Origin of the sequence: Levilactobacillus lanxiensis (assembly GCF_016861655.1) — a bacterium.
Classification (GTDB): domain Bacteria; phylum Bacillota; class Bacilli; order Lactobacillales; family Lactobacillaceae; genus Levilactobacillus; species Levilactobacillus lanxiensis.
Genome location: NZ_BOLN01000005.1, coordinates 1 through 115,343, shown reverse-complemented (window position 1 = coordinate 115,343; position 115,343 = coordinate 1). Strand labels below are relative to the sequence as shown.

Sequence of the window (115,343 nt, the reverse complement as noted above, 5' to 3'; positions counted from 1 at the left end):
ATCAGGACCACTCGTTGAGCACCATCTACAAGCAGATGACGATCACGGCGGATACCAGCGTAACGCTGCCATTCACCGTGGCGTCTGGCAAGGCGGGGGCGTATAAGGTGGTCAGAGACGGCCACGTCATCGCTTCCGACAGCCACGTCACTAAGAACTAACACACGTTGTTTCGCCTTACCGGGTGGCCAAAATGGGCCGGAACGCTGTGGGCGGGCGCCTAGAGCCAAAGAGCGGTCTCTAGGCTTACTTTGAGCCGAAAGTCACGTCTCAAAGATACCAATTCTCTAAGTAGCCAAGCTACTAAGAGAATTCCCACGGCTGAGCCCATTTTGGCCACCCTCACGGCTAACACGGTGTTAGTGCTTGGGACTGTCTGTAGGGGTTAACTTTAATTAGTAATTAGAACTCGGTGCTTACCTTAGTTGGTGGGACCGAGTTTTTTGATGCAACGTAAAAATGTAATTGTCGTTAGACACGAGTATGACGATGGGTCAGTCAATAGTCGATAGTCCACTGCCAGCACCAAACTAGTGAGAATACGGGGTCCATGTCAGTGACCAGAGGCGGGTCAAGGTGAACAGCTGTGTCGGTGGTCTTGACTGAGTGGGCTTCTCAGTCTAGAGCACGGGACGACCTTTGAGACCGTTTTGGGGGCTCAAAGGCGAGGTGGCAGACTGCTCCTCAGGCTGGCACCGTTCCCCACAGCAGGACCGCTTGAGCCTACCGGCGGGAACGGTCGTCATTCACCACATATTTTTAGCCTTGCTGACAATTGAACTAACACAATCTGCAGGAAAACTAGTGCCGAACTGCAAATTAGTGTAAACTGAAAGGAAAGAGTTTAAAGGAGGTGCTGCATGTCAGAAGGACAGATTCGTCAATCACTCAGTGGCTTTTATGATATCTACAGTGAGGGCCAAACTTACCGGACGCGCGCACGGGGAAACTTTCGGAAACGCAAGATCACGCCGCTCGTGGGCGACCGGGTAACCTTTGAAAGTACGTCACCTAAGGAAGGCTATGTGCTGGAGATTTTACCGCGGGATAACGAATTAACGCGGCCACCCGTGGCTAACGTTGATCAGGGCGTCGTGGTTACGGCCGTGGCGTCACCTGAGTTTTCGACCGGCCTACTGGATCGTCAACTGATTGCGTTAGAGGTCAGTGACATTACTCCCGTGATTTATTTCACGAAGACCGACTTGATCGACGATGCCCGCTACCAGGAGTTTGAAACCTTGGCGGCCGGTTACCGGAAGATTGGGTACACAGTTTGTCTGACCCGGGAACCGTTTGCCACAGAGGGTCTTGACCAACTCAAGGCCACGTTAAAGGGCCAAGAGACCGTCATCATGGGTCAGACCGGGGCGGGGAAATCCACGCTGTTGAATCACATTTCGCCGGACCTGGCGTTAGCGACGGGAGAAATCTCGACCGCGTTAAACCGGGGGAAACATACCACGCGGAAGGTGAGTCTGATGCCGATTGCGGGTGGCCTAGTGGCTGATACGCCAGGGTTCTCCTCGTATGAAACGTTGACGATCGATTACCGTGACCTGTGTCACTACTTCCCAGAATTTTTGAACGTGGCTAGTGACTGTCGGTTCCGTGGGTGTGTCCACGTGAATGAACCAGGCTGTGCCGTTAAGGACGGGTTGACGAACGGGGACTTCCTGCAGAGTCGGTACGATAATTATTTACAATTACTTACGTTGTTAAAGAATCAAAAACCAATTTATAACAAGAAGAAATGAGGAAGAGATTTTATGATTAAAGTAGCGCCTTCAATTTTAAGTGCAGATTACGTGAACCTCCAACCAGACATCGAAAAGGTCGACCAAGCCGGTGCTGAAGTCTTACACATCGATATCATGGACGGTAACTTCGTCCCAGCCCTGTCTTACGGTCCCGGTTGGGTCAAGGCAATTCGGCCAATCACTAAGATGGTCTTAGACGTTCACATGATGGTCCAAAATCCAGAACGTTACGTTGAAGACTTTGCCAAGGCTGGCGCCGACATCATTGGTGTCCACGTTGAAGCAACGCCACACATTCACCGGGCCTTACAAATGATTCAAAACGCCGGTGCAACGCCAGAAGTTGTTATCAACCCTGGGACGCCCGTTTCCATGATCGAACCCGTTCTGGACATGGTCGGCCAAGTATTGGTTATGACGGTCAACCCTGGCTTTGGTGGTCAGAAGTTCTTACACAGCACGGTTGCCAAGATTGCCGAATTGGATGCCATCAAGAAGGCCAAGGGTTACGACTTTGATATCGAAGTCGATGGTGGGGTCAACGATCAAACCGTTGTTGATTGTGCCAAGGCCGGTGCTACGGTTGCGGTTGCTGGTTCATACGTCTTCAACGCCGAAGACCCAGCTGCCCGGATTCAAGCCCTGAAGGACGCAACAAAATAATGCCCCGGGGCGGAACGTATAATCTGTTAGTGGGGGGTCCCAAGGCCAACTGGCCGGCAGACCTCACTGAGAAAATCGTTGGCCCCTGGATTGGCGTTGATCGGGGGACTTTACGGTTAATCGATCACAATGTGCAACCGGTGGCGGCCATTGGGGATTTTGATTCCCTGGCGGCACCGGAATTACAACGGGTGCGGCGCAATGTCAAAGACATTCGACAGTCGCAGCCCGAAAAAGATTTTACCGATACGCAGATGGCGGTCTCCGTGGCCTTTGGTGACTACGGGGCTGACAACGTCGACATTTATGGTGCGACGGGCGGTCGGCTGGATCACTTTTTGGCGAACCTCTTTATCGTGTTGGAACCCCAGTACAAGTTGTATGCGAGTCGAATTCGGTTGATTGATAAACAGAATACGATTACGTACTATTTACCGGGTCATTATACGTTGAAGAAGGAACCCGACAAGAATTACCTGGCCTTTGTGCCGTTGACGCCCATCGACCATCTCAGCTTGATCGATGAGAAGTACCAGCTCCATGACGAACCGATTCCGTACCCGATTTCCTTTGCCAGCAACGAGTTTGTTGGCGATACCGGGGAATTTCAGTTCGACACGGGCGTGCTCTGCGTCATCCAAAGCTGTGACACCTACGAGGCTCGGCACGAGTAAGGGTTACTGGTCTGAGATAAGTACTAAGTTTTTACTGAAATTAAAAATAAGACACACAAAATTCCGTAAAAAGAATTTTGTGTGTCTTATTTATTTGGGAAAAATTTTAAGTCAGAGACAAATTGATGATCGGGTAAGGGCGCCCGTCCGCGTCGAGGGGATTTTGAGAAATAATCTTAAATCCCTGACGCTGGTAAAAGGCCAAGGCGCCCGGATTTTGCGCGTTCACCGTGACCGTCTGGAGATTCGCTGTTTTCATCAGGATACGGATGATCTGTTGACCGTAGCCGTGGCGGAAGTAGGTTGGGTCCAAGAAGAGCATGGCCAGGTCGCTGCCAGCCATGCCAGTGAAACCAATCAGGTGTCCGTCCAGTTGCCATCGCCACAGTGTGACCTGCGCAAAATATCGGGGCAAGTCACGCTGAATGGCTTCACGGTCAGCTAGGCTTAAGAAATGGTGGGTCGCCGTCACCGAACGCGTCCAAATGGCCGTGAGTCGAGGATAATCGGCCGGTGTGGCCAAGGTATGGGTAAGCATGGGGGAGAACCTCCGAATTTAATTTTAGGGTAGGACTGATAGGTCTATCTTAGCAAGAAGCGTCGTTGGGGGCCAGCAAGGGCAATCACTGTTTCGTCCAGATGAACAATGGTAAACTACCATATAGAAGTAACTGTTAATGAATCCAATCAGTAAGGGACTCGATACGAAAAAAGTGAATAAAAAAGCACCAACCAGCAAATGCTGATTAGTGCTTTCAAGATTAATCATATCTAGAAACTAGACACGCGTAACCTTACCTGACTTCAAAGTCCGAGCTGAAATCCAGACTTTTTTCGGCTTACCGTCCACTAAGATGCGAACCTTTTGTAAGTTCGGCTTCCAAGCGCGACGACTTGAATTCAAAGCGTGAGAACGCTTGTTACCGAAGCGCGTCCGCTTGCCGTTGAGAAAATCCTTTGCCATGGCGTAAACCCTCCTTTATGGATTCATTACTTTTAAAAAGCAGTGCTTTTTACTCACCTGAATAATTTACCATACAATTTTGTGGAAAGCAATGTTTTCTTTCAAGGAAATTTACTTGACACTTATTTACCGTAAGAACAAGCATTTCAGAGTTCCTATTTCTATTTTTGCTTGGGTTGTGGTAAGATTAATTTCTGTTAAAGATTCTATATCCAGACAAGGAGGCTATTTCCATGGCCGTAAAGATTAAAACTCAGTACGGAACAATTGATATTACCAATGAAGTGATTGCGACCGTTGTTGGGGGAGCCGCGACTGATAACTATGGTGTCGTGGGCATGGCAAGTAAGAATCAGATCCGTGACAACGTTAACGATATTTTACGGCGGGAGAATTATGCCCGCGGGGTCGTCGTTCGCCAAGAAGAGAACGGGGTTGCCATTGACGTGTACGTGATTGCCAGCTACGGAACCAAGATTTCCGAAGTGTCACGCAGCGTCCAGTCTAAAGTTAAATATAACCTAGAAACAATGCTGGGGGTTACCGCAAACTCAGTGAACGTCATCGTACAAGGGGTGCGGGTATTGGCTGATTAGCCAGTCGTACTGAAATCAAGGAGGAAACTTAGTTGAAAGTAACAGAAATTACTAATCTTGAGTTTGGTAAGATGGTCCAAGCCGCCTCGCAAAAGCTAAACCAAAACGCTGATTTTATTAATTCATTGAACGTCTTCCCAGTTCCTGATGGGGATACTGGGACCAACATGAGCCTGTCCTTACAAAGTGGGGCCAAGTACGAACGCGATGCTGATAGCACGGCGGTCGGTGTCCTGGCCGTGGCTTTGGCCAAGGGCTTACTGATGGGCGCCCGGGGAAATTCCGGTGTGATCCTGTCCCAAATTTTCCGTGGTTTTTCCAAAAAGTTAGCTGACAAGCAAACGCTGACGGCCCAAGATTTGGCCGATGGCTTCGCAGCCGGCGCAGAGACCGCCTATAAGGCCGTTATGAAGCCAACAGAGGGAACTATCCTGACTGTTGTTCGTGAAGGCGCTCAGGCGGGCTTAAACACGGCTAAGGAGTCCGATGACGTCTTAGCTGTCATGGACGCCGTTTTTGAAGCGGCCAAGGCTGCTTTGGCAACCACGCCAGACTTACTGCCTGTCTTGAAGCAGGTGGGCGTTGTGGATTCCGGTGGCCAAGGGTTGACCTTTGTGCTGGAAGCCTTCAACGACTCCCTGAACGGCCGCGTCTCTGAAGAGGGCGACTACAAGCCAGACGATGCTGAAATGGACGAAATGATCGACGCTGCGCACCATCAGAGTGTTCAGGGAAAATTAGATCCTAACAGCATCAAGTACGGTTACTGTACCGAAATCATGGTTCGTATCGGTCGTGGGAAACAAGTTGACCACGACTTTGATTACGATACCTTCTACAAGTATCTCGCTGATTTAGGGGATTCCCTGTTGGTCGTGAACGATGAAGAAATCGTCAAGGTTCACGTCCACACGGAACACCCTGGTAAGGTTATCGCCTGGGGCCAAGAATTTGGTGATTTAGCCAAGGTCAAGGTTGATAACATGCGGATGCAACAGGAGACCATCATGGAACACGATGAAGAAACTGGAGCCGCTCCGGTGGCCACAGCAACCGACGAAGCCCCTGCCGATACGGCCATCATTGCGATTGCCGCCGGTGAAGGTCTCGGGACGTTGTTCAAGAGCTTAGGCGTGACCCACGTGGTCAACGGTGGGCAAACCATGAATCCAAGTACGCAGGATATTGTGGATGCCATCAACCAAAGCCAAGCCAAACGGGCCATTGTGTTGCCTAACAACAAAAACATTTTCTTAGCCGCTGAACAAGCCGCTAAGGTCGCTGACGTTCCAGCCGTTATCGTCCATTCCAAGACGGTTTCGCAAGGGATGACGGCCATGCTCGGTTACAATCCAGATGCTGAATTGGCAGAAAACCAAGAAGCCATGGAAGATAATCTGAGCGCCGTGAAGAGTGGTCAAGTGACCCACGCGATTCGCGATACCCAACTCGATGGGTTTGACATCAAGGAAGGGAACTTCATGGGCATCGTTGACGGGACCATCAAAGTGACCGACGCCGATCTGTTAAAGACCGCCGTGGACACGGTGAAGGCCATGCTCGATGATGAGAGTGAAATCATTACGATTATTTACGGTTCTGACACGACGGCCGAGGTTGCGGAACAATTGCAACAACAGGTCGAAGCGTTGGATGATGATTTAGAAACAGAAGTTCATGAAGGGGACCAACCGGTTTACCCATTCTTGATTTCGGTTGAATAACCGGTAAACGAAAAAAGATTGGGCTAATGGTCCAGTCTTTTTTTCGCTATCACCAGTGACGGGAGGGAAGCACATGACAAGTTTAAGCGATAGCGTCGCCGCCTTAGCGGGGGTTGGCCCCAAGCGGGTTCAGGCGCTCAAGAGTCTCGACATTGAAAATATTAATGATTTATTGACCTACTTTCCCTTCCGTTACGAAGACCTACAGGCCAAGGACCCGGCCGAATTAACCGACCAGGCCAAGGTGACCTTGAAGGGAACGGTTGCTGGAGCACCAGTCTTGACACGGTTTGGTCGAAAGAAAAATCGGTTGAATTTCCGGTTGTTATTGGATGAACACACCGTGATTCCGGTGACCTTTTTCAATCAACCCTGGTTAAAGGATAAGCTCGAGGTCGGCAATGAAATTGTGGTCTACGGGCGTTTCGATGCCAAACGGCAGAGCCTGGCGGGGATGAAAATTTTGGCCAGTGCCGACAGTGGCATGGGGTCCATTTACCCGGCCAACAAGGAAATCCGGCAGGGCACGATTCAAAAATTGGTCGAATCCGCGTTTGACGCCTATGAACCGGTGATTGTCGACCTGATTCCCGAGGGCTTACGCGACCAGTACCGCTTGCTCCACCGCAAGCAAATGATTCACGACATGCATTTTCCAGCCGACGCCAACGCGGCCCAAGCAGCCCGCCGGACGGCCAAGTTTGAGGAGTTTTATCTGTTTGAACTACGTTTACAAATCGTACGAGAACAGGACCACACCTTACATGGCCAGGCCTTACACTACGATTTGGCCAAGCTCAAGGCGTTTATCGATTCACTGCCGTATGAGTTGACCGGTGCGCAAAAGAAAGTTGTCAACGAAATTTGTTTTGATTTGAAACGACCGGTCCACATGAATCGGCTCCTGCAAGGGGATGTCGGGAGTGGGAAGACCGTCGTCGCCGCCATTGCCATGTACGCCGCGATTACCGCGGGGGCCCAGGCGGCCTTGATGGCACCCACCGAAATTTTAGCCGAACAACACGCCAATAATCTGGCCAAGTTGTTTGCTGATTTTCCAGTCAACGTGGCCCTCTTAACTGGGGCGACCAAGGCCGCGGCCCGCAAGACCCTGTTACCGCAGATCAAGCAGGGCGGTGTGGATCTCTTGATTGGGACCCATGCGCTGATTCAGCCCGAAGTCGACTACCATGACCTGGGCTTAGCCGTGATCGATGAGCAACACCGTTTCGGGGTGAACCAACGCCAGGCGTTACGGGAAAAGGGCCAGCAGCCCGATGTGCTAGCCATGACGGCCACGCCAATTCCTCGAACCCTCGCGATCACCGCGTACGGTGAAATGGATGTCTCGGTCATTAACGAGCTTCCCGCCGGTCGGCAACCCATCAAGACCACCTGGATTCGCAGCAATCAGGTCGACGCCACGTTGCGTCAGGTCAAGGCGGAATTGAGCACGGGCTCACAAGCCTACGTGGTCACGCCCCTGATTGAGGAATCCGAAGCCGTCGACATGAAAAATGCCGAGGCCATTTACGAACGATTTAAAGAAGAATTTGAACCGACCTATAAGGTAGGCCTGCTACATGGTCGGATGAAAGATGACGAGAAGAATGCCATTATGGATGCGTTCAAGGCCAATGAATTTCAGGTGTTGGTTGCCACGACCGTGATTGAAGTCGGGGTCGATGTGCCCAATGCCACACTGATGATGATCTATGACGCCGACCACTTTGGCTTGGCCCAGCTGCACCAATTGCGGGGCCGGGTTGGTCGGGGAACGCGGGCATCCGCTTGTATTTTAATTGCTGACCCCAAAAATCAATTAGCCGTCGAACGAATGACGACCATGACCAGTACCAATGACGGGTTTGTGCTGTCACAAAAGGACTTGGAATTGCGGGGCCCAGGTGATATTCTGGGAAGAAAGCAGTCCGGGGTCCCTGACTTTAAGGTGGGTGATCCCGTGGCCGACCTCAACATTTTAAGCGCGGCACAACAGGCCGCTAAGGAAACCGTCGCGTCACCAAATTGGGCGGACAAGGACGATAACCTGGCCCTGGCAGCGTTTCTCAGCACCACCGCGCACCGCAACACCACCATGGATTAGCCAAAGGAGATTACTCATGAAAATTGCTGTAGATGCAATGGGCGGCGACTATGCGCCCGCTGAAATCGTTAAGGGCATCGAATTAGCCCGTGACGCGTACCCAGACATTGAATTTTTACTGTACGGTCAAGAAGAAAAGGTCCAACCGCTATTACAGGACAGCACCCGCATCAAATTGATGCCAGCGCCAGAAGTGATTGCCATGGAGGACGAACCCGTTCGTGCCGTACGGCGGAAGAAAAATTCCAGCATCGTACTGGCCGCCACGGCCGTCCGTGAGGGGGAGGCGGATGCCTTTTTCTCCGCTGGGAATACCGGGGCCGTCTTGGCTGCCGGGCTGCTGATTGTCGGCCGAATCAAGGGTATCGATCGGCCCGGCTTGACGACCACCTTACCCGTCTTACAAAAGCCAGACCAATCGAGCTTTGTGATGCTGGACGTGGGGGCCAACGCCGATACCAAGCCATTTAACGTCGTCCAATACGCCATCATGGGCCAGTACTATGCCCAATCCGTCATGCACGTGGAGAACCCCCGCGTCGGCCTGTTAAACAACGGGACGGAAGCGGACAAGGGTGACAAGAATCACCGGGCCATCCACGAAGCACTGTCTGCGATGGACGAAATTAATTTTGTCGGCAACGTTGAATCCCGTGAATTACTGAATGGGGCGGCGGATGTGGTCGTGACCGATGGGTTTACTGGAAACGCCACGTTGAAGGCCATCGAAGGCACTGCACTGTCCATGTTAAAACTGATCAAGGGTGAAATCATGAGCGGCGGTCTGGGCGGTAAAATCGGGGCCAGCATGTTGAAGCCAGTCTTCCGCAACGTTCAGAGCGCCATGGACTACTCCCAATATGGTGGGGCCGTGCTCTTGGGCTTGAAGGCGCCGGTCGTTAAGACCCATGGTTCCACCAAGGCACCAACCGTTAAGAACACGATTGGTCAAATCCATGAATTGATTGCCAGCAAGAGTGCGGACCAGTTAGTCACTTACTTTGCCGAACACGGCGAGCAAATGAGTGCCCTCAAGGAGTCCCTGAAGTAAACGCCTATAATGGGTTAAACGACCGTTGAGTCGCCTTACCGGGCGAGAAAAGTGGGCCGGAACGCTGGGGGCAGGACGCCCAGAGCCAAAGGGCGGTCTCTGGGCTTGCTTTGAGCCTCTAAGAGCGAGTCTCAAAGTCACCATTTCTTGTTTGACGTTTTAACGTCAAACAAGAAATCCCCCGGCTGAGCCCATTTTTCTCGCCCTCACGGCTTAGCGTTGTTTAGCCCATTTAGGTGTTCATATCGGGAGCCTCTCTTGATGTCAGCTGATTGCCAGAATGGTATGGGCCGGTGTCATCGCAACCGTTCCCGGCGGCGGATTCAAGTTGCCCTGCTGTGGGGAACGGTTCCAGCCGGAGGAGCAGGCTTCCACCTCGACTTTGAGCCTGAGCGGCGGTCTCAAAGGTCGTCCCGTGGTCTAGGCTGAGTGGAGAAACCTCAGCCTAGACCACCGACACAGCGCCGCCTCTGGTCACTGACGGTGACGTCACCCGTGTTTCACGTTCTTACGGTTTGGCGTGGTTTAGCCTGTGTAGGCATTCGCGTCAGGAAACTTTCTTGATGCGAGAGATGCAGTCGTCAGGTGATTACCTGGCAACATGAATCCGAGAACATGCACGACACGGGTTAAATGAGTGTGAGCCGCAGGGCTGGTGAAAATGAGCTCAGCCGTGGGAGTTGCCTTAGCGGTTTACCGCTTAGGCAACTGCTATCTTTGAGATGTGGGCTTCGGCTCAAAGTAAGTCTGGAGACCGAACTTTGGCTCCAGACGGGCGCCCACAGCGCCACGGCCCATTTTCACCAGCCCGGAGGCGGAAGAAACAACCAGCTTAACCCGGATGATTAATTGGCTAGACAAGGACCGGCAAAACGGTTAGACTACTATTTGAATACTGTGAGCGAGGGATTACAATGACAAAAGCAGAAATTTTTGACAAGATTGCCGACATTATTGCCGACCGTTTTGAGGCTGACCGAGATACCATCAACGAACAACTGAACTTCAAGCAGGACTTAGACGCCGATTCCATTGATTTCGTGGAATTCGTCTTGGAACTGGAAGACACGTTTGGCGCTGAAATTTCGGATGAAGATGCTGAAAAGCTGAACACCATTGGTGAAGTGGTCGATTACATCGACGCCCACCAAAACCAAGAAAAATAAGTTATTTGAGCGAGTCCGGGCCGCAGGTTAAGTCGTCCCGGGCTTTTTCAATCTGGAAATATTTCCCAGTCAGGAAGCCAGTCCACCACCAGAATTATTTTCTCGTGAAAATTCTGTGTGATTTCCAGTGAAAACGGCTGGATTCAGGTATAATAGTGACTGTGTGTGTCTTTTGGATTGGGTAATAAGCCAGTAACATTTGGGGATAACCCGTGTTAGGAAGACATTAATTAAAGTAACCAATATCAAGAAAATTAAGTTGGGTGACCAGGGTAACTGTCAGCAGTCGGATTACGGGGATCCATGCCTTAGATGCGGACCAGTTGGCCATTTAGTTAGATTGAGAGCTTGTTGGGTGTTGCCTTAGCCGGAGGAGGTCAGGGCCACCACCCTGTGACGGTGTTCTTAGGTTAGGTGAACTTCCTAGCCTTAGAACACGGGCCAAGCTGTAGATTCACGGTTTTTGTGAAGCTTCAGCTTGAGGTCAAAGACCGCTTCTCAGGCTTTGACCGTGTCCCATAGGGTGGTGGTCCTGGCAGCCGCAGGCGAATCGAGGAACACCCAACGTATTGAAGAAATGAGGGAATTAGCGCGTGATTGCTGGATTAAATCAAGAATTAGCAGAAAACTATGATATACATTTTAAAGATCAGTCGTTGCTTGACGAGGCGTTTACTCAGGCCTCATATGTGAATGAACACCCGAACCAGGGGCTGAAATTTTACGAACGCATCGAATTCTTAGGTGACGCTGTGATGCAATTGGTTGTCTCCAATTACATTTTCCGCCGGTACCCCAAAATGCCGCAAGGCCGGTTGACGCGGCTACGGGCTGCCATGGTCAACGAACAAAGTTTTGCGAGTTTCGCTCGTGAATGCCACTTTGACCAGTACATTCGCTTAGGCAAGGGTGAGGAAAAGGCGCAGGCTCGGCAACGGGATTCCCTGCTCTGTGATATCTTCGAATCCTTTGTTGGTGCTCTGTACATGGATCAGGGACTGGAAAAGGTTGTGCCATTTGTCACGAAAGTGGTCTTCCCTAAGCTAGACGAAGGCCGTTTCGATGAATTCTTTGATCACAAGACGGAATTACAAGAACTCGTCCAACAAAATGGACCCGTGAACATCGAATATCGATTATTAGATGAAGAGGGTCCCGACAACGACCGGGCCTTTATGGTGGCCGTTTACGTGAACGACAAGCAGCTAGGCGAAGGCCACGGCCATTCGAAGAAGCATGCGGAACAAAATGCGGCGCGGCATGCGCTGGAGAATCTGAAAGTAGAGTAAGGATGACTAACGATGCGGTTAAAGACATTAGAAATTAGCGGGTTCAAGTCCTTCGCGGATAAAACCCGAATTGACTTTTTGCCGGGGATGACCGGCATCGTCGGCCCCAATGGGAGCGGTAAAAGTAATATTTCCGAAGCGGTTCGGTGGGTCTTGGGGGAACAGTCCGCGAAGAGCCTGCGGGGCAGTAAGATGCCCGACGTGATCTTTGCGGGTTCAGCCGACCGGCACCCGTTGAACCGGGCAGCCGTTTCGATTACGCTGGACAACAGCGACCACTATTTAAAAAGTGATTACACCGAGTTGACCATTAGCCGGGTGCTCTACCGGTCCGGCGACTCGGATTACCAATTGAACGGGCAAAGTTGCCGGTTGAAGGACATCACGGAACTCCTGATGGATTCAGGGATGGGACAAGACTCCTTCTCCATTATTTCTCAGGGGCGCGTCGAGGCCATTTTCAACAGCAAGCCCGAAGACCGACGCAACATCATTGAAGAGGTCGCGGGCGTTTATAAATACCGAAAGCACAAGGAAAAGGCGCAGCGTGAACTGGACGACACCACGGCGTATTTACACCGGGTCGAGGACATCATCGCCGAGCTGGAAGGCCGCGTACAGCCGTTAGAGGAGCAGAGTAATCTCGCTCAGGACTATCTGGATCAGCAGGAAAAATTTGCCCTGCTGGACCGGACGCAACTGGTGCGGCAACTCCACACCGAGATGACGCAGAAGCAGACGGCGGATGCCCAGGTCACCGAGAAACAGGACCAGGTCACCACGCATCAGGCTGCCGAGAAAGCCCAGACGACGACCGTCAATGACCTCAAACAACAACAGACAACGCTGCTGGCGACCAAGGATGGCCTGCAGGCCAAATTGGTGGCGGCAACGCAGCTGGTGGAGCAGCGTCAGGGGCAGGTCAACCTGTCCGGTGAGCAGCAAAAGCACCAAGACGAGCAACGTCAGCGCTTAGAGCAACAACTGACGACCTTGCAGGCGCAGATGACCACTAATCGCGAGGCATTGACTAAGGCTGAGGCCTCGGTTGCCGAGCTGACGGACGCCATGAAGACGGCGAAGAAGGAAGCCCGTGAGCTGACCCAGGCCACGGATCCCCAAGTGATTGCGGGATTGCGTAAGGACCTCGAAAACTTGCGGACGACCTACTTCGATCAGAAGCAAGACGTTGCCAACTGGCGTAATCAACGGCAGTATTTGCAGCAAAACCAGGAGCGCCTGCAACAGCGGGGGCAACGGGTCGCACAGCAATTGACCGAGCTCCAGGAACGGGCGCAGTCCGCCCAGGCTGAGGTCCAAACCTTAACGACCCAGGCCACCAGTCAAAAATCAGCGTTAAATGAAGCGGAACAGGGACTGGATGCCGAAGCCGGGCAGTATCAACACCATCAAAAAGAGTATCAAACCCTACAACACAACTGGCAAGCCGCTTTGGAGGTCTACCAGCGCGCCCAAACCAAGGTAGCTAGTCAACAGGCTTCCTCCGCAGAATACGGTGGCTTTTATCAGGGAGTTCGGGCTATCTTAAAGCAACGAGACCATTTCCGGGGACTCCTCGGGGCGGTTTCCGAGCTGTTACAGGTCCCCGAACGCTATACCAGCGCCGTTGAATACGCGTTGGGTGGCCAGCTGCAACAGGTCGTGGTCGACGATGAAACGACGGCCAAGGCCGCGGTCGGCTACCTGCGCGAGCACCGCGCTGGGCGGGCCACCTTTCTGCCATTGAGCACGGTGCGCGGCCGGCAAATTGACCGCAACACCCTGCAACAGGTGCACAGCATGACGGGGTATCTGGGTGTCGGGAGCGAGCTGATCAGCATTGATCAATCCGCCGCCATTATTTTGGATTACCTATTAGGCACCACTATTTTTGCCGCTAATCTGGATACGGCGGTCGCCATCAGCCAACGGATTCACCACCGGTATCGCGTGGTCAGTCTGGCGGGTGACGTGGTCAGTGCCAGTGGGGCCATTACCGGGGGCCAATCCCGGCAGAGCCACAGCAGCGTGCTCCGGCAACAACAGGAACTTCAACAGCTGCAGACCACTATTGCCCAGATGCAAAAATCCCTGACCGAACAGGAAGCTAAAATTAAAGCGCAACGAACGGCCTTGACGGCTAGCGAACAGCGAAGCCAGGGCTTTCAGAGCACGATTAACACCCTGCAACCACAGTGTCGGCAATTAGACGATCAGCTGGCTAATGCCCAGACGACTTTAGAACAGGCCAATCGGCAAGTGAAAGCCGCCGAGTTGGAAATTCAACAGGCTCAGGACAGCGATGCGGATGACCAAGGCAGCCAGTTAGCCCAAAAGATCACAACGGGTGAACAACAGGTTGTGGCGACCGAAAAAGCCATCACTGACCTGCAACAGAAAATTTCGATGGTCACGGCCGAGCAGTCGCAAAAGCAAGCGGCCTTGACGGCTAAGCAAACGTGGTTGGCGGGCGCCAAGGAACGTCACCAACAACAATGCGAGACCATCAAGGCGTTGCAAGAGGATGTGACCGCTGATGAGGCCACCGCCAAGACGGTGACCACCGGCTTGGCCGACCTCAAGCAACAGGCCACGTTGACGCCAGCCGATGCGCAAGCGCAATTAGAGCAGGCCCAAGCAGACCGTGAGACGGTGCAAACAGACCTGGACCAGGCCAATGCGCAATTGACCACGGTCAACGATGACCTGGAAGCCGCCGAGACGGCCAATCAACGGACCAGTGGCTTACTGCAACTGGCCAACGATGATTTACAACAAGCCCAGGTCCAACAGGCCCGGTTAGCCGCCTTGATCGACCAGCAACAGAACCAGTTGGCTGAGAAATACCAGCTGAGTTTAGCCGCAGCCGAACAAGACATCAGTGAATTGCCCGCCGATGAACTGGCCGTGCAACTCAAGCTGTTGAAGCGGGGGCTGGATGAAATCGGTCCGGTCAACCTCAACGCCATCGATGAATACAAAGAGGTCAAGGAACGCTACGACTTTCTGACCCAACAACGTGACGATCTGGTCACGGCCAAGGAACAGTTGACCGCGACCATGACCGAGTTGGATGGGCAGGTCAAGCGCCGGTTCAAGGCCAGTTTTGACCAGATTGCCGCAAAATTTACGGCCACGTTCAAGCAGATGTTTGGTGGGGGCAAGGCCGAACTCGTTTTGACCGACCCGACCGACCTGCTGACGACGGGGGTCGACATCATGGCTCAGCCGCCTGGCAAGAAGTTCCAGAATATGGGGCTCCTTTCCGGGGGGGAACGGGCGTTGACGGCCATCACGCTTTTATTTGCCATTTTACAGGTTCAACCCGTGCCATTCTGTATTCTGGATGAGGTGGAGGCGGCACTTGATCCGGCCAACGTGACCCGGTTTGCCCGCTACATTCACCAATTCCAAGATCAAACGCAATTTATCGTCATCACCCATCGGAAGGAAACCATGGTGCAAGCCGATATCCTTTACGGGGTGACGATGCAGGAATCCGGCGTCTCTAAGATGGTCGCCGTCGACCTGGACCAAGAAACCACTCAGGAAAGGAAGCAATCCTAATGGGATTATTTGATATTTTTCGCCGGCGTGCTAAAAAGGAGCCGGCCAGCGAGGCACCAGCCAGCAGTGAGGCTGCCGTAGACTCTTCTGCAGCAGCCACACCCGCTAGTGAAGCGCCCGTAGCCGCCTCTAGTGCGGCACCGGTCACAGCGACCTCGGCAGCGGAAACGCCAGACTCAGCAGCGACTGAAACGCCTGACGAAAGCTCTGTGGCGGCCAGCGAAGCACCAGTTGCGACTAGTTCAGCGGCCGAGGCACCAGCCGAACCAGCCGCATCAAGCAGCGTAGCAGGCGTCGTGGCAACGTCAGCACCAGACTCAGCGGCTAGTGAGGCCCAACCCGTTGTTGAACCAGCGGCGTCGGTCGCCTCTGAGGCGCCATCCGAGGATGAAACGGTTACTGAACCGGCAGCCAGTGAAGCTCCAGCCGCGTCAGTAGCAGCTGAAGCCACCGACCAACCCGCCGCAACTGCGCCGACTGATGAAGCTGAAACGGCAGAAACTGAAACGACTAAAGCCGATGAAGTAGAACCAAGTGAAGCAGAACCAGAAGCAGTCACAGCTGAAGAACCAAAAGCAACTGCGGCAGAGACGACGGAGTCCGCTTCAACCGAACCCGCAGAACCAACTGATGAACAATTGTACGATAAGGGTTTGGAAAAGACCCGGACGACCTTTGGCCAACGGTTGAACGCTTTATTGGCTAACTTCCGGCACGTGGATGAGAGTTTCTTTGATGATTTGGAAGAAACCCTGATTGGTGCCGACGTGGGCTTTGACATGGCCGTGAAGCTCAGCGATGAGTTGCGTGACGAGGTCAAGCTACAAAACGCCAAGAAGTCTGCCGACGTGCAAAACGTTGTGGTTGAGAAGTTGGTTGAGATTTATGACGCCGCCGGTAACGACGAGGAGAGCACCGCGCTGAACATGGCAACTGATGGCCCAACCGTGATCCTGTTCGTTGGGGTCAACGGGGTCGGTAAGACGACCACCATTGGGAAGATGGCCAACCGGTACCACCAGGCTGGCAAGAAGGTCTTGTTGGCCGCTGCCGACACGTTCCGGGCCGGGGCAACCGAACAGTTAGACGTCTGGGCCAAACGCGCGGACGTGGACATTGTCAAAGGGAAGCCGCAATCCGACCCAGCTGCCGTGGTGTTTGATGCCGTTAAGAAGGCCAAGGAAGAGGACTACGACATTCTCTTTGTCGACACCGCTGGTCGGTTACAGAACAAGGTCAACTTGATGAACGAACTGGAAAAGATGAAGCGGATCATTACCCGTGAAATTCCCAGCGCGCCGCATGAAGTTCTCCTGGTGCTGGACGCAACGACGGGGCAAAATGCCTTGACGCAAGCAAAATTGTTTAAGGAATCTACCGCCGTGACCGGCATCGTTCTGACCAAACTGGACGGAACCGCTCGTGGGGGAATCGTGTTAGCCATTCGCAACGAGCTCCACGTCCCCGTGAAGTTTATTGGGTTGGGCGAACAGATTTCTGACTTACGGCCATTCGACCCGAACGAGTTTGTTTACGGCTTGTTCAAGGGCTTGATCGACGTGAAGGCGTTGGATAAAAAAGCTTAGCTAAAGGAAACGACCCCGCCGATGAAAGTTGGTGGGGTCGTTTTTATTTTGCGGTAAGGTCGGCTCGTCACCAGATTACCCAAAATCAGCGAAAAAAATTGACGAAACCGCTAAAAATCGGTATTCTGGTAGAGTGTGACACGAACTGGAGGACCAAGCATGGAGATTGAAAAAAATTATCGAATTAATTCCTTATTTGCGTTCTACCAGCCGCTACTGACCGCAAAGCAAAATAATTATATGCAGCTGTACTATGGCGACGACTACTCTTTGGGCGAAATCGCCGAAGAGTTTAACGTCAGTCGGCAAGCGGTTTACGATAATCTGCGACGGACGGAAAAAATCCTCGAAGATTATGAGGGCAAGCTGCACCTCTACCAAGAATTCACGGCGCGCAACGACCAGGCTGATGAGATTCAGTCTTACGTGGCGGCCAATTACCCGCACGATGCCAAGTTGAATCGGCTGGTGGCGGGTCTCGAAAATCTAGAAGAACAATGAAAGTTAGGTGGCAATACGAATGGCGTTTGAAGGATTAACTGAACGACTACAAAACGCAATGCGCAAACTTCGGGGAAAAGGCAAGGTCTCCGAAAGTGATTTACGCGAAACCATGCGAGAAATCCGGCTGGCCTTGCTGGAAGCCGACGTTAACTTTACCGTGGTCAAAGACTTCGTTAAGCAGGTCCGCGACCGGGCAATGGGCGCCGACGTTCTCGAAGGCTTAAACCCTGCACAACAAATTGTGAAGATCGTTGACGAAGAACTGACTAAGACGATGGGTGACGAAGCCGTTCCCCTGAACAAGTCGGCTAAGATTCCAACGATCATCATGATGGTTGGGCTTCAAGGGGCCGGGAAAACGACGACTGCCGGTAAGCTGGCGTTGAAGTTAAAGAACGAAGAAAACGCCCGTCCCTTAATGATTGCCGGAGACGTTTACCGGCCAGCCGCCATCGACCAATTGGTCCAAGTGGCTGCCGGCATTGACGTGCCCGTCTTTGAAATGGGCACCGACGTGGATCCCGTGGAAATTGTTCGCCAAGGGTTAGCCCAAGCGGAAAAGGACCACAACGACTACGTCATCATCGATACGGCTGGTCGTTTACAAATTGACGAACAGCTGATGGATGAACTGGCCAACATCAAGAATCTCGCGCACCCAGACGAAATCCTCTTGACGGTTGATGCCATGACTGGGCAAAACGCCGTGGCCACTGCCGAAGGATTCAACGGCAAGCTCGACGTGACCGGGGTCGTTCTGACCAAGTTGGATGGCGATACCCGTGGTGGGGCCGCCTTATCCATTCGTTCCGTCACTGGTAAGCCAATCAAGTTCATCGGGCAAGGTGAAAAGATGACCGACCTGGACGTCTTCCACCCTGACCGGATGGCGTCCCGAATCTTGGGCATGGGCGATATGCTCTCCCTGATTGAAAAGACCCAAAAAGACTTTGACGAGAAACAAGCCAAGGAGTTAACCGAAAAGATTCAGGAAAATTCCTTTGACTTTAACGACTTCCTCGACCAAATCGAACAGATTCAAAAGATGGGGCCAATGGATGAGTTAATGAAAATGATTCCCGGGATGGCCAACAACCCAGCGCTGAAGAATGCGCAGGTCGACCCCAAGGATATGAATCACCTGAAGGCGGTCGTGTACTCCATGACGCCACAGGAACGGACTAATCCGGACGTTCTGAACCCCTCACGGCGGCGACGCATCGCGGCTGGGGCTGGTCGGCCAATTCATGAAGTGAACCGAATGATCAAGCAGTTTAACCAAATGAAGAAAATGATGAACCAAGTTTCCAAGGGGAACATGTCCGGCATGGAACAGCTCATGGGCAACTCAGGAATGGGTGGCGGCATGGGCGGTGGTATCAGTGGTCGCATGCAAAAGATGGCCATGAACCGCATGACTCGGCAAATGAAAAAGAACAAGAAGAAACGTTTACGGGGCAAGAAGCGGAAATAGTTTCTGATAGACTAAGCAGGTTCGAGGATGACGATGCGTAATCGTTGTGCTGGGGCCTGTTTTTTGTTGGATTCGGGGATGTGGCAAGCGTCTATCTAACGGAAAATAATGACTGAGCAGTCAAAAACTGTGCTGACGAAAGATTAACGAAATGTGGGTTAAATCAGTGTTAGCCGCAGGGATGGTGAAAATGAGCTTAGCCGTGGGAGTTCCCTTGGTGGCTTGGCCACTTAGGGAACTGCTATCTTTGAGACGCGGTTCCTAGCGGCTCAAAGTAAGCCTGGAGACCACCCTTTGGCTCCAGGCGCGCGCCCACAGCGTTCCGGCTCATTTTCACCATCCCAGAGGCCGGGCAAAGACCAGTCTTATGGCTAACCCTATTAACTTTTAAATACCTTTTGGGTAGACGCGGTGAAATCATTCCGGTATACTGTTCCTAAAGCAACCATAAGGGAGTAACTAGCAGAGCGATTCTGCGGCAATACCCGTCAGCAAGATTTCTTTGGAACTGGTGTCCAACCAGTTGCCAATCCGGGATTGCCTTAAATAGTGAGACTTATGTGTGTTCACAATTTATTTTGTGTGCACGCGTGAGTCTCTTTTTTTACCCCCGAAAATGGGTGAAAGATGGGCTTACGAGCACACCACAGGAGGAATTGGCAAATGGCCAAATTACCGTTTTATCAGGAAACCGTTACCGACTTGTACCAGCGCTTGCAGACCAGCGAGCGCGGGTTAAGCTCGGCAACCGCACAGGAACGTCTCACCACGAATGGACACAACGTCTTGAATCAGCAGAAGACCACGTCGTTGGTGCAGAAATTTTTCGCCCAGTTCAAGGACTTCATGATCATCGTCTTGCTGGTGGCCGCGCTGATTGCCGGACTGACGGGTGAGGTCGTGGATGCCGTCATCATCCTGGTCGTGGTGGTGTTAAACGCCATCTTCGGGGTCTTTCAGGAGGCCAAGGCTGAGGAAGCCATCAACGCCCTGAAGGAAATGTCGGCGCCCAACGCCACGATTCGCCGAGACGGTCAGGTGATGACCGTTAAGAGCGACGAGCTGGTCGTGGGGGACATTGTTCTGCTAGAAGCTGGTGATATCATTCCCGCCGACCTCCGTTTGCTCGACGTGGCCTCATTAAAGGTCGAAGAATCCGCGCTGACCGGGGAATCGGTGCCCGTGGAAAAGGCAGACGCCCTTCTGACTGGTGCGGACCTGCCTATCGGTGATCGCCACAACATGGCGTTTATGAATTCTAATGTCACGTATGGTCGGGCGACCGGGGTCGTGGTCGCGACTGGGATGCAGACGGAGGTCGGCCGAATCGCTGGTATGATCGAAGCCGCCGATGAGACTACCACGCCGCTCCAGGCCAACCTGACCCAGTTAGGGAAGTCGTTGACCATCTTGATTCTGGTGATTGCGGCCATCGTCTTTGCGATGGGGATGTGGCGGCAGGCCGAGAGCCTGATCGACATGCTGCTGACGGCGATTTCTTTGGCCGTGGCCGCGATTCCAGAAGGGTTACCCGCCATCGTGACGATTACCTTGGCGTTGGGGACCCAGCGAATGGCTAAACGTCACGCCATCGTCCGGAAGCTGCCCGCCGTGGAAACGCTGGGAAGCACCGACATTATCGCCTCGGATAAGACCGGGACGTTGACGCAAAATAAGATGACCGTCGAAAAGGTTTACGAAGACTTACGTTTAGCCGACGCCCACACGGTTGATTTTGACCGCGAGGACCGGTTGGCACAGGTCATGATTCTCAGCAACGATACCAAGGTGACGCCGGATGGCTTAGCCGGTGACCCCACCGAAACGGCGCTGGTGCAGTACCAAATGGACCGCAACTACCCGGTTGACCAGGTCTTAACGGCCATGCCCCGGGTCGCGGAGATTCCGTTTGATTCCGAGCGAAAACTCATGTCGACGGTCCATCCCTTAGCGGACGGTCGTTTCTTGATTGCCGTCAAAGGGGCGCCGGATGAATTGCTAAAGCGCGTCACACGGTTATCTAAGGGTGGCGCCATTTCCCCGCTGAGTGATGCGGACCGGCAACACATCCTAGATACCAACCACAACATGGCCACTCAGGCCTTACGGGTCCTGGCGTTTGCCTACCGCATCACGGATCAGGTGCCCACCGACATGACCAGTGAGAGCGTGGAAAATGACCTGATTCTGGCTGGGATGGTCGGCATGATTGACCCCGAACGCCCAGAGGTGGCGCAGGCCGTGGCGGATGCTAAATCTGCTGGGATTCGGCCAATGATGATCACCGGGGACCACCGCGATACGGCCGCCGCCATTGCGGTGCGGCTGGGTATCATCGACAAGGGTGAGACCGATGCCGTGATTACCGGAGCCGAACTCGATGAGATGGACGACGCGACATTTGCTAAGAAAGTGAGCGACTACGCGGTGTACGCCCGGGTCGCCCCCGAGCACAAGGTCCGCATCGTCAATGCCTGGCAGAAGCGCGGCAAGGTCGTTGCCATGACCGGGGACGGGGTCAACGATGCCCCCGCTCTGAAGGCCGCGGATATTGGGATTGGGATGGGTATCACTGGGACCGAGGTTTCCAAAGGAGCCAGTGATATGGTTCTGGCCGACGACAATTTCTCCACCATCGTGGTCGCCGTGGAAGAGGGACGGAAGGTCTTTGCTAACATTCAAAAGGCCATTCAATACCTGCTGTCCGCCAACCTAGGGGAAGTCTTGACCCTGTTCATGATGACCATGTTGGGCTGGCAAATTCTGGCGCCGGTCCACATTCTCTGGATCAACCTGGTGACCGACACCCTGCCAGCCATTGCGCTGGGGGTCGAACCCATGGAACGCAACATCATGAAGCAACCACCACGGGGGCGGAAGTCTAACTTCTTCTCCGGTGGCGTCTTCGGCGGTATCATCTACCAGGGCCTGTTAGAGGGTGGCATCACGCTGTTCGTCTACTGGTTGGCGTTGACCTACCCGGCTCACGCAACGGCCAGCCTGGCCCACGCCGATGCCTTAACCATGGCGTTTGCGACGCTGGGGCTGATTCAACTGTTCCACGCCTTTAACTCCAAGTCGATTCACGGCTCGATCTTCACGGTCGGCCTCTTCAAGAACAAGTTCTTCAACTGGGCCATCGTGATTGCCTTTGCCTTACTGGCCATGACGATTCTGGTGCCCGGCTTGAACGGCATGTTCCACGTCGCACACCTGGATGGCTTCCAATGGGCCATCGTGCTGGTGGCTTCGTTTATGATGATCGTGATTGTGGAAATTGTTAAGTTCTTCCAGCGCCGCGTGTTAAAATAAAGATTAACAGCGCCTCCGGACCGGTGAAAATGTGCCGGAACGCGGTGGGCGCCGCCTGGAGCCGAAGGGCGGTCTCCAGACTTACTTTGAGCCTCCTAACTCGAGTCTCAAAGATAGCAGTGGTCTAAGCGGTAAACCGCTAAGGCCACTCCCACGGCTAAGCACATTTTCACCGACCCTGCGGCTGACACTGGTTTAGCCCGCGGGCGTACAATTGGTTTGTGTGGTAGCGTTGAACTTGAAACAGGTTAACCTCATCTAAGCGACGTGCGTTCTTGTTTAGCCTAAAGTTGTCTACCACTAGCCAGTTAAAATAAATTTTGAAGTTACTCAAAAAAACTGCCCACTCGTGTGTTTTTCGAGTGGGCTTTCTAGTATCCGAAAGGAGTTGGGACGATGGCATTAACCTATGCGACTTGTTTGCAGGCCGCCGATGTTATTTTAAACAGTGGGGCCGTGCCCACGATTGTTGGGGAAGCCGGCATCGGGAAGTCTGCGCTGGTGGCCGATTTGGCGCAGCGACGGCAGGCAAAATTGTTTACGACTGTGGTGAGTTTGGTCGAGAAGGGTGACCTGGTGATCCCCGTGCCGCCGTTGACCGCCGATTCCTTTGTGCAGACGGCTAAGTATGGGTCGTTGGCCGACGTGCAGTTTGGCTACTCACACACTCTGGTTGCCATGATTCGCTACGCCGAGGCCCATCCCGACCAGGAAATCATTTGGTTCTTGGATGAGTTCAACCGGGGCACGCAGGCCGTTCAGAGTGAACTCATGAACCTGGTGCTCCAGCGGCAAATCAACACGTTGACGCTGCCGGACCAGGTGCACCTGATTTTGGCGGAGAACCCGGATGCCACGATGGCGGGATTTGCCCAGAGCCACTACGGGGTCACGCCGGGGGATGCGGCGATTGCCGATCGGACGACACGGTTGGTTTTGCAGGCCGACGTCCCGTCTTGGCTGGCGTGGGCGACGACTGTTGTTGACGGGCAACCACGGATTGATCCGCTGGTCACAGCCTATCTCCAGGAGACACCCGCGGATCTACACGTGGTCGCCACGGATAATTTGGAAGACGACGACCTCCAACCGACGCCACGAGCCTGGGAGCGTGTTTCGCGAGCCCTCCGTGAGTTGGAACGGCAGGGACTCTTCAGTCAAACGGCCGTGATGACGGCGATTATTCAGGGAAACTTAGGCGTGACCGTGGGGACGGCCTTTGCCAGCTACGTGACCACTCAGCGGCCCGGCCTGACGGTGGAACAGGCGTTGACGGCACCGGACGCGGTCACCACCTTTCAGACGCTAACCGCCGCACAGCAACAGACGATTTTACAGAACTGTTTGGCGAGCCCGGACTGGCCACTGACGGTCGATGCCACGGCTAGCCGGTTCACGGCGTTGCTCAGCGTGTGCCCACCGGATGGCCAGTTCGCGATTGCCCAACAGATGGCGGCTCAGCCAGACTTATTGGAAAATCTGTCCGCTGCTCAGGATCACCCCGGTGTGGCAGCGCTGTATCAACAGTTAACGATGATTGGTAAACGCAGTAGCGAAATCGAGGTGTAGGCCATGACGAGTCTGACACAGGACCTTCAGCGACTTCGGCAGGCCACACCCAGTGATCAACCGGCTGCGGCTCGGCAAGTGTACCGAAACGCCGTCTTGTATCTGTTGCAGCACGACCCGTTCTATGGACACGTGTTGAGTCGGGTGACGGTGACCGTTGCCAATCAGCGTGCGCCGTTAGGCCTGGTACCCACGGAACGCGACTGGCAGTTGGCCTTGGGTCCCGATGCGCTGGCGCAGACGACTTGGACGGGCCCGCAATGGTTAGCGATGCTGCGGCACACGGTATTGCATTTATTATGGCGGCATCCCGAGCGCTACGCCACGGCGCTTCGAACGTCAACCCAAGCCGGACTCGTCCGTTGGGCCACGGATGCGGCGGTCAACGACTACCTGACGGATCTTCCGGCGTCAGCCGTGACCAGTGCCAAACTCGCGACAGCGTTGAGCGAACCCGTTTTGCCACGACAGGATTCGGCGGTTTATTTACGTCAGCTCCGGCAGTGGCAGACCCAGCAACAGGCCACCACGCGGGACCGACAGCTGGGTGGCCCGACGAGTACGGACTCGGCTGTGACGCAGGATGGCCACACCGGCTGGCGGGGCGCGACTGATCAGGCTGCGACAAACCGCGAACAATGGCGCTCTCAGCTCTTTCAGGCCGTGAGCACGGATTTGTCCACCAAGCAGCGTGGCACGTTGTCTGGCAGCATTCAGGCAGCCCTCACGCCGACAGCGGCGCAACATCCGTTGGATTGGCAGTCCTTGCTGAAACGGGGACTGGGGCAGGTGCCCACGGGTCGGCAAGCGGCTTACGGCCGGTTCAACCGCCGCCAGCCGGTGAGGATGGATTTACCGGGTGAAATCGTGCAGACCTGGCGGCAGGTCGCCGTCTTTGTCGATGAATCCGGATCCATGGGCAATCGTGAAATTAGTTACCTGCTGGGGCAGATGGCCACGTTATTGGCCGTTTATCCCGCGCAGGTGACGGTTTATCCGTTTGATACGGTTGTGGACCCAGCCAACAGCTTTGCCCTGGAGAAGCGCCCCCAGCGCCTGCAACGGACGGGTGGGGGTGGCACCCGGTTTCAGGCGGTCTTTGATGCGCTGCCCCGTTTGTTTGCCGGCAGACCGAACCAGATTGTTGTCATTTTGACCGATGGCTATGGGGAGGAACGGCTACGGCCCACGTTACCGGTGACGGTGCTTTGGCTCCTGACGAGTCCGGTCAGTCAATTTTCTGTGAAACAAGCCCCGGGGACCGTGGTCAGCCTGACTACCGACCCGCAGTGGCAAGCGTTGAGGAGGGATGAATGATGTTAACGGCTAGCGAATTACGTTCCTTGATCCAACAGGATGCGGCCTACCGCAATGCATGGGCCATCCTGACCGGCGAGTGGGCGTCACGGGCCGAGGAAAACCCGCTGTTCCGCGCACCCATGACAATTGCGGATTTAAAATTTGCGCGGGACCTGCAGGCGGCCGGTGTGGTGCCGACTAAACTCGATTTTGACGATTATGCCGCCGTTCAGGCCTGGATTACGACAAATCGTTCGTCGTTGACCGGGGATGATCTGGCTTGGTTGCAAAGGAATTTCGATTAATTTCAAGGTGTAAAGAAAAAACCCTTTACATCATATCCAGAAACTGGTATATTATTACACGTTGAAAGAAATACAGGAGGTGTCTACATGTCAGTTAAGATTCGTTTAAAGCGAATGGGTTCTAAGAAGCGCCCATTCTACCGGATTGTGGTTGCCGACTCACGGAGTCCTCGTGACGGTCGTTTCATCGAACAAGTTGGAACGTACAATCCAGTTACCCAACCTGCTTCAATCACGTTGAAGGAAGAATCTATCATGAACTGGTTGAACAATGGTGCTCAACCTTCAGATACGGTTAAGACTTTACTCTCCAACGCTGGTATCATGAAGCAATATCATGAAGCTAAGTACACTAAAAAGTAGTGATTAGCAATGACCGATTTTAAGGCATTAATTCTAGCAATTGTTAGCCCACTCGTGGAGCATCCCGAGGACTTGGTGGTGACACCGGTCGAAACGGAGCGCTTTTACGAATATCGGTTAGCCGTTCACCCCGATGATGTCGGACGGGTGATCGGTAAACAAGGCCGCGTGGCGCAGGCAATCCGAACGATTGTCTACAGCGTTCGCGTTCAAGGCAATAAGCGAGTACGGCTCATCATTGATGACCGTCCCGCACAGAAACTCGAGTGAGGCGGCAACGTTTCCTCGAGTTTTTTGTTATAAAAAATTTGAAATTAACATCTAAAATAAATTACTCAAAATTAGGGAGGCAAAAAATTTGGCTTATTATACGGTAGGGACCATCGTGAACACGCACGGCATCAAGGGTGAGGTCCGTGTCATTGCGACCACGGACTTCCCAGAGAGTCGCTTTGCGGTCGGATCAACGCTCTATGCGTTTCAGCAGGGCCAAAGCAAGCCCGTCACACTGACCGTGGCGACCATGCGTAAGCACAAGAATTTTTACTTGCTGGGATTTGAAGGCAAGCCGTCGATCAACGACGTGGAAATTTACAAGCAGAGCACGCTCAAGGTCACGGATAATGAATTAGAAACCGGCGACCTCCAACCGGGTGAGTACTACTATCACCAAATCGTGGGTCTGAAGGTCGTCACCGAAGACGGAGAAGAACTGGGCGAAATCAAGGAAATCTTGTCACCGGGCGCCAACGACGTATGGGTCGTGGACCGGCCAGGCAAGGACGACCTGTTGCTGCCAAAGATTGACGATGTGGTTAAAAAGGTTGACTTGGATGCCGGTCAGGTCACGGTAGAATTGATGGAGGGACTCGAGTAATGCGCATCGATGTGTTAAGTTTATTTCCCGATATGTTTTCCGGCCCCATGCACGATTCCATCGTGGGCAAGGCCATTCAAAATGGGCATCTGACCATGCCCGTCACCAATTTTCGTGATTACTCGACCAACAAACACGGCAACGTCGACGACTACCCCTTTGGTGGGGGTGCGGGGATGCTGCTGCAGGCCCAACCCATCTTTGACGCATTAAAAGCCACGCAGGAACAAGCCGCAGCCGAGGGGTTACCTAAGGGACGCGTGATTCTGCTGGATCCAGCCGGCGTGACGTTTACTCAGCACGTGGCCGAGGAGTTTGCCCACGAGGAGCATTTAACCTTCTTGTGCGGCCATTATGAGGGCTATGACGAGCGGATTCGTACGCTGGTGACGGATGAGGTCTCCCTGGGAGACTTTGTCCTGACCGGTGGAGAATTGGCCTCAATGGTCATGATCGACGCCACGGTGCGCCTATTGCCCGGCGTGCTGGGCAATTCGGAGTCGGCCCCTGGGGATTCCTTCTCATCCGGTTTGCTGGAATACCCGCAATACACGCGGCCAGCCGATTTCCGGGGGATGAAGGTGCCAGATGTCCTGACCAGTGGCGACCACGGTAAGATTGCCGAGTGGCAACAAAAAGAAGCCTTACGGCGGACCTACCAACGACGCCCAGACCTGATTGATCACCGGAAGCTGACCGCAGAACAGAAGCGGTTATTAGCGGACGTGCGGATCGAAGAGGAAGAACAGCAGGGTAAAAAGTAAGGAGTCAAGAAAATAACCTTTACAGGCATTTCTAGATATGATACACTTACTTTTGGCTGTTTAGCCACAGAAACAACATTCCGCTGTCGAAACTGAGGATGAATGTTGGCGAAAGGATAGAATACATTATGCGCCAAAACAATTTAATTGCTAAGATCAACCAAGAACAATTACGGGACGATGTTCCAGACTTCCGTGCCGGAGACACTGTTCGGGTTCACGCCCGGATCGTCGAAGGTACCCGCGAACGTATCCAATTGTTCGAAGGTGTCGTAATCAAGCGTAAGGGTGCTGGCATCCAAGCAACTTACACGGTACGTAAGATCAGTAACGGTGTCGGTGTGGAACGGATCTTCCCATTACACTCCCCACGTGTTGCTAAGATTGACGTTATTCGTCAAGGTCGTGTACGTCGTGCTAAGCTCTACTACCTCCGTGAACTTAACGGTAAGGCAGCGCGGATCCCAGAACGCCGTCGCAACTAGTGACATTCAGAGAAAGTCAATCACTTCGGTGGTTGGCTTTTTTATTTTGTCTCCTTGATTCGTATAACCGAGTGCTGTATTGGGGTTGGCGAAGTGGGGACGGAATTAGTATGTAGCTTTATGTGTGGATGAGACGATATAATGGACACACATAAGCGAGAAGAAGGTCATTTTGATGATTGATCCAGAGATGCTGAATGGACCAGTAAAGTTATTTAGGAATGGAAATTCGTATGCTTTTCAACTTTCTAAAAGCGATTGCGAGTTTTTTGGCGTAGATGGTGAGACTGTTTTTGAAAAAATCATCTCCCCGGATGGCAAGAAAGTCACTTTTAGAAAGGTCGAACAAGTTAGAATGACTGTTTTGGAAGCGGCTAACGGGTTATTTGATGAACATGAGGGCCTGATGAAAAGGCTAGAAGACCTATGATTTTTCTAGCCTAAGGAAGGCTAAATAAATTGATTTTAATTTGGGCATTCAGTATCCGTAAAGCTGAGATATTTGGTTGAAGGCCCCAGCAAGTGGTGTGATAGAGGAGAGATTGAGATGCGGAAAAGAGTGCTGAGATATTTGTTATCCTTGATCTATGGGGCAGTTCCAATGATGATTCTGCTTAATTGGCATACGCAAAATGGTTGGCGGATTTCGATAACCCCCTATACAGCCTGGGTATTTCTTAGCTGGTTATTATGCTACCCCTGGTTAAGAGGTAAATTAGGATACTTGTTTCTGAAGTCTGACAAAGATAGAAGAATGGCATCAAATGGTGTTACCTCGTATCCATGGCAATACGCAATAGGAAGCACGCGAAGTGTTGGCGAAATTTTTCGTTTTATCTACATATTTGGTGAACATCTATTGGTAAGCTTCTTACTAATCCTGTTCGGCCCGCTGGTCACGTGCACGTTGCTTCTGATGACCTTGTTAAAAAAAGGTCATGACTAGCTGAATGAGATTTGTCCATGCGGAGTTTAGGCGTTTTAATCCCCACGAAGAAATACAAAATGGCATGACTCCGAAAGACTATCGGAACCATGCCATTTTTAAAATCCAAAAAAATTAAGATTGAACTTGTTGCGGCGTGCTAATTTTACGGCGACCAATTGTCCGTGACCAGACGGCAGCGTAAGCCTTATCGAACAGCCAGCCTAGCAGCAGGGTGGCCGCCAAGACCGCGATGAAATAAAGTACGGGTTGATTGGCCAGTCCCGTTTGCTTCAAGAGCATCATGGGAATGCGCTGTAGGATATAAATGGCGAACATGCCGGGCCCCCCAATGTAGGCGAGAACCGGGTTATGGATCTTAAAGCGCATGGCCAACCAGACAAAGCAAAAGGCGAACATGATCCCCGCAATTTGATAGCTAACGAGGCGAATCGGACCAGATGTTTTGGCGCAGACCAGATAACTGGCGGCAAATACGATGAATGCGCTGACGCCCACGGCCAGATAGCGGAACCAATTTCGACAAACCACCTGTTCAATCACCGCCTTGTAGTGGGCGTAGAGCATCCCCGCGACGTAGCAGAAGACGGTGCTGGCATAATATTCTGGCAGGAGCCAACCGGCAACGAACATGTAGACACCGCTGCCGATGATGATAAACGCGATGGCCCGGCGATTGTTGGTTGGAAAGAGTTCCCATGCCAGGTAGGTCAACAGGTAGAGAAATAAAATAATGAAGATATACCACGCGCTGTTCCCAATCGTGGCCAGTCCCAGGTAGCTTAGCAGGACGTGCGGCAGGGTCACCACGTGCTGGGTCAACAAGCTAATGACCAGGTAGATCGTGACGGCAACCGCAAATTTTAGCCACAGGAACAACAGCCGATGCTTGGGGAAAGTTTTTAAATAGTTACGACCCCGTTTTTCAAATTGGACATAGATGCCGTAACCGGAAAAGAAGAGAAAAGTCGTCACAATAAGTTGGCCCTTGACCAGCATCCAAATCTGGGTGAGCTTAGCCAGGTCGTGCGGCATGGGGATGTACGTCATGAAGTGACTAAAAACCACTAACAATAGGAACAATCCGTTAATGGTCGTGGTTGTTTGACGGTTCAAGTCGTCCACGTCCGGGCCGCTTGGACGATACCGCAGTGATGCTGCGAAACTGATAATGATGATTAACAAAATTAAATCCATTTGACTGAAAACCTCTCCTCGTAAACGTTTGAAAGACTAACGTGCCCTTTTGCCAGAATGACGGGTGGTCGCTGTGTGGCGGTTGGCTTAGCAAGGGTCACGCTATTACCGGTATTTATGTAAACAAAGTTCTTAAAATGTTAAGGCTAAAACTTAAACAATTGGCGATATGACTGGCCAACTTGGTCGGTTTGAGTCTTAAATAACGTATGCTGTTCTTAATTTGGGATAAGTACCATTATAGTTAGAAACGAGCGTGATTACAATCACGCAGGAAAACTGGTGCGACCAGGCGCTTAACTCAAGGTAACCTTTGGGGCGATAAATGTCAGTGTCCCTAAGGGGATGAAATCTGAATACTTAAGTCAAAACGGGTGACCTGATTTGTAGGTGTTGGCCCATTGCCTAAACAAATTGGCCGTATCATCCAATTGAATTAGAATTTGGTGATAAATCCATGATATAATGATAAGCAAAAGGGAGGGATTCACCATGAAACAGTGTCTCGTCATGCTCTACCCAGGGCTTTGTAACTTTGAAATTGCGGCGTTAACTGAAATCTTGGCTTTTGAAGATGATTGGCAAGTGACGACGGTCGGGGCCGAGCAGCGTGCCTATCAAGGGGAAGATGGATTGGCCATCTTAGCGCAAAAGGACTTTTCACAGGTGGATCTCTTGTCAGCCGACCTCCTGGTTCTCCCCGGTATCGACGACTACCACGAACCGCTGGCGGATCCCCGTAACGCGGCCTTTCTGGCGCAACTGCGGACAGCCACAAAGCGACCCATCATTGCGGCGATGTCGAGCTCGCCAATTCTATTAGCCAAGGCAGGACTCCTAGCAGATACCAAGTTTACCGGGGGCATCTTTGAGGAAACGTACGCCAAGAATCCGTTTATTCCAAAACAAAACCTGGTGCGTCAGCCAGTGGTAGTTGATAACGGCATTATCACGTCGAGCTTCCAATTCTTCCGCGAGTTTGCGATGGCGGCGGCCCGGGCCTGTGGGATTCAGGTGGGCGACCGTTTCTTGGAACCAGAGCGAACGGATCGGCCCTATACGGCTGAGGAGTTGACTTACCATTTTGGCGGGTAAGTCAGCTAGAACGCGGCCCTTTGTAAAACAGGTGGCCTAACGCGGACTAATAGCTAACGACTGGTTATCAGTCCGTGGTATCAAGTTACGAGGGGGCAGTCATCATGAAAAAACAAATCGGGTGGTACTTGTGGACCCTACTCGAGGGGGTGTTTATCCTGGGCATCTTATTAGCCGGGGCCCTCGAGCATACCCGAACCGGCTGGGAGCTGCCTATCACGGGATTTACCGCCTGGGTAAGTCTGAGTTGGCTCCTCGGTTACCCGTGGCTGCGCAGAAAATATCGGGAGATGTACAGTAAGAATGGTGAGCACTTTGAATCGTACAAACACCGCGCGTTGACGTTGCACCACCAAGACATGAGCAACAGCCACGTGAATCGCCAGTGGACCACGAACGGTGTGTCGGCAAATCCCTGGGAGTACACCGTGGGTGAGACGCAGAGTACAGATGAAATTCTGAACCCGATTCTCGTCTTTGCCGAACACTTGTGGGCGACGTTTCTATTGATCCTGCTTGGGCCCGTGCTGGTGGCGTGGTCGCTCCTGGTTTGGGCGGTCCGTTGGGTGAGGGCACAGGGTAATTGAGTAGACAAAACCGGACGCGATGGGGTGGTTAAACCCTGGCGTCCGGCTTTTTTAATGCGGTTAATACAGGTTGCTAGATTTTACGTGGACAACCTTTTGCGTGTGCGTTTTGTGATGGCTGTAAACCAAGGCGGATTCCTGGTTGCCGGCCGTTGGGATGTAGGCCAGAAGAACTTTTTGCTTCTTGCCGTTGAATTTCAACGAGGTGACCTTGTAGTCGGGACTGACCGTGTCGTTGTGGGCCAGGAACGATGTCCAGCCGTGGTTGCCGCTCATCATGGTAAAGGCCTTACCGCCCGTGGCCTTGATCTTAAAGGTGGGTGACTGGGTGAAGCCCTTTTTCAAATAGGGAAAGTTCCAATTGGCACTTTTCTTGCTGTGATCCACGGAGAACTGGTACGTCTTCGCGGTTAGTTTGATGTGTTGATACTTTTTAGCCTTGGCATTGTAGGCATACCAATTACCCTGCAATGCCGTAGGAACGGTGTAGCGCGGTGCGTAGGCAGCGGATGCCGAGGTCGTGCCAGTTACGGTTAATCCACCGAGGGTCAGGGTCACCAGTGTCGCGGTCAATAGGGCTTGCTTCGTTAGCTTATGCATAGATACTAATTCTCCTTTTAGTTGGTTGGTGGTTCTTCTAGAGTGTATCCCTCGGTGGCTACTTTAGCAATTGCGTGCGTCAGGTTATTAACGGGCAACTACAGCTAACTAGTTGGTCGAATTAAAAAGGCACGTTGACAGATTCGAGTCAGCGTACCTTCAATGACTAAGTTAATAAGACGATGAAAAGAATGCTAAAAGCAACTTGTAAAACTAGGATGGAATAGGTCTCCGGTTCCTGGTAGAGTCGATTGAAAATCATGCCCAGGATGGTTAAAACACTCGACAGCACAAAGATGACGGCTAACCCACTGCCAAGCAGAACCATCACGTGCTGGGGCGCCTTCATTATCAACGCCACTGCTACAATTAGAAAAGCATAAAAATCCACAAAACCAATGCGAAACAGGCCCTTGAGACTTGGCCGTAAAAGATAACTCATTTTCCCCGCTTCTTTCCCCTGAATAGAGTTGCACCAGCCGCTAACCCTAACGTCCCACGCCAGGGTTGAGATAACCGACTAGTGTTAAAATCTGATGAGAACTTGTCTCTAGCTAAAAGTATACAACAACGGTTTAACATTTCAAGCGCCTAATACTTTCATTTGCATAATTTTTTACCCTTGTATTTTTGATAAACATTTTCCATTTTATTAAAAACCAAGCAGAAAACCTGCGATTTTAATCGCGGGATGAATGCCGGAACTTTAATAATCTTTTTTGAAACATACGTTCCCCCGAGAAGCTGAATATGGTATACTAAATCCAATCTACAGGGGAGGTATCCATTGGTTAAACTAGGGCGAACAATCAAACTGAGACTCTATCCGGACACGAATCAAGCAGAACAATTTCTGGCAATGAGACAGGAATATCAACGTGTAGCTAATATTGTTAGTCAATGGATCTTTGACCATGAATTTCAGTTAAGTTGGTTAAAAATCAATCACCAGCTGTACAAAAAATTAAGACAAGAATCATCGCTCAACAGTCAGATGGTCCAATCCGTTTTTCGGACAGTGGTGGCTCGCTACAAGACCGTTCAAGAGCTGATGAAACAGCATCCTTACCGTTATAAGAACGAAGAAAAGAAGTGGGTTCAAGTTCCTAGGAATCTGGATTGGTTGGTGAAACCCATTCAGTTTCGGCGACCACAAGCAGACTTGGTTCGTCAGAGTAATTATTCTTTCGTGGATAAAATGCGGCAGATATCGATAACCACTCTGGGTAAACGAACTAAGTTAGCATTCACTGACAAAGGATTTGAGAAGTACTTTACTGGGGACTGGAAGCTCGGTACTGCCAAGTTAGTCCACAATCGAGGTAAGTGGTTTCTGCACATCGGTATCACAAAGGAAGTTAGTGATTTCGATGCCAAAGATAATCCTACGGTTGTGGGAATTGATCGTGGTTTACGGTTTCTCGTAACTGCCTTTGATAGTAAGGGAAAGACGCTATTCTTTGATGGTCAAAAGATTTTACTCAGACGGAAAGGTTTTCTAGAAATCCGTCGACAGCTACAAAGTAAAGGTACCAAGTCTGCCAAGAAAAAGTTAAAACGACTAGCTCAACGAGAGAACCGCTGGATGACCGATGTGAATCATTGGTTAGCTAAGACACTCGTTGCGGTATATGGTTCGCATACGCTTTTTGTTTTGGAAGACCTAACCAATGTGACATTCAATACCGACGACTTACCTAAATCGCTACGCAATAGTCATCGTTCGTGGGCCTTTTTCCAGCTGGAATCTTTTTTAACGTACAAGGCTCAGGCTATTCAAAGTGCTGTTGTGAAAGTCAATCCGGCCTTCACCTCACAACGCTGTCCTAAGTGTGGACTAGTTGAGAAAACTAACCGGCATCACGAGACTCACGAGTATTGGTGTACCCAATGCCAGTATCGTTGTAACGATGACCGGTTGGGGGCCATGAACATCGAGATGCTTGGACAAGATTGGTTAAATGGTGTCAAGCACCCCAAGATTAAGAAGCTAACGACTGCTGGGTAAACCTGGCAGTTAAACGGGTAGCTGTCAATTACCCGATGATGTTGCCACTACGAGTAGGAGTGTCTTAACAGGCATGTTGGACTACTGTATCGCAAGATACGTGAGCGACAAGCCTCTGAATTTATTCAGGGGCAATTGACAAACTACTGCCATATATTCCCTCTCCAATGTGTGCCATTATTGCATTCAGAGCAACTATAACTCCATATACAGTCCCTACACGAAGTGATATTTTAGTTATTATCATATAACTACAGAGGCCAAAAATGATAATCTCAATCGTTACTCTCAAAAGTAGGCCCACTCTGTTTGGTGATAAAGGAGCCATACAAATAGACCAAATCACATAAATTACAATTGGTACTAAAATCCCCATAAGTAAATTAAGTGGTAACGTATATTTTGTAAAACCTACAAAAGCTAATGCTATTAGAGTTATCATTTCTAGTAAAAATCTTAACAGCGCATTAATTTGAAAAAGAATATGCATTTAGCTCAACTCCTTTAAAAAATTCAAGATTTGTTTTCTACCATTCTCGCCTTAACATTTCAAGGGGGTGTGGACGAAAAGGTTATGAAAGCTCAGGCACGGCGACCCTGGCGAATCCCAGCAGGGCGAGTAGTGTGGCAATGGCACCCACGAGAAGCACGCCGCTCACACCGATCACGGCAGAAATCAGGCCACCCAGCATCATGCCGGCGGGGAGGGCCAGGTTAGATGCCGCTAGCATGGCACCGTTGACGCGGCCTAGGATACCGGTGGGAGTGGTCGACTGAATCAGCGTGAAAACGGCCACGTTGATGGTTCCAGCTCCCAGGCCAATGAGCAGACGCATGATAAAGGTCATGGCGACGGTTGGCAGCGCCACCATTCCCATGACGGACACACTAACTAGTGTGAGGGAAAGAATCATTTTACGCTTGATCGGGATCTTCAGGGCGGCGGCCGCCACGTTGCCGAGAATCACGCCGATCATGAGGGCCACCTGCATGACGCCGTAAACGAAGCTCGTGCTGTGAAGGTCCTCTCTGACCCAAATCACATTGAGACTCATGATGGGACCTAGCGCCAGGTTGATGACCAAGGCCAGCGTGCAGATGGCCCGGAGCATGGCGGTTCGGTTGATATATTTGAGACCGGCATCCCAATGGTCCTGCGGGTCGCTAGCAGCAGGTGTGGCGAGGACTTCATGGTGCTGGTGGTGAACGATGGAGACACAGAGCAACGAGATACCAAACGTGGCGGCGTTGAGCCACATGAAATCGACCAGGGAGGCCCACGCAATCAGCGTGCTACCGACCAGCATGCCAATCATCTGGGCAACCATGGTGCATCCCTGGTTCAAGCCGTTCGCCTTGGCCAACGACTCACGAGCCACCAGCTGAGGAATTAAGGTATCTTCGGCGGGATTAAAGAAGGTCCCGACAAATCGGGTGGCAAAAAGAATCAAAATGAAGGGTAGTAGTGTGATGGTGCGCTGGCCATAGATGGTCCCAGCAACCACCATGATTAGCATTTGGCAGGCGTCGACACCGCGCATGAGTTGCGTTTTCACGTGCCGGTCGGCGACAAAACCGGTAATCAGATTCATCAAAACTAATAAGTTGAATGCGCCAGAAATAATGCCGACTAACAAAGAACTCTTGGTCAAATCGTATAGGTACCAAGCAATCGCAATATCAAATAGGTTATTCCCAAAACTAGAGACCGTTTCACCGGCCAACAGGATGTAAAAGAGTCGGGTCATGGCGTTACCTCCCCCAAATGTAATTGTGCTTCATTATAATGGTCGTTGTAGATGATGTGGGAACAGGGGACTTGGTAAGTTCAGTGGGGGATGATTCGCTGGAAACGGTAGAAATCTCAAAAAAATTCTTGACGATTGGATGATTTACGTGTATAGTTATCTATTAGAGTTTAAGAGATGCTAATAACGTGATTCAGAGAGATTGGTTAGCAAGCCGGAGTTTCTTAGATTTTAAAATAGTCCGCTCGTTCGCAAGGAACGAGGGGCTATTTTTTTGCGCTTTTTTAGGGTTGCGGAAACGCTGAGGGGGCTGATTTTGGGCCATCACCGAGCGACAACAGTTTCCCCTAAAGCAAGCTTACCCCTTAATTCGGTTAGTGAGTAACGTAATTGCCCCTGAATCTTTGGGGTTTGTCAGCGGAATCGCTATCATTGGTATCAGAATTCAAGGGAGGTCTGAGCCATGAAAACCACGACGCGCACGCTATCGGGACTGGGGATGTTGATCACCCTGGGCATCGTCTACGGGGACATTGGCACTTCGCCGCTCTACGTCATGAACGCGATCATTGATGCGGCGGGTCGGCGGGGGATGACGGCCGCGACGCCCATCATGTTGGGGAGCGTCTCCCTGATTTTTTGGACGCTGATGTTGATTACCACGATTAAATATATTTTGCTGGCGATGCGGGCGGACAACCGCGATGAAGGCGGCATCTTTGCTTTGTACGCACTGGTGCGGACGCAGGCCAAGTGGCTGATTGTTCCCGCACTGATTGGCGGGGCGGCCATTTTAGCGGATGGCACGTTGACGCCCGCGGTGACAGTGACTTCGGCGATTGAGGGACTCAAGGGCCAGGTTATCGGGCCGGTGCATTTCAGCGCCAATCAGGGCTGGGTCCTGCTGGTGGTGACCGGCATCTTGCTGGGGCTCTTTCTGATTCAGCGCTTCGGCACGCAGATGATTGGCTGGTCGTTTGGCCCGTTAATGTTGATCTGGTTTAGCTTTATTGGGGTGATGGGTCTGCAAAATTTGCTGACGGTGCCGGGGATGTTGCGGGCGTTATCACCGGTTTACGCCGTGCGTTTTCTCTTCAGTCCGGTCAATCGTCAGGGCATCTTCATCCTGGGCAGCGTTTTCCTGGCGACGACCGGGGCGGAGGCGCTGTACTCGGACATGGGGCAGGTCGGCAAGCGCAATATTTACGGCACCTGGCCGTTCGTGTACGCCATGCTGATGCTGAGCTATCTGGGTCAGGGCGCGTGGGTGATTCGCCACGGGGCGGCCCTGGCAACGGCTCATCCGGTGAATCCCTTTTACGCGATGGTCCCGGCGCACTGGCAGTGGTTTGCGATTGTCATTGCCACGATTGCGGCCATCATCGCGTCGCAGGCGTTGATCACGGGCTCCTACACGTTGGTGCACGAGGCCATTGGGCTGAAATTGTTGCCGCGACTGCGGATTAAATTCCCGGGGAACGTGAAGAGTCAACTGTACGTTGGTACGGTCAATTGGCTACTCTGCGCCGTGACGCTGAGCATCGTGTGGTTTTTTCAAACGTCCAGCCACATGGAGGCGGCGTACGGTCTGGCCATTACGCTGACCATGCTGATGACGACGCTGTTGCTGCACGCCTTTCTGCTGCAGCGGGGCCACCACGTCCTGGCACAGGTGTACGTGGTGGCGTTTGGTCTGTTGGAAAGTTTGTTTCTGGTGGCCAGCCTGGCAAAATTTGTGCACGGCGGGTACGTGACGGTGCTACTCACGTTGGCAATTTTGACCGTGATGATTTTCTGGCACGCGGGTAATCTGCGGCGGGATGCCCATTTGGCAGAGGCGGAAAACGTGTCGCTGATGGACTTTGTGCCGCAACTAGATGCGTTGAGCCAGGACGACCAGGTGCCGCCGTTTGCCACCAATTTGGTGTACATCGGGCACGTGGGGCCGGATTACGCGGTCAAGCGAGCAACGGTCTACTCCATTTTGGACCAGCAACCGAAGCGCGCCAAGGTCTACTGGTTCGTGACGGTGAACGAGACGGATACGCCGTATGAGTGCGCGTACACGGTGGAGCAGCTGGGGTCGCGTAGTGTGATGGACGTGCAGCTGTACCTGGGATTCAAGAAGCCGCAGCGATTGAACGTCTACTTGCGCCAGATTGTGAATGACTTGTTAAAGGAAGGGTTGCTGGACGACCAAACGCCACGGTATTCCAGTATTCCAGGCCGTCGCGTGGGTAATTTCAAATTTGTCATGCTGAATCAACAGTTTCAGGATCTGGGCGCACAGGAGGACTTGCCAACGCTCGACCGCCTGCTGATTGGCGGGCGCTTACTGCTGCAGCGGATTTCACTGTCGCCCCAGCGCTGGTACGGCCTGGCCTTCAGTGACGTGGTCGAGGAACGGGTGCCATTGTTCATTGGCCATCAGCCCGACCGGACTTTGCGGCGGAATCGGGTGGAGTAGTGATAGAGTGTGTGAAGCCATCTTCGCGTTGAGCGAGGGTGGCTTTTTTATTATCAGATTTATTGCGGATTTGGCGGATGGCGTTTTAGCGATTGTTAACGGGGTGGGACTGAGGTATGCTAGAGAGGCAAGTTAAAGGAAAACGGTACTTTTGGAAAAATAGAATCCCGGTGTGGCAGCGTTTGTTTAGTGTATTCCCCACGGATGTGGGGGTGATCCCGCCTTTAAATCTCTGACCATGCGCACCAGCAAGTATTCCCCACGGACGTAGGGCTGATTTTAACATCTATAACAAGTTAGTAGCACCACATCGGTAGGTGACGCGTTGATTAACAAAATCAGCGTGTTTTTTTTAATTTAGGACATAATCAGCCAACAAAAAAGGAAACCCCAAAAACAAAAGGGTTTCCTCAAAAAGCACAAATAATTTAGTTTTCGTCAGCAGGGCGTTCGTCCTTAGAAGCACGCTTTTGCGCGTTGTAGTAGAAGATCCATGCGACTGCCCCGAAGAAGATAGGCCCGATGATCGTCCAGAAGGCGGTCATGTAATCGTGGTCCAGGATTGGTTGGAGACAGGTAAACCCAATCCCACCGACCAAGATGACCAGCACGACCGTCACAATGACGTTCGTCCACAGGCGACTCTTGAAGATAACGAATGGCCGTTCCAGGTCCGTCCGACGCTTGAAGAATGGGAAGGCCCCAATCAAGAACAGGTAAGGGAAGGACGTTGACACGTTCCCCATATCCGTCAAGATCAAGTAGAACTCGTTAGCCGCGTTGCCCCCAAAGGCAACCAAGAAGATGAAGACGGCAACGACGATAGCTTGGACCCACATTGCGTAACCGGGCATCCCAGCCTTGTTCAACTTCGTCATCCGGGCTGGCCACAGTTTTGGTGAAGACCCCACGATGAAGGACTTCAGTGGTGAGTAGACCAGAACGAAGAAGGAACCCAGGTAGGCCATGAACATGCTCAACCCAGTCAACCGGGCTAACACGTGACCCATCGTCAATGAAGCGGCACCGGAGAGACCCATGGCTTTACCCAAGACCAGCCCCAAGTTGTTCATCAACACGTAGGTAATGTTCCCCAGGTTGACTTGACTCTTGCCCAACACTTGGGTCCAGTTGGCACTGATCCCCCAGAGGAAGATGGACAGGGAGTACATGATCGTAATGGCAATCGTTGAAATAATCAACCCTTTAGGGAAGGTCTTTTCAGGCTTGTCCATACTGTCGGTGATGCCCCCCATGGATTCCATCCCGGCATAGGCGAAAACCGCGTACGTCACGAAGGACAGCAGAGCCATTGGTGAAGAGAATTGCGGATTTGGCGAGGCCACGAAGCTGTGAATCCCGTTGATTGGTTCAGCGAGTTGACCGTGGTTTAAGATGACGATCACGATACTGGCGATGAAGAAGACCCCGGTCAGGATCATCACGAAGATCCCCCCCAATGAGGAAATCTTAGCGATGGAGTTGATTCCCCGTGAGGCGAAGAAAGTCACGGCGAGAATCCACACGATACCCAACAGACCGATTGTTTGCGTCGAGCTCAGTCCCAAGAAGGACCAAGTTTGCGTTTGGTCGGAACCGGAAATCAGTGTTGACAGGGGAATCCAAACCTTCGTCGAGGTTGACAGCATCCAGATGATCCAGGATGACAACCAGATGAAGGTCCCAATGAAGGCCCATTTTTCACCGATGGAACCGGCCAACCAAGAATAAATCCCACCTTTGGCTTCCTTAAACGAAGACCCGTATTCCGCCAGCATCAACGCACTTGGCAGGAAGAAGAGGAGTGCCGCTAAGATGTACCAAATGATACTTGCGTAACCCATTTGATCATAGGCGACCGTCGTGTTGGCAAAGCCGTAGATGGCCGTGAAGATCATTAAGATCAGACTAGAAAGTCCAATCTTCTTTTGCTTATCCATTTTTAATATCTCCCATTATATGTGGTGACGATTGGTTCACCCGTCTTATAAATTAAGGTCCTGGTGATAATTCAAAGGACCCATGTCGGTGGCCTTGGTGATCAAGGTCGCGGCTAGCTCGCGGTAGCGCTTAATTCCCAATGCAGCGTTCACGTTCGCCTGTTGCGTTAAGTAATGGTTGAGCTCGATGCCAGACAGTCGTTGACCGGTGGCATCCGTTTGTTTCACGGACTGTTTAAAGGCAATCCGCAGGTCCTTTTGCACGGCACTGACCGTTGGCCAAGCTTCGTGGTAATGAGCATCCAGCAAGACGCTCACTAACTTGTAGACCCAGTAAGCAGACTGGTCGTCGTAGGTTTCGGCGCCTAAGTGGTACGCCTCTGGGGTACTGTCGATGCCGGCGTAGAAGGGCACGTAGACGCTTTGTGCGGCGACACCCATGGCCAGCCACTGAATCCCAGCCAAAGCGGGGTCCATGTCGGGCCGGAGCTGGAGCACGTGTGATTCCTGGGTCTTGGCCAAACTGATTGGCCGGAACGCGGTCTTCTCAGCGGCTGAACCGGACCCCACCGGATCGTACGGTGTGCCTTCGAAATGACTGCCCAGGTAGGCCTGGGCCTCGTCCACAGCCAGCAGGTGGTCGGCGTACTGAATAAAGGGAAGCTTAAATGATTGCGGTTCTTGCGCCACTTGCGGGGTGAAACGACGTTGGCCGTCCCAGACCCGTGGCGTATTGTAGTACAGATCCGACTGATCCTGGGTCCCAAAGATGTCGCGCCAAATGAACCGGTCACTGTGCGGGTTCAAGTGGTTGGTCGCCACAAAGCTCTGGAGATCCCGGGCGTAAAGGAAGTTCGCGTCATCGTGGAAGTCAATGGCTTGAATCGCCATTTGATTGGCAACGACGGCGTAACCGTTAGCCGGGATCCGCTGAGCGACCCAGTAGTGACCCGCACCCGTTTCCAGGTACCAGGCTTCCTGCTGGTCGGCAAACAAAATACCGTTGGACTCGCTGGTACCGTACGTTTCGACCAATTGGCCGAGGCGTAAGACACCTTCTCTGGCCGTCTTCACGTAGGGCAGCACCACGGTCACCATGGCTTCCTCGCCGATACCGTCTTTGACCAACGGATCGGCGCCAAGCACGCGTTCGTTGGAGTAGGTACTCTCCGTGGCGCTCATGGCCACACCGTAAGCGTTGATGCCGTCTTCTTCAAACAGACCATACTTGTCGGTCCATTCGGGGGTGGCAGTATACTTCGCGGCCGTCAGGGGCAAGGGCATGGTGAAGCCATTGTCGGTACTGACAAACTGTTGCGGGGTGGTTGCGGTCTTCGCTGGGTGAACGACGAAATGCTTGGGCCAAGCGGCCTTGGCGTCTTCGTTACGCCCAATGATGACCGAGCCATCTACCGTGGCCCGAGGACCAATTAAAATACTGGTACATGCGGAATAATTCAATAGGGGCTCTCCTTTCTAAATTTGATTAGACTACAGTCCTAATTCTAGCATGTTTATTTTAGGTTCGATTAATTTCGGGGCGTTTTTAATTATTTTGTTTATAATTCTCATAAAAATAAATATTTATGCAGAAAGATTGCAAGCGCTCCGGGGCTTTTGTGGTTAGTTGACCCGGCAAAGCCCCTCCTATTGCTGGTCAACGGCCCGTCGTTGTGGTTAAATAATTAAAACGACACAACGCGTGAGAGGAGTATAAGATGAGAAACACATTAGAAAGCAGACGTGAATTTGGGAAGCATCTCTTGATTTTAATTGGGTCCGCCCTGATTACCGCCATCGCCCTGAACGAATTCCTGGTGCCGGGCAAAATATTTAGTGCCGGAATCAACGGGATTTCCCAGATTATTTCAACGTTATTAGAAATGGGTGGCATTCACCTGAGCACTGGGTGGTTCATCCTGCTGTTCAACATCCCCATCGGCCTGTTAGGCTGGTTCAAGGTCGGCCGGAGCTTCACCATCTATTCGATTGCCGTGGCGGTCCTGACCTCGCTGCTGGCCATCGTCGTCCCCGTGAACAACATTTCCAACAATTCCCTGTTGGCAGCGTTGTTTGGCGGAATTCTGACTGGAATCGGTGTGGCTTACCCCTTAAAAAATGGGTTCTCGACCGGGGGCATGGACATCGTCGCCGTGGTACTGGAGAAGACCACCGGCCGGACGATTGGAACGCTCATGATGATGATTAACTTTAGCATCGTGATCTTGGCCGGATTTTTATTTGGCTGGGAAAGTGCTTTATACACGATCATCTCAATTTATGCAATGTCGCGGGTTGTCGACAGCATTCACACCCGGCACCAAAAGCTGACGGCCTTCATCGTCACCACGAAGCAGGACGCTGTCATCGACGAGCTGAACCAGACGCTGATTCGCGGCATCACGGTAATGCCAGCGTTTGGCGCGTACAGCCGCAAGGATAGTGCGGTCCTAATGACCGTCATCTCCCGGTATGAACTGTACGCCCTGGAGCACGCGGTCAAGGACGTCGACGCCAACGCCTTCGTGAACCTGGTCAACACCGTGGATATTGAAGGGAACTTCTACAACGAAACGGAGCAGTTGAAGTTGAAGCAAGAAAGCGTCAAAAAGTAGCTAGAACCCTAGTGCTCCCTAAGCTATTACATGGTATAGTAGGTGTAAATACTTAGAAGCTATCGGAAAATTAGGGTGAAAATACATGGAAGCTGAACTTGAGTTTGAAGACAGATTAATTGATCATCTGACACAGATTGGTGGTTCCAAGCAGTGGCAATATTTGCCAGAGATTAAGACGACCGACCAATTGTGGCAAAACTTCAAGACAATTTTAGAACGTAATAATCAAGATAAATTAAAGCAACCGCTGAGTGCTACGGAGTTTGCACAAGTCAAGAATCAAATCGATGACTTGAAAACGCCGTACTTGGCCGGAAAATTTTTATATGGTCTAAATGGCGTGTCCCAGGTTGAAATTGATACCGACACAGGGGAACACGTCTTTTTGACTGTGTTTGATCAAGCCTTCGTCGGTGCTGGAGGAACGGTCTACCAAGTTGTGAATCAGATTGAGCGACCGGCCAAATTGGCTAACTGTCGGAGCCGGCGGTTTGATACGACTTTGCTGATTAATGGATTACCTATTATTCAGATTGAGGAAAAGACGGCCGCAAGAAACGTTAAAGAAGCCTTGAATCAAATGCATCAGTATATTCATGAGAACCAGTTTTCGGATATCTATTCGACGGTTCAAATCTTGGTAGGAATGACGCCAGACGATACGCGCTATATGGCGAACACCACTGAAGATAAATTCAATCTAGATTTTGCTTTTCATTGGCAACGTGAAGATAACAATCAACCGGTCATGGCTTGGCGTGATTTTCTAAACAGAATGATGTCGATTCCAATGGCCCATCAAATGGCAACAAGTTACATGATTTTAGATGGGACCAAGCACCATCAAATGCTAAAAGTTATGCGGCCATACCAGGTTTATGCGACGCGCAAGGTTATTGAACGCATCAGGAATGCCAGTTTTGACCACGATAGCCAGAAGCTGGGCTATATTTGGCATACGACTGGGTCGGGGAAAACTATCAGTAGTTTCAAAACGGCCTGGTTGGCTTCGCGCTTGCCTAACGTTGATAAAGTGGTCTTCTTGGTCGACCGGATTGCTCTGACGCAACAAACGACGGATAATTATTCGGCATATGATCCGGATACCAATGACGAAAATAAAAATGGTATTATTTCAGATACAGCCAACGTGAATATGCTTGCTAGAAAATTACGGCAACACGGCGGCATTATTGTGACATCAATTCAAAAGTTAGACCGGTTAGTTCAACGCTCTAACTTTAAGAAACCGGACCAACATATTGTCTTTATTGTGGATGAAGCTCATCGGTCCACAGCTGGGGATATGCTACAACGGGCTAAAAATGGTTTTCCACACGGGGCCTGGGTTGGTTATACGGGGACGCCTAGATTCGAGGGCGTGACAACGCAAGAAATCTTTGGTGATTTGCTTCATGCTTACACGATTCGGGAAGCTATCGCGGATAGGAATGTCTTGGGATTCAAGGTAGACTTCAATACCACGTTATCCGAAGATGTCCTGAAAGAGCAGTACCTGCCGCAGTTTTATCAACAGCAACATCCAGACTGGACGCAGGAACAAATTCATTTCAAAATTGACCATCTTTCTCGAGAAGACATGGATGATACTGTCGGCTCAGGCGTGTATGACGACAACGACGACCACGTTAAACTGGTGGTTGAGGATATCTTAAAGAAATGGCGGAACCGTTCTGTAAACGGCCGTTATAGTGCTATGCTGACGACACATGTTGGCGGAGGTAGTTCGACGCCGATGGCCATGAAGTATTTTGACGAGTTCCAACGACGAAACGCAGAATTGCCCGAAGAACAGCGTTTGAAAGTGGCCGTAACGTTCAGTCAGGATACGACGAACGGTGGTGCTATGCTGGATAACAATAAGGGCTTGCATGAAGCAATGATGGCTTACAATAAGCTATTTGGGACCGCCTTTGGGGATGATAATGTTCGTGGCTATACGGATGATGTCGTTTCTCGGCTGAATCGAACGATTAGTGATGACCAGTCGGATTACTTGAATTTAGTCATTGTCATTAATCAGTTATTAACGGGATTTGATGCACCATACTTAAATACTTTGTACGTGGATCGGACGCTACAAGGGGCCAATCTCATTCAAGCTTATTCGCGGACTAATCGGATTCAGGATATGCAACAGAAACCGTATGGGCGAATTGTAAATTATCGTTGGCCGGCACAGACGGAAAAATTAATGAATGACGCGCTTCAAACGTATGCGGATCGTAATTCGGCTAGTATCCAACCAGATTTGGGCGGAACTGGGGTCGTCGCTCCTGACTTCAAACAGACAGTTAAGGATACTAAGAATTTGCTAACACACTTAGATGAACTAACTAGCGGATTCACACAGATTCCGGTTGGTAAGGCGAGTGTGCAGCAGGCGTTCAATTTATTACAGCAGTACAACCATAATATGGCTTTGTTAAAGCAGGATGATCAGTATGATTATGACCATCCCGATGATCTATTGAATAAGGTTGGTTTGTCGGAGGAAGAAGAAATTCGGTTAACTTCTACGATTGCTATTGGGGTTAAGGACCGCCTTGAACCGTCGACTACAGGAGACAATCCGAATTCAATTGATTATGGAGACTTCAACTTAGAGATGGAACACGTCAATGAAGTTGAAGTTGATTATGATTACTTGGAAGAGCTTATTGCTAATTTCTTGAACCAAAGTAATTCGGGTGATCAAGAAGCTGCGGATAAGAGTTACCATCGAATCAATGACTTAGCAGATCAGTTGGAAGATCGGCAGTACAGCCGACAAATAAAGCGGATGGCTGATGATGTCCATAATCAGAAATTTGAGGGCGATATTGTTCACCAATATCCAGTTAAGTCTGACGATGTTAAGGGCATTTTGGATGAACATAACCGGCGCGGTCGACGCACGGCAATTCTAGCCTTTCGAACTAAATGGGGGCTGCTGGATGCTGTTGGTGTGCGTGAACTGATTAATATGGTGTTGGACCGTCACGTGGTTGGTAACGATGATTTAAACGAAAATAATGAAGTCACGAAGATTATTAGTGGTGGTCAGAAGTATTATCAAACGGATGCCCAGGACGATGATATTCGTGAGTTGTCAAAGATTAAGTACCGGAATCAGTTGCGGTCTGAGCTGACGAAATTTGCAGACCAAATCAATCAAGAATTTAAGGAGCCATTATGAGTAAGAGAGAAGAAGCACAAGACATTACATCACAGTTATGGGCCATGGCCAACGATTTACGAGGGAACATGGATGCCAGTGAATTCCGGAACTATATTTTAGGGTTCATGTTTTATCGGTATTTGTCAGAACATCAGGAAATGCATTGGCAACGGACCGGGCTATTTGACCTGCAACCTAACCAAACATTAAATGACGCGTACTTAGCCGTTCCTGAAGATGAAGTATCTGATTACTTGCAAGACGCAGCCAGTGAATTGGGCTATGCAATCGCCCCGCAATTTACCTGGCGGACAATTACGGATAAAGTTAAGAACGGTCATATCAAGCCATCAGATTTCCAAGATATGTTTGATGAGTTCAATACCAATGCGCAAATCAATTCGAATTCGCAAAAGGACTTCCGTGGGATTTTTAATGATGTTAACCTAGGCAATTCACGGCTGGGAAATAATACCGTTTCACGAGGTCAGGCGTTGAGTCGTATTGTGAAATTAGTTGATGAGTTTGAATATAATGATAAAGCCGGTCATGATATTTTAGGGGATGTCTACGAATATCTAATCGCTAAGTTTGCCGGAAACTCCGGGAAAAAGGCTGGAGAGTTCTATACACCACATGAAGTATCTAAGGTACTGGCACGTTTAGTTACTACTGATTTTCAATCGGGTGGTTCGCAGTTCACAGTCTATGACCCGACAATGGGTTCAGGCTCGTTACTATTAACGGTTCAGGAAGCCTTAAATGAAAAGGGCTATCATGATCGGGTGCATTTCCATGGACAGGAGTTGAATACCACAACTTTCAACTTAGCACGAATGAACTTGATGATGCATGGTGTTGAATATCAAAACATGGATTTAAGAAACGCTGATACGCTGGAAATGGATTGGCCCGACGGCGTTGATTCTGACGGTGTGGATCATCCCCGTAGTTTTGATGCCGTTGTCGCTAACCCACCGTACTCAAGTAAGTGGGACAATAATGCTAATAAGTTAAAAGATCCACGATTCAAAGACTATGGCAAGTTAGCTCCAGCTTCTAAAGCGGACTTTGCCTTCTTACTGCATGGGCTTTACCACCTTTCTGAAGAAGGAAAAATGGCAATCGTTTTACCCCATGGGGTGCTGTTCCGTGGTGCGGCTGAGGGAACGATTCGGCAGGCATTGATTGAAAAAAACTATCTTGATGCAGTTATTGGGATGCCAGCCAAGTTGTTTTATTCCACTTCAATTCCAACAACGATTCTGGTCTTCTCAAAGCATAAGACAACGAAGGATATCTTCTTTATCGATGCTTCCCAGCAGTTTGAAAAGGGAAAGAATCAAAACATTTTGCGGGATGAGGATATTGATAAGATTATCGAGATCTACAATACCCGTGAAGATGTAGACAAGTACGCTCATAGAGCTGAATTGTCAGAAATCAAGGAGAATGAGTTTAACCTAAATATCCCACGTTATGTGGATACTTTTGAGGAAGAACCACCCGTTGATGTGGAAAAGTTGGTCACAGATATCCAGAGCACAAATGATGAAATTAAGACCCTACAGTCTGATTTAGGAAATATGCTGGATGATTTGGTTGGTCAAGACGCTGTCGCTCAGCAGCAGCTTGAGGCTATTAAGAGGATTTTAAAATGATAGATGATAAGAAGAGATTAGTGCCACGGGTACGATTTCGTGGTTTTGAGGGCGTTTGGGAGCAACGAAGATTAAACGAGGTTGCAGATAGAGTTACCCGAAAGAACTCCAAGCTACAAACTTCACGGCCACTTACAATTTCAGCTGGTCTAGGGCTTGTCGATCAAAGAGACTACTTTAATAAAATCGTGGCCAGTAAAAATCTGACGAATTACATTCTATTGCTTCGTGGAGAATTTGCGTACAATAAAAGTTATTCAAAAGGCTATCCATTTGGTACCGTCAAGAGACTTGAAAACTATGAGTCTGGGGCAGTGTCAACACTGTATATTACCTTTAAAAGTATTTTGGCAGATCCGCAGTTCTTAGCTCAATATTACGAAACGTCAAGCTGGCATCGAGAGATTTCTAAAGTAGCCGCAGAGGGAGCAAGAAATCATGGATTGCTTAATATTTCTCCAGTGGATTTTATGAGTACATCATTTGAGCTCCCAAGTAACAAAGATGAGCAGAAAAGAATAGGTGATACTTTATTTAAGCTAGACAATCTTATCGTTGCAAGTGAGAGAAGGGTTAATGAATTAAAGGCGGTAAAGAATCTTGTGGTGGAAAAAATTTTTTCCGTCAAATGGAGATTCAAAGGCTTTTCTGACCCTTGGGAGCAGCGTAAGCTAGGATACATAAATTGATTGAGGAAGGATTTTTAGTTTACTATGAAAATTACAAGCAAAGCAATTCCACGTCTTTTTTTTAGTAATACTTTCTGGGAAAAGGTTACTTTCTCTGAACTGTTTTCGGAATCAAAAGGAAAAAATAAACAGCTGACTTATTCTGCTGACAAAATCATTTCGGTCGCTACGATGTCATGGAAAGAAGCTAGTGTCGATGTTAGAGAACCTTATTTAAAGACGTACAATTTCCTAAAGAAGGGAGATATAGCATTTGAGGGAAATAAAAGCAAAAATTTTCATTCAGGTAGGTTTGTTCTGAATGATCTTGGGGATGGAATTGTTTCCCATGTTTTTGTGGTTTTTCGACCTAAGATAAATATGGATATGAATTTCTGGAAATATTATATCCATGATGAAAATGTTATGGGGAGAATTTTGGAAAAAACGACAACAAAAACGACAATGATGACCAGTATAGTTGCTAAAGACTTTCTGAAACAAAAAATCAACATTCCTGCTCTGAAAGAACAGAAAAAGATTGGTCTGGTAATTAGCCAAGTAGATAACCTTATCGATTTAAACAAGAAAAAGGTTGATCAGTTAAGAAACTGTAAAAAGCTAACTCTACAGAGGTTATTCTCTGTAGAGTGGAGGTTTAAGGGCTTCTCTGATCCTTGGGAGCAGCGTAAGCTCAAGGAATTATATCAAGTGTATTCCGGACAAACACCATCCAAAAAGGACCCTTTAAACTACTCTTCAACCGGGACCCCTTGGATCAGAACCACAGAATTAAATAATTATAAGATTGTATCAGCACAAGTTTTTGTTTCAAAAGCAGGACTCAAAGGCCTGCATGTATTAGAGAAGGACAGTGTATTACTTGCGATGTATGGTGGAATGAATCAAATCGGTAGAACAGGGATTTTAACGTTCCCGGCCACAATTAACCAGGCTTTGTCAGCTTTTGAACCTAACGGATACATAAACCCATATTTTTTATTGGCTGAATTGAATGTCAGAGTTAGTGAGTGGAAACCGTTGGCGGCAAGTAGTCGAAAGGATCCTAATATAACAAAAAAGGATGTTGAAAATTTTATGATAAGTTACCCTAGTTTAGAAGAACAAAAAGAAATTGCAAGCTCATATAAATTACTTAGTAAGCTTATCGTTGCCAATGAGAAAAAGGTCGACGAACTGAAGCAATTGAAGAAATATTTGATGCAAAATATGTTTGTTTAATTAATTTGTGTATCAAGGACAATTTCGCTTTGCTTGGGTGAAAGGAAACTTAAGTATCGATTTTATCTACTCGCATTTTGTATAACAATTCATTATAAATAAGTTATTCAGTCTATCTGTGATTGAATAGCTTATTTATTTTGGGGAGGTTTATAAAATGACGGAGAATGTACGATTTTGTCAGTATTTTAAGCAATGGATGGAACTCTATAAGGCGGGGGCGGTACGACCAGTGACCTATCAAAAATATGAAATGACCTATAAACAATTGGTTGCATTGGCACCAAACATGACGCTGGAAGAACTATCTCGACTAACCTATCAGCAATTGCTTAATGATTATGCTGAGACACATGAGCGGCAAACCACAATGGACTTTCATCGCCATTTAAAGAGCTCCTTACTGGATGCTCTTGAGGAAGGGATGATTGGACGTGATCCTACGAGAAAAGCGATTATCAAGGGAACTAGCCACCAACAGCATAAGATAAAATTTTTACACCAGTACGAGCTACAGGCGTTGTTGAACGAACTAGATTTGGCTGGTGAGGTGAATTGGGATTATTTTATTCTTCTGATTTCAAAAACCGGATTAAGATTTGCGGAGGCGTTGGGAGTTACACCGGATTCGTTTGATTTTGCGCATCAGACACTAACCGTTGATAAAACATGGGATTATAAGTCGTCCCTTGGTGGATTTGCGCCTACTAAAAACGAGTCATCAGTGAGGAAAATCCCGTTAGATTGGCAAACGGTTATTCAATTTTCCCAGCTAACGAAGCATCTGCCAGAGGATAAGCCAATATTTGTTCAAGGTAAGGTTTACAACGATACTGTTAATCATTATTTGGAACGGCTGTGTAAGCGAGCCCAGGTGCCAGTTATCTCAGTTCATGGGCTACGACACACACACGCCTCACTGTTGTTATACGCTGGCGTAAGTATTGCATCTGTAGCACGGAGATTAGGTCATTCTAATATGACAACCACCCAACAAACTTATATTCATATCATTCAAGAATTGGAGAATCAGGATAATGATAAGGTGATGAAACATTTGGCAAGTCTTATCTAAATTATACGTAATCCGTTAAATATAGTTTGAAAAATCGCATTGAGAAGATTAGTGCGATTTTTCCTTGTCGTTCATTGGCAACGATAAGGGCTTCTAAAAACATAAGGATATGTCCAACCTTAATTTGTTCATCTCTCTTGGGAAAGCTTACTGTAATTTTTCCAATATCAATTTTATTTATTTTCTTTGGAAAAGCCACATGAAGGGTTCGCTTCCACAATTCCTTTTGAAATTCAGACGATTCAATTTCATATTTCAAAAAGAATGAATCAACTTGTGGTTTAATTAATGCCAAACTTACATAGTAAGCAATATTTCCCTCACGGTTAACTACTTGAGGCGTTCCTACATCACCAATTCTTGTCATTAAGATGTCACCCTTTTGGGGGAACACTTTAAAATTATCAGCAAAGTCCTTTTTAGAAATAAATTTGTTTGTGTCTAAGGTCTTTATATTCTCTACACTTAGGAAAGGTACCCCACTAGGCTGATAATTGGGCGTTTGGTGGGTTCCATCAAATATGCGACTTACTTCTCCCAACTTACGCTGCTCCCAAGCAAAACCAGTTATTTCGTTGTATTTTTGCCTTACGTTTGGGAGCAGCGTAAGTTAGGCGAAATAGTTACTAGAATCACTGCTGGGCAAAATAAAAGCGATTTTCCACAGGTAGAATACGAAAATGTTATTCCTGAATATGGTCAATTAAAAGGTATCTGTAATGCAACTACGAAGAAGGGAGTTGCTTTTACAGCAGGCGATATAGTATACGGTAAATTGCGACCATATCTAAAGAAATGGTTTTTAGCAAAGTTTTCAGGAACAGCAGTTGGGGATTTCTGGGTTTTGAGGCCTAGGGAAAAAATATCAACAAGTTTTGTTTACGCATTAATACAAAGCAAAGAGTTTCAGCTGGTTGCAAATATAACTTCGGGGACAAAAATGCCAAGAGCAGATTGGACAAATGTTTCTGAGCACAAATATATTGTTCCAGTCCATATTGAGGAACAAAAATCTATTGGTAGCTTATGTTCTATAGTGGATAACCTTATCGTTGCCAATGAACGTAACCGGTTTGGATGGACTTAAGTAGCTAGAAGTAAATGCGAATAGATTTGAAGACCAATTTTATGAATACAGTAAGAAAATGAATAGTGAAATTGCTATAGATTGTATGAGAAATTTATGTGGATTGGTAAGTTCTGACGAAGACAATGACAAGAAATGCTAAATATGTATTTAAATTCAAATATCGTCATCATTCCGCATAAAATTTCAAAAGTTATCAGAAGAAAAATTAGACATTTGTATGTTTAATTTAATTCGTTGATTAATTGAGTTCTCCCAGAAACTAGTTTCCTAGGATTGCCATCTGAAAAGTGTAAACACCTTGTCGCTTATGGTATTTACCGGTATAATATGACTATTCACATACAGAAGGGAACGAAATTAAATGCCAATTGTTAACATCGATTTGATTGCTGGCCGTTCACAAGACCAATTGAAGGCCTTGGTTCAAGACGTCACCACTGCTGTGACCAAGAACACCGGCGCTCCAGCCGAACACGTGCACGTCATCTTACGCGAAATGCAGCCTAACCGTTACGGTGTGGCCGGCGTTTTGAAGAGCGACGAAAAGTAATAAATATTTGCGAAAACTTATAAACCGCCACCAAGTCCGATATACCGGTATTGGTGGCGGTTTCATTTTGAAAAACGTTTGGCTAACGCGGTCGTTTTCGGTATACTAGTAACAAGTGCGACATCACGGCAAAATTAGGCCGTCGCTAACGAACGAATGAATGGAGAGTTGAACGATGAGTGATCAACAATACATGATGGCAATTGACGAAGGGACGACGAGTACCCGGGCTATTTTATTCGACCGGCACGGCCAAATTGCGGGACAGGCACAGCGTGAATTTCACCAGTACTTCCCGCAACCAGGTTGGGTCGAACATGACGCAAATGAAATCTGGAATGCAGTGCAATCCGTTATTTCTGATGCGTTAATCGATTCAGACGTACAACCTTACAAGGTCCGGGGTATCGGGATCACCAACCAACGGGAAACGGCGATCATCTGGGACAAGAAGACCGGCGAACCCATTTACCATGCGGTTGTTTGGCAGTCCAAACAGACCAGTGAAATTGCGGACCAATTGAAGGCCGATGGCTACTCAGATGCCATCCACGAGAAGACCGGGCTGGTCATCGACTCCTACTTCTCCGCCACCAAGATTCGGTGGATCTTAGACCACGTTGACGGGGCCCAGGAACGCGCTGAACGCGGCGAACTGTTATTTGGGACCATCGATACCTGGATTCTCTGGAAGCTGACCGGGGGCCGGGTCCACGCGACTGACTACACCAACGCTAGCCGGACCATGCTCTACAACATCCACGACCTGGCCTGGGACAAGGAAATTCTGGGCTGGTTGAACATCCCCGAATCCCTGTTACCAGAAGTGCGGTCCTCTTCCGAAATTTACGGCTACACCGCGGGCTACACGTTCAGTGGGGTTCAGGTGCCGATTGCCGGGATTGCCGGTGACCAACAGGCCGCTTTGTTTGGGCAGACTGCCTTTGACAAAGGGATGATCAAGAACACGTACGGCACCGGGGCCTTCATCGTCATGAACACCGGTGAAGAACCCACGCTGTCGCACAATGGGTTACTGACCACGATTGCTTACGGGCTAAATGGCAAGGTGACTTACGCGTTGGAAGGGTCCATCTTCGTGGCCGGTTCCGCCATTCAATGGCTCCGTGACGGCATGCGCTTCTTTGAAAATGCCAGCGAATCCGAAAAAATGGCCGTGGACGCCCAAACCACGGGCGATGTCTACGTGGTCCCTGCCTTTACCGGGCTGGGTGCGCCATACTGGAACCAGGAAACCCGGGGCGCCGTCTTTGGCTTGACCCGTGGCACCACGCGGGAACAATTCGTCCGGGCCACGGTTGAAGCCATTGCTTATCAAACGCGGGACGTGGTCGACACCATGACCAAGGAGACCGGGTTGAACCTGCAGTCCCTGAGTGTCGATGGTGGGGCCGCCAACAACAACTTCCTGATGCAGTTCCAGGCGGACATTTTAAACACGCCGATCAAGCGGGCCGCTATCAACGAAACGACCGCTCTCGGTGCGGCTTACCTGGCCGGCTTGGCCGTGGGCTTCTGGCCGGACATGGACACGATTCGCGCGATGCACAAGTCGCGTGACGAGTTCGTGCCGCAGATGGCCGAAGACAAGCGGGCACGCTGCTACAATGGCTGGCAAGCAGCCATCAAGGCAACGCAAGCGTTCCATCAAGATTAAGCCAAGTTAATTGAAAATAAAACGAAACGGCTCACCGCTGCGGATGGCAGACGGGTGAGCCGTTTTTCGTTAGAGATGGGGGATATGAGGATGCGTAAAGGATTGTGGTTAGTGATTGGGGTGCTCATTGTCGGTGGCCTGTGGGGCTGGGTCGTGGTGAGCGACCCCAGTAGTGCGCAGGGCCAAGCCTACGCGGAACGGACAATCAACCGGGATTTACGGGCCCACAGGTGGTCCAAAATTAAGACCTTAACGGGTAACGACCAGCAACTGTTGCGCCGCCTGCAGCAACACCCTAAAATCACGGTGACCGTGCAACCGGATGGCGATTGGCCGGCCAGTTGGTACATGGGCAGCATCACCGGGACCGAGTGGCATCTGTTAGTGAAGGTCCACCGGCAAAAGATTGATCCGCTGGGCCTGGTTTCCCGGTTTCGGGTGACCAAGATGTGGCGCGACAACTAATCGGGGCAATCGCCTAAAATGGTGCGAACGGTTTTGATTCGGGTGCACCAGTCGTTTTCTAAGTAGTTGGTATAAGGTTGGCTGAGCAGAAAGGCTAATAGCGCTTGTTTTTGCGGCTTGTCCAGGTAAACGAAGGTCCGCGGTGCCACGAACGTCGGGTCGACCGCGCGCAACGTCTGCGCCGATAAGGTGGGCAGCGTTGCCACGGCCGAAATGGGGATGGCGATGCCCGCCGCGCCCAGGTAATCCTGAATGGCCTGCGGATCGTCGTGCTGGAGCTGTTGACCCAATTGGGCGAGCTTTGCCGGCGTGGCTGTGAGTGGCCGGGCACACCGCACGAATAGCGTGACGCCGCCGTGGGTTCCGGTCATGTGAACGAAGCCCTGAAAGGCGTGTTTGAGAAAATGCTTCCGGTACTCGAGCACCTTTTCGCCGAGCCGAATCTGTTCGGTTGGCAGGGGATGCAGGGAAAAGAGAATCGTTGGCAGGTTGGGATCGTAAAGGGTTTGAATCGTGGGACGCATGGGGGAACCTCCTTTGGTCTTGGTTCTAGTTTACCATTGTCGCGGGCAATACGTGCAGGGGCTTGACGGTTACCTGAAATTTTAGGCGTTAAATTGGCCGAACGGGTTGCGGGAATTGTACGCGCGTTCGGGTTACAATGAGGATAATCACTTAAGTTGTTGAATCATTGAAGGAGGAATCTGCGATGGCAGTTTTGACGGCGGCACAGAAAGTTCAAATTCTTAGTGACCTGGTGGCGATTCACTCGGTCAACGATAACGAGGTGGCGGTGGCCACCTACCTGCAACAATTGTTGGGTGAACACGGTATTCGGGCGAAATTATTGCCAGTAAATGGCAACGCCCAACGGCCCAACTTGGTCGCCGAAATCGGCAGTGGCCGGCCAGTCTTAGGCGTTTCTGGGCACATGGACGTGGTCTCACCCGGTGAAGTTAGTCAGTGGCAAAGTGATCCGTTTACGTTAACGAACCGCAATGACCGGCTATACGGTCGCGGGGCAGCGGATATGAAATCCGGGCTGGCCGCGTTAACGATTGCCCTGATTGAGCTGCACGCGGCCGGGCAACCCACGCACGGCACGATTCGCCTCATGGCTACGGTGGGCGAAGAGGTCGGCGAGTACGGTTCACAGGCCTTCTACGAGACGGGGGCCATGGACGATGTCGATGCCCTATTGATCGGCGAACCCACCGGCTACAACCTGTTTTCCTCACACAAGGGCTCGATGGATGTGCGGCTGACGGCCAAGGGCCTCGCCGCACACAGCTCAATGCCGGAGTTAGGCGCCAACGCGATTGATCCGCTGCTGGCGATTTTGACCCAGGCCAACCAAGCCTTCCGGGAAACGTCTAAGGAAAACGCCTTGCTGGGTAAATTGGCCTTCAACACGACCATTTTCTCCGGGGGGAATCAGGTCAACTCGATTCCCGAAGCGGCCACGGCCGAGATGAACGTGCGGACGATTCCAGAATTTGATAACGCCGCCGTGCGCGAGACGCTCCAACACCTGATCGACCAGCAAAATGCGCAGGGGGCCCAGGTGACCATGGACATCTACATGGATCAATGGCCGGTTGAAGAGCCGCAGGACAATTCGCTGAGTAATTTAGCGGCTAAGCTGGGGGAACCATTTGCCGGTGAACCGATTCCCAAGTTACCACTACCCGCCGTGACCGATGCGTCTAACCTGTTAAAGGACAAGGGCAACCAGTTCCCATTCATCGTCTTCGGTCCCGGTAGTAACACGGCCCATCAGGTCGACGAATATGTCGACCAACAAATGTTCTTGGACTTTACGGAACTATATCAGCAGCTATTACCCGGCTATTTAAACCTGAAATAATTAATTGTGCCTAACAAAAAGTCGCCACCTCACTGATTTGGGGTGGCGACTTTCGCGTCTATTCAGCTAATTTTAGGTAATCTTGCAGGTAGGTGGCGAGGCCGTCGTGGTCGTTGTCGAGCGACGTGACGTCCTGAGCCAGGCCCTTGATGGCTGGCGTGGCGTTTTGCATGGCCACACCCCAACCGGCGTAATCGATCATGGCCGTATCGTTGTGCTCATCACCAAAGGCAATGATGTTCTTGCGGTCCACGTGGTACTGGTGGGCCAGAAAGTCCACGCCGGTTGCCTTCTGGACCCCCTTGACGCCTAGTTCCACCACGGCGTTTGGACCACCCCAAGGGGCAGCGTCGACTTCATCACTGAAGTTGTGTCGCAGGTAGCTCAGCAGGTGTTCTTGATGGCTGCGGTCGACTGCGACTGTTAAGCTCGTGGGATTTTCAGTCAACGTCTTTTGGTTCAAAATTTGATTGGACTGTAAGACGGAGGGGAAGAACCCCACTTCAACGGGTTGGTCGCGCACGGCTAGGAAGAGATTCTTGCCTTCCGCGGCAATCATGTTGATACCCAGTTCTTCACGGTGGGCCAGCAGGTCGAAAGCCACTTCCTTGTTAAAGGTATATTGGTATTCGTCCGACCATTGTTGGTGGGGGATATGACCCAGGCTCCCGTTAAAGTTGATCATCGGGCCATCCAGGTGCAGCTCATCGTAAAAGTTGGCCGAGATCCGGTTTGGGCGGCCGGTCACGATGCTGACGATGTGACCCGCTTCCCGGGCTTGAGTCAAGACATGTTTGGTCTTAGCAGAGAGCTGAGATTCTGCATTTAAAGTTGTGCCATCTAGGTCAATGGCAATTAATTTTCTTTCCAAAGAGAAACACCTCGCAATTTCGTTGGTTGATTGGATTCACGTTCAAAATAAAACTCGCCCTTACAATTTAACACACCTTTCTGAAAATAGCGACCATTTCACTTTCACCCGGGGTAGAGTTCACCCGGTGAAACGGGTATAATGGGGACAGAATTTAAGACGAAGGCTAGTAATATGTATATAACAAATGATTAGTTGTATCTAGCAAAATGGAGGAATAACGGTGAATTTACCTGACGATTTTATTACGAAGTACCAACGGCTCTTGGGACCGGCAGCGGCCGAGTTCTTTGCCAGCTTTGACACGCCCAGCCTCAGTGGCTACCGGGTCAATCCCGCGCATCACGACCTGCCGACCGATTTAACGGCGCCGGAGACGGTCCCCTATGAACCGTTGGGCCATTTAGGAACCGTTGGTGGCCGGACGTTGATGCACCAGAGTGGTGCGGTCTACAGTCAAGAACCCAGTGCCATGTTTGTCGGCGCCACGGCGGCTCCCCAACCGGGCGATAAGGTCTTGGATCTGTGTGCGGCCCCTGGGGGAAAGACGACCCATCTGGCCAGTTACCTCCAAGGCACGGGCCTGCTGGTGACTAACGAGATCAATCGGAAACGGGTGAAAGTCCTCGCCGAAAACGTGGAGCGCTTTGGCGTGCGGTCCGCTCTCATTTTAAACGAGTCGCCGGACCGGCTGAGTCCCGTGTTCCCCGACTACTTCGACAAGGTCCTGGTGGATGCCCCGTGTTCTGGTGAGGGGATGTTCCGCAAGGACCCCGATGCCATGTCTTATTGGTCATTGGATTACGTACAGGAATGTGCGACCCGGCAACGGGAGATCATGACGGAAGCCTTGAAGATGGTCAAGCCCGGTGGTCAGTTGATTTACTCCACCTGTACGTTTGCCCCCGAGGAAGACGAGCAGATGATGGCCTGGGTCTTGGAAAACTACCCGGACTTTCATTTAACACCGATCACTAAGGTTGGTGGTGTGGTGGATGCCCGGCCAGAGTGGGCCGATGGCAATCCTGAACTCAAGAAGGCGGCACGCCTGTTCCCACATCTAATGAAGGGTGAAGGCCATTTCGTTGCTAAATTAGAACGGGATGCTGGGGAAGCCGCCCCATTACACGGGGTGGCTAAGTTGGGCACACCATTGACGGGCGACCAACGGAAGCTCTGGCAAGACTTTGCGCAACACGTGTTAGGCAGCAATGATTTTACCGACCTGGTCACGGTTAAGGACCAACTGTTTGCTGTGCCAGCAGGCCTGCCTAACCTGAAAAAGTGCCACGTCTTTCGGCCCGGGTTACACCTGGGGACGTTCAAGAAGAACCGGTTCGAACCAGCCTATGCCCTGGCCTTGGCCAGCGACCCACAGCGGGTGACACAGACCTTGGCCATTACTGCTGAGCAGTGGCGCGCCTGGGTCCACGGCGAGACGTTCACGTTGGCAACGGCCCCGCAGAAGGGCTGGTACTTGTTAACGTGCGCCAGTCAACCGGTTGGGTTCGGCAAGGTCGTGGGGACGACCGTGAAGAATTTCTTCCCCAAGGGATTGCGGTTCACCGTTTATGATAATGAAATGTAACACCTTGAAATTTTAAAAAGTCGAATTTGACTCGCAAAAAGGCGTTTGGGAAAATTCCCAAGCGCCTTTTTTTAATTGGTTTATGCAATTAGCGTTAAATCAATGTCTTTAAGCTGTGTTATTTATAGAATAAGTGCTAGTTCGTGAGGTGTCGTTGCTGACAATAGCTCATTAATTCTGGACTCAGTAGAAGCTGCTGTTCCCGGAGTGCCGCCAAATTGCGACACCCAAGTAAGGTTAAAATGTCCCGCAGACCGTCTTGCCAGCCCAGTAACAGCTGGGTGGTCGTTTCCTCATCCGTTTTAATCAGACTGTGAAGGATCTGCCCCGCACTTCCCACGACCCGAGCCCCCAATGCGAGGGCCTTAGCGGCGTCCAGTGGTTGCCGGATGCCACCCGTGGCAATCGTTTGAAGTTTGGGAACCTGCCGTGCTTCCAGCAGAGACTCAACCGTACTTTGGCCCCAACCGTCCAGGTAGCTGAGTTCCTTGGCAGGTCGGCGGAAGTTTTCGATTTGGACGAAATTCGTGCCGCCACGACCACCCAGGTCGACCAGCTGGACGCCAACGCCGGCTAACTGATCGAGCGTTTCGTGAGCCATGCCAAAGCCGACTTCCTTGACGATGACGGGGACGTCGAGCGCCGCCACGGTTTCACCGATACCGTCCAGCCAGTGGAAGGTCCGGTCGCCCTCGGGCATCACGATCTCTTGTGCCGCATTGACGTGGATTTCCAAGGCATTAGCCGCCAACATATCCACGGCGGCCTGCGCCTGAGCGACCGTGTGGCCCGCACCAATGTTGGCGAAGACCAGGCCGTCCGGATTGTTCTCACGTAAGGGGGTGAAGGTATCGGTCGTGCTGGCATCCTGGAGCGCGATACTCTGTGAGCCGCTAGCGACGGGCATCCCCGTGGCCGCAGCAATCCGTCCGAGTTGGGCGTTGACCTGACCCGTGCGGGGACTGCCGCCGGTCATGGCTTCAATCATGAGTGGCACCGGCAGCGTCAGCGGGCCTAACTGCGTTTGTAAGTCCACGTCGGCCTTGGCCATTTCTGGTAAGCTCTGGTGCACGAACCGCAGCTGGTCGAACTGACTAGCCGCAACGGGTTGATAAAATTTTTCCGCCAACGACAGGTGCTCGTCCTTGCGGTGGGCGTGACGGGTGAGGTCCATAAGTGTGCGCTCCTTATTCGATAACGTGGTGGACGTTCAACTTCAGTGGCTCGATGCCTCGTGTTTCCCATTCTTTGAGCAAACGGGCGAGGTCCTTGGCAGCGTTGATGATGACGATGCCACAGTCACCACCACCGGCACCGGAGGATTTGGCGGCGCCACCGATATGCACGGCGATGTCACACATGGTCTTCAGGAGGGTGGTTTCAATCGTGACGTGACTCAGGCAGGCCAATCGGTTTAACAAATCACGGTTGACGGCGATTTCGTGTTGAATGGCGTCCAGGTCTTGGTCGTGGAATCCTTGAATCATCCGTTGCAGGCACTCGCGACTTTCACGAAGAAAGGCGTGGTAGTCCTTGCGGCGGGTCGCCTTGAACAGGGCAATCTTGTCGACCAAATGGGAGGTCGAGGCGGGAGTTCCCGTCCAACCGATCATCAATCGCAGCGATTCCGGTGGCGTCAGGAGTTCAATTTGTAATCCGGGCCAGTCGGTGTCGAGCAATTGTTCTAGGGTGAGCTCCCGGCGAGCGGAGGCTAACCAGTCGCGGTCAAAGGCCTGGTAGGCAATCCAGCCACCGTAAACGGAAGCCGCAATGTCACCCAGGGAGCCGTTGCCTTGCACGTCTAAATGGGCAATGGCAGCCAACTTGAAGAGGCGGTCCTTGCTCATTTGAATATCATAAAATTGGCAGAGGGCCTTGACGGTGGCGACGGTGACGGCAGCGGAGGAACCGAGGCCGTACTTCTTGCCATCGGCGCTGTCGAGGTCACTGTTGACGTTCAAGTGATACATCGCCAGTGGCTTGCCCAAAGCCTGGGCATACTGTTCGGTCAACCGAATGGCCGAGAGAATGTAGTGAAACGGGTTATCGCGGTTGTCAAAGACGAGTTCGCTGCCTTGACGCTGCCAGTACAACGAGTTTTCCTGGTACTGTTTGGACGCGATCCGCCCGTAGTCCTGGCTGGGCGTAATGGTGACGGTGACGAACTGGTTGAGGGCAACAATAATTGCCGGGTAACCAGGTTCGACCACGGCGTATTCGCCAGCGATATAAAGTTTTCCGGGTGCTTGCGCGGAAATCAAAAAAATCAGGTCCCTTCTGTGACAAATCTTTTAGGTGAATCAGGTTTTTAATGTGGGGGAAGTCAGTGCCTCCGGGCTGGTGAAAATGGGCCGGGACGCGGTGGGCGAGCGCTCGGAGCCAAAATGCGGTCTCCGAGCTTACTTTGAGCCGCTGTGGACCACGTCTCAAAGATAACAATTCCCTAAGCGGTTAACATTGGCTTAAATCACAATTAAGTCGTTTGTGTAATGGAAAAGCGGGTCAACATACTTTGGCTACCAGCGTTTAAATTTCAGTATTAGTGACTAAGTATGCATTTAGCTGATGGCTGATTTTGAGTAAAAGACTAGCAGTCAGCCCCGTCTAAATGACTTTTAAAGAAAGGCAATACCTGGTCCGGGATGGGCCACGATAACTTGGTCGGCGCCAAATTGGGCGGCCAAGCGCGTCGTGACGGCGGGCAGGTCGGCCTCTTGGCAGAAGACCTTCACGTTGGGGCCAGCGTCCAGTGTGTAGTAGCAGGACACGCCGCTAGCACGCAGGTCACGGACCGTTTGCATGGCAGCCAGGCTTTCGCCGTTAAAGTAGCTGAACGGTGGATTGGCGCTCAACGTGAGGGCGTGCATCCGCATGGCGTTGGCCTCCAGGATCTCACCGGTCGTGGTGAAGTCCTGGGCCAAGATGGCGGGCTTAATGGCTGCTAGGTCATCGGCCACCACCGTTTTCCAGGCGGGATAATAGGGCGACGTGGTCACGCTACTTTGCATCCCCTGGGTCGAGCTGACTTTCTTATGGCGCGGGTCCAAAACCAGGGCGACCATGGCAATCGGCCAGTCGACCTGTTCTTGAAACGGCACGGCTAATGAGGTCGCGTCGTCGATGCCAGCTTGCCACTCCACGAAGCCACCAAAGATGGACCGGGTCGCAGAACCAGAGCCGCGCCGAGCCAACCGGGACAGGTCCGTGCGTGATAAATTAAGACCTGCCGAACGACTAGCTGCGCCGGCCAAGGCCGCAAAGGCGGAGGCGGAGGAAGCTAAACCGGCCGCGGTCGGCACGTGATTGGTCGAGCTGACCCGCGCAAACCGCGTCTCATCGCTTTGCTGGCGAACCAGGTCCAACACGTGGCGGACCTTCTGGCTGGCCGTGGGGGTCAGTCGTTGGCCATTTAACACCACTTCGTCAGCAGTGAGGTCGCTCACAAAGTTGACCGTCGTGTCCGTATAGAATTGGTCCAGCGTTAGCGATAGACTGCTGGTTTGCGGCAGCATCAGCTTGGTGTCGGCCTTGCCCCAGTATTTGACCAGGGCAATGTTGGTGTGCGCTCTTGCGGTGACCGCTGTCATTGGTGTTCCTCCTCAAGGTTAAAAGCCTCCGTCCACGTTTGCGTGGCGCCGGTAGCTCGTAGGTGATCTTCAACTTGGTGGGTCGTGGCTAAATCAGGGCAGAGGGCGATCAAACAGCCGCCCATACCGCCACCGGTCAATTTTGCCCCTAAGGCGCCGTTTTGGCAAGCCACCTGGGTCAAATTGTCTAGCTCGGGTGAACTGACGCCTAGCCCCTTTAATTGCTGTTGCGCGTCCGTCATGATCTGACCAAGCTGCATTAAATCGGGGGTTGCCAGGGCGGTGCGGGCCTGGTGGCTGAGCTCGCCGAGGCGTTGAATCTGTTGCGTGGTCTCCTGGGGGAAGGCCATCTTTCGCCGGGCAACTGCGGCCACGGCCTGCCCCGTTTGGCCCTTGATGCCGCTGTCGGCGATGACTAAGTAGCCACGCAGGGTAAAGGGAATCTGTAACGTTTCCTGGCGGGGGACGAACCAGATGGGCACGTCGGAGCTGACGGTGGCGGCGTCAATACCGCTGGGATTGCCGTGTGTAATTTTTTCAGCGATGTCAACCGTGCTCAGTAACAGTTCGCGGTTGAGGGGGCGCTGGAAGAAGCGGTACATGGCGCGCGTGATGGCCACGGCCACGGCAGCGGAGGACCCCATCCCCCGTTCGGCGGGGAGGTCACTGGTGATGGCCATGGTAAACGGAGTCGTTTGACCGTCGAACCGGTCTAATAACGTCGTGATCAAGGCCGCCACGCCCGCTAAATTTTGTCCCATTTGAGCGATGGGCCCGTCAAAGTAACGACTGGTAATGGTCTGGCCGTTGTCGGCATGACGCATGATCACCTGAGTCGTGACTGAGGGCAGGGGTAACGCAATGGCCGGCTGGCCGTACACCACGCTATGGTCCCCAATGAGAATAATTTTGGCATTACTTTTACCGATTGCCGTTCTACCCAAGTTATCTCGCTCACTTTCTGCATCGAATTTACTTACCAAAAAATATCATACTCTACTGATTGGCGTTGCGCTAGCTTTGGCAGTCAAAATCCGGAAATCGACGAAAAATTAACCCTTTCTATAGAAAGTTTGCCTGCTAATCCAGTTACTCTAAAATTGGTCATTGCTAATGCCTCCGGAATGGACCATGGTGGACAGGACACCGACGTCCTGAGAGGCAACAAGTTATCGCGTTAATTTCCATTGGGTCATGTTGAATTCACCCCAAACGTTTTGTCCAGTTACGAAGTAGGAACTAGATAGACTGACAGCAGTCATTGACCACAAGTTTTGCAATGTTTACTGGGGATGGGAAAAATGAACGATCCATGTAGAGTGACCAGAGGTGGGCCAAGATGCCCAACTGTGTCGATGGTTTTAGCTGAGTGGCTTTTTTCAGCTAGAGCATGGGGCTTGAACCTTTTATCTGCTATGTCGAATACAATCTAACCGTTTTGTTCAGTTAGAAAATAGAAACCCGATAGACTGACAGTAGCCAGTGGGAAAATTTGCGTAATGTTTATCGCAGATGGTTAGCCTCCGGGGATGGGAAAAATGAACGATCCATGTAAAGTGACCAGAGGTGGGCCAAGTCGCCCAGCTGTGTCGATGGTCTTAGCTGAGTGGTTTTCTCAGCTTAGAGCATGGGGCGACCTTTGAGACTGTGAATTTCAGGCTGGAACCGACCCCACAGCAGGGCGTCTTGAGCCCACCGGCGGGAACGGACTGCCACCAACTCAGTGCCTTTCATTTTTCACGCCCCCGGAGGCGCCAGAACCATCAAAGTAAACATTCTAAGGAAATTTAGCCAATGGCGCAGTCAGTCGTGGCGCTGGCGGCGTAAGTGGTGTATCATAGTGCCAGTTATTATCGCAAATTGTGCAGAAATTGGTGAGCATATATGGATAAAGACACGGTTTACGCGGTGGTTGATATTGAGACGACCGGAACCAGTGTGACAGATGGCGACCGCATTATCCAGATTGGGTGCGTCTTCGTCCAGCATAATCAAATTATTAATCACTTTGAGACGGACGTGAATCCGCTCAGAGAGATTCCCCAGGCCATTACGCGCTTGACGGGAATCACGAATCGCCGGGTTCGACACGCGCCGCTGTTTGACGACGTGGCCGGGACCCTTTACAGTCTGTTGACGAATACGGTCTTTGTGGCCCACAACGTCAATTTTGATTTACCCTTTATTAACGCGGAATTCAGTCGCGTCGGCTATCCAGAGCTGACGATTGAAGCGTTGGACACGGTGTCGTTGAGTCAAATTCTCTTGCCCACGGCCGCTAGTTTTCGGTTACGGGATTTGAGTGGCTTGTTTAACATTGAACACGACAATCCACATTCCGCGGACAGTGATGCCAGTGCTACGGCGGAGCTCTTCATTTTCCTGTTCCGCCGGTTGCGGGCACTGCCGCAGGTGACGCTGCAACGCATGATTGATCTGCATCCGGAACTACCGCTACAAACGGCGGCTCTTTTTGACGTGGCGCGGGGACTGAATGAACAACAGCCGCGCAAGTTGCCGGATTATCTCTACGTGAAAAACGGCTTGGCCCTGCGCAAACCGGGGAGTGATGCCCCAACCACGCTGGCCGAACCTAGCAAGTATCCGAAGACTAAGAAGCAAAAGCAAAAGCTGATGCCGGACAACCTGGAATGGCGGCCGGAACAAGCTAAGATGATGAATTACATTTATAACAACTATGCCGAGGGTGACCGCCACCCCGTCAAGCAGATGATTGTTGAGGCGCCGACCGGTATCGGGAAGAGTCTCGGCTATATGCTGCCGATGGCCTATCTGGGTCAAACGGGACGGCCCGTGGTCATCAGTACGGCCACGACGTTGCTACAAGAGCAGTTGCTTGATCAAACGCTGCCGCTCCTGAAGTCCATCGTGCCGTTCCCCGTGAACGCGGTGTTGGTCAAGGGCAGTCGACACTACCTGGACCTCCAGCGCTTCGCCACCACGTTAAAGGTGGCCGAAATTTCCAAGCAGACTCAGCTATTGAAGTTGCGCCTGCTGGTGTGGTTGACCATGACCACGACCGGGGACCTAGACGAACTGCATTTGGCCACGTACCGGGCACCTTACTTTCAGGAAATTATTCACGAGGGGTCGGTCACAGCTGACAACCCATTTTACGAGGACGATTTCTTACGGCGCCGGGATCAACGTATGGAACAGGCGCAGTTTGTCATCGTCAATCACGCTTACTTGAGTGAGCACGCGCTTGACTTGGGCGAGCGCCTGCACCGGCCGTACTTGGTGGTCGATGAGGCCCAACATCTGCCGGACAGCACGCTGAAACAGCGGCGGACCCAGGTGAAGTTTGCCCAATTGATTAACGAACTGCACCATGTCGACCGCGATATTAGTCGCGAGACCGGTCCCAGCCTCCTCGATTTATTTGCCGGGGATGCCGAGGCCGTGGGCACGCTCCACGGTATTTTGACCGCGAGTGAGACCCTAGAAACGGCGCTGAATGAGTTAGTCAACCACCTGTTCTTACGGTTCTTGGCGGCTAAACGCCCCAACAATCACAATCAAATTATTGAAGAACTGATTCCGGCCGCGGACCTGGCCAATGAATTGGCTAAGGGGTCGGCCATGGCCACCGCCACCACGGCGACCGACGATCTGTTAGCAGCCCTAAATGACCTGCGCCACCGCTTCGACCAACAGAGCGAGCGGTTTGCGGCGTCCGAACGCTACTTGTTCGAGCAGGTCGATACCCGGATTCATTTATTTGACGACCAAATGAGTCGGCTGTTGATGATTCTGCGTCAGGTGGTCGAGCAGGCACCAGCCAGTCTCTTCTGGCTGACCATCAACCACGTTGGCGACCGCAACAGTCTCCAACTGGCGAGTGGCCTGCTAGCCACGGAAGGCTTCCTGCGCAATCATTTATACGCCGGCTTCCAGCCAGTCCTGCTGACCGGGGGGACGTTGTTCTCCTCCGGCCGGTCTCAGTATGTCCTCGACCAATTTGACCTGGACCGCGAGCAAACGGTGACACACCGGATGCGTTCCAGCTTTGACTACGCGAACCAGGCAGAACTCTTTATCAGCGATGCCGGCCCGAACCTGAGTCGCATTGCGCCGGCCGATTACGTGACCTATCTGACGGCGGCCATTAGCCAGCTAGCAGGGGCGGTGGATAAGCAGACGTTGGTGCTGTTCAACTCGCTCAGCGTAATCGAACAGGTCTACCAACAACTCTGTGCCCAGCCAGAATTTGCCAAGCGGGAAATCTTTGCGCAGGGTATCAGCGGCAGTCGTGAACGGATTGCCAAACGGTTCGCTACCAGTCATGGTGCCATTCTCCTGGGGGCGGCCAGCTTCTGGGAAGGCATCGACTTGCCGGCGGAACAACTGGAACTATTGATTGTGACACGTTTGCCATTTGACTCGCCCGACCGGGTCTTCGTCAAGGCGAACTACGCGCGGCTTGAGGCGGCGGGGAAGAACCCGTTCTACAGTGCCGCCCTGCCAGCAGCGACGTTGAAGTTGCGCCAAGGAATTGGTCGGCTGATTCGGACGCCGCATGACCGTGGGGCCGTGGTCATTTTGGATCAACGGTTGCTCGAGAAACATTACGGGCAAAGTATTTTACGGGCGTTACCGGCCGAACTGCCGCAGACGACGGGGGATGCCAGCGCCATTGCGCAAGGTTTAGTTAATTTTTTCGAAAATAAGCCGGACAATCCCGTGACGCCACCCGAAGTTTGATATAATTGAAAAAGATTGAAATTAGACAAGGGAGACCGATGGAAAATTGATGAGACAACAGTATCAACGACGCCAGCGACCCCATCATTGGGTATTGCTGAGCATTCTGCTCGTGATTCTGGTTATTCTGATTACGGGGGCTTATATGGTGAACAAGGCCACCAAGCCGCTGAGTCAGAACCAGGCTTACGCGGAATCTGTCGCTAAAAAATCCGGTCATTTGACCAGTACCAGCCAGTTTTACTGGACGAACCTGGACACCACGTACTACACGGTTGCCGGCAAGAACAAGGCCAACCAGGACGTGTACGCTATCGTGCCGAAAACCGGTAAGGACGTGACGGTGCTTAAGAAGAGTGCCGGCCTTTCACGGAACACGGTGCTTCAGCAGGTCTGGAACAAGAACCCTAAGAAGGTCTTGTCCGCAGCGATGTGTGTCTTTAACGGCAAGCCAGCCTGGCAGGTCAGCTATTTAAATAAGAGTGGTAAATTGTGCTACATCACCTTCCAGTATTCCAATGGGAAGGTGCTCCAACAGATTTCAAATATTTAAGTTTGTGGTGAGGAGTGTGCGTGGATGCAATTAGCAAATCGAGCGCAGGCGGTTCAGCCGTCCGCAACCTTGAAGACCGGCCAGCGAGCCCAAGAGCTTCGCGACGCCGGGGTCGATGTGATCAATTTAAGCGTGGGTCAGCCAGACTTTCCGACGCCCCAGGCCATTAAGGACGCGACCATCACGGCCATTCAGGCCAATCAGGTGGACGGTTACACGGCGACGGCGGGGGTCTTGCCCCTGCGTCAAGCGGTGGCCGACCATTTGTTAGCGACCCAACACGTCACGGTGACGGCCGACCAAGTCGTCATCACGACGGGGGCCAAGATGGCGCTGTATGCTCTCTTTCAAGTCCTGTTGAACCCCGGGGACGACGTTCTGTTGCCAGCCCCTTACTGGGTCAGCTACAGCGAACAGGTCAAATTGGCCGGTGGTCACCCGATTGAGGTAGCCCCGACGGCCAGTCTGAAGGTCACCCCGGCACAGTTAGAAGCCGCCGTGACACCGGCCACCAAGGCCATCGTGTTAAATTCACCACAAAACCCCAGCGGCCTGGTCTACACCAAGGCTGAACTACAGGCAATCGGTGACTGGGCGGTGGCCCACGACCTGATCATTGTGGCCGATGAAATTTATGGCGATCTGATCTACGCGGGGCCTAACCCGTCACCGTCCATGCTGACGCTGGGTGCAGATGTGGCCGCTCACACTGTGCTGGTCAACGGGGTCTCCAAGACCTACGCCATGACCGGTTGGCGGATCGGCTATGCCGTCGGTCCAACCTGGATCATCGACGCATTGAAGACGGTGTTGTCCCACATGACGGGCAACGCGGCCGCCGTGAGCCAAGCCGCTGCGCTGGCCGCCTTAACGGGAGACCAAACGCCGGTTGCCAGGATGCGCGCCGCCTTCCAGGAACGGTTAGACACGATTTATCCGTTGCTGACGGCCATTCCCGGGTTCAAATTGGACCACAAGCCGCAGGGGGCCTTTTACCTGTTCCCCGACGTGAGTGAGGCCGTGCAGCTAAAGGGCTTGGCCTCGACCGATGCCTTGGTCGCCGCTATCCTGGACCAGGCGCACGTGGCCTTGGTGACCGGGAAGGCGTTTGGCCTGCCGAGTCACGTTCGCTTGAGCTACGCCACGGACCTGCAGTCGTTAGAAACGGCGATGGCCCGCCTCAAAGACTTTATGACGAACTAATTTGACTTAAACTGACGATCGAACCGCAACTGCGGGGTTCGGTCGTTTTGATTCTAACTTTCAGGAGGCTTTCGACATGGATGAATTTATCCAACGTTACGTGCAGGCGGGTCAGACCAGTGTGGCCAACTACCTGCTCGATCACTTTCGTGAGGTGGGGATGACCACGGATCAACTCCTGGTCTTCCTCCAGCTGCGGCGTTACATGGACCAGGGCACTAAGCTGCCGGACGCCGATGAGATGGCGGCCCATTTAGGCTGGGATAAGCAAAAGGTCTACCAATTGCTACACGAAATGATCAGTCACAAATTGATGACGATTACGACCGTGACTGGCGCCGACGGCCAGAAGCAGGACGCCTACGACTTTCGGTTGTTAACGGAAAAACTGAGTCAGTTAGCGGCTCAGACCACCCAGCAGGCGGCTAAAGCGCCCGTTAGCAATGACCGCTCCGCCGTGTTCAATCAGATTGAAACGGAATTTGGCCGGCCGCTATCGCCCCTGGAAATGGAAAGCATTACCCAGTGGTTGGACCAGGACCACTACCGCCCAGAGCTGATTCAGCTCGCCTTGAAGGAAGCTGTTTTGAGTCAGGCCTACAGTCTGAAATACATGGATCGTATCCTATTGAGCTGGGAACGCAAGAACCTGAAGACGGCCGCTCAGGTCCAACGCGAAAAGGAACGGCAGGAGCCCCGGCACACGGCCAAGCCAACGACCAATGGTCAGCCGGACGGGGGGATCCCCGATGTCCCAATCTTTAAGCTAACGGATAATTAAATGGTTCGAGTGCGCTAATGGGCCCCATTGCTTGGGGACTCCGAAGCAAGGTTAAAATAGATTCTATATCTCACTAAAGTTCTTACCCAGTAATCTGATTAGGTTGCTGGGTAAGGTTTTTTACAGCTAATGTAAGGGTAATTAATCATCAGGTGATTTTTCCTGTGTTTCTCTAACAAATTGTTCAAATTGGTGGTATTTTACAGCATAGGTCATCTGAACATATCTTGTGTTATCGGTACTTGAATTATAAGGAGATCTTAGTATGTTCAAGTCAGTTAAGTTTTGGATTCTGGTTTTGTTTGCTTTCAAACTTAATGATGCTTTTACAGAACCGGCGTTTCAATCTGATTGGTTTTTCAATCTCTTGATTGGAAGCCTGGCGCTCCTGGCACTGATCCGGACAATTATGGTCTACAAAAACCCACCGGTTAAGTCTTTGAAGTGACGGACTAAAGATTGACAATGACGTGAAAGAAGAGAGTTTAGACTCGCCCGCAATTGGGCTGGTCTAAACTTTTTTCTTTTGGCACTTGCTATGAAACGCGTTCCACACGGTAAGCTAGAATCAGTTAGAAAAATTAGAGGAGTGGACGACGTGATCAAACAAATTTTTTCAGATATGGACGGGACACTATTAACCAGCACGGGTGAACTGAGTACGGGCACGATTGCGGCGGTGCGGACCAGCCCCGTCCCGGTCACCCTGGTCTCGGCCCGGGCCCCACTGGAAATGGCCACGGCGATTCAACAGTTGGGACTGACGGCCCCACAGATTGCGTTTAACGGGGGTCTGATCTTTGACCCGGTGACCGGAGCGGCTTTGGTCCAGCATGCTTTGCCAGTGGCAGCCAGCGTGCAGTTGCTCAGACTGATTGAACGGGCGTTTCCAACGGTTAGCGTCAGTGTTTACGACCAAACGACCTGGTATACGCAGCGGGTGGACACGGGGATTTTACACGAGCAATCGCTGACGCATCAGAGCCCGGTGATTGTACGTCAGTCATTGGCCGAACTCGCGCAGAGCCGGCAGCTGATGAAAATTATGTTGATTGTCAGCGCACCAGCGGTTAGGCTAGAGTTAGCGCAGCAATTAACGGCACTAGGCTTGCCCGTCAATATTCAGCAGTCCGGCGAGTCCTACCTAGAAATCACCAGTCGGCGGGCCTTGAAGTCACAAGGCGTGGCTTATTTGTTAGCCCAGCGGCAACTCGCCGCTACAGAAGCTGCGGCGTTTGGGGACGGTCACAACGACCTACCCATGCTCCAAGCGGTGGGGACGCCCGTCGTGATGGGGAACGCCACGGCCGAGATTCAGGGGGTCGGACGCTACGTGACCACGACCAACGATGAGGATGGCGTCGTGTACGGGATGCGGCATTATCTGAAACTAACGGATTAACTCGGACAGAAGGGAGCAATGACCATGGCAAATATTCGGGACATCGCCCGGCTGGCCGGGTATTCACCTGCGACGGTCTCACGGACCCTCAATCACAGCGGGTATGTGTCAGCGACCGCTGCGGCCAAGATTCAAGCGGTCATTGCGCAGCTAGACTACGTGCCCAACGACATTGCCCGGGACCTGAGTCAGGGACGTACGGCCAACGTTGGTGTGGTAGTGCCCCATCTGAATGCACCATTCTTCACGGAAATTGTGAATGGTATCTCCAGTGCGGCGTTTGCGGCCGACTATAACGTGGTCCTGCTGCAATCCAAGTACGATGCAGCCCTAGAACGGACCTACCTGACACAACTGCACCGCAAGGCCTTTGATGCCTTGATCTTCACGTCGCGGGCAATTCCCTTGACGGAATTGGTGGCGGCCCAGCAATACGGCGCCGTGGTCTGTTGCGAAAATCCGGGAACCAAGCCCTTGGCGGCGGCCTACTCCCAGCGTGAAACTGCCTATCTACAGGCGTTTCGTTGGTTGAAGGGGCAGGGTTACCAGCACATTGCTCTGACGCTGAGTCGTGACGCCACCTTGAGTGCTACAAGTCGAGCGACTCTGGCGACCTTTAAACGGGTCTTTGGTTGCGCTCCCGCCGTTGTTGAGACGGACGTGACCACCTATCAGGACGGCTACCGCGTCGCTACTGATCTGGCAAAAAACACCGACTTGGATTATATTTTTAGTAATGGGGATGACATTGCCACCGGCATTCGGCAGGGGTACCTGGATCAGCACCGAACAGCGCCAGCCTTGATGGGTCAGGAGAATCAGGTGTCGGGCCAACTTCTGGGCCTGCCCACAATCGATCATCATTTTCGCCAAATCGGGGCCGCGGCCTTTGACCTGGCGGCAACCGGGCGAGTAGCCAGCGTGCCCGTAACGGCCGACCTGTTGCTGCGCCGTTAAATAAATGGGACTTAAAAAGCGCCTCACCGAAAAAATTCGGTGGGGCGCTTCGTGTTAACGGAGGCTATTTGTTATCGTCAGTGGTCTTGGCCGTTGAGGGACTCTTCTCAGTGGTCGTTGCCGAAGAGGATTCGGTTGAAGTGGTTCCCGTATCATCCCCGTCGTCGTTACCATTGCCACCAGGCGTCTGTTCCGTGCTCGATGATTCCTTGCTGGTGCTGGATTCCGTCGTGGAAGAACTGGTCTGCGTGGTATTGTTGTTGGTCGTGACTTGACTGTTGTTGCTGTAAGCCGATGAGCTCGTCGTGTTGGTTGAGCCATATTGGCTGGTAGCCGTGGTGTCCGCAACCGTCCCGGCGTGACCTGCAATGTAGTATTCTTTACTCCCGTTTTGCGTCGTCTCGGTCACGGTACTTGGCGCCGTCCAGTCGGAATTGGTCGACTTGCTGGCCAGGTAGGACATTTCATACTTGTAAATTTCCTGGGCAATGGTGGTCTGCGTTTCACTCACGTAGTGGCCGGTCTGGAATTGCTTGTCGTATCCGGTCCAAACGGAGATGGCGTAGTTCTTGGTGTAACCCGTGAACCAGGAGTCCATGGTTGCGCCGTCAGGCACCTTGTCCGCGTAATCATCAGGGTAGGAGTCAGTCCCAGTCTTCCCGGCCTGATACAGCCCGGAAATGGCCGCTGAACGCCCGGACCCATTTTCATTGGTCATGACGCCCTTCATCATATCCGTCAACATGAATGCCGTGGCGGCGGACATGGCCCGTTTAGGTTTGGCGGAATACTTGTGGGCCTTCCCATCCTGCGTGACGACCTTGGAAACCAGGTACGGCTTGTAGTAGTTCCCACCGTTCGCGAAGGCAGCGTAGGCCGCAGCTTCTTGTTCGGAGGAAATGTACAACCCAATCCCATTTTGCAGGGTCAGGGTCTTATCAAAGTCCATCCCTAAGCCACTCAGGAAAGAGGTGGCCCGCTTGATGCCGACGTTTTGCAGCGTCCGGACAGCGGGGATGTTCCGTGATTCAACCAAGGCCTTACGCATGGTAATGGTTCCTTGGTACTTGCGATCCCAGTCGTAAAGGTTCCGCGTCGTTCCTGGGTAGGTGAAGGCGGTATCCTTCACGGGTTCGTAGGTTGGGTAGTAGAGGTGCTCGATGGCGGGGCCGTAGTCCATCAGTGGCTTAGCCGTTGAAGCGCTGGACCGGTCCTTTTGAACGGCCCGGTTCAGGCCAAACGTGACGTTCCCGGTCTTCCGGCCACCAATCATGGCGACGACCTTCCCGTTGTTCGGGTTGACGATCGTGGAACCCACTTGGAACTTGTCGGAAGGGAAGGCCACGTAGGCCGTGCCGTTGACGATGTTGTACAGTTGCTTTTGGGCGCCCATGTCCAGGTTGGTGTAAACTTTCAACCCACCGGTCGTGGTGTTGTAGCCCTTAGACTTCAGTTCGGCGTAAACCTGCTTGAGGTAGGCGTCGATGACCTTGGTCGTCTTGGCACTGGTACTGGTCGACTTGCTGTGGGACTTGACCAAGCCAGTGGTAATGCTGGTCGCTTCGGCTTGTTGTGCCTGAGCAGAGGTGATGGCGTTGTTCTTGGCCATGGCCTCCAGCACCAGATCCCGCCGTTTCTTGGCTAAGGCCGGGTACGTGGTGGGGTCGTAATTAGTTGGGGACTGAGGCATGCCGGCTAGGAGGGCTAATTGGGCGAGATCCAAGCCCTTTAGCGTCTTACCGTAGTAGTACTGGGCGGCCGTCTGCATTCCGTAGACCCCGTTCCCCATGTAAACCTTGTTGATGTAGTATTCGAGAATTTGGTCTTTGGAGTAGTCGTGGTCGACCTTGAGGGCTAACCAGGCTTCCTGGGCCTTACGTTTCAACGTTCGGTCGGAAGCGGCGGTGGAGAAGACGGATAGCTTGACCAGTTGTTGCGTCAAGGTACTGCCCCCTTGCATCCCCAGGGAAGACCCACTGACGTTGGCGAAGGCGGCCCCGAGGATCCGGATAGGGTCGACCCCGTTGTTCTTGTAGAAACGCCGGTCTTCGGTGGAAACGACGGCATTCTTCAAGGTGTCAGGGATGTTCTTGGTCTTCACGTAGTTCCGGTTTTGAGCGCCCAGCCGCGAAATCACGGTACCATTGGCGTCGTAGACTCGCGTTGAGGTATCACTGGACAGGGCACCCTCGGAAATCTTGGGCGCGCTCTGCGCATAGAAGAAGAACAGGCCAGCGCCGGCCAGAATGGCAAAAACGCCAATGGCAACGATGACGAAGAGAATTCGGCGGAAGGTCCGCCAGCCAGTATGCGGCTTCTTGGGACCGCTTGGCTTACGCTCGGCGTTACGACTCATACGCGTCTGTCGAGGGGTATTGTTACTAGACATGGTAATCTCCTTTGTGTTTAAACGTGTTCAGCTCGGATGAAACGATTAGAGAAGCTGATCCACGGCTTTGAGATAGGGAATGGGCAGTTGGAGCTCGGCGGTAATCTGAATCCCGTTCGCCGCAATTTCTGCGTAGGGGATGGACTTACGGCCGCCCTTTAACTGTGCGTCCCAGAAATCATACAGGTCGGTCCCACGGTACAAGTAAACCTCATGGCGGGTGACAAATTTAATAATAGCAAAACAGATGCCGCCTTGAGCGGTACAAGCCCGCATGTGATCGATCTGATGTTGATGAAAGTTTTTCAAGGGAAACGACGACTGATTGCGCGTTTCCTTGGCGTCAAAGTCCAGGTAGTGGCCCTGGTAGACTCCGTTGTAGTCGGTCGTGGAGGCCGTACTGAAGTAGGCTTCCTTGATGACGGCCGCGCTACGCTTGGGGTAATCGACCTTGACGATTTTGATGGGCGTAGGCTTCTTATGAACGACGGCAACCCCGGTTGTTTCATAGTAGGTATTGCTTTCGTTAAGTTCCTCTTCCAGCGTCATACCCCGCTTACCGTAGTTGGTGTAGGTGCTGGGGAACTTGGGCCCCGTCTTTGCTGCTGGTGCCTGGTAGGCATTCCCATTGGGATACCGAATAGTCATTGACTCCTCACCCTCCTTGCCTTGCAACTACCCATTCGCAGTTGACTTTTAAATTGTGTTGTCCTTCGCCTCCGGGCTGGTGAAAATGAGCCGCGTCGCATCCGTTCCCGGCGGTGCGCTCAAGGTCCCCGGCTATGGGGCCGGTTCCAGCCTGAAAGGCGGGCTTTCACCTCAACTTTGAGCCTGAGAAGCGGTCTCAAAGGTTGTCCCGTGCACTAACCTGAGAAGTTCACTCAGCTAAGAGCACCGACACAGCCGGGAACCTTGGCGCGCCTCTGGTCACTCCCACAACGGGCACATTTTCACCAGCTCTGCGGCTGACATTGTGTTGGGCGTCAGCTGCGTGGGTAGGTAACGACTAAGCCGGTGCTTTGTGTTTTGTTATGACATAGTAGGTTAGCCAGCACATGAAGGCCTGCGTGACATTTTTAAGCAACTGGTCGAATGGGATTGTGGCCCAGTTATTGATATTATACCAAGCTGACCCAGAAATAAAAACTCTAACTGGTCTATAAATGGTTAAAACGGCCGAACTTAAACGGAACTTAAGTGAATGCTTACGGGGTGGACTGATTTAGGTGGGGGATTTGGTTAGGCTAGGGATTGTAGAAATGTTGTTTGTGGTGAGTGCAGACATTGTTTTTCTTTGGCTTTCTTGGTGAGTTGATGAAGAGTGTTGGGTTGTTGGCTAGCACAAACGCGTTTGATAAGCATCTACGACTCGAAGTAATCTTCTATAGATGTAAGTTATGTGGCCTTTGGGGAAATCGTCGTAAGAAAAATTCCGGTTACGTTTTAAACGAGACTTAGTGGTCAGCGGTGATGAAGTTTATTTCGTTGCAGAACGCTGAGCTAAAACCAGATAAAATTTAATTTGTATTGACGGTCAAGGACCATTGGGATTATAGAAACAAAGTTGAATGAAGAAGTTAATTCGTCGTAAGTGAAAGAGAATGGCTACGTTTCAAACAGGTGTGGGCTACAGGTGATGAAAAGAAAATAGATCAGTATGAACAGAAGGGGAAATATCAATTTGGTCTAAGACGCTCCGAGGTTAATCAGTATTTATGGTCGAGACTAATGAACTAGAAAATTTGGATGACGCAATGACGCAATCAACCGACTGCAAGAAAAAGGCAGATAGTTGCGGGCCAAACAAGTGTAAGCCGCAGGGCTGGTGAAAATGAGTTAAGCCGTGGGAGTTGCCTTAGCGGTTTTCCCGCTTAGGCAACTGCTATCTTTGAGACGCGTTTCTCAGCGGCTCAAAGTAAGTCTGGAGACCGATCTTTGGCTCCAGACGTGCGCCCACAGCGTCACGACTCATTTTCACCAGCCCGGAGGCGTAAGCCAACGATTTTCTTTTCCCAACTATCTGCTTTTTTCATTGCGTCGGCCGGATTTTTTCGCTACACTGGTAAGGTACCGGTAAAGGAGGCCGCGAGATGAGTCGGTTATGGTTGACGGGCTACCGCAGTTATGAACTGGGTGTTTTTGGCAATCAAGACCCGAAGCTCCTGGTCATCAAGGATGCATTGAGAAAAATGCTGATCGGTAAGATTGAAGATGGGACTGACTGGTTGATCACGGGTGGTCAGCTGGGAGTCGAGCAATGGTCGATTGAGGTGGGCCTGGCGTTAAAGCCGGACTATCCTGAATTAAAAATTGCGATGATGACCCCATTTGCTGAGTTTGGCGGTAACTGGAATGAGAATAACCGGGGGCTGTATGCCCAACTAGCGAGCCAGGTTGATTTTCATCAGTCAGTTAGCGAACAACCCTATCATGGGCCCCAACAGTTAAGAAACTATCAAGAATTTATGTTATCCCATACAGATGAGGCCGCAATGGTTTATGATTTAGAGGTTGAAGGGAAACCTAAGTATGATTATCGCGCTGTGACGCGGTTTCAAGAGCAACATGCTTACCCCCTAACGCTGATAGATATGGATTGGTTACAAGAAAGTGCCAACGAATATCAAGAAAATAAAAATAATGGTTCCCAATTTGAGTAAAAACTGGTATTATAGATATCGCCGGTTTGATTAGGATAACGAGGTGTAATGATCAATGGAAAACGTTAATTTTACTCCTAAAGAGATTTTGCAAAAGCAATTTCGTCAAAAGATGCGCGGGTATGATCCCGACGATGTCGACAGTTTCTTGGATAACGTTATCAAGGACTACGATACTTTTGTGAAGGAGAATCAACGGCTTCAAGAAGAAAACGAACGGTTGTTGGCTAAGGTCGACGAACTCACACGCCAAGTGCAAGTGGGTGCAAGTCAACCAGCAGCAACGACAACCAGCCAATCCACTTCAAGTGTCACCAACATGGACATTTTGAAGCGGCTCTCCAATTTGGAACGGCACGTTTTCGGTTCACAATTAGATAATGATCCAAACGAGTCACATCGTTTGTAGAATTATAAAGACTGGTGTAAATCCTGAGTAATCGCGGTCGGCTTATGTCGGCTGAGGAAAGTCCATGCTCGCACAGACTGAGATGTCTGTAGTGTTCGTGCTCGGTGAAAAAATAAGCCGGGGGACGTTAGCAATAACGTAACGGCGGGAAAACACGGCTACGGCTTCGGCTATGCCCTAGTATCCCTGAAAAGTGCCACAGTGACGATACGTCTAAGGAAACTTAGGCGGTGGAACGCGGTAAACCCCTCGAGCGGGCAACCCAAACTTTTGGTAGGGGCGCTTCACATATGGAAATGAACGAAATGTGGGGGGAGAGGAAACTCTCGAGATAGATGATTACTGCCAGTCAATCGTTTGCCTGAAACGGTTGGGTGGTACAAAACATGGCTTACAGGGATTTGCACCATGTCAGGTAGGTGGGAGCTTGCTCCCGCCTTTTTTTATGGTTATAATCGGGTTAAATGCCCAAGAACAGTGTAAAAATTAGCAATTCAGTAAAGTGAAGTAAGGAGGACGTTATGAAGAAATTTCATTTATACGCGGCCACTGCCAGTGGGATCGAAGCCATTGCCGGTCGTGAGTTACGAGACCTCGGGTACGATACCCAGGTTGAAAATGGCCGGGTCCGGTTTGACGGGACGATTGAAGACGTGCTGCGGGCGAACCTGTGGTTACGGACGGCGGACCGGGTTCGGATCATCGTGGCAGAATTTGATGCCGTGACCTTTGACGAACTGTTTGAAGCCACTAAGGCCGTGGCCTGGGACGAACTGCTCCCCATGGACGCTGCTTTCCCAGTGGAAGGCCGTTCGAAGAAGTCTCAGCTCCACAGTGTGCCCGACGCCCAAGCCATCGTGAAAAAGGCCGTTGCCACGAAATTGGCGGCCGTTTATCACCGGCGGACGCGGATGCCCGAAACCGGCGCCACTTACCCCTTGGAAGTCATGATCGATAAGGACCACGTCATGTTGACGCTGGACACCACCGGTTCAAGTCTGTTTAAGCGGGGCTACCGGGTCGGCAAGGGGGGTGCGCCATTGAAGGAAAACATGGCCGCTGCTCTGATTGCCCTGACCAGTTGGCACAAGAATATGCCGTTCTGGGATCCCGTGTGTGGGTCTGGGACTATTCCTATCGAAGCAGCCATGATTGGCCGCAACCTGGCCCCTGGGTTTAACCGGGACTTCACCTGCGAGAGTTGGGATTGGGTGCCCCAAGAATTGAGCGATAAGTTACGTGACGAAGCCGACGCTAAAGCCGACTACGATACGCCTCTGCAGATTTTTGGGACCGATATTGATGAAAATATGGTGGCCATTGCCAAGCGTAACGCCCAAGAGGCCGGCTTGTCACAAGACATCACGTTTAGCCAGTTAGCCGTCCAAGACTTTAAGACGGACATGGAAGATGGGGTCATCGTGGCCAACCCACCATACGGGGAACGTCTGAGTGATCAGGCTTCCGTTCGTGAACTTTACAAACAAATGGGACAAGTATTCAAGCCATTAACGGATTGGTCGAAGTACATTTTAACGGCTGATTTGGAGTTTGAACACTTCTATGGTCAAAAGGCCACTAAGACGCGGAAGCTGTATAACGGGGCTTTGCGGACCGATTACTTCCAGTTCTGGGGTAAGCGCAAGCCACGGCACCAGGGGTAAGCCATGATTAAGACGGATTGTGTCTTTTGCCAGAAAAGCAGTATCGTCTTAGAAAATGACTTGGCCAAGGCGTTTTGGGACAACCATCCCGTGCGCCGCGGTCACCTGTTGATCGTCCCCAAGCAACACTACGCGACCTACTTTGATGTGCCAGCCGAAACACGAGCGGCGATGGATGCGTTGACCTTTGAGGCCAAGGCTTTGCTGGATGAAAAATTTCAGCCGGCCGGGTATAACATTGGCATCAACGTGGCACCGGCCGCCGGTCAAACGGTCATGCACGCCCACATTCACCTGATTCCCCGGTACGAAGGGGACGTCAAGGATCCGCGGGGCGGCATCCGTAAGATGATTCCGCGGGCCGTTTAGGGTTTGAGTCGGTTGAAACGAAAATAGAAATTGACGAAACGAATTTGGACTTCACGGTCTGGATTCGTTTTTTGTGACGGCCGGCAAAAACTGAATCTAAAATAAACGATAGCCGACTCATAGTCTGAGTCCTGGTAAGCGGTGGTGACGCCAGCTTACCAGGACTTGGGCTTTTTCTTGTTGTCAGTGTCAATTTGTTAGGAAAAATGCAGGCAATGTCAGAAGATGTCACTCGTTTCCAAATCTTAACAATTTCATGAAAACAACTGGTACTAACGGAATTGGTTCGTTAAACGTCCCAGCCAACCCGTTATTTTTGAAAACTCACTCGTGACTTTGTTCGAAATCAGTGTTAGGATTTCTTACATCAAACGTAAAGAGGGCGCCGCTAATGAATCTTGCAAATACAGCATTCGTGTTGATTGCCAGTATTTTAGTTTTGTTCATGACTCCGGGATTAGCTTTTTTCTACGGGGGCCTGGTTTCCGAGAAAAATGTGGTCAACACGATGTTGTCGGTCTTTATCATGACCGGCGTGGCCATTTTGTTGTGGGTGTTCGTCGGCTACTCACTGTCATTTTCGGGCAATGTGTTGGGTGTCGTGGGCAACTTGCACCATGCCTTCATGGCTGGCGTTAACCTGGCCAGCCTGACCGCCAGCCACATTCCAGTTGGCGTGTACTCGCTGTTTCAAATGATGTTTGCTATTATTACGCCAGCCTTATTCGTCGGGGCTGTAGTCGGCCGAATTCGGTTTAAATTTCTTTTGTTGTTTCTGCTGGCGTGGTCCGTCTGCATTTACTACCCGATGGTGCACCTGGTCTGGAGTCCGGCGGGATGGCTGGCTAAATTGGGTGTCTTGGACTTTGCTGGCGGGACCGTGGTGCACATCAACGCCGGGGTAACGGCTTTAGTACTGTCGGCCTGGTTGGGGCCGCGGTTAGCCAAGGACCATCCCGGTCAGCACTACAATTTGCCGTGGGTCCTGCTAGGGACGGCCATCTTATGGATTGGCTGGTACGGCTTCAACGCCGGCAGTGCCCTAGCCGTCAATGACGTGGCCGTTCAGGCGGCAATTACCAGTACGGTAGCCACGGCCACGGCGATGGTGGTCTGGATGTTTCTGGATATTTGGACGAGTGGCAAACCCACGTTGGTCGGTGTCTGTACCGGCACGCTCTGCGGACTCGTCGCCATCACCCCGGCGGCCGGTTACGTGACCGTGATGGGGGCCGTGGCAATTGGCACCTTGGCGACCTTAGCCAGCTACGGGTTCATCGCGCTTCTAAAACCCAAGCTGGGGGTCGATGATGCCCTGGATGCCTTTGGGTGTCACGGGGTGAGCGGAATCGTCGGTAGTATCCTGACGGGGGTCTTTGCCAGCAAGGCCGTTAACCCAGCGGTCACCCAAAATGGGTTGATTTATGGTGGCGGCTGGCACTTGCTGGGGATTCAACTTTTGGCAACGGGCCTGACGATTGTCCTGGTCGCTGCGATGGGCAGCGGCTTGATTTTACTGTTGCGCCGGTTGACACCAATGCGGGTCGATGCGGCCGAAGAGGCCATGGGACTGGATCAGGGGGAACATGGTGAGCAGGTCGACTACACGGTTGGCCTCAGTGAAAAGCTCACGGATTATCGGCCGGATCAGGAACTGTATGCGCCCGAGTTCAAGGGACAGCTCCAGCACCTGCAAAAATGAGTTGGTGGTTGGCTGTTCTTGACGGCAGATTCAAAGCCTCCCGCAACACAGGCCACTCAGTAAAGTTAGTGACTTTCTTAAGGTTGTCCTAGATGATTGCCGTTTGCCTCCGAAGTTGCTAAACTAAGGGTGTGTTTAGGGGACACGCGTTTGAACAATCTTGGGGGGATTATAATGAATAAAGATCAATGGGCACTGATTGCCTTAGTTGTGTTAGCGGTTTGTGGGCTGAGCCTGGTGCTCTTACTCATGAAGTCACCAATGTGGGCCTTCGGTTTTCCAGTAGCCTTTGCTGGTTTAGGACTGGCATGCTACGGAATCGAAGATTTGATGACCAAGCTAACAAAGAAAAACAATCGCGAAGCTTAAATCTGAAGAGAATCGAAAAAATAAAGACGGCCGGTGAGCCGTCTTTTTTGTTGGAGAGTGGGACAAAAGGCGGTTAGCCGGCGAGCATTAAGGCTACTAACCGAACAATCCTGGTCTTGGATTGTTTGGTTAGTAGTTTTAAGCGGAACCGGCTGCCTTTTTGTCGCACGTTTCGGCCATATAAACTGGTACGCAAAACGGCGTCTGGAGTTATGACTCTTTGTCGTGTCGAAAGAACGTACTGGTTTGCGTCTTTACAGGGCGCGCCTCGGCTTGCTAAAATGAGGGGGTAAAGGCGATGAGCGAAAAGTGACAGAACAACAAACAACGTCGGCGGATGCCGGCGACTACCTCAAGGCTTTTGCCTGTACAGCGGTCATGCTGCAGACAGTGTTGAGCTGGGCAATAACCACCCCGGCCGGCCAGTCGATGCAGGTCGGCCTCGCTTGGGTCTACCTGGCCGTGAAATTTACGGCCCCGGCCTTCATCTGTGGCATTCTCTTTACCACGATTCGAACGACGGATGTGACGCAGCCGACCTATGGCCAGTATCTGCGGCAACAGTGGTCAGCGTTAGGCGTGCCGACAGTCTGGTGGTCGCTGGCGTACTTGCTCCTGCAACCCCAACTGCAACAGCATCACCCGTATGCGACGCTGGGCCAGTTTGGCTGGCAGCTGATTAACGGAAATGCCGCGCCACACTTGTGGTACAACACCATGATGCTGCAGATTATTCTGCTGGTGCCCCTCTGGTGGGCGATTCGGCGGCAGGTCACGACGCGGCGCCGGTTCTGGTGGACCGCGGGCTTGAGCGGTGCCTGGATGTTCGGTTGGGTAGTCAGCTATCAACGACTGATTACGCCCGCCGCACGGGTCGGTCGCTGGTATTTGCTCGATCGGGTCTTTTGGGGCTTTGCCCTCTATGCGGTCTTGGGCATGCTGCTCTGGCTGGCTTGGCCCCACATTCGGCAATGGCGGTGGGCGTGGGTACCGCTACTGTGCGGTGCGATTGGCGCGCTGGTCTGGCAAGCTAACGACCTGCTGGCCACGGGACGGCCAATCGTACTGGCTCGCAGTAGCTACTACGCACCGGCAACGGTTTTCTATGGTCTGTGTGTGATTGGCTTGCTGGCAAGCCTGGCCGCGTGGCAACAACGGCAACGTGCTCGTGGGCCGGTGGTGATTCACTGGTTAGCGACCTACGCGTACCGCGCCTACTTGGCCAACGTCTTTTGGCTCGCACTGATTTGGCGCTTCGGCGGTCAGGCGTTAACGGCGGCCCATCCCGTGAGCGGTATTCTGGTGAGCTACCTGTTGACCTGGGCCTGGTCGTTTGCGACGACGTACGGCATACATAGGATTTGGCAATGGACGAAAGGAATGGTGGCAAAATGACAACACGCGATAGAACCCAACCGGTTGAATTGGTCACGATGATCATGGTCACGGATCCCCAGACCAAACGCGTTTTGGTGGAGGATAAAGTGAACGTGCCTTGGAAGGCGGGCCATAGTTTCCCCGGCGGCCACGTGGAAGTTGGCGAGACCTGTGCTCAGGCGGCTGTCAGGGAAGTGTTCGAGGAAACCGGCCTGCAGTTGTCGACGGTTGATTTCTGTGGGACGTGTGAGTGGTTCGACGCGTCTCGGCAAAAACGGAAGCTGGGCTTGCTGTACCGCGGGGACACATTTACCGGCGAATTAAAGGCTAGTGATGAGGGCTGGGTCGGCTGGTTGCCACTTAGCGAAATGACGCCGGAAAAGAGTGCCGAGAGCATGACGGCATTGTTGCGGGTCTTCAATCACGAGGTTCCGGCCGTGGTCAGCGATGGCTGGAACGGGCCGCTGGTCGATGATCTTCGGGACGAGTCGTAAAGGCCAGTTGATTAGAATAGATATGTGCAGAGTCGTTGATGTCGAGAGACGTTGGCGACTTTTTTCGTCGACTCAACGCCTAGAGAAATCGCCAGTCAGCTAGAGGACCGGCAAGGCGGTTACACGAGCACTATCCTGATATTTTTACCAAGCAAGCAACGTTTATCTATTGTAAGCGGTTACAAAAACGGGTAAACTAAAGGTGTAAAGATTGTGATAAAGGGAGCGATAATCGTGAAATCAACTGTTCAAACGCAACGCTGGTACGGTTACTTCTTTATCGGGCTGAGTGTCGTGGCCCTAGGGATGACCGGCCTGCTGGCAATTCCAATGATTGATCGGGCACTACTGTTGACGACGGCCCTCACGTTACTGGTGTACGGGCTGACGTACCAACCACGTATTAGTCGTGGCTGGTGGCGGCTGTTACTAGGCGTGAGCGTTATTGTTGGCATCGCCGATGTCGTCTTAACGTTGACGGTGGCTCCGGTCTTACTCACGGCTCTGTTTAGCTTTGTTTTACCGTTTGCATTTTTAAGTGTTCTATTAGGGTTCTTGAAGCAACGTGTCCGGGCCTAGCCTGATTGCACGAAAAAAAGCGTCTGGGATGAAAAATTCCCAGACGCTTTTGATTTCTAATGCTGTATGGCTGAAATAGGCGAATAGCCGCCAGGCCCACTCTTTTTATCCAAAGAGGGTGACCAAGATATCCCAGGTCATGTGCGTAGCGATGCCGGGCCACAGAGAATGACTACGGGCGTACAACCATCCGAAGAGTAAGCCCAATAGGAAGACGGAGACCAGATTGCTGATCCACAGCATGGGACTCATGGCGGGAACCGTCGTCAGGTAACGGGGGATGTGCATGCTGGCAAAGGCCAGTGCCTGAATCACGTTGGCGGTGGTGAGCGAGAATTTCTGCAACAGGGCATTTAGGAAGTAGCCCCGGAACAGGAACTCCTCACTGACCCCGACGACCAGGAAGTACCGGCCCCAGAATTGGGGAATGAAATTGTGGTTAACGTTCAGGCCGTGATGGGCCAACCAAAATTCACCCAGCAGGTAAACAATGATGATGCCCCAGACGACATAGCCGGCCGCGAAACGCCACGCTGGCTGCCACTGTTTAGCGTTGCTCAGGGTGAGGCGTTGATGGCTGTGGTCGGCTTGATGGATGAACCACCAGGCCAGCCCTAACCAGACGACTAGCTTAATGGCATCGAGCGCTAATTCTTGCGGCCAACCGGTCAGGTGCTTTTCGATGGGACTGTTGAGACCGACCTGAACAGCCAGCCAGATGAACCAACAACTGATGAATTGCAAAATAAGGCGACGATTGGAGACGGGTTCAGACATAGACGACACTCTTTTCTTTGAATAGACGCATTAACTTTATTGTAAGACAAGTAGCCGGGAGAAGGGACGTAAAAATGTGTAAGGATTGGTTAAAAATAGAAGTGAGCACCACTAACGGTATATGTTAACGCTGTTTACATATAAAGTAATCAGTGTTAACATAAGCTTATAAACGTTACTACGAAAGGAATTCACCCCCTATGACAAAATTACCCTACCATCGCGAAAATCTAGCAGCGGCAATTCAGCAACAGGCCCGACAGCAACTTGAAACGGCTGGGGCCGAGCAACTTTCTTTACGGCAAATCGCCCGATTTTTGGCGGTGACACCAGCCGCAGTTTACCGCCATTTTCCGGACAAGGCGAGTTTACTAGCAGCCTTGCGAACGGAAATCACGGCGGAATTAACGGCCACTTTACGGGAAAATGTGTTGGATTCGGCGGATGCGACAACCATGCTCCAACACATGGTCAGCAATCTTTTAACTTACGCGGATCAACATCCCCAAGCCGTGGCCTTTGTTTTGACGGCACCATTGCCAGCGCCGGTCAGCTTAACGACCGTGCTGACTCTATATGCCACTCAACAAGGCCAAACGACGGTTACACCGCAAACAGGGCGGACAGTTTGGACGTTCTTAGTGGGCGTTCTGGTTCAATACCCACAGGATCAGGTTATTGTGAACTGGGTTGTGACAGCGATTACACACTTATTATAGAGGAACAGATTAAAACAAATAGTTTAATAATTCACAAGAAATAATAAAAATAAGTGAAATAATCACAAAGTGACAGTATCCGCGTCAAGACAGTGTTTTAGTCGAACTCGTCAATTAGAATATAATGAGAAAATTCACGGGCTTTTTAGAAGCAACCATGCTAAACTAAATCCATCTTGATATTTGGAGGCGGTTACCATGGCAAAAACGGAAGCGGATTTCCTGGCTTTGGTGAAGCAGATTAGTTTATTAGACATGAATTTATCCCTCGTGGGCTGGGACGCCCGCACGTACCTCCCCAAGGATGGGGCAAGTTTTCGGGGTGAACTGACGGCCTACATCGGCACCAAGGAAATGGCGTTGACCACGGGACCCGAGATGGGCGCGTTTATTGCATACTTTACGGAACATCCCGAAGCACTCGATGCCAAGGGACAGCAGGTCTTACGGTTGGTCAAACGGGAGTACGACCTGAACCATGATATTCCGGCGGACGATTACGCAGCCTACCAGCGAACGGTTTCGGATGCCCAACAGGTCTGGGAGACGGCGCGTGAGGCCCAGGACTTTACGGTTCTCCAGCCGTATATTGAAAAAATTGTCGCCTACCAAAAGCAATTCATCCCTTACTGGCAAAATGGCCAGGCCACGCCCTACGACGTGTTGCTCGACCAATACGAGCCGGGGATGACGGTGGCGCAGCTGGACCCCATCATGGAAACGTTAAAGGCGGGCATCAAACGCATTCGCGCAATCATTGCGACGGGGACCGACCCGCGGGTAGACTTCATGAGTCGTGCCGTACCCGAAGACGTTCAGGAGCGGGTGGTCCGCGCCACGGTTGAACGCTTGGGGTATGACTTCAACAAGGGAGACCTGTCCCGCAGCATTCACCCGTTCACGGTGCCACTGAACCGCAATGATGCCCGGATTACCAACCGGTATGGCGTCCACGACTTTCAGATGTCGTTGCTAGGTGGGATTCACGAGGCGGGGCACGGCCTGTACATGCAAAACTTCGACCCGGACTTTGACTACACGCCACTGTCTAATGCGCCTTCGATGGGTCTGCACGAGTCGCAATCGCTCTTTAATGAAATTTTCATTGGCCGGAACCCGGCATTTTGGCAGGGAGCGTACGGTCGCTTCCAGGCCGCCACTGGCAATATCTTTACGGACATCGATGAGCCTACGTTCTACCAGGGCTTCATGGCCACTAAGCCAACGCTGATTCGGACCGAGGCCGATCCCTTAACGTACCCGTTACACATCATCGTCCGTTATGAATTAGAAAAGGCCCTCTTTAATGGGGAAACCACGGTGGCGGAATTACCGGCCCTGTGGCGCCAGAAGTATCAGGAATACCTGGGCATCACGCCGGCTAACGACACCGAAGGCATCCTGCAGGACATTCACTGGCCGGGTGGGGACTTCGGGTACTTCCCAACGTATCTGTTGGGGCAAATCTACGCGGCCCAGTTCTACCACAAAATGAGCCAGACACTCCCAGTGGCGGACATCTTAGCCAGCGGCGACTACGCACCGATCACCGAGTGGCGGCGGGAAAATATTTTCCGCTTGGGCGCTAGCGTGACGCCACAAGAGCTGGTTCAGCGGGTGACGGGGGAGCCACTCAATCCGCAATACTGGCTGGACTGGATGACCCAGACGTTCAAGACGGCGTATCAGGTTCAGAACAAATAGCTTTACTTTCTAAAAGTAAGTGATACACTTGGCTTTAAGTTTTAAAAAGAAACTACTTGCCCATAAACGGGAAGCTAACTTAAAAAAGTGAGGTCACTTATCAATATGGAAACGAAATTTACTGAATTAGCCAAACAACGCCGTAGCATCTACGCCTTAGGTCGTCACGTTAAGCAAACGCCTGATGAATTGACAGCCTTGATTGAAGATAACATCAAGAACGGCCCATCATCTTTCAACAACCAAACGACGCGCGCCATCATTTTATACGGCGCTTCTCACGAAAAATTGTGGGACATCGTGATTGACCGCCTGAAGCAAGAGGTGCCTAACGAAGAAGCCTTCGCCAAGACGACCGCCAAGATCAACAGCTTCAAGGCAGCCTTTGGGACGGTGCTCTTCTTTACCGAAACCAAGACGGTCAAGGAATTCGAAGACAACTTCCCACTCTACGCGGACAACTTCCAGGACTGGTCCGAACAATCACAGGGGAACGCCCAATTCTCCGTCTGGACGTCATTGGCTGAAAATGGCTTGGGTGCCAACTTACAACACTACAACCCCCTGATCGATGACGAAGTGCGTGCAGCCTTCAACGTCCCAGCTAGCTGGCGTTTGCGGGCCCAACTGGACTTCGGTTCTATCGAAAGTCCCGCTGACCCCAAGGATTACATGAATGACGACGACCGCTTCATGGTCTTCAAGTAATTTAACCAAAATAAAAGAGAACCCCGGGCCACGCCATAGCGCGTGTTCGGGGTTCTTTTGTGGTTAAGGGGAACTTTGCGGCCGCTTTCAGGGGATGAGTTATGCTAAAATGAAAGCGTGCTATCACGCGCCCCAACCAGGTCTTGGCCAACGTGAAAATCAGAGCGCCCGTGGTAGTTGTTCCCGCCGGCGTGCTCAAGGACCCCTGCTGTGGGGCCGACTCCAGCCTGAGGGGCGGTCTTCCGCCTCGGCTTGAAACCGGGCAAAAACCGCCCGTTTCCAAGGCCGTCCCATGCTCTAAGCTGAGAAAAACCGCTCAGCTAAGACCATCGACACAGCGGGGGACCTTGGCCCGCCTCTGGTCACGCACACGGACTCTCTGATTTGACCTTGACCGGCGCAGGTCTCAAGCTTGTTCGGCCTATCTGAGCGGATTTACCAGGCAGTAAGGCCACGTTACCTTAATTGGTCGATGTCAGTGACCAGAGGCGAGTCAGGATGACCAGCTGTGTCGATGGCGTTGGCTGAGGTTTCTCACTCAGCCTAGGCCATGGGACGACCTTGGAGACTGGGAACTTTCCAGGCTTCAAGGCGAGCTGGAAGACCGCTTCTCAGGCTGGAAGCGTTCCCCACAGCAGGGCTTCCTGAACTCGCCGCCGGGAACGGTCAGACCAGTTAAGTTAACGTTGGGGCGTTAACTTGTGCTTTCTAACACTAATATTAGGGGGTCAGTATCGTTATGGAAAAACGCATTGCCATTATTGGCGGCGGTATCGTGGGTGCGACCGCTGCGTATTATTTAAGCACCTTGCCCGGAAGCGAGCAGACGAAGGTCACGTTGTTTGATGACGGGACCGGACAGGCGACCACGGCCGCCGCGGGCATCATTTCGCCGTGGCTGTCTAAGCGCCGGAATCAACGCTGGTACCGGCTGGCCAAGGCCGGGGCAGATCTATTCCCCGAACTGATTCACGACGCCCAGCTGGGCACCGACGTGTATCAACAGACCGGGACCATTGTGACCCGTGAGGTGCCCACGGACCTGGAAACGCTGTTTGATTTGGCCCAGGAACGCCGTCACGACGCCGCGACCATGGGGACCGTCACGACGTTAAATGCCGCCGAGGTCCAGGCCAAAGTGCCCCTGTTGTCGCGGGCCCAACCCGGGGTTTTCATCACTGGTGGAGCGCGGGTCGACGGTGCGGCTTTAGTTAGCGGCCTGCTGGCTAAAGCAACGCAGAAGAACCTGACGATTCGTCGCGAACGTGTCAGTCTCGACGCTCAGGGCCAAGTTCTGACGTCATTGGGGGCGCGGCAGTTTGACCGCGTCATTATCGCGGCCGGTGCCTGGCTCAAGGAACTTGTGGCACCCCTGGGCATCAACGCCGCCGTCCGACCACAAAAAGGCCAGCTGATTGAGCTGGCCGTCAAGGATTATCCGTTGAATGAAAATATGCCCGTCGTCATGCCCGAGGGTGAACGTGATTTCGTGCCGTTTGGCCATGGCAAACTAATTGTCGGGGCGACCCACGAGGACGATGGGAAGTTTAATCTCGCCGCCGACCCAGCCGTCACCGCCGATCTATTGGGCAGTGCCCAACGGCTGATGGCTGACGTGACCGCGGACAATATCACGGGCGTCCGGGTGGGCACACGGGCCTACACGGCTGACTTCGCACCATTCTTTGGACCGATTCCGGACCAGGAGAAATTCCTCGTGGCCTCTGGACTGGGCTCATCCGGCTTAACGACCGGGCCGCAAGTGGGCCGGTTGTTAGCGGGCTCCGCGCTGTACGGCGGTACGCCGGACTGGAGCGAATATGAGCTACCACTGACGACTTACTTAACGTCTTCGGCAGAATGAAGGGCCTGATTGGCTAGGGTGTGTGCGCCGCGGTTCTGCTTCTCGGGAACCCATTGCGTGAGCACCAGCTGAAACGGGGCCTGCGCGGCCAACAGGTCGTCGACCAAGTGTTGGTAGTGTTTGGCATAATGTTTGGCGACGCTATCGTTGACGATTTGACTGTCGGTATAAAATAGGACAGTCGTGTGCGCCGGGTCGGTCGCTAACGTGGCCAATTTTTCAAAGCCTAACCGGGCAATTTCAAACTCGGCGGTGTGGTTGGTCGTGGCCGTCAGTGGCGCACTCAGTTGCGTCTGCTGGTGGTCGTGAATGATCAAGATGCCCCCGGCACTCAGACCCGTCTGGGGTTGTGTCGCGGCGTCCGTATATAGAGAAAACATGGAATCACTCCAATTCTTTCGTGAGGTGTTTAAACCAATGATAACCCAGGAACGACGATTTTTGTATCAACCGAATCCCCTCAGCAGCATTATCAACTGGAGCTGGACGCTCATCGTCCTGTTGATGGGGGCCATCTTCTGGCTCGAAGTCACCCATTTTAACTGGTATACGCTGGGGTTCTTCGTGGCCTTTGCGTTCTTGTGCTGGCTAGAGATTCATTTTAGAAATATTACCATGGCCAATGGCGTCTTGACGGTCAGTACCGTCTTGAATCACCACCACCTAGTCATTCCGTTGAACCAGGTCCGCAGCGTGCAACAGTCCCGGTACCGGTTGGGCATTGTGGCGCAGGGCAAAATTTATCAATTCTTATTACCACGGAACTCGGCAATCGAACTCGCCAGCCTCTTGCAGGATGCGATGGTTGCCAACGGCGTGAAGGAGGAAAATTAGTGAGCGATATTGAAATTTCACAAAAAACACAGCTAGAACCCATTGAACAGGTGGCGGGCAAGGTCGGTTTGACCCCCGACCAGATCGAACCCTACGGCCATACCAAGGCCAAAATCAATCTGCCACTGACGGGCAAGCACACGCCAGGTAAATTGGTGCTGGTCACCTCGATCAACCCCACCCCCGCTGGTGAAGGCAAGTCGACCGTCGTCGTGGGTTTGGGGGATGCCCTGAACCTATTGGGCCACCAAACCGTTTTAGCCTTGCGGGAACCGTCGATGGGTCCTGTCATGGGGATGAAGGGTGGCGCGACCGGGGGTGGCTACGCCCAAGTAGTGCCCATGGAAGACATCAACCTCCATTTCACCGGGGACATGCACGCGCTGACTGAAGCGCACGATACCCTGGCCGCTCTGATCGATAACCACATCCAACAGGGTAATGAGCTGAACCTGGACCCCCGCCAAATCGTGTGGAAACGGGTCTTGGACATCAACGACCGTGAGCTACGCCAGACCGTTATTGGCCTGGGTGGCCGGACGTCCGGGGTGCCCCGGCAAGACGGTTTTGACATTACCGTGGCCAGTGAATTAATGGCCGTGCTGTGCCTGAGTGAAGACCTGACGGACCTTAAGCGCCGGGTCAACCGCATCCTGATTGGCTACAATTATGACAAGGAACCGGTGACGGTCGGCGACTTGAAGGTCGGTGGGGCCATTACGCTCCTGTTGAAGGACGCCATCAAGCCCAACCTGGTCCAAACGTTGGCCCACAACCCGGCCATCATTCACGGTGGGCCATTTGCCAACATCGCCCACGGCTGTAACTCAGTGCTGGCGACCCAAACGGCCCTGCAACTCGGCGATTTTGCCGTCACGGAAGCCGGCTTTGGGGCCGACCTCGGTGGGGAAAAGTTCATGGATATCAAGACCCCCGTTCTCGGTCAAACGCCTGACGCCGTGGTCATCGTGGCCACGGTGCGGGCCCTCAAGTATAATGGTGGGGTCAAGCGCGCCGACCTGGAAGAAGAAAACCTTGACGCCCTACAACAAGGGAGTGCCAACCTAAAGCGCCACATCACCAGCATGCAACAGTACGGTGTGCCCGTCGTGGTCGCCATCAACCGCTTCACCAGTGATACGGACGCAGAAATTGCGGCCCTAACCGCTGACGTGACCGCCTGGGGCGTTCCCGTCGCCACCACGACCGTTTGGGCCGATGGGGGTGCCGGTGCCACTGAGTTGGCCGAAAAGGTCGTCACGGCCACGCAACAGCCTAAGCACTTCATGCGTCTCGCACCAGCTGGCGCGGACCTGATGACGCAAATGACGGCCATCACCCAAAAAATCTACGGTGGGGCCAAGGTCGAGTTGTCGGCTAAGGCCGCTCGCCAGTTGAAGACCTTCGCTAAGCATGGCTGGGACAAGTTACCCGTCTGCATGGCGAAGACCCAATACTCCCTGACGGACGATGCCCACCAACTGGGCGCGCCCACGGACTTCACGATTCACGTGCGCGAGTTTGCGCCACGGTTGGGGGCCGGGTTTGTGGTCGCCATGACGGGGAACGTGTTGACGATGCCCGGGCTGCCAAAGCACCCGGCCGCACTGGACATGGACATCGACGCAGACGGCAAGATCACGGGGTTGTTCTAAGGGTTAAATTGTGTGTTTGTTTGCGCCTCCGGGCTGGTGAAAATGGGCCTGGTCGCGTCCGTTCCCGGCGGCGCGCTCAAGGTGCCCTGCTGTGGGGCCGGTTCCAGCCAAAGAGCGGGCTTCCACCTCAACTTTGAGCCTGAGGGGCGGCCTCAAAGGTTGTCCCATGGGCTAGGCTGGGAAAGTACCCCAGCCAAGACCATCGACACAGCTGGTCACCTTGGCGCGCCTCTGGTCACTTCCACGACCGGCCCAGTTTTCCCAGCCCTGCGGCTGACACGGATTTAACCTAGTAAGACGCCGTGTTCTTGTCGTGTGAGTGTTCTGGCTGTCAAGGTTCAGTGCACCTGAACTTTTTATCAAAACAGACTAGGTGGATTGGCATCGGTCGTTAAATTGCTAGTGGTCGAATCCAGTTCGAAATTAAAATAAACATCGCGTGTGTAGTTTAACGCGCCTAATAATCGATAAAGCGTTAGTTACCTTTTTAAATGATTGGGAACTAGCGCTTTTTGCTGTCCTTTGGGTCGGAGATTGGCATAATTAACGAAAAGGGTAGCTGCCAGCGAAAAATGATTAGAAAGCATTTTTCACTGGGATAGTTTTTAAAGGGGTGGGCCAATGAAATTTGTGAATAAGAAATTAGTGGGGCTGGCAATTTTTACCGCGGTGCTGGCGGGGTTGTCGACGCCGTTTAATGCTGCGATGTACGCCTTTATCTTCCATATCATTGAGACCAAACACATTAGTTGGATCGTGCCGTTTGTGGTCGTCATCATTTTGGGCTACTTTGGGTTCAGTCTGGCCACGTATTTGAATACGGTCGTGATCAATAAAAATGTGGTCACGGTCAATCGGCGGCTGAAGACACAGCTGTTGCGGGGACTGTTACAGCGGCGGACCGTGGATTCTAAGGATTTTGTGGCGACGAACCTGTCCTTCTTTATGAACGACTTGAAATTACTGGAGGACAACTACATTCGCCAGCTGTTTGCGTTAATCAGCGTGCTGGTGACCTGCGTCGTGACCCTGGCCTATTCACTGGCCAACAACGTTGAGCTGACGCTGGTCTTCATCGTCTTTATGATCTTTCCCTCGGCGATTCCCCGTCTATTCCGGAACCGAATCAATGTGCGTAGCGAGGCCTGGTCACAGCGCAACAGCCAGTGGTCGGGTACGCTGAAGGACGTGTTAAAAGGGGCCCTGGCGTTACGTCAATACCGGTCACTGCCGGGAATCGAACCGAAGACGACGGCGGCCATTCAAAACGTGGAGCACGCCAACGCCGCCATGAAAAATGAAATCGCGCTGTCTAATGCGGTGATGGAAGCCATTTTCTACGTGTGTACCCTGATTCCCATTGGCATTGGAATCTACGCCACGATTCAAGGTCGTATCAGCTTGTCCCAGTTTGTTGCGATTCAGTACTCGTCAAACTGGATCATTAACAGTGCTGGAGAGGTCGTGAATAGTTTTAATACGCTGAACAGTACCGGCAAAATTCGCCAACGCATCAAGGACGCGGTCCAACCCGTTAGCGAACCGGCGACGGTCACGTCTGGCTTTGAAACGTTGACCCTAACGCAACTCAGCTTCAACCGACAGGAGACGCCAATCTTACAGGATATTAATCTCGCCGTCGCCCGGGGCGAAAAGATTCTGATCCAGGGTGAATCCGGCAGTGGGAAGACGACGTTACTGCGACTGCTTGATGGCGCCTTGCCGCCGACCAGTGGAGAAGTCGCCATCAACGGCGGCCCCGTCAAGCAGTACGCGGGGATGAGCACGGTCAACCAGTCGCCAATTGTGTTTGACGACACGCTACGCTTCAATTTGACATTGGGCTTAGACTTCACGGACGCGGCGGTCACCCACGCGTGTCAGGAGGCCGGTCTCATGGACCTGATCGACCGCGATGGCTTGGACTATCAAATCGGGGATGAGGGTCAGAACCTGTCAGGTGGGCAGGTGAAACGGCTAGAGATTGCCCGCGCGATTCTGTTCGACCGCGAGTTGATCTTCATCGACGAAGGCACGGCGTCCCTGGACGAGCAAACCTCAATCGCCATTCACCAAACGATTCTGCGCTTGCCCAAGACCATCATTGAAGTCGACCACCACATCCCACCGGAAGTCCGGCCGTTGTTTGACCACGTCTATCAGCTACAGGACGGTCAGTTAACGGCGGAAGTGTGAGCTGAAAACGAGACAAGTAAAAATTGATTAAAATGGATATAAAATAAAATCATTGGTATTGCTAATTACTTTTAGTTTGATATACACTTAATTACAGAAAGAAATGTTGTGGGCGGTGAGAAATACATTTGGTACGTAAAAAAGTGAAAAGATTGCTAGTATCCTCGTGTACTGTTATAGCGATTTTACTTCTCCTTTTTGTTCCATTTACTCCTAAGAATGCTGTACGTTTGAGTATACTAGAAAACTTGCATCCATTTGCAGCTGTATTTGCCTTTCCAAGCAAAATGGCAAAGAAGGATAGTACGGGATACTCAGGCAAACATATAGCAGCCTACTATTCGGTTCTTGTACAAGTTGGTTCGGACATGGGTGGCTTCGACACTTATGTTATCGGAGTAAAAGAGAAGAAGAGTGGGGAAATGTTCTATAGGGCTGAATTAGCCTACGATCCTGCTTAGTTCAAATTGTTTTGTCGTAAGCTGAATCCTGGATTCTCTCTTAAAATTTTACATTGTCAGTCAAATAGGCCAGTCCGAATCGCGTTTTTCCGATTCGGACTGGCCTATTTGTGTGGAGAATCTTGTTCGTCAATAATCCGGGGTTAAGTCGAACAAGAGAAATCGGGAAGTCACTTTGCTCCTTGAAACAAACGCGTCAACGTCAGCCGTGCGGGTGGTCAAAATGGCCCAGCCGGGGGATTTGACTGGGCGGTAACTAAAAATTGATGAAATCATCTAAGTCTGAGACAGGGAAACGGCCTAACTTTGTTTGAATCCTGGAGCCAGAGACCAGTGAGGTGACTACCTGTGTCGGGGGTGTTTGACCGGTGGGCTTCCGGTCTTACAGCCCGGGACGACCTGAAAGACCCGCGGTTTTCGGGGCTTTTAGGCGAAGGTGAAGACCGTAGTCCGTCCACTGTTCGACCACGTCTACCAGTTACGAGATGGTCGGTGGACAACGGAAGTGTGAGATTAAATGAGACCAGATGCGTAAATAAACTAGAGGATAAGAATGAATCGACGGCATTGTGGGCTGTGGCCGATTTTTTGTTTTCTTAAATCAATTTGAAAATGAATCGTGTTTTAACTACATAGTGGTTGAGCAAAACAAGAGAAAGCGGAAAAACACTTTCCTCCTTGAAACAAATGCGCCAACGTCAGCCTTAACGGGTGGTCAAAATGGCCCAGCCGGGGGATTTGACTGGGCGGCAGAGCCGACCAATCAAATGGTGACTTTGAAACTCGGTTCTCAGAGGTTCAAAGCAAGTTCGAAGACTGCCCTTTGGCTTCGGACGTCCTGCCCCCAGCGTTCCGGTCCGTTTTGACCACCCGCTAAGGCGCAGGTTTTGCCAACCTGACCCGTTTCAAGGAACAAAGTGGGAATTTTCTAGTGTGGAGAAGGGCGCGGGGGGCCATTTTCTGGTATACTTTTCGGTAACGACTTATAGGAAAGGTGTTCCGGATTTTATGCTGATTGCAGATACAATCTTAATCGTGCTACTGGTGGTCATTGACCAGTGGATCAAGCACGCGGTAGTGGTCAACATCGCCCTTGGTGGCGAGCACCCACTCATCCCCGGCTTCCTGTCGCTCACGCACCTGCGTAACGACGGGGCCGCCTGGAGTATTTTACAGGGCCAAATGTGGTTCTTTACGGTCATCGCCATTGTGGCGTTAGGCATCATGGGCTACTTTTTCTGGCAGTACCGCAATCAGAAAGAACACTGGGTAGAGGAACTCGGCCTGACCTTGATGATGGCGGGCACGATTGGCAACTTTATTGATCGTCTGCTGCAGGGCTACGTGGTCGACATGTTCCAACTCGATTTTATTAATTTTCCAATCTTCAACTTCGCCGACAGCTGTTTGACGGTCGGCGTCATCTTAATTGCGATTGGCGTGTTCTTAGCCGATCGACGGGAGGCACAGTGATGCAAGAAACAGACTTTCAAGTAACGACTTCAGACCGGTTGGATAAATTAGTGGCGGATAACGTGGACACGATTTCCCGCTCACAGGCCAAAAATGCCATCGAAGCTGGCCAAATCACGGTCGACGGGCAACCAGTCAAGCCTAAGGCCAAACCCAAGGTCGGTGCGACGGTCCACATTGCGCTGCCAGATCCCGTTCCCTTGGATCTGACCCCCGAAAATATTCCCCTAGACATTGTTTACGAAGATGACGATGTTATCGTGGTCAACAAGCCCCAGGGGATGGTCGTTCATCCCGCACCCGGGCACCCGGACCACACCCTGGTCAATGCCCTGCTGTACCACAGCCCACTGTCGAGCATTAACGGCACACTGCGGCCCGGCATCGTTCACCGGATCGACAAGGACACCTCGGGCCTCTTGATGGTGGCCAAGAATGATCACGCCCATCAGAGTTTGTCGGCCCAATTACAGGCCAAGACCAACCTGCGGGAGTACGTGGCCATCGTGCACGGCAACTTCAAGGAGGAGGACGGCACCATCAACGCGCCCCTGGGACGGTCACCGAAGGACCGCAAGAAGCAGGCCATCGTCGCTGACGGGCGGCCAGCCGTGACTCATTTCCGGGTGCTGGAGCGCTATGGGAATTATTCCCTAGTTGCTTGTCGCTTGGAAACCGGCCGGACCCACCAGATTCGCGTCCACATGGCCTACATCAATCATCCCGTCGCGGGTGACCCGTTGTACGGCCCCAAGCACACGTTGAAGGGCGCCGGTCAGTTCCTACACGCCCGTGAATTGGGCTTCAAGCAACCCACGACCGGTGAACAGTTAGACTTCACCGCGCCGGTTCCCGAAAACTTCGCCAAGGCCGTGCGCCACTTGCGCCAGCAGGCGGGGTTACCGGTTGACAAAGCAATTTAGTTTTCTTAAGCTAGCACTAATCAGATAAACGGGTTTGCCGAATCAGGCGGGCGGGTTTCTTCACCATTTTGCCGAAGAAATGCGCCCGTTTCCTGCACTTACGCTAACGCCGTGAAACTTTTAAGGAGGAAATACAGATGGCAAAGGTAGTTGTGGACGCAATGGCAATGCAACGGGCCCTGACCCGGATTACTTACGAAATTATCGAACGCAACAAAGGGGTCGATGATCTCGTCATTTTAGGCATTAAAACGCGGGGCGTTTACCTCGCGCGACGGATTGCTAGTCGCTTGCAACAACTAGAAAACGTCACGGTTCCCGTGGGTGATCTGGATGTCACGCCGTACCGCGACGACATCGAACACGATGCTCAGGGAGAACCCGAAGTCACGGCGACCAACATGGATTTCTCAGTCGCTGGTAAAAAGGTGATCCTGGTGGATGACGTGTTGTACACTGGTCGCACCATTCGGGCTGCCATGAGTGCCGTCATGGACTTAGGCCGGCCCAAGAGTATCAATCTGGCCGTTTTAGTCGACCGGGGCCACCGGGAACTCCCGATTCGGGCGGACTTCGTTGGTAAGAATATTCCGAGCTCCCAGCGCGAACGGATCAAGGTCTCCGTCAGTGAAATCGACGACCGTGACGCCGTGGAGATTCAACAGGCATAAGGGGCAAGGGGGTCGATTTTACATGGCAAAACGCTATTTGATTTTAGAAGACGGCTCGGCCTACGCCGGTGAAGGCTTCGGTGCCGGTGCCACGACGAGCGGAGAGGTTATCTCCAATTTAAATCTATTAGGCTATCAAGAAACGATTACCGATCAAATCTACCACAACCAAATTATTATCTTTGCCCAGCCAGCCATTGGTAACGTTGGCATCAACCACGATAGCTATGAGTCGATTTTGCCCACGGCCAAGGGGATGGTGGTTCGAGACGTCACGAACATCTCGACTAACCGCCTATCCCGGCTGTCCCTTGACGAATTTCTCCAGCAGCACAACATTCCCGGCATCAGTGGCATCGATACCCGCCACCTGATCCGGAAGCTCCGCCAAGAAGACGGGCCGATGAAGGGCAGTATCGTGGATGTGGCCGATGCCCATGCCTTTGATCAGCTGAACGCCACGGTGCTGACGAACCGGCAAGTCGACCAGGTGGCCACGCCCAAACCTTATCCGAACCCGGATACGGGGAAAAACGTGGTCGTCATCGACTTCGGACTGAAGCACGGGATTCTGCGGCAGTTGTCCGAGCGGCGCTGCAACGTCACGGTCCTACCGTGGACGGCTAGCGCTCAGGACGTCTTAAACCTGGATCCGGATGGGGTCTTACTTTCCACCGGGCCCGGGTCACCACTCGACCTCGGTGAAGGGGTCCTCGACATGATTCGCGAGGTCCAAGCAGAGATACCACTCTTTGCGATTGGCCTGGGACATGAGCTTTTTGCCCTGGCCAACGGGGCCGAGCTGACCATGCTACCGGTTGAATATCACGGCAGCAGTCATCCCATTCGGCGAATCATTACCAACGATATTATTTATGCGACACAGGGTCAGGGGTACGCGGTGATTGCCAAATCAATCGACCGTGACCGCCTGATCACCACCTACGTGGACCTGATCAACGGGACCGTCCAAGGGTTACGCCACCGGGACTTTCCGGCTTTTTCGGTGCAATTCTTTGCGGACGGCGCCCCGGGTCCTCACGAGAGTCGCGATTTATTTGATGAATTTATGGAAGCCATGACAGCACGCCGGGAGGGATAAGCTTGCCAAACTTGGATAACATTCAAAAAGTTTTGATCATCGGCGGCGGGCCAACCGAGATCGGTCACGAAACGGAACTCGATAGTGCCACGGTCCAAATCATTACCAGCTTTAAGAAGCACGGGGTGCGGACCCTGATCATTGACAACAACCCGTTCTCCGTCGCGCTGGAAGAGATTCAGCCGACCAACATGTATGTGCAGGCGGTCACGACCGCTAACGTCCGCCACATCATTGAAAAAGACCGGCCCGATGCGATTTTACCGACACTGGGTGGCCTGCTGGGGATTCGAATTGCTCAGGAACTCGTTGAAAATGGCGACCTGGCCAACTTTAATGTGCGCCTGCTGGGGATGCCTACCACGACGTTACAGCAGATCAACAATCCCGCCGACCTGAATGCCACGCTCAAGGAAATTCACGAGCCCGTGATTGAGGCCCAAGTCGTGGGGACCCTCGACGAAGCGCGGGGCCTGGTCGAAAAGATCGGGTTCCCCCTGATTGTGAAGCCGGTAGCGCCCAGACTGGACACCAACCGGACCGTCTGTGACAACGTGGACGACATGTTTAACGCGTTGACGCAGGGCTTTCAACAATCTCGGTTTGACCAGTGTACCTTAGAGCGCAGTGTGATTGGATACAAGGAAATCGAAATGGTGGCCGTCAGAGACGTTGCCGACACCGAGGTTCTGATTGCCGGATTGGAAAACGTCGATACGATTGGAATTCACTCCGGCGATTCCATTCTGGTGACGCCACCCCAAACGCTCAACGACCGTGAGTATCAAGACTTGCGGGACGCCACGTTTCGGATTGCGACCGAGCTGGGCATTGTCGGGGTCTTACACCTCCACTTTGCCCTGAACCCGGCCAACCAACACTTTTACGTGACTAAGATTGCGCCGTACTTCTCGCGGGGCGTGGCTCTAGCCGCCCGGACGAGTGGGTATCCGATTGCGTTAGTCAACGGGGCCTTACTCCTGGGGCAAAAGCTCGTTGACGTCAAGCTCCCGAGCCAGTACGTCAAGCAGACCGCCATCATGGAGCCGACCATCGACCACGTGAGCGTGCGGATCCCCATTTGGCCCTTTCAAGAGGTGCCCGATGCCGACCAGCATTTGAACACCGTCATGAAGGCCGTGGGTTCGACCGTCGGCGTGGGCCGCTCGGTCGAAGAGGCCATGTTAAAGGCCGTGCGGAGCTCGCAGTTCTCGCCACGAGATGTCTTACCCTCCGTCAGCAATCTGACCGACGGGGAAATGATTCGGCAACTGATCCATCCGTTGGCAAATCGCATTCTGGTGTTAATTGAAGCCTTGCGGCGGGGATACGCACCCGAAGAGTTGAGCGAATTAACGAAAATTGATAATTACTATTTCGTCAAACTCCGCCATTTGTTAACGATTGAAAAAGAAATTCAAGAAAATCCCTTAGACGTGGCGACCCTCCAACGCGCTCGGTACTACGGGTTCGGGGACGGGATGATCGCCCGTATCTGGCAAACGGATACGGCCACGATTCGCCATCTCTCGGCGCAGGCCAAGATCACGCCGACCTACAAGATGATCGAACCGACCGCCGGGGAATTTCCCGAGCACCTCAGTGGCTACTACAGTACCTTCGAGTATGAAAACGAAAGTCAGCCCCTGGGTGACCGGACGGCACTGGTCTTGGGTCGGGGCGGCAATCAGTTAGGGCCCAACTCCGCCGCGGAATATTTCACGACGGAAATGCTCAAGCAACTGAAGCGCGCCGGGTACCATACCATTTTGATGAATACCAACCCGAATGCCGTGGGCGTGGCACCTGAATTTACCGAGAAGCAATATGTCGACCCGATTCAACTGGGGGATGTGCTCAACGTGATTCAGGTCGAGCACCCGGACATCGTGATTGTCCCAGGGAACCGGCACTACCTGACCCGCGAGTTGGGCAAGCTGCCGGTGAACCTGCACGTCCTCCCACCTGATCAGGAAACGGGCGAACCCGCTCCCGAAATGGCGACGATTGGCGTCAGTCTGTTTGTGCATAAGCAACAGAAGATTGCGGTCGGCGTCATGGACATGATTGCCCCCGGCATCAACAAGTCGTTGGCGCAGGTCACGGCGTTTCGGATGCCGGCAGAACTACCCAAGGCCAAGCGTGTCAACCTGGTCGAACAGGCCAAGGAGGCCGTGAGCGAACGGCAGGTCACGGGGATGATTCAAGTTCTCTTTGCCCCCAAGAGCGATGACTCACAACAACTCGTCGTGGTTGGCGTGCGGCCGACGCGGCTGACCGAAATGGCCTTTCTCAGTAAGGTCACCGGGGTCAACTGGGTCCGCATGCTGACGCGGCAACACATTGGCACGCTGGACGAAGGGGAGCTGGCTAAGATCAGCATTGATCTGAACAGTACCCGGGTCGCCTTGATGAACGCGGCCTTCCCGTTCCGGCAGTTACACGTGTTGAACCGGCCGGGAACCACGGATCAGGAAGTTGGGGCGACGATTGCGTTTGGGTCTAGCGAGGCGCTGACGCTGACGAACCTCAGCGACACCTCCGAGCTCGACCAAATCATCAACCGTACCATTTGACCATTGGCTGGTTAAACTTGTTTTAGGCAGCGCCTCCGGGCTGGTGAAAATGGGCCGTGGCGCTGTGGGCGCACGTCTGGAGCCGAAGGGCGGTCTCCAGACTTACTTTGAGCCTCACAACCCGAGTCTCAAAGATAGCAGTTACCTAAGCGGGAAACCCGCTAAGGTAACTCCCACGGCTGAGCCCATTTTCACCAGCCCTGCGGCTGACACGGGTTTAACCCGCCGGTCAACTGGGCTCGGTGAATGGATTTGGTCGACGAGGTCTTGGAATTTGTTGAATTTTTGATTGACCAAATAATGTATATAGCAAAAAGGCGTCACACCGGAATTTTGGTGTGACGCCTTTTGGTGTTTTGAACTAGTTGTTATTAGCAATTAATTGTTGAATGACAGTTAATTTTTGGTTGCATGTCAGTTGTTACTGACAATTGAGCGGCTCCACGTAAGAGATGCGATAGTTACACGGAGCATGCGTAGAAAATACGGGCTAAATCCATGTCAGCCGTGAGGGCGGCGAAAATAGTCTCAGCCAGGGGATTTTCTAATTGAGGTTGTCAATTAGAAAATGGCGACTTTGAGACTCGGTTCTTGAGGCTCAAAGCGAGGTCGAAGACCGCTCTTTGGCTTCGGCCGTCCTGCCCCTTGCGTTCCAGCCTATTTTCGCCGCCCGGTAAGGCGCTGTGACCGTGGATTTAGTCAGCCAGTTTTTCTACGAGGTCGCTTTGGGGCGTGACGTAGACCGTCCGCTGACCCGTGAAAATCACATACCCTGGTTTGGCCCCATTTGGCTTGTGGAGCCGTTTAACGGGCAGGTAGTCTACTGGCACGTTGCTGGACTCGCGGCCCTTAGAGAAGTAGGCAGCCAGGTTAGCGGCCTCCATAATGGTCTCGTCACTCGGGTCTTCCGCGTGAATGATCACGTGAGAGCCCGGCATGTCCTTCACGTGGAGCCAAATATCGGTTCGTTTGGCCGTGTGAAGACTGAGTTGGTCGTTTTGCAAGTTGTTCTTCCCGACGGAGATCTTGGTGCCGTCGCTCGCCGTGAAGCGGTCTGGCTTGCTGACCTTTTGCCGTTTTTGCTTCTTGCTCTTCTTCTGGTGATCATGGTCCCTGAGGTAGCCCCCTTGTTGGAGCTCCAGGCGGATATCGATCAGGTCTTTGGGGGCGGCCAGTTCGATTTGGGCCATGATATTGGTAAAGTAATCCACGTCGGCCTGCGTGATCTTCAACTGTTCGTTGACGTAGATGACCGCATTCTTGGCCTTTTGGTACCGCTTGAAGTACTTCTGGGCGTTTTGATTAGGGGACAACTGATTTGACAGTTGAATCTTTAAGTCCCGGTTTTCGTCGTAGAAGTTTGGCAGGGTGACCTCGGTTTCGCCGCGGGTGACCTGGTTCAGGTAGGTCGTGAGGATTTCTCCCTTGATCCGGTACTCGTCGGCGTTTTCAGTCTCGGCCAGGGTCCGTTGAAGCTTCTTGAGCTTGGTGCGGTTCTTCTTCAACTCGTTACGGACGACGCGAATCAGGACACTGCCTTGTTGTTGGACCCGGTCACGTTCGGCCTTGTCCTGGTAGTAGGTGTCCAGCAACTCGCTAAGCGTGGTTGAAGTCTGTTGGGTCCCCGCCGTGGGATACGGAAAGGCCGTGAAGCTGGTCTTATTCTTCGGTGAGATTTCTAGCGTGGGTTGTGGGTTATCGAAGCCAGCAAAGAACTGTTGGAACTGTTCGGCGTGATCGCCGGTCTCGTGAAGCGTCGATGCCAGAGCCGCTGCCGTATCCTTACCCAGTCCCTGATATTGGCGCTGGAGCGTTTGGGCGAGGACTTCCTGGTTCGGGTAATCCCGAATCGTTTGGTCCAGGTCATCGTGGACGCCGGCAAACGGATCATCTAGGTCCTGCTTAGGTGGCATGATGTATTGCGCACCCGGAAGCAGGAGCCGGTAACGGTTTTGATCGGAACCGACGTGCTTGATGGCGTCTAAGATTTTCATGGAGGCACCGTCGACGAGGATGACGTTACTGTGACGGGCCATGATTTCAATGATTAAGAGCAGTTCCTGTTGGTCACCCAATTCGTTACGGGAGGTGAAGTGCAGGTGGACGACCCGGTCGTTAGCGACTTGGCTGACGTCCTTTAAGATAGCGCCTTGCAGGTACTTCCGCAGAATCATGGTAAAGTTGGTCGGAACGGGGGGATTGACGTAAGGAATCTGCGTCACTTGGATCCGCGCGTAGGTCGGGTTGGCCGACAAAAGGATGGGATAGTTGTGGCTGTTGGCCCGAATCGTCAGGACAATTTCGTTGGCGTAGGGCTGATTGATTTTACTAACGCGACCGGTCGTGAGCGTCTGACTCAGCTCGTGGACCATGGCGTGGGTGAATGAACCATCAAAAGACATTGCGGCACACACCTTTCTATTAAATAAATTTATTTTTGAATTCGAAAAAACGGCACAAGTTAAAGTATAACGGCCTCGCCGCCGAAGTGCAAAGAAGATTGTTCGGAATTATTCGGGAGGGGGCAAATTTTCCCACAACTGGGCCTTGTGGTCACCAACCAAATCGTTGTACAATACAATCAAAAGGAGTGAGGGTCTTATGAAATCAAGTCTAGCAGCGTTGATGGCAATCAATAAAGTTCAACAAACGTTGCTCCAACGGATGACCAAGCAACATCACCTGACCGTTTCCGAATGGCAGTTACTCGACCACATTGGTGGCGGGGAGAACACCCAAGAAATCTTGGCGCAACAAACCAAGCTGGATACCTCGACTCTGAGTCGCCAGCTCAAGGGGCTAGTGGCTAAGGAAATGGTGACCAAGAAGGCCATTGGTCGGGATAAACGTCAGTTGGTATATACAATAACGCAACAGGGCGAGGATACCGCCGAAGAGATCAACACGGCCTTTGAGGCCCTATCCGACCAAGTCTTTGAACACTGGTCCACAGATGAACGCAATTTATTACAGATTTTATTGAACCGGTTAGATAAAAGTATGGATCGTCGCCGGACGGTCGAGAACTAAGGAGTGAGTGATTATTCAACAGAGATTAGTGGTTATTTCTTTGGACGCGCTGGGCAGTCGCGATTTGGATGAGCATTTAGATGAGTTGCCCAATTTACACCGACTGGTCGTCACCGGGACCCGGGTCCGCCAGGTACGGGGCATTTACCCCACGCTGACGTATCCCTCGCACACGACCATTATCACGGGTCAGTACCCGCGGGTCCACGGCATCGTCAATAATACCAAATTACAGCCGCAACGGCAGTCACCGGACTGGTACTGGTACCAGCGTGACGTCAAGGTGCCGACGTTGTACGACCTGGTTCGCCAGCAACATAAGCAGACGGCGGCCTTCCTGTGGCCTGTAACGGCCGGCAGTAAGATTACCTATAATTTAGCGGAAATCTTTCCCAACCGTATCTGGACCAATCAAGTGCTGGTCTCACTCAAGGCCAGTAGTCCAGCCTTTTTGTTGCGGATGAATCAGAAGTACGGGCATTTACGCCGGGGCATTCAGCAGCCCGAGCTCGATGACTTCATCACGGCCTGTGCGGTCGACACGTTGACCCACAAGCAACCGTGGCTAACGTTGATTCACCTGGTTGACATGGACAGCATGCGGCACCGCTACGGCGTGCGCTCGGCTGAGGCCATGGCGGCGTTAAAACGACTGGATAAGCGGGTCGGTCAGCTGATTGATGCCACGATTGCGGCGGGGACCTTTGCCGAAACGAACTTTGCCATTCTGGGGGACCATTACCAGATCAACGTCGACCACATGATCCACCTGAATCAGGCCTTTGCCCAGCGGGGTTGGTTAACGCCGACCACGAATGGGACCGTCAAGAATGATTGGCACGTTTTGGCGAAGTCCTGTGATGGGAGTACCTATGTGTATACCCGTAATTTTGCGGACACGAAGAACTTACAAGATCTATTAGAAGCAACCCCAGGGGTCACGGCCGTGATCGATGGGCAAAAAGCTACCGAACGCGGGGCCGACCCACATTGTCGCTTCATGGTCGAGGCACAGGCCGGGTATTACTTTACCGATGAGACCAATCGGCCCGCCGTGGTCGAGGCCGTGGACCCGGCTAGTCTGGGGCAACCCGACCGGTACCATGGCGTGCACGGGTACGATCCCGATAAGCCGGATTACTTCACCACGCTGGTCTTGAACGGACCGGCCGTGAAGGAAAATCAGACGATCGCCCAAGCACGGTTGATCGATGAGGCCCCGACGTTTGCCAAACTGTTGGGGCTCCAGTTCCCCGAACCCTTACCCGGGCACGCACTGACGGCCGCCTTCAAGGGGGTGCCCGATGCGCCGACTAAATAAGGAACAATGGAGCTGGGTCTTCTACGATTGGGCCAACTCCGGTTACGGCATCATCGTCACGACCGCCGTCTTGCCCATCTACTTCAAGGGCATCGCGGAGGCCAGTGGGGTCACGGCGGCCAACGCCACGGCCTACTGGGGCTATGCCAATAGCTTGGGGACGTTACTTGTGGCTATTTTAGCCCCATTTCTGGGCGCCTTAGCGGATTACCAAGGATTTAAGAAACGTCTACTGACGGGGTTTGCCTCGTTGGGGATGCTGATGACGGTGGGGCTGGCCCTCTTGCCCGCAACCCAGTGGCAATGGCTCCTAGTCGTCTATATTCTGTCCGTCCTGGGTTATTCCGGTGGGAACCTGTTCTACGATAGCTTCCTAACGGACGTGAGTGACGACCAGCAAATGGACCGCATCTCCAGTGTCGGTTATGGCTTTGGCTATCTGGGTGGCGTGATTGCCTTTATTTTATTTATGATCCTGCAGCTTACCCACGGCTTCGGTCAGCTCTCGAGTACGGCTGTGGCTCGGTGGGGCTTTGTCCTCGCCGCCGTCTGGTGGGTCGTCTTCTTTATCCCGATTCAACGCAACGTTCACCAGCGCCACGCCCTGGCCGTGACTCAGGCACCACTCAAGCAGAGTTGGCAGCGGGTGTGGGGCACGCTCAGTCACATTCGTCAGCACAAATACCTGGCCTGGTTTCTGGTGGCCTATTTCTGCTACATCGATGGCGTCGATACCATCTTTACCATGGCGACCTCGATTGGCTTAGACATCGGCATTACCAGTACCACCTTGATTGTGGTGCTTCTGGTGGTCCAGCTGGTGGCCTTTCCGTTCTCGATTCTCTATGGGTGGTTAGCGGAGAAGACCAGTACGCGCTTGGGCATCCTGATTGCGATTGTGATGTACCTGTTGATCTGTGTGGCCGCCCTCAACTTGAAGACGGTCGGCAGCTTCTGGTTGCTGGCCGTGCTGGTGGGTACCAGTCAGGGGGGCATTCAGGCGCTTTCCCGGTCGTACTTTGGTCGACTAGTCCCCAAGGAGCGTTCGAGTGAATTCTTCGGTTTCTACAACATTTTGGGCAAGTTCTCCGCCGTGTTGGGTCCCATCTTAGTGGGGGTCGTGACGCAGTGGACCGGACAGTCGCGCATTGGGGCGGCCTCGTTGTCGATTCTGTTTATCCTGGGGCTCGTTATTTTCTGGGCGATTCCTAAATCAGCGACTGAAACTTCAAAGTAAATGAATCTTTGGGTCGGTCAGCTGCACGTTTTTGACAAAGCTCATTTGCATGAAAGGAGCGATAGGCATGCAAGCTACCACGTACGCGGATTTTCGTAAAGACCTGAAGAAATATATGGCTAAAGCCACAGATGACTTTGAACCGATTACCATCACGCGTAAGAATCAGCAAAATGCTGTGCTGATTTCAGAGGAAGAATATAACAATATGATTGAGAACCGGTACATCTTAGATAATACAGCTAATCGTGAATGGTTACAGACCTCGTTGGAGCAGTCAAAGCGTGGTCAGGATTAGCTTGCCGGACGATAAATAAAGTCAGAAAGCTCATGGCGTTAAGCTTTTTTGAAATAGCTCTATATCAAGCAAAATGTCGTAAGGGTCAAAAAAAGGACGGCTACATCTCATTTTCGTGGGGGATGCACCGGCCTTTTTAAATGGTATCGCCCGTGACGAACAGGGGGTTAAGGGAATTTTAAGAATGCCCGTTGGTGGGGCTTTTTAGAATCGTTGGTTTCCATCGTTCCGGAAAAATGTTATTCTAGGTAAACGAATGAAAAGATAAAGTAGGTGTAAAGATGAAGATTGCTGTGGTCACCGATAGTACCAGCTATTTGTCCGCAGAAGAAGTTGAGCGGTATCACATTCACGTTGTCCCGATTCCGGTGATCATGGATGGTCGCTCCTACGATGAAGATGTTGATATCTCCACCAGTGAATTCTACGAGAAATTACGCAATTCCAAATCATTCCCCAGCACGTCACAACCACCGCTGGGTGAAATGATCAATTTATATAACCAATTAGCCGATGAGGGCTACGACGCCGTCATCAGTATTCATCTGGCCAGCACCATTTCTGGATTTGTGAACCAATTGAAAAATATTGCCCCCACGATTGAAAATATCCGGGTGATTCCGTACGACTCCCAAATCACCGTTAAATTGATGGGTTATTTGGCCATTGAGGCCTCCCGGATGGCTACTGAGGGAAGCACCCCCGAAGCCATCATCGCACGCTTAGACGACTTGCGGTCCACGATTGGTGAATACTTCGTGGTCGATGACCTGCAGAACTTGGTGCGGGGCGGGCGGTTATCTAACGCGTCCGGCTTCATTGGCAGCGTCTTACGGATCAAGCCATTACTGACGTTTGACGATGAGACTCACGAAATCGTGGCCTTTGAAAAGGTCCGGTCCCGTAAAAAGGCGTTGGCCCGGGTCGAGGACCTCTTCGTTGAGGCGCAAGCACAGGTGGATTACCCATTACGGGCCTTGGTAATTAACGCCAACGATCCCGAGGGCGGTCAGACCTGGGCCACCAAGATTGCTACGCAGTATCCGGAAATTCCGGTTGAGCAATCTTACTTCGGTCCCGTGATTGGCGCGCACTTAGGGGAGAAGGCCTTGGCCTTAGCCTGGATTAAGGATTTTGATCGCGCATAAGTCGTGCAAGTCGGCAATGAATATGGTATGCTATCTCCTGTAATTAAATTTACGGAGTAGGAAGTAAGGCGTCAAGTGCTGGTGGAACGCAATGTGAACACCGGACGAAGGGAATGTGTCCCGCGATCTTATTTCCGCATTGACCGCAGCAATGTGGCAACTCCCTTAGGAGATGTCTGAATTGAAGACGATGGCAAAAACCCAGCTGCCAAAGCTGGACACTTTGAGTTTGGTAACGATGGGACTACTGATGGCTTTACAATTAGTAATCAGTCGGTTCTCGGTCGGCAACAGTTTTATCAAGGTCAGTTTTACATTTCTGATCGTGGCGTTGTTGGCCAAATGGTTTGGTCCCTGGTGGGGGATGATGACGGCAGCTGTCGTCGACGTGGTGGGGACCCTAATGACGGGTGGGCCGTTCTTTATTGGCTTTACCGTGTCAGCAATCCTAGGGTCGCTGATCTACGCGGTCTTTCTCTACCAGAAACCGGTGACATGGACCCGGGTGATTCTAGCCTCGGTAATTATCTCCTTGTTGGTCAACGCTTTGTTGAACACCTTGTGGGTAACGATCATGTACCACACACCATTCTGGGGCTTACTGCCAGTTCGGCTGGTTAAGCAACTGATCGTGACGCCAATTCAAATTGTGTTAGTTTACCTGTTGTTGCAGAGTCGCGTGATTCAAACGATTCAGGAACGTTTAAATCGATAGTGATCTGAGCACCGTTTTGGTTAAAGCCAGGACGGTGTTTTTAAATGCCATTATGGTGAGGACAATAAACTAATTACTTTAACTTATAGTAACAAACCTGACCACCACTCCCACCACATCACACAAACCAACTAACATACTGCTCCCGTCACTAGCGAAAAATCAGGTCACCGGCCCAACCCTTAACTTTTTCTATGAAATCGGGGTGGGTGCTTGCGCCGGTAACCGATTTCGACTATAACGGGAGAAGATAAGATGAGCAGAATTCAGGGAGGACGAACAACGTGAAACGACTATTACAACTCTATACTAAATATCAGGATATCTTGGCGTACCTGATTTTCGGGGGCCTAACGACGCTGGTCAACTTGGTCGTTTTCTACGTCACGGCAACCCTGTGGGGCTGGAACTACCAGGTCGGCAACGTCTGGGCCTGGTTCCTATCCGTGCTATTTGCCTACCTGACCAATCGGGTGTGGGTCTTCCATTCCCACTTCACGACGTTCAAGGCTTTGGTCAACGAGGTCGTCTCGTTTTTCCTGGCCAGAGGGGCAACACTGATTATGGACATGGCCATCATGTGGTTAGGGGTTTCGCTGTTACAGCAAAATGAAATGCTGACGAAGCTGGTTGATCAAGTGGTGGTTGTGCTGGCAAATTACTTCTTTAGTAAATGGTTCGTGTTTAAGAAGAACAAAGCGTCTTCAGTGGATGATTAGCAAAAATAAGGTACGCAAACCAAAATTGGTTTGCGTGCCTTATTTTTTTGCCAAAGAGCTAATTAGCTTACAGCCCCTTATTGACCGACAAACGCTTATTTAGCATTTTCTTGAAGTAATTGCTCGTATATCTGGTTATACGTATCCAGATAGTCGTGAGTGATGTAAGGCTTAAGCAGTTCGTAGGCCGATTCCGTGAGGGTAACTTTGGGGAAAGTCGTCGCGTAAAATGGCGCGGCTTTTGAGACCCAGAAAGTGGGCGCTAGGACGCATAGGTAGGCTAAATTTTGGTAGGATTTAGCCGTGTATTCAGAATTCAAAACGCCGTTAGCTTTTAAGTAGTCAAATATTTGACTGTATTTTGCAAGTACGTGTTCTCTAAACCGATCAATGTTCGCGCGTGCTTTTTCTGAGTCTTGATAAAAGGCTGAAATATTTTCATAGTAATAAGGATTGTCAGTTTCGTTCTGTTTGGCCTCAAAAAATGATTGCAGTAATAAGGTCAAAACTTTTTGGGGTTCGGCAGTCAAATCAATTTCAGATAAAAAATGGCTTTCTGCTTGTTCTTGAAGCGAAGCCAACAAATCATCTTTCTGGGGGAAATAGTAGGTTAGGTTACCAATGGTCGTTCCCGCTGCGGTCGCAATTTCTCGTAAGGTAACATTGTTATAGCCTTTTTCATTAAATAATTCAGAAGCGGTTCTACTGATATTATCTTTCGTTTTCTTCAAAGAATCATCTCCATAAGCCTAGTTTACCAAATAATTAGAGGGTTAAACACCCAAAGTCCCCTTGACAGCTTTTATAGTACAGTGTACTATAAAGATACCGTACGGCGTACTAAAAAATAAAAGCGAGGTTAAAGATTATGACGACAATTAGAGTACGACCAGCCGCTCAGAACCCAGGGCGCATGATCAGTTCCAAGATGGACATTGAAGACTTTTTGGAATTAACGAAGCGAACCGAGTGCGACTGCACCTGTGTTGGGACGACCTATGAATTGACACCCGAGAGTCAGCGAGAAGACTTTGTCGATGTCGCCACTGAAATTGGTGACCGTCGTCTTAAGTATGCTAAGCAAATGGAAAGTGAAGATAATTTAGTCACTGCTGCAAATTTCTATCTGCGTGCCAGTGCCTGCTATCGGGTTGCCGATTACGGGTTGCCTGGTATTACGGATGAAAAACTCACTGTCTACAAAAAATTAGTTTCGTCATTTCAAAATTATTTGCGTCTGGGACCGGACAACGTTTCCGTGATTAATATCCCATTCGAAGATAAAACAATGGAAGGTTATTACGGTATTCCTGACAACTGTAAGCCAGATACGCCGGTCTTAGTCTTCATTCCAGGTGCCACGGGTTTCAAGGAAGAGAACTATTTCATTGCCCATTACTTTTATGACAGAGGCATTCCGTTCATTATTTTCGATGGACCAGGGCAAGGGACTTCGTTGTACTTTAAACAAATGTATTTAGGCGTTGACAACTATGTAAGCGCTGTTAAAAATGTCATTGATTTTGTTCGTGCCGATGATCGGGTTGGGGATAAGGTTGCCCTTCACGGGATTAGTTACGGTGGTTTCTTAGCAACGCAAGCGGCCTGTGCCTTGAATGATGACATTTGTGGTGTCATTTCCCGCGGTGGGACAGACAAGACGGATACGCTGACGAAACATCCTTGGGCCGGGCAAGAAAACTTCTACCTCAGTGGTTTTCTGCGGAAATTCAATGTCGATGACTTAGAGACGTGTTCAAAAATGTCATCAGCCCAAGATATCACAGATGACCTGCATAAAATCACGGTACCACTGCTGATTATTCATTCCCACGAGGATCCAATCTTGGGTGTGGAAGGGGCTAAACGTATCTATAATCTGTGCTCGTCAACAGATAAATATTATGCTGAATTCCCTGGAAATACGCACTGTGTCAATGACCAAAATGATACAGCCAGTGCTTTAGCGGCTGATTGGATGGGAAAGCGAATGTTAAACCGTTAAAACGAATATATTTATTTGGTAGAATACTTATTCAAATAATGAAATCGTTTATGCTCAGCACATCTTGATTCTTTCAATCATCAGAAGATTTCAAGTTGTGTTCGTGACCTAAAATCCCATCTAGCTTCTAACTATGGTTAGAAACTAGATGGGATTTTTGAGTTTTGGCGTATTTTTTGTTGATTTAATTGGCAAAATCCACCTGTAACTGTTCCACGAAGCGCTCAGCTATTGGCGAAAAGACTTGGTACTTTTTCCAAATAATATACATCTTCGTCTTTAATTGGGGGCTTAGTGGCCGAAACGTCAAGCCACTAGTCGCGCTGGTGTCACAAAGGCCCTTGAACGACAACAGTTTTCCCAGCCCGTTTCGAACGAAGACAGACCCATTAAATACCAAGTTGGTCGTCCCAATCAAATTTAAATTAGAAACTTCATCACCCGCCCAGCGTGGGATATCATTTTTAATCGCTTGTTCAGAACAGATGATTGCTTGATGTTTCAAATCAGTTGGTGTAATGACTTCTTTTTGGGATAGCGGGTCTTCTTGCCGCATCACAACGCCCCAAGTATCTGCACCAGGTATCTCTAAGTAAGTGTAATGATCTAGACGCGGTGGTTCAACAATAATTGCTAAATCAACCAATCCCTGATCAAGTTTATCGGTAACCAGCTCGGTATCCCCACTTACTAAATGAAAGTGCAAATCTGGGTAGCGCTGACGAAAAGTGCTAACGGATGTTGCCAAGTACTGAATCGATTGTGATTCGGCACAACCAATATAGAGATCTCCTCCCGTAAGTGTCGTCATAGCAGAAAATTCTGCGCTAGTTTTGTCCACCATCGCCAAAATATCTTCAGCCCGTTTTCGCATTAATGTTCCGGCAGTCGTCAATTTAATACCATAGTTATCACGCTGGAATAATTGCTTACCAATCTCATCTTCTAAACCCTTCAATTGCTTAGACAAAGTCGGTTGCGATACATGCAACGCTTCAGCAGCTCGTGTAATACTAGCCTGCCTTGCCGCTTCAACAAAATATCTTAGTACGCGAATTTCCATAACTGTCCCTTCTTCTAAGTGAACTAGTTATTCTGAAATAGAATAACTAGTTATCGTTACAAAGTATTATACATAATTGAATGCAGCAGGTAAACTGTAATCACAGTAAGGGAAGGACAATGCATGACTAACGCAAACAATAAACTTGGACTGCTCGAACAGAATCTCGCGGATGCGGGCTTCAATCAAGCAGATAGCCAAAAATTCTTAGCTAGCTTTACCCGTGGTGATTATACTTGCTCGCAGCAAATTATTCAGTGTCAGCGTCAACAATTACTACAAACCTTGCGCCAAACGGAATTTCAAATCGATTGCTTAGATTTTCTTGCTAACAAATTTCATTAATCAAAAGGAGATAAACACATGCAAAACGAAAAATTAACGCTTACCAAAGAATGGGATAAGACATTTCCAAAGAGTGATTTAGTTGATCATCAGAAGGTCACTTTCCATAACCGTTACGGAATCACTTTAGCCGCCGATATGTATACCCCTAAAAACGTTACTGGTAAACTGGCTGCCATCGCTATTAGCGGACCGTTTGGAGCCGTAAAAGAGCAGTCTTCTGGTATTTATGCCCAAACGATGGCCGAAAAGGGGTTCTTAACAATTGCGTTTGACCCTTCATTTACCGGAGAAAGTTCTGGTCAACCTCGGTTCATGGCTTCGCCTGACATTAACACCGAAGACTTTCAAGCTGCCATTGACTTTCTGTCCATTCAGCCCAATGCTGATCCTGAAAAGATTGGGATGATTGGTATCTGTGGTATGGGTGGGATGGCACTCAATGCTGCTGCTTTAGATACTCGAGTCAAGGCTACTGCAACCATGACCATGTATAACATGAGTCGGGTCAATCCTAACGGTTACTTCGACAATGATGATAGTGAAGTTGCGCGTCATGAGCTGAAGGCTACACTCAATCAACAACGGACTGCCGATTATCAAAGTGGTCGTTACCAACGGGCTGGCGGTGTCGTTGATCCATTACCAGACGATGCGCCACAATTTGTTAAAGATTATCACGCTTATTACAAGACCAGCCGGGGCTATCACGCTCGCTCAGTTAACTCAAATGATGGTTGGAATACAATTGGCACGATGTCCTTCATTAACCAACCGATTTGTCAGTATTCTAATGAAATTCGGAGCGCTGTTTTGATGGTTCATGGGGACCAAGCGCACTCTTATTACTTCAGTAAAGATGAGTTCAAGAAGATGACGACGAATTCTAAATATACTGAGAATAAAGAATTCCTGACAATTCCAGGAGCCGTTCATACGGATCTGTACGATGGTGGCGTGAACCACAACTTGATTCCGTTCACAAAATTAGCTACCTTCTTTACACAATATTTAAACTAACCAAATCTGAAGTTAACGAAAAAGTTCTTCGATTGGATTGTCTGAGGCTAGCATATCTGAGTTAAGGGTTAAACCGCTGTCATAGTGAAATATAGGAGTTATAGAATGAAAAATGTACTTGATGTTTAATTACGATATTTATTTGGAGGAATACTTATTCAAATAAAGAAATCGTTTATGCTCAGCACATCTTGATTCTTTCAATCATCAGAAAATTTCAAGTTATGGCCGTAATCTAAAAGGGGCTGTGACATAAGTCTCCAAAATGAAAGCTGGTTGAGGAAAATCTTCGGATTTTCCTCAACCAGCTTTTTGGTA

The 115,343-nt window shown here is 51.6% G+C and carries 101 protein-coding genes, 1 other RNA gene and 1 riboswitch (1 of these 103 running past the window's edge); of the genes, 79 read left to right on the top strand and 23 right to left on the bottom strand.

The annotated features are described in order from the left end of the window. The 4 genes from pknB to JUF22_RS07465 form a co-directional block, all read left to right on the top strand. On the top strand, positions 1 to 161 hold the end of the coding sequence (gene pknB / locus JUF22_RS07480) for a Stk1 family PASTA domain-containing Ser/Thr kinase (RefSeq protein ID WP_203645172.1). 1,870 nt of this gene lie to the left of the window's left edge; only the last 161 of its 2,031 coding nucleotides appear in the window; its start codon lies off the left edge, out of view; the stop codon is at positions 159 to 161. 699 nt (positions 162 to 860) lie between these two features. Beyond that, positions 861 to 1,757 (top strand): ribosome small subunit-dependent GTPase A, encoded by an 897-nt coding sequence (rsgA, locus tag JUF22_RS07475; RefSeq protein ID WP_203645170.1) that lies wholly within the window; start codon positions 861 to 863, stop codon positions 1,755 to 1,757. A 12-nt stretch (positions 1,758 to 1,769) separates the two neighbouring features. Beyond that, positions 1,770 to 2,423: a ribulose-phosphate 3-epimerase gene (rpe, locus tag JUF22_RS07470; protein ID WP_203645163.1), complete on the top strand. Its 654-nt coding sequence runs from the start codon at positions 1,770 to 1,772 to the stop codon at positions 2,421 to 2,423. Beyond that, entirely contained in the window at positions 2,423 to 3,097 is a 675-nt protein-coding gene (locus JUF22_RS07465) for a thiamine diphosphokinase (protein WP_203645161.1), read from the top strand. The genes rpe and JUF22_RS07465 overlap by 1 nt, the downstream gene beginning before the upstream one ends. Positions 3,098 to 3,203: 106 nt before the next feature. Here JUF22_RS07465 and JUF22_RS07460 read toward each other — a convergent pair whose 3' ends face one another. Further along, a complete protein-coding gene (locus tag JUF22_RS07460) occupies positions 3,204 to 3,635 on the bottom strand; it encodes a GNAT family N-acetyltransferase (RefSeq protein WP_203645159.1) in 432 nt (143 codons plus the stop codon). A 240-nt stretch (positions 3,636 to 3,875) separates the two neighbouring features. After that, positions 3,876 to 4,061, bottom strand: a complete 186-nt coding sequence (rpmB, locus tag JUF22_RS07455) for a 50S ribosomal protein L28 (protein WP_048736175.1) — start codon at positions 4,059 to 4,061, stop codon at positions 3,876 to 3,878. A gap of 233 nt (positions 4,062 to 4,294) precedes the next feature. On the opposite strand from rpmB, the gene JUF22_RS07450 reads away from it, so the two are divergent. From JUF22_RS07450 to JUF22_RS07355, 20 genes are all read left to right on the top strand, one after another. Then, positions 4,295 to 4,657: an Asp23/Gls24 family envelope stress response protein gene (locus JUF22_RS07450; RefSeq protein ID WP_061776403.1), complete on the top strand. Its 363-nt coding sequence runs from the start codon at positions 4,295 to 4,297 to the stop codon at positions 4,655 to 4,657. Between the two features lie 32 nt (positions 4,658 to 4,689). Further along, complete coding sequence (gene fakA, locus JUF22_RS07445; RefSeq protein ID WP_203645157.1) at positions 4,690 to 6,381, top strand: DAK2 domain-containing protein; 1,692 nt, start codon at positions 4,690 to 4,692, stop codon at positions 6,379 to 6,381. A gap of 73 nt (positions 6,382 to 6,454) precedes the next feature. Next, a complete protein-coding gene (gene recG, locus JUF22_RS07440; protein WP_203645155.1) occupies positions 6,455 to 8,488 on the top strand; it encodes an ATP-dependent DNA helicase RecG in 2,034 nt (677 codons plus the stop codon). 16 nt (positions 8,489 to 8,504) lie between these two features. After that, complete coding sequence (gene plsX / locus JUF22_RS07435; protein ID WP_203645153.1) at positions 8,505 to 9,539, top strand: phosphate acyltransferase PlsX; 1,035 nt, start codon at positions 8,505 to 8,507, stop codon at positions 9,537 to 9,539. A gap of 914 nt (positions 9,540 to 10,453) precedes the next feature. Further along, positions 10,454 to 10,705, top strand: a complete 252-nt coding sequence (gene acpP, locus JUF22_RS07430) for an acyl carrier protein (RefSeq protein ID WP_203645151.1) — start codon at positions 10,454 to 10,456, stop codon at positions 10,703 to 10,705. A gap of 593 nt (positions 10,706 to 11,298) precedes the next feature. Next, a complete protein-coding gene (rnc, locus tag JUF22_RS07425; protein WP_203645149.1) occupies positions 11,299 to 11,994 on the top strand; it encodes a ribonuclease III in 696 nt (231 codons plus the stop codon). Positions 11,995 to 12,006: 12 nt separating this feature from the next. Beyond that, complete coding sequence (gene smc / locus JUF22_RS07420) at positions 12,007 to 15,561, top strand: chromosome segregation protein SMC (RefSeq protein WP_203645147.1); 3,555 nt, start codon at positions 12,007 to 12,009, stop codon at positions 15,559 to 15,561. Then, positions 15,561 to 17,147: a signal recognition particle-docking protein FtsY gene (gene ftsY / locus JUF22_RS07415; RefSeq protein WP_203645140.1), complete on the top strand. Its 1,587-nt coding sequence runs from the start codon at positions 15,561 to 15,563 to the stop codon at positions 17,145 to 17,147. Before smc ends, ftsY begins: the two co-directional genes overlap by 1 nt. Before the next feature lie 159 nt (positions 17,148 to 17,306). Continuing rightward, on the top strand, positions 17,307 to 17,648 hold the full coding sequence (locus JUF22_RS07410) for a putative DNA-binding protein (protein ID WP_125762399.1): 342 nt from the start codon (positions 17,307 to 17,309) through the stop codon (positions 17,646 to 17,648). A gap of 19 nt (positions 17,649 to 17,667) precedes the next feature. Next, a complete protein-coding gene (gene ffh, locus JUF22_RS07405) occupies positions 17,668 to 19,125 on the top strand; it encodes a signal recognition particle protein (protein ID WP_203645138.1) in 1,458 nt (485 codons plus the stop codon). Between the two features lie 663 nt (positions 19,126 to 19,788). Then, a complete protein-coding gene (locus JUF22_RS07400) occupies positions 19,789 to 22,437 on the top strand; it encodes a cation-translocating P-type ATPase (protein ID WP_203645136.1) in 2,649 nt (882 codons plus the stop codon). Between the two features lie 396 nt (positions 22,438 to 22,833). Then, positions 22,834 to 24,006, top strand: a complete 1,173-nt coding sequence (locus JUF22_RS07395; protein ID WP_203645134.1) for a P-loop NTPase family protein — start codon at positions 22,834 to 22,836, stop codon at positions 24,004 to 24,006. A 3-nt stretch (positions 24,007 to 24,009) separates the two neighbouring features. Further along, a complete protein-coding gene (locus JUF22_RS07390; protein WP_203645132.1) occupies positions 24,010 to 25,323 on the top strand; it encodes a vWA domain-containing protein in 1,314 nt (437 codons plus the stop codon). Beyond that, positions 25,320 to 25,610, top strand: coding sequence for a hypothetical protein (locus JUF22_RS07385; protein ID WP_203645130.1), 291 nt, complete (start codon positions 25,320 to 25,322; stop codon positions 25,608 to 25,610). The genes JUF22_RS07390 and JUF22_RS07385 overlap by 4 nt, the downstream gene beginning before the upstream one ends. An 87-nt stretch (positions 25,611 to 25,697) precedes the next feature. Next, entirely contained in the window at positions 25,698 to 25,973 is a 276-nt protein-coding gene (gene rpsP, locus JUF22_RS07380; protein ID WP_020088982.1) for a 30S ribosomal protein S16, read from the top strand. A gap of 9 nt (positions 25,974 to 25,982) precedes the next feature. Next, a complete protein-coding gene (locus tag JUF22_RS07375) occupies positions 25,983 to 26,243 on the top strand; it encodes a KH domain-containing protein (RefSeq protein WP_203645128.1) in 261 nt (86 codons plus the stop codon). Positions 26,244 to 26,331: 88 nt separating this feature from the next. Beyond that, the gene (gene rimM, locus JUF22_RS07370; protein ID WP_203645126.1) at positions 26,332 to 26,850 is read left to right on the top strand and encodes a ribosome maturation factor RimM; all 519 of its coding nucleotides are present in this window, start codon (positions 26,332 to 26,334) and stop codon (positions 26,848 to 26,850) included. Continuing rightward, positions 26,850 to 27,614: a tRNA (guanosine(37)-N1)-methyltransferase TrmD gene (trmD, locus tag JUF22_RS07365; protein ID WP_203645124.1), complete on the top strand. Its 765-nt coding sequence runs from the start codon at positions 26,850 to 26,852 to the stop codon at positions 27,612 to 27,614. The genes rimM and trmD overlap by 1 nt, the downstream gene beginning before the upstream one ends. Positions 27,615 to 27,742: 128 nt before the next feature. Next, a complete protein-coding gene (rplS, locus tag JUF22_RS07360; RefSeq protein WP_048736156.1) occupies positions 27,743 to 28,099 on the top strand; it encodes a 50S ribosomal protein L19 in 357 nt (118 codons plus the stop codon). A 175-nt stretch (positions 28,100 to 28,274) separates the two neighbouring features. Continuing rightward, the gene (locus JUF22_RS07355; RefSeq protein WP_203645117.1) at positions 28,275 to 28,529 is read left to right on the top strand and encodes an AbrB family transcriptional regulator; all 255 of its coding nucleotides are present in this window, start codon (positions 28,275 to 28,277) and stop codon (positions 28,527 to 28,529) included. 630 nt (positions 28,530 to 29,159) lie between these two features. Here JUF22_RS07355 and JUF22_RS07350 read toward each other — a convergent pair. Next, the gene (locus JUF22_RS07350) at positions 29,160 to 30,242 is read right to left on the bottom strand and encodes an acyltransferase family protein (RefSeq protein WP_203645115.1); all 1,083 of its coding nucleotides are present in this window, start codon (positions 30,240 to 30,242) and stop codon (positions 29,160 to 29,162) included. A 492-nt stretch (positions 30,243 to 30,734) separates the two neighbouring features. Here JUF22_RS07350 and JUF22_RS07345 point away from each other — a divergent pair, with 492 nt between their 5' ends. Both JUF22_RS07345 and JUF22_RS07340 read left to right on the top strand, forming a co-directional pair. Then, a complete protein-coding gene (locus JUF22_RS07345) occupies positions 30,735 to 31,337 on the top strand; it encodes a DJ-1/PfpI family protein (protein ID WP_203645113.1) in 603 nt (200 codons plus the stop codon). Positions 31,338 to 31,441: 104 nt separating this feature from the next. Continuing rightward, positions 31,442 to 31,924 carry a hypothetical protein gene (locus JUF22_RS07340; RefSeq protein WP_203645103.1) on the top strand — a complete coding sequence of 161 codons (483 nt, stop codon included), beginning with the start codon at positions 31,442 to 31,444 and terminating at the stop codon, positions 31,922 to 31,924. Between the two features lie 60 nt (positions 31,925 to 31,984). Here the strand turns inward: JUF22_RS07340 and JUF22_RS07335 are convergent, their stop codons facing one another. Together JUF22_RS07335 and JUF22_RS07330 are read right to left on the bottom strand one after the other, a co-directional pair. Next, a complete protein-coding gene (locus tag JUF22_RS07335; protein WP_203645101.1) occupies positions 31,985 to 32,524 on the bottom strand; it encodes a hypothetical protein in 540 nt (179 codons plus the stop codon). A 166-nt stretch (positions 32,525 to 32,690) separates the two neighbouring features. Then, positions 32,691 to 32,966, bottom strand: coding sequence for a hypothetical protein (locus tag JUF22_RS07330; protein ID WP_203645099.1), 276 nt, complete (start codon positions 32,964 to 32,966; stop codon positions 32,691 to 32,693). A gap of 345 nt (positions 32,967 to 33,311) precedes the next feature. On the opposite strand from JUF22_RS07330, the gene JUF22_RS07325 reads away from it, so the two are divergent. Further along, complete coding sequence (locus JUF22_RS07325; protein ID WP_203645097.1) at positions 33,312 to 34,532, top strand: RNA-guided endonuclease InsQ/TnpB family protein; 1,221 nt, start codon at positions 33,312 to 33,314, stop codon at positions 34,530 to 34,532. A 121-nt stretch (positions 34,533 to 34,653) separates the two neighbouring features. On the opposite strand, the gene JUF22_RS07320 is transcribed toward JUF22_RS07325, so the two are convergent. After that, entirely contained in the window at positions 34,654 to 35,022 is a 369-nt protein-coding gene (locus JUF22_RS07320) for a YrdB family protein (protein WP_203645095.1), read from the bottom strand. Between the two features lie 82 nt (positions 35,023 to 35,104). Continuing rightward, the gene (locus JUF22_RS07315) at positions 35,105 to 36,280 is read right to left on the bottom strand and encodes an MFS transporter (RefSeq protein ID WP_203645093.1); all 1,176 of its coding nucleotides are present in this window, start codon (positions 36,278 to 36,280) and stop codon (positions 35,105 to 35,107) included. Between the two features lie 463 nt (positions 36,281 to 36,743). Here JUF22_RS07315 and JUF22_RS07310 point away from each other — a divergent pair, with 463 nt between their 5' ends. Next, on the top strand, positions 36,744 to 38,747 hold the full coding sequence (locus JUF22_RS07310) for a KUP/HAK/KT family potassium transporter (protein WP_203645092.1): 2,004 nt from the start codon (positions 36,744 to 36,746) through the stop codon (positions 38,745 to 38,747). Positions 38,748 to 39,175: 428 nt separating this feature from the next. Here JUF22_RS07310 and yjeM read toward each other — a convergent pair whose 3' ends face one another. Then, positions 39,176 to 40,687 (bottom strand): glutamate/gamma-aminobutyrate family transporter YjeM, encoded by a 1,512-nt coding sequence (gene yjeM, locus JUF22_RS07305; RefSeq protein ID WP_203645091.1) that lies wholly within the window; start codon positions 40,685 to 40,687, stop codon positions 39,176 to 39,178. A 45-nt stretch (positions 40,688 to 40,732) separates the two neighbouring features. Next, on the bottom strand, positions 40,733 to 42,148 hold the full coding sequence (locus JUF22_RS07300) for a C69 family dipeptidase (protein WP_203645090.1): 1,416 nt from the start codon (positions 42,146 to 42,148) through the stop codon (positions 40,733 to 40,735). Between the two features lie 257 nt (positions 42,149 to 42,405). Here JUF22_RS07300 and JUF22_RS07295 point away from each other — a divergent pair, with 257 nt between their 5' ends. The 6 genes from JUF22_RS07295 (at position 42,406) to JUF22_RS07270 (ending at position 51,132) form a co-directional block, all read left to right on the top strand. Then, on the top strand, positions 42,406 to 43,302 hold the full coding sequence (locus JUF22_RS07295; RefSeq protein WP_125762442.1) for a YitT family protein: 897 nt from the start codon (positions 42,406 to 42,408) through the stop codon (positions 43,300 to 43,302). 85 nt (positions 43,303 to 43,387) lie between these two features. Next, a complete protein-coding gene (locus tag JUF22_RS07290) occupies positions 43,388 to 46,504 on the top strand; it encodes a type I restriction endonuclease subunit R (RefSeq protein ID WP_203645088.1) in 3,117 nt (1,038 codons plus the stop codon). Then, positions 46,501 to 48,147, top strand: coding sequence for a type I restriction-modification system subunit M (locus JUF22_RS07285; RefSeq protein ID WP_203645087.1), 1,647 nt, complete (start codon positions 46,501 to 46,503; stop codon positions 48,145 to 48,147). Before JUF22_RS07290 ends, JUF22_RS07285 begins: the two co-directional genes overlap by 4 nt. After that, a complete protein-coding gene (locus JUF22_RS07280; RefSeq protein ID WP_203645085.1) occupies positions 48,144 to 48,836 on the top strand; it encodes a restriction endonuclease subunit S domain-containing protein in 693 nt (230 codons plus the stop codon). The genes JUF22_RS07285 and JUF22_RS07280 overlap by 4 nt, the downstream gene beginning before the upstream one ends. A 24-nt stretch (positions 48,837 to 48,860) precedes the next feature. After that, positions 48,861 to 50,057, top strand: coding sequence for a restriction endonuclease subunit S (locus JUF22_RS07275; protein WP_203645083.1), 1,197 nt, complete (start codon positions 48,861 to 48,863; stop codon positions 50,055 to 50,057). Positions 50,058 to 50,214: 157 nt separating this feature from the next. Then, the gene (locus JUF22_RS07270) at positions 50,215 to 51,132 is read left to right on the top strand and encodes a site-specific integrase (protein ID WP_203645081.1); all 918 of its coding nucleotides are present in this window, start codon (positions 50,215 to 50,217) and stop codon (positions 51,130 to 51,132) included. A 1-nt stretch (position 51,133) separates the two neighbouring features. On the opposite strand, the gene JUF22_RS07265 is transcribed toward JUF22_RS07270, so the two are convergent. Next, the gene (locus JUF22_RS07265) at positions 51,134 to 51,703 is read right to left on the bottom strand and encodes a restriction endonuclease subunit S (RefSeq protein WP_268890139.1); all 570 of its coding nucleotides are present in this window, start codon (positions 51,701 to 51,703) and stop codon (positions 51,134 to 51,136) included. A 12-nt stretch (positions 51,704 to 51,715) separates the two neighbouring features. Here JUF22_RS07265 and JUF22_RS07260 point away from each other — a divergent pair, with 12 nt between their 5' ends. From JUF22_RS07260 to JUF22_RS07245, 4 genes are all read left to right on the top strand, one after another. Continuing rightward, on the top strand, positions 51,716 to 52,219 hold the full coding sequence (locus JUF22_RS07260; RefSeq protein WP_203645079.1) for a restriction endonuclease subunit S: 504 nt from the start codon (positions 51,716 to 51,718) through the stop codon (positions 52,217 to 52,219). Between the two features lie 364 nt (positions 52,220 to 52,583). After that, positions 52,584 to 52,772, top strand: coding sequence for a 2-hydroxymuconate tautomerase (gene thmT, locus JUF22_RS07255; protein WP_011667624.1), 189 nt, complete (start codon positions 52,584 to 52,586; stop codon positions 52,770 to 52,772). Between the two features lie 175 nt (positions 52,773 to 52,947). Beyond that, positions 52,948 to 54,450: a glycerol kinase GlpK gene (gene glpK / locus JUF22_RS07250; RefSeq protein ID WP_203645077.1), complete on the top strand. Its 1,503-nt coding sequence runs from the start codon at positions 52,948 to 52,950 to the stop codon at positions 54,448 to 54,450. A gap of 90 nt (positions 54,451 to 54,540) precedes the next feature. Beyond that, positions 54,541 to 54,915, top strand: coding sequence for a hypothetical protein (locus tag JUF22_RS07245; protein WP_203645067.1), 375 nt, complete (start codon positions 54,541 to 54,543; stop codon positions 54,913 to 54,915). On the opposite strand, the gene JUF22_RS07240 is transcribed toward JUF22_RS07245, so the two are convergent. Next, a complete protein-coding gene (locus tag JUF22_RS07240; RefSeq protein WP_203645065.1) occupies positions 54,912 to 55,439 on the bottom strand; it encodes a hypothetical protein in 528 nt (175 codons plus the stop codon). The genes JUF22_RS07245 and JUF22_RS07240 overlap by 4 nt on opposite strands. 185 nt (positions 55,440 to 55,624) lie before the next feature. Between JUF22_RS07240 and JUF22_RS07235 the strand changes: the two genes are divergently transcribed. Next, positions 55,625 to 56,782: an ArgE/DapE family deacylase gene (locus JUF22_RS07235; RefSeq protein WP_203645063.1), complete on the top strand. Its 1,158-nt coding sequence runs from the start codon at positions 55,625 to 55,627 to the stop codon at positions 56,780 to 56,782. A gap of 58 nt (positions 56,783 to 56,840) precedes the next feature. Here the strand turns inward: JUF22_RS07235 and JUF22_RS07230 are convergent, their stop codons facing one another. Beyond that, positions 56,841 to 57,653, bottom strand: a complete 813-nt coding sequence (locus tag JUF22_RS07230) for a Cof-type HAD-IIB family hydrolase (RefSeq protein WP_203645061.1) — start codon at positions 57,651 to 57,653, stop codon at positions 56,841 to 56,843. A 223-nt stretch (positions 57,654 to 57,876) separates the two neighbouring features. Here JUF22_RS07230 and JUF22_RS07225 point away from each other — a divergent pair, with 223 nt between their 5' ends. Continuing rightward, positions 57,877 to 59,241, top strand: a complete 1,365-nt coding sequence (locus tag JUF22_RS07225; protein WP_203645059.1) for an RsmF rRNA methyltransferase first C-terminal domain-containing protein — start codon at positions 57,877 to 57,879, stop codon at positions 59,239 to 59,241. A 136-nt stretch (positions 59,242 to 59,377) separates the two neighbouring features. Here the strand turns inward: JUF22_RS07225 and fni are convergent, their stop codons facing one another. The 4 genes from fni to mvk form a co-directional block, all read right to left on the bottom strand. Then, positions 59,378 to 60,415 carry a type 2 isopentenyl-diphosphate Delta-isomerase gene (gene fni / locus JUF22_RS07220; RefSeq protein ID WP_203645052.1) on the bottom strand — a complete coding sequence of 346 codons (1,038 nt, stop codon included), beginning with the start codon at positions 60,413 to 60,415 and terminating at the stop codon, positions 59,378 to 59,380. A gap of 13 nt (positions 60,416 to 60,428) precedes the next feature. Beyond that, complete coding sequence (locus JUF22_RS07215; protein ID WP_125762458.1) at positions 60,429 to 61,502, bottom strand: phosphomevalonate kinase; 1,074 nt, start codon at positions 61,500 to 61,502, stop codon at positions 60,429 to 60,431. Positions 61,503 to 61,856: 354 nt separating this feature from the next. After that, complete coding sequence (gene mvaD / locus JUF22_RS07210; RefSeq protein ID WP_203645050.1) at positions 61,857 to 62,828, bottom strand: diphosphomevalonate decarboxylase; 972 nt, start codon at positions 62,826 to 62,828, stop codon at positions 61,857 to 61,859. After that, positions 62,825 to 63,772 (bottom strand): mevalonate kinase, encoded by a 948-nt coding sequence (gene mvk / locus JUF22_RS07205; RefSeq protein WP_203645048.1) that lies wholly within the window; start codon positions 63,770 to 63,772, stop codon positions 62,825 to 62,827. Before mvk ends, mvaD begins: the two co-directional genes overlap by 4 nt. 940 nt (positions 63,773 to 64,712) lie before the next feature. On the opposite strand from mvk, the gene JUF22_RS07200 reads away from it, so the two are divergent. From JUF22_RS07200 to JUF22_RS07175, 6 genes are all read left to right on the top strand, one after another. Further along, entirely contained in the window at positions 64,713 to 67,553 is a 2,841-nt protein-coding gene (locus JUF22_RS07200) for a helicase C-terminal domain-containing protein (protein ID WP_203645039.1), read from the top strand. A 49-nt stretch (positions 67,554 to 67,602) separates the two neighbouring features. Next, a complete protein-coding gene (locus JUF22_RS07195; protein ID WP_203638342.1) occupies positions 67,603 to 68,106 on the top strand; it encodes a cell wall elongation regulator TseB-like domain-containing protein in 504 nt (167 codons plus the stop codon). Between the two features lie 24 nt (positions 68,107 to 68,130). Then, complete coding sequence (locus JUF22_RS07190; RefSeq protein WP_203645032.1) at positions 68,131 to 69,309, top strand: pyridoxal phosphate-dependent aminotransferase; 1,179 nt, start codon at positions 68,131 to 68,133, stop codon at positions 69,307 to 69,309. Positions 69,310 to 69,385: 76 nt separating this feature from the next. Continuing rightward, positions 69,386 to 70,090 (top strand): DnaD domain-containing protein, encoded by a 705-nt coding sequence (locus JUF22_RS07185; protein ID WP_203645030.1) that lies wholly within the window; start codon positions 69,386 to 69,388, stop codon positions 70,088 to 70,090. A gap of 598 nt (positions 70,091 to 70,688) precedes the next feature. Beyond that, positions 70,689 to 71,492 (top strand): Cof-type HAD-IIB family hydrolase, encoded by an 804-nt coding sequence (locus JUF22_RS07180; RefSeq protein WP_203645023.1) that lies wholly within the window; start codon positions 70,689 to 70,691, stop codon positions 71,490 to 71,492. 24 nt (positions 71,493 to 71,516) lie between these two features. After that, positions 71,517 to 72,449 carry a LacI family DNA-binding transcriptional regulator gene (locus JUF22_RS07175; protein ID WP_203645021.1) on the top strand — a complete coding sequence of 311 codons (933 nt, stop codon included), beginning with the start codon at positions 71,517 to 71,519 and terminating at the stop codon, positions 72,447 to 72,449. Positions 72,450 to 72,513: 64 nt separating this feature from the next. Here JUF22_RS07175 and JUF22_RS07170 read toward each other — a convergent pair whose 3' ends face one another. Together JUF22_RS07170 and recU are read right to left on the bottom strand one after the other, a co-directional pair. Next, a complete protein-coding gene (locus tag JUF22_RS07170; protein ID WP_203645019.1) occupies positions 72,514 to 74,838 on the bottom strand; it encodes a transglycosylase domain-containing protein in 2,325 nt (774 codons plus the stop codon). A 45-nt stretch (positions 74,839 to 74,883) separates the two neighbouring features. After that, positions 74,884 to 75,486: a Holliday junction resolvase RecU gene (recU, locus tag JUF22_RS07165; protein ID WP_125762473.1), complete on the bottom strand. Its 603-nt coding sequence runs from the start codon at positions 75,484 to 75,486 to the stop codon at positions 74,884 to 74,886. A 1,442-nt stretch (positions 75,487 to 76,928) separates the two neighbouring features. On the opposite strand from recU, the gene JUF22_RS07160 reads away from it, so the two are divergent. The 10 genes from JUF22_RS07160 (at position 76,929) to JUF22_RS07115 (ending at position 84,461) form a co-directional block, all read left to right on the top strand. After that, entirely contained in the window at positions 76,929 to 77,498 is a 570-nt protein-coding gene (locus JUF22_RS07160) for an SLOG family protein (protein WP_203638320.1), read from the top strand. A gap of 55 nt (positions 77,499 to 77,553) precedes the next feature. Next, positions 77,554 to 77,907 (top strand): cell division regulator GpsB, encoded by a 354-nt coding sequence (gene gpsB / locus JUF22_RS07155; RefSeq protein WP_125762477.1) that lies wholly within the window; start codon positions 77,554 to 77,556, stop codon positions 77,905 to 77,907. 19 nt (positions 77,908 to 77,926) lie between these two features. Then, an RNA gene (gene rnpB / locus JUF22_RS07150) (RNase P RNA component class B) lies at positions 77,927 to 78,306 on the top strand. A gap of 122 nt (positions 78,307 to 78,428) precedes the next feature. After that, entirely contained in the window at positions 78,429 to 79,571 is a 1,143-nt protein-coding gene (locus JUF22_RS07145; protein WP_203645017.1) for a THUMP domain-containing class I SAM-dependent RNA methyltransferase, read from the top strand. Between the two features lie 3 nt (positions 79,572 to 79,574). Next, positions 79,575 to 79,940 carry an HIT family protein gene (locus JUF22_RS07140; RefSeq protein WP_203645015.1) on the top strand — a complete coding sequence of 122 codons (366 nt, stop codon included), beginning with the start codon at positions 79,575 to 79,577 and terminating at the stop codon, positions 79,938 to 79,940. A 391-nt stretch (positions 79,941 to 80,331) separates the two neighbouring features. Then, a complete protein-coding gene (locus JUF22_RS07135; protein ID WP_203645014.1) occupies positions 80,332 to 81,642 on the top strand; it encodes an ammonium transporter in 1,311 nt (436 codons plus the stop codon). Between the two features lie 174 nt (positions 81,643 to 81,816). After that, positions 81,817 to 82,011: a hypothetical protein gene (locus JUF22_RS07130; protein ID WP_125762487.1), complete on the top strand. Its 195-nt coding sequence runs from the start codon at positions 81,817 to 81,819 to the stop codon at positions 82,009 to 82,011. A 309-nt stretch (positions 82,012 to 82,320) separates the two neighbouring features. Next, positions 82,321 to 83,406, top strand: a complete 1,086-nt coding sequence (locus JUF22_RS07125; RefSeq protein ID WP_203645012.1) for an acyltransferase — start codon at positions 82,321 to 82,323, stop codon at positions 83,404 to 83,406. Continuing rightward, positions 83,403 to 83,882: an 8-oxo-dGTP diphosphatase gene (locus JUF22_RS07120; protein ID WP_236000741.1), complete on the top strand. Its 480-nt coding sequence runs from the start codon at positions 83,403 to 83,405 to the stop codon at positions 83,880 to 83,882. Before JUF22_RS07125 ends, JUF22_RS07120 begins: the two co-directional genes overlap by 4 nt. A 234-nt stretch (positions 83,883 to 84,116) precedes the next feature. Continuing rightward, positions 84,117 to 84,461: a hypothetical protein gene (locus tag JUF22_RS07115; protein WP_203645007.1), complete on the top strand. Its 345-nt coding sequence runs from the start codon at positions 84,117 to 84,119 to the stop codon at positions 84,459 to 84,461. Positions 84,462 to 84,566: 105 nt separating this feature from the next. Here JUF22_RS07115 and JUF22_RS07110 read toward each other — a convergent pair whose 3' ends face one another. Then, on the bottom strand, positions 84,567 to 85,238 hold the full coding sequence (locus tag JUF22_RS07110) for a CPBP family intramembrane glutamic endopeptidase (protein WP_203645005.1): 672 nt from the start codon (positions 85,236 to 85,238) through the stop codon (positions 84,567 to 84,569). A gap of 200 nt (positions 85,239 to 85,438) precedes the next feature. On the opposite strand from JUF22_RS07110, the gene JUF22_RS07105 reads away from it, so the two are divergent. From JUF22_RS07105 to JUF22_RS07090, 4 genes are all read left to right on the top strand, one after another. Beyond that, positions 85,439 to 85,957, top strand: coding sequence for a TetR/AcrR family transcriptional regulator (locus JUF22_RS07105; RefSeq protein WP_203645003.1), 519 nt, complete (start codon positions 85,439 to 85,441; stop codon positions 85,955 to 85,957). Positions 85,958 to 86,155: 198 nt separating this feature from the next. After that, entirely contained in the window at positions 86,156 to 87,661 is a 1,506-nt protein-coding gene (locus JUF22_RS07100) for a carboxypeptidase M32 (protein WP_203645001.1), read from the top strand. A gap of 105 nt (positions 87,662 to 87,766) precedes the next feature. Next, on the top strand, positions 87,767 to 88,369 hold the full coding sequence (locus JUF22_RS07095; RefSeq protein WP_203645000.1) for a nitroreductase family protein: 603 nt from the start codon (positions 87,767 to 87,769) through the stop codon (positions 88,367 to 88,369). A gap of 739 nt (positions 88,370 to 89,108) precedes the next feature. After that, positions 89,109 to 90,233, top strand: coding sequence for an NAD(P)/FAD-dependent oxidoreductase (locus JUF22_RS07090; RefSeq protein ID WP_203644998.1), 1,125 nt, complete (start codon positions 89,109 to 89,111; stop codon positions 90,231 to 90,233). On the opposite strand, the gene JUF22_RS07085 is transcribed toward JUF22_RS07090, so the two are convergent. Further along, positions 90,209 to 90,613, bottom strand: coding sequence for a ribonuclease HI family protein (locus JUF22_RS07085; protein WP_203644996.1), 405 nt, complete (start codon positions 90,611 to 90,613; stop codon positions 90,209 to 90,211). The two genes, JUF22_RS07090 and JUF22_RS07085, sit on opposite strands and share 25 nt — an antisense overlap. Positions 90,614 to 90,650: 37 nt before the next feature. Here JUF22_RS07085 and JUF22_RS07080 point away from each other — a divergent pair, with 37 nt between their 5' ends. The 9 genes from JUF22_RS07080 (at position 90,651) to JUF22_RS07040 (ending at position 102,124) form a co-directional block, all read left to right on the top strand. Next, positions 90,651 to 91,067 carry an EbsA family protein gene (locus JUF22_RS07080; RefSeq protein WP_203638297.1) on the top strand — a complete coding sequence of 139 codons (417 nt, stop codon included), beginning with the start codon at positions 90,651 to 90,653 and terminating at the stop codon, positions 91,065 to 91,067. After that, positions 91,067 to 92,722, top strand: coding sequence for a formate--tetrahydrofolate ligase (locus JUF22_RS07075; protein ID WP_203644994.1), 1,656 nt, complete (start codon positions 91,067 to 91,069; stop codon positions 92,720 to 92,722). Before JUF22_RS07080 ends, JUF22_RS07075 begins: the two co-directional genes overlap by 1 nt. A gap of 621 nt (positions 92,723 to 93,343) precedes the next feature. Further along, positions 93,344 to 94,918, top strand: coding sequence for an ATP-binding cassette domain-containing protein (locus JUF22_RS07070; protein ID WP_203644992.1), 1,575 nt, complete (start codon positions 93,344 to 93,346; stop codon positions 94,916 to 94,918). A gap of 128 nt (positions 94,919 to 95,046) precedes the next feature. Beyond that, positions 95,047 to 95,379 carry a YjcN family protein gene (locus JUF22_RS07065; RefSeq protein ID WP_203644990.1) on the top strand — a complete coding sequence of 111 codons (333 nt, stop codon included), beginning with the start codon at positions 95,047 to 95,049 and terminating at the stop codon, positions 95,377 to 95,379. A gap of 1,008 nt (positions 95,380 to 96,387) precedes the next feature. Continuing rightward, on the top strand, positions 96,388 to 96,852 hold the full coding sequence (lspA, locus tag JUF22_RS07060) for a signal peptidase II (RefSeq protein ID WP_125762514.1): 465 nt from the start codon (positions 96,388 to 96,390) through the stop codon (positions 96,850 to 96,852). Beyond that, a complete protein-coding gene (locus JUF22_RS07055) occupies positions 96,852 to 97,775 on the top strand; it encodes an RluA family pseudouridine synthase (RefSeq protein ID WP_203644983.1) in 924 nt (307 codons plus the stop codon). Before lspA ends, JUF22_RS07055 begins: the two co-directional genes overlap by 1 nt. A 137-nt stretch (positions 97,776 to 97,912) precedes the next feature. Further along, positions 97,913 to 98,446 (top strand): bifunctional pyr operon transcriptional regulator/uracil phosphoribosyltransferase PyrR, encoded by a 534-nt coding sequence (pyrR, locus tag JUF22_RS07050; RefSeq protein ID WP_203638285.1) that lies wholly within the window; start codon positions 97,913 to 97,915, stop codon positions 98,444 to 98,446. 22 nt (positions 98,447 to 98,468) lie between these two features. Then, positions 98,469 to 99,548, top strand: coding sequence for a carbamoyl phosphate synthase small subunit (locus JUF22_RS07045; RefSeq protein ID WP_125762521.1), 1,080 nt, complete (start codon positions 98,469 to 98,471; stop codon positions 99,546 to 99,548). Between the two features lie 2 nt (positions 99,549 to 99,550). Further along, entirely contained in the window at positions 99,551 to 102,124 is a 2,574-nt protein-coding gene (locus tag JUF22_RS07040) for a carbamoyl phosphate synthase preATP-grasp domain-containing protein (protein ID WP_203644981.1), read from the top strand. Positions 102,125 to 102,819: 695 nt separating this feature from the next. On the opposite strand, the gene JUF22_RS07035 is transcribed toward JUF22_RS07040, so the two are convergent. After that, complete coding sequence (locus JUF22_RS07035; protein WP_203644979.1) at positions 102,820 to 104,526, bottom strand: NFACT RNA binding domain-containing protein; 1,707 nt, start codon at positions 104,524 to 104,526, stop codon at positions 102,820 to 102,822. A 199-nt stretch (positions 104,527 to 104,725) separates the two neighbouring features. Between JUF22_RS07035 and JUF22_RS07030 the strand changes: the two genes are divergently transcribed. The 7 genes from JUF22_RS07030 to JUF22_RS07000 all read left to right on the top strand — a co-directional run bounded on the left by JUF22_RS07030 (position 104,726) and on the right by JUF22_RS07000 (position 110,592). Then, entirely contained in the window at positions 104,726 to 105,154 is a 429-nt protein-coding gene (locus JUF22_RS07030; protein ID WP_125762526.1) for a MarR family winged helix-turn-helix transcriptional regulator, read from the top strand. Between the two features lie 10 nt (positions 105,155 to 105,164). Then, the gene (locus JUF22_RS07025) at positions 105,165 to 106,475 is read left to right on the top strand and encodes an alkaline phosphatase family protein (RefSeq protein WP_373306107.1); all 1,311 of its coding nucleotides are present in this window, start codon (positions 105,165 to 105,167) and stop codon (positions 106,473 to 106,475) included. Next, on the top strand, positions 106,459 to 107,712 hold the full coding sequence (locus tag JUF22_RS07020) for an MFS transporter (protein WP_203644975.1): 1,254 nt from the start codon (positions 106,459 to 106,461) through the stop codon (positions 107,710 to 107,712). The genes JUF22_RS07025 and JUF22_RS07020 overlap by 17 nt, the downstream gene beginning before the upstream one ends. A 67-nt stretch (positions 107,713 to 107,779) precedes the next feature. Next, complete coding sequence (locus JUF22_RS07015; RefSeq protein WP_236000740.1) at positions 107,780 to 108,010, top strand: type II toxin-antitoxin system Phd/YefM family antitoxin; 231 nt, start codon at positions 107,780 to 107,782, stop codon at positions 108,008 to 108,010. Between the two features lie 281 nt (positions 108,011 to 108,291). Next, a complete protein-coding gene (fakB, locus tag JUF22_RS07010) occupies positions 108,292 to 109,158 on the top strand; it encodes a DegV family protein (protein WP_203644972.1) in 867 nt (288 codons plus the stop codon). Positions 109,159 to 109,208: 50 nt separating this feature from the next. Beyond that, a riboswitch (THF riboswitch) is annotated at positions 109,209 to 109,306 on the top strand. 42 nt (positions 109,307 to 109,348) lie between these two features. Then, positions 109,349 to 109,873: a folate family ECF transporter S component gene (locus JUF22_RS07005; protein ID WP_236000739.1), complete on the top strand. Its 525-nt coding sequence runs from the start codon at positions 109,349 to 109,351 to the stop codon at positions 109,871 to 109,873. A gap of 284 nt (positions 109,874 to 110,157) precedes the next feature. After that, a complete protein-coding gene (locus tag JUF22_RS07000) occupies positions 110,158 to 110,592 on the top strand; it encodes a GtrA family protein (RefSeq protein WP_203644968.1) in 435 nt (144 codons plus the stop codon). 95 nt (positions 110,593 to 110,687) lie between these two features. Here the strand turns inward: JUF22_RS07000 and JUF22_RS06995 are convergent, their stop codons facing one another. Beyond that, complete coding sequence (locus JUF22_RS06995) at positions 110,688 to 111,323, bottom strand: TetR/AcrR family transcriptional regulator (RefSeq protein WP_203644966.1); 636 nt, start codon at positions 111,321 to 111,323, stop codon at positions 110,688 to 110,690. 197 nt (positions 111,324 to 111,520) lie between these two features. Between JUF22_RS06995 and JUF22_RS06990 the strand changes: the two genes are divergently transcribed. Continuing rightward, positions 111,521 to 112,597: an alpha/beta hydrolase gene (locus tag JUF22_RS06990; RefSeq protein ID WP_203644959.1), complete on the top strand. Its 1,077-nt coding sequence runs from the start codon at positions 111,521 to 111,523 to the stop codon at positions 112,595 to 112,597. Between the two features lie 184 nt (positions 112,598 to 112,781). On the opposite strand, the gene JUF22_RS06985 is transcribed toward JUF22_RS06990, so the two are convergent. Continuing rightward, a complete protein-coding gene (locus JUF22_RS06985; protein ID WP_203644957.1) occupies positions 112,782 to 113,660 on the bottom strand; it encodes a LysR family transcriptional regulator in 879 nt (292 codons plus the stop codon). Between the two features lie 123 nt (positions 113,661 to 113,783). Here JUF22_RS06985 and JUF22_RS06980 point away from each other — a divergent pair, with 123 nt between their 5' ends. Both JUF22_RS06980 and JUF22_RS06975 read left to right on the top strand, forming a co-directional pair. Beyond that, positions 113,784 to 114,005 carry a hypothetical protein gene (locus JUF22_RS06980; RefSeq protein WP_203644955.1) on the top strand — a complete coding sequence of 74 codons (222 nt, stop codon included), beginning with the start codon at positions 113,784 to 113,786 and terminating at the stop codon, positions 114,003 to 114,005. A gap of 18 nt (positions 114,006 to 114,023) precedes the next feature. Then, complete coding sequence (locus tag JUF22_RS06975) at positions 114,024 to 115,025, top strand: alpha/beta hydrolase (RefSeq protein WP_203644953.1); 1,002 nt, start codon at positions 114,024 to 114,026, stop codon at positions 115,023 to 115,025. The last annotated feature ends 318 nt before the right edge of the window (positions 115,026 to 115,343 follow it).

What these genes read in the sequence shown, in the direction of transcription:
- rsgA (WP_203645170.1), top strand. Translation starts at nt 861, where the DNA reads ATGTCAGAAGGACAGATTCGTCAATCACTCAGTGGCTTTTATGATATC.
- rpe (WP_203645163.1), top strand. Translation starts at nt 1,770, where the DNA reads ATGATTAAAGTAGCGCCTTCAATTTTAAGTGCAGATTACGTGAACCTC.
- JUF22_RS07465 (WP_203645161.1), top strand. Translation starts at nt 2,423, where the DNA reads ATGCCCCGGGGCGGAACGTATAATCTGTTAGTGGGGGGTCCCAAGGCC.
- JUF22_RS07460 (WP_203645159.1), bottom strand. Translation starts at nt 3,635, where the DNA reads ATGCTTACCCATACCTTGGCCACACCGGCCGATTATCCTCGACTCACG.
- rpmB (WP_048736175.1), bottom strand. Translation starts at nt 4,061, where the DNA reads ATGGCAAAGGATTTTCTCAACGGCAAGCGGACGCGCTTCGGTAACAAG.
- JUF22_RS07450 (WP_061776403.1), top strand. Translation starts at nt 4,295, where the DNA reads ATGGCCGTAAAGATTAAAACTCAGTACGGAACAATTGATATTACCAAT.
- recG (WP_203645155.1), top strand. Translation starts at nt 6,455, where the DNA reads ATGACAAGTTTAAGCGATAGCGTCGCCGCCTTAGCGGGGGTTGGCCCC.
- plsX (WP_203645153.1), top strand. Translation starts at nt 8,505, where the DNA reads ATGAAAATTGCTGTAGATGCAATGGGCGGCGACTATGCGCCCGCTGAA.
- acpP (WP_203645151.1), top strand. Translation starts at nt 10,454, where the DNA reads ATGACAAAAGCAGAAATTTTTGACAAGATTGCCGACATTATTGCCGAC.
- smc (WP_203645147.1), top strand. Translation starts at nt 12,007, where the DNA reads ATGCGGTTAAAGACATTAGAAATTAGCGGGTTCAAGTCCTTCGCGGAT.
- ftsY (WP_203645140.1), top strand. Translation starts at nt 15,561, where the DNA reads ATGGGATTATTTGATATTTTTCGCCGGCGTGCTAAAAAGGAGCCGGCC.
- JUF22_RS07410 (WP_125762399.1), top strand. Translation starts at nt 17,307, where the DNA reads ATGGAGATTGAAAAAAATTATCGAATTAATTCCTTATTTGCGTTCTAC.
- ffh (WP_203645138.1), top strand. Translation starts at nt 17,668, where the DNA reads ATGGCGTTTGAAGGATTAACTGAACGACTACAAAACGCAATGCGCAAA.
- JUF22_RS07400 (WP_203645136.1), top strand. Translation starts at nt 19,789, where the DNA reads ATGGCCAAATTACCGTTTTATCAGGAAACCGTTACCGACTTGTACCAG.
- JUF22_RS07395 (WP_203645134.1), top strand. Translation starts at nt 22,834, where the DNA reads ATGGCATTAACCTATGCGACTTGTTTGCAGGCCGCCGATGTTATTTTA.
- JUF22_RS07390 (WP_203645132.1), top strand. Translation starts at nt 24,010, where the DNA reads ATGACGAGTCTGACACAGGACCTTCAGCGACTTCGGCAGGCCACACCC.
- JUF22_RS07385 (WP_203645130.1), top strand. Translation starts at nt 25,320, where the DNA reads ATGATGTTAACGGCTAGCGAATTACGTTCCTTGATCCAACAGGATGCG.
- rpsP (WP_020088982.1), top strand. Translation starts at nt 25,698, where the DNA reads ATGTCAGTTAAGATTCGTTTAAAGCGAATGGGTTCTAAGAAGCGCCCA.
- JUF22_RS07375 (WP_203645128.1), top strand. Translation starts at nt 25,983, where the DNA reads ATGACCGATTTTAAGGCATTAATTCTAGCAATTGTTAGCCCACTCGTG.
- trmD (WP_203645124.1), top strand. Translation starts at nt 26,850, where the DNA reads ATGCGCATCGATGTGTTAAGTTTATTTCCCGATATGTTTTCCGGCCCC.
- rplS (WP_048736156.1), top strand. Translation starts at nt 27,743, where the DNA reads ATGCGCCAAAACAATTTAATTGCTAAGATCAACCAAGAACAATTACGG.
- JUF22_RS07355 (WP_203645117.1), top strand. Translation starts at nt 28,275, where the DNA reads ATGATTGATCCAGAGATGCTGAATGGACCAGTAAAGTTATTTAGGAAT.
- JUF22_RS07350 (WP_203645115.1), bottom strand. Translation starts at nt 30,242, where the DNA reads ATGGATTTAATTTTGTTAATCATCATTATCAGTTTCGCAGCATCACTG.
- JUF22_RS07345 (WP_203645113.1), top strand. Translation starts at nt 30,735, where the DNA reads ATGAAACAGTGTCTCGTCATGCTCTACCCAGGGCTTTGTAACTTTGAA.
- JUF22_RS07340 (WP_203645103.1), top strand. Translation starts at nt 31,442, where the DNA reads ATGAAAAAACAAATCGGGTGGTACTTGTGGACCCTACTCGAGGGGGTG.
- JUF22_RS07335 (WP_203645101.1), bottom strand. Translation starts at nt 32,524, where the DNA reads ATGCATAAGCTAACGAAGCAAGCCCTATTGACCGCGACACTGGTGACC.
- JUF22_RS07330 (WP_203645099.1), bottom strand. Translation starts at nt 32,966, where the DNA reads ATGAGTTATCTTTTACGGCCAAGTCTCAAGGGCCTGTTTCGCATTGGT.
- JUF22_RS07320 (WP_203645095.1), bottom strand. Translation starts at nt 35,022, where the DNA reads ATGCATATTCTTTTTCAAATTAATGCGCTGTTAAGATTTTTACTAGAA.
- JUF22_RS07315 (WP_203645093.1), bottom strand. Translation starts at nt 36,280, where the DNA reads ATGACCCGACTCTTTTACATCCTGTTGGCCGGTGAAACGGTCTCTAGT.
- JUF22_RS07310 (WP_203645092.1), top strand. Translation starts at nt 36,744, where the DNA reads ATGAAAACCACGACGCGCACGCTATCGGGACTGGGGATGTTGATCACC.
- yjeM (WP_203645091.1), bottom strand. Translation starts at nt 40,687, where the DNA reads ATGGATAAGCAAAAGAAGATTGGACTTTCTAGTCTGATCTTAATGATC.
- JUF22_RS07295 (WP_125762442.1), top strand. Translation starts at nt 42,406, where the DNA reads ATGAGAAACACATTAGAAAGCAGACGTGAATTTGGGAAGCATCTCTTG.
- JUF22_RS07290 (WP_203645088.1), top strand. Translation starts at nt 43,388, where the DNA reads ATGGAAGCTGAACTTGAGTTTGAAGACAGATTAATTGATCATCTGACA.
- JUF22_RS07285 (WP_203645087.1), top strand. Translation starts at nt 46,501, where the DNA reads ATGAGTAAGAGAGAAGAAGCACAAGACATTACATCACAGTTATGGGCC.
- JUF22_RS07280 (WP_203645085.1), top strand. Translation starts at nt 48,144, where the DNA reads ATGATAGATGATAAGAAGAGATTAGTGCCACGGGTACGATTTCGTGGT.
- JUF22_RS07275 (WP_203645083.1), top strand. Translation starts at nt 48,861, where the DNA reads ATGAAAATTACAAGCAAAGCAATTCCACGTCTTTTTTTTAGTAATACT.
- JUF22_RS07270 (WP_203645081.1), top strand. Translation starts at nt 50,215, where the DNA reads ATGACGGAGAATGTACGATTTTGTCAGTATTTTAAGCAATGGATGGAA.
- thmT (WP_011667624.1), top strand. Translation starts at nt 52,584, where the DNA reads ATGCCAATTGTTAACATCGATTTGATTGCTGGCCGTTCACAAGACCAA.
- glpK (WP_203645077.1), top strand. Translation starts at nt 52,948, where the DNA reads ATGAGTGATCAACAATACATGATGGCAATTGACGAAGGGACGACGAGT.
- JUF22_RS07245 (WP_203645067.1), top strand. Translation starts at nt 54,541, where the DNA reads ATGCGTAAAGGATTGTGGTTAGTGATTGGGGTGCTCATTGTCGGTGGC.
- JUF22_RS07240 (WP_203645065.1), bottom strand. Translation starts at nt 55,439, where the DNA reads ATGCGTCCCACGATTCAAACCCTTTACGATCCCAACCTGCCAACGATT.
- JUF22_RS07235 (WP_203645063.1), top strand. Translation starts at nt 55,625, where the DNA reads ATGGCAGTTTTGACGGCGGCACAGAAAGTTCAAATTCTTAGTGACCTG.
- fni (WP_203645052.1), bottom strand. Translation starts at nt 60,415, where the DNA reads ATGGACCTCACCCGTCACGCCCACCGCAAGGACGAGCACCTGTCGTTG.
- mvaD (WP_203645050.1), bottom strand. Translation starts at nt 62,828, where the DNA reads ATGACAGCGGTCACCGCAAGAGCGCACACCAACATTGCCCTGGTCAAA.
- JUF22_RS07200 (WP_203645039.1), top strand. Translation starts at nt 64,713, where the DNA reads ATGGATAAAGACACGGTTTACGCGGTGGTTGATATTGAGACGACCGGA.
- JUF22_RS07195 (WP_203638342.1), top strand. Translation starts at nt 67,603, where the DNA reads ATGAGACAACAGTATCAACGACGCCAGCGACCCCATCATTGGGTATTG.
- JUF22_RS07190 (WP_203645032.1), top strand. Translation starts at nt 68,131, where the DNA reads ATGCAATTAGCAAATCGAGCGCAGGCGGTTCAGCCGTCCGCAACCTTG.
- JUF22_RS07185 (WP_203645030.1), top strand. Translation starts at nt 69,386, where the DNA reads ATGGATGAATTTATCCAACGTTACGTGCAGGCGGGTCAGACCAGTGTG.
- JUF22_RS07175 (WP_203645021.1), top strand. Translation starts at nt 71,517, where the DNA reads ATGGCAAATATTCGGGACATCGCCCGGCTGGCCGGGTATTCACCTGCG.
- JUF22_RS07170 (WP_203645019.1), bottom strand. Translation starts at nt 74,838, where the DNA reads ATGTCTAGTAACAATACCCCTCGACAGACGCGTATGAGTCGTAACGCC.
- recU (WP_125762473.1), bottom strand. Translation starts at nt 75,486, where the DNA reads ATGACTATTCGGTATCCCAATGGGAATGCCTACCAGGCACCAGCAGCA.
- JUF22_RS07160 (WP_203638320.1), top strand. Translation starts at nt 76,929, where the DNA reads ATGAGTCGGTTATGGTTGACGGGCTACCGCAGTTATGAACTGGGTGTT.
- gpsB (WP_125762477.1), top strand. Translation starts at nt 77,554, where the DNA reads ATGGAAAACGTTAATTTTACTCCTAAAGAGATTTTGCAAAAGCAATTT.
- JUF22_RS07145 (WP_203645017.1), top strand. Translation starts at nt 78,429, where the DNA reads ATGAAGAAATTTCATTTATACGCGGCCACTGCCAGTGGGATCGAAGCC.
- JUF22_RS07140 (WP_203645015.1), top strand. Translation starts at nt 79,575, where the DNA reads ATGATTAAGACGGATTGTGTCTTTTGCCAGAAAAGCAGTATCGTCTTA.
- JUF22_RS07135 (WP_203645014.1), top strand. Translation starts at nt 80,332, where the DNA reads ATGAATCTTGCAAATACAGCATTCGTGTTGATTGCCAGTATTTTAGTT.
- JUF22_RS07130 (WP_125762487.1), top strand. Translation starts at nt 81,817, where the DNA reads ATGAATAAAGATCAATGGGCACTGATTGCCTTAGTTGTGTTAGCGGTT.
- JUF22_RS07120 (WP_236000741.1), top strand. Translation starts at nt 83,403, where the DNA reads ATGACAACACGCGATAGAACCCAACCGGTTGAATTGGTCACGATGATC.
- JUF22_RS07110 (WP_203645005.1), bottom strand. Translation starts at nt 85,238, where the DNA reads ATGTCTGAACCCGTCTCCAATCGTCGCCTTATTTTGCAATTCATCAGT.
- JUF22_RS07105 (WP_203645003.1), top strand. Translation starts at nt 85,439, where the DNA reads ATGACAAAATTACCCTACCATCGCGAAAATCTAGCAGCGGCAATTCAG.
- JUF22_RS07100 (WP_203645001.1), top strand. Translation starts at nt 86,156, where the DNA reads ATGGCAAAAACGGAAGCGGATTTCCTGGCTTTGGTGAAGCAGATTAGT.
- JUF22_RS07095 (WP_203645000.1), top strand. Translation starts at nt 87,767, where the DNA reads ATGGAAACGAAATTTACTGAATTAGCCAAACAACGCCGTAGCATCTAC.
- JUF22_RS07090 (WP_203644998.1), top strand. Translation starts at nt 89,109, where the DNA reads ATGGAAAAACGCATTGCCATTATTGGCGGCGGTATCGTGGGTGCGACC.
- JUF22_RS07085 (WP_203644996.1), bottom strand. Translation starts at nt 90,613, where the DNA reads ATGTTTTCTCTATATACGGACGCCGCGACACAACCCCAGACGGGTCTG.
- JUF22_RS07080 (WP_203638297.1), top strand. Translation starts at nt 90,651, where the DNA reads ATGATAACCCAGGAACGACGATTTTTGTATCAACCGAATCCCCTCAGC.
- JUF22_RS07070 (WP_203644992.1), top strand. Translation starts at nt 93,344, where the DNA reads ATGAAATTTGTGAATAAGAAATTAGTGGGGCTGGCAATTTTTACCGCG.
- lspA (WP_125762514.1), top strand. Translation starts at nt 96,388, where the DNA reads ATGCTGATTGCAGATACAATCTTAATCGTGCTACTGGTGGTCATTGAC.
- JUF22_RS07055 (WP_203644983.1), top strand. Translation starts at nt 96,852, where the DNA reads ATGCAAGAAACAGACTTTCAAGTAACGACTTCAGACCGGTTGGATAAA.
- pyrR (WP_203638285.1), top strand. Translation starts at nt 97,913, where the DNA reads ATGGCAAAGGTAGTTGTGGACGCAATGGCAATGCAACGGGCCCTGACC.
- JUF22_RS07045 (WP_125762521.1), top strand. Translation starts at nt 98,469, where the DNA reads ATGGCAAAACGCTATTTGATTTTAGAAGACGGCTCGGCCTACGCCGGT.
- JUF22_RS07035 (WP_203644979.1), bottom strand. Translation starts at nt 104,526, where the DNA reads ATGTCTTTTGATGGTTCATTCACCCACGCCATGGTCCACGAGCTGAGT.
- JUF22_RS07030 (WP_125762526.1), top strand. Translation starts at nt 104,726, where the DNA reads ATGAAATCAAGTCTAGCAGCGTTGATGGCAATCAATAAAGTTCAACAA.
- JUF22_RS07020 (WP_203644975.1), top strand. Translation starts at nt 106,459, where the DNA reads ATGCGCCGACTAAATAAGGAACAATGGAGCTGGGTCTTCTACGATTGG.
- JUF22_RS07015 (WP_236000740.1), top strand. Translation starts at nt 107,780, where the DNA reads ATGCAAGCTACCACGTACGCGGATTTTCGTAAAGACCTGAAGAAATAT.
- fakB (WP_203644972.1), top strand. Translation starts at nt 108,292, where the DNA reads ATGAAGATTGCTGTGGTCACCGATAGTACCAGCTATTTGTCCGCAGAA.
- JUF22_RS07005 (WP_236000739.1), top strand. Translation starts at nt 109,349, where the DNA reads ATGGCAAAAACCCAGCTGCCAAAGCTGGACACTTTGAGTTTGGTAACG.
- JUF22_RS06990 (WP_203644959.1), top strand. Translation starts at nt 111,521, where the DNA reads ATGGACATTGAAGACTTTTTGGAATTAACGAAGCGAACCGAGTGCGAC.
- JUF22_RS06985 (WP_203644957.1), bottom strand. Translation starts at nt 113,660, where the DNA reads ATGGAAATTCGCGTACTAAGATATTTTGTTGAAGCGGCAAGGCAGGCT.
- JUF22_RS06980 (WP_203644955.1), top strand. Translation starts at nt 113,784, where the DNA reads ATGACTAACGCAAACAATAAACTTGGACTGCTCGAACAGAATCTCGCG.
- JUF22_RS06975 (WP_203644953.1), top strand. Translation starts at nt 114,024, where the DNA reads ATGCAAAACGAAAAATTAACGCTTACCAAAGAATGGGATAAGACATTT.